The following is a 114,709-nucleotide window of genomic DNA, read 5'->3' as shown; positions in this document are numbered from 1 at the left end:
GGGCTTGGTCGACGATGTCCGTTGGGATGCTTTCAACCGCAAGCGCGACACTGTTTCACGTGAAACAGCCCGGCTTCGGGCCATTTGGGTCAATCCCAACAACCTGCCTGTGGCTGAAGCCGAGCGTGTTCTGGGCAAGTCGATTGAGCGCGAGTACAACCTGCTCGACCTGTTGCGCCGCCCGGACGTGAACTATGCCGGGCTGATGTCGCTGGAGGAGGGCAAGTACGCCAACCCCGAACTGGCAGCCGAAGCCGCAGCCAGCGACGACATGGCCAAAAGCGTGATCGAACAGATCGAAATCACCGCCAAGTATGCCGGTTACATCGACCTGCAAAAGACCGAAGTCGAGCGGGCCGCGCATTACGAAAACCTGAAACTCCCGGCCGACCTGGACTACCTACAGGTATCCGCCCTGAGCTTTGAGGCGCGCCAGACCTTGGCCAAGCACAGGCCCGAAACGTTGGGAATGGCTTCGCGCATCTCGGGCATCACACCGGCGACCGTGTCTTTGCTGCTGGTGCACCTGAAAAAGAATCTCTGGAAAAACACGGTTCCGCTTCAGGCAACCGGGGCTTCCACCGAAAAAGCCCAAGCCTGATGCGGGCCGGTGAACAGGATTTGCGCGCTGGCCTGAAGGCGCTGCAGCTGGACTTGGGCGACGCCCAAGTCGGCCAACTGCTGGATTACCAGGACCTGATTGGCAAATGGACCAAGGTTTACAACCTGACGGCGGTGCGCGACCCCGCGGAAATGATGACCCACCACCTGCTGGACAGCCTGGCTGCGGTACTGCCGCTGCGCCGCCATCTGCAAAAAGCCGGGCTGACGCAAGGCGCCCGGCTACTGGACGTAGGTTCCGGCGCCGGCCTTCCGGGTGTGGTCATCGCCATCTGCTGCCCGGAAGTGGCGGTCACCTGCGTGGACACGGTGGCCAAAAAAGCAGCCTTTATCAAACAGGCGGCGCTGGCGCTCAAGCTGCCCAACCTCTCGGGGTTGCACGCCCGGGTCGAAACCATCACCACGCCGTTTGAGGTGATCTGCTCGCGGGCTTTCGCTTCACTGACCGATTTCACCAATTGGTCCGTCGACGCGCTGGCGCCCCAAGGCGCCTGGATGGCCATGAAAGGCAAACACCCCGCCGACGAAATTGCCGTCCTGCCCGACAAGGCCGAGGTGTTTCACGTGGAACAACTGCACGTTCCGGGGCTGGATGCCGAGCGCTGCATTGTCTGGATTCGGGTGAAGCCTGACGCCTGACCGGGTCGGAAGCGGTGAGTCGGGGTTTGATTTCACCCTCGCGCGTTGTTCGGGCACAAAAAGAAAGCGCCACAGACACCGAATCGGGTCTGATTGGCCTTCTTTGGCATTTCGATGGCGTACCCCTGTCGTAAACTCAGTTTCTCTTCTTTTTCTCTACTTTCTGGAGAACCTCCATGTTGGGCTCATTCGTCGGCATTGCCGATTACGGTGCTTTTGTCGTTGCCATCATTGTCTTTTTGCTGATTCCCGGCCCCGGGAACCTGGCGCTGATCACCTCCACTAGCAAAGGCGGCATTGCCGGCGGCATGGGTGCGACCTTTGGCGTGATCGCCGGCGACCAGGTTTTGCTCTGGGCGGCAGTGGCTGGCGTATCGGCCATCATGGCGGCCTACCCGACGGCTTTCCATATCGTCCAGTGGGTCGGCGCGATTTACCTGGCCTGGCTGGGCATCAAGATGTTGATGGCCAAACCCGGCGACGCGCCGATTCTGCAGATCAAGCCGCGCCACTACTTCCGCCAGGCGCTGTTGATCACCCTGCTCAATCCCAAGGCGATTGTTTTTTACATGGCCTTCTTCCCGCTGTTTGTCGATCCGGCCCAGCACCAGGGCCTGAAAACCTTTGCGGTGATGGCCGCCACGATTGCCGGGCTGACCTTTCTGTACGGCCTGACCTCGGTGATGATTACCTACCACCTGGCCGAGCGCATACGCGCCAACCCGAAAATCACGGCGGTCCTGAACAAGCTGGCCGGTGTTTTCCTGATCGGCTTCGGCTTGAAGCTGGCTGTCTCGAAGTAACTCCACAACAACAACTAGAAGAAGCTGATGGCAAAAATATTCTGTGTAGCCAACCAAAAGGGTGGGGTAGGGAAGACGACAACGACGGTGAATCTGGCTGCGGGCCTGGCCAAAGTCGGCCAGCGTGTGCTGATGATTGACCTGGATCCGCAGGGCAATGCCACCATGGGGTCGGGCGTCGACAAACGCAAACTGGAAATGACGGTCTACGACGTGCTGCTCGAATCCGCCTCGGTGGCCGAGGCGCGCGTGCACAGCGAGAAGTGCGGCTACGACGTGCTGGGCGCAAACCGCGAGCTGGCCGGTGCCGAGGTCGAGCTGGTCGATGTCGAGCGTCGCGAAAAACGCCTCAAACTTGCCTTGGCCGAAGTCGACAGCAACTATGACTTCGTGCTGATCGACTGCCCGCCCTCGCTCAGCATGCTGACCCTGAACGGCCTGTGCTGCGCGCACGGCGTGATCGTGCCCATGCAGTGCGAGTACTTTGCGCTCGAAGGCCTGACCGACCTGGTGAACACCATCAAGCAGGTGCACGCCAACCTCAATAAGGACTTGCAGATCATCGGCCTCCTGCGCGTGATGTTCGACCCGCGCATCACGCTGCAGCAGCAGGTGAGCGACCAGCTCAAGGAGCACTTCGCCGACAAGGTGTTCAATACTGTGATTCCGCGCAATGTGCGTCTGGCTGAGGCGCCCAGCTACGGCCTGCCCGGCGTGGTGTTCGACCCGGCTTCCAGGGGCGCGCAGGCGTTCATCACGTTTGCCGAAGAAATGGTGGATCGCATCAAGGCGATGTGACTGCAGAAGCCTTTTTAACAAGTAAATGTGCCTGTAGCCCAATAGAAACGGGCGCAAGCAGCTATTAAAATCATAGCAAGCCGATTGTTCTTTCCATGAAACCCGACAACGTCCTCATTCTTCCCGGCTGGAAAAGCAGCGGCCCTGGCCACTGGCAAACGCTGTGGGAAGAGGCCGACGGCTACACCCGCGTGGAGCAGCACAGCTGGATGCATCCGCTGCGGGGCGACTGGACAGCGCGGCTGGAAGATGTACTGCTGTCCTGCGATGAACCCGCGGTGCTGGTGGCGCACAGCCTCGGCTGCATGCTGGTGGCGGCCTGGGCCGGGCACTCAAAAAATATTCACCGCGTCAAAGCCGCGCTGCTGGTGGCTCCGCCCGACGTCGACCGCGAAGATGTGCGCGAGATGCTACCCAGCTGGGCGCCGGTGCCGCTGGACAAACTGCCGTTTGAGAGCGTGGTCTTTGCCAGCAGCGACGACCCCTTCTGTGCAATGGGCCGTGCGCGGGAATTCGCCGCGGCCTGGGGCTCCACCTTCGTGGACGCCGGCCCACGCGGCCACCTCAATGCGGAAAGCGGACTTGGTGATTGGCCTGAAGCCTATTTGCGTTTGCTGCAGCTCAAGGAGCTGACCTCCCCGGCCATTGCCCCTTCACCGAAGATGACCCCCCAGCCATGAGATGTCTTTCCCACGATGGACGGCGCTCGCCATGGTTGCGAATCGCACCGGTATTTGTGGTGGTGCTGGCTTCAGTGACGAGCCCTGCGCTGCGGGCCGAGCCCGACGAAGCCGCACTCAACAAGGCCAACGCTTACCCCATCGGTAGCCTCAGCACCTGGTACATCGAACCTTACCGCGTGGGTTCCTGGTCGGCGCTTGACAAGGTGCCTGGCCTGCAGGCACGTACCGTTGCGCGCGCGGCTCAGGCCAGTCCGCTGCCGCGCGCGGCAACGCCTGCGCCGCTGGCGTATCGCTACAAGGGCGCCGGTTACGCGCTGACCGACTACCTCGACCGCCAGCGCACCACCGGTTTGATCGTGTTGAAAAACGGCGAGATCATCGCCGAGCACTATCGCTACGGCCGCAAGGACGACGCGCGCTTTTTATCGTTTTCCATGGCCAAGAGCGTGACGTCGCTGCTCATCGGCAAGGCGGCCTCGATGGGGCTGATCGCATCGCTTGACGATCCCGCCGAAAAATACGCCAAAGACCTTGCGGGCAGCCCCTACGGCGCGACCACGGTTCGCCAGCTGTTGCGCATGAGTTCAGGTCTCACCTTCACCGAGCGCTACGACGGCAAAGACGACATCTCACGTTTCTCGCGCGCTGCTGCGGGTGCGCCCGGAAGCGACAAGCCGGTCGACGTGCTGCGCTCCATCACCGGCCGTCATTCGCCCGCCGGTGAAAAATTTGTCTACGCCAGCGCCGAGACCGATGTGCTGGGTCGGGTCCTGGCCGGCGCCACGGGCAAGAACCTGGCCGTGCTCACGACCGAATGGCTGTGGCAACCGATGGGCGCCGAACACGATGCGTTCTGGCGCATCTCAGTCGACGGGCAGGAGCAAGCCTACGGCGCCTTCAACGCCAGTCTGCGCGACTGGGCCCGCCTGGGCCAGCTGCTGGCCAACGACGGCCGCGCCATCGACAAGGCCACCGGCAAGCCGGGTGCGGTGCAGGTCGTGCCGCTCGACTACCTCCTCGACGCGACAGACCCCGCGCGCCAGCCGCCGGCCTTCCGCCCGCGCACTGCCACCGCCTATTTTGGGTATGGCTACCAGTTCTGGCTGATGCCCTTCAGGGCACGAACGTTTGCCATGCAGGGCATCCACGGCCAGACCGTGTACGTGCAGCCTTCCACCGGCGTGGTGATGGTGCTCACCTCGGTCTGGGAGCACGCCAGCGGCAAACAGAACGTACAACCTTATGAAGAGCGCGACGCCCTCTGGCGCGGCGTGCTGCAGTCGCTGGGCGGCGATCTTTCGCCCCAGCTTGCAACAACGAATCTGACGAATTGAAAGAAAGACAAAACCATGGTCACCAAAAAACCCAAGGGCTTAGGCCGCGGACTCGAAGCACTGCTCGGCCCCAAGGTTAGCGAAACCGCCACCGATGCGGAAAACGCCAGCAGCACGGCCAACAGCCCGGGCCTGCCGGCATCGCTTCGCCTTGAAGACATGGTCGCCGGCCAGTACCAGCCGCGCACACGCATGGATGAAGGCGCGCTTTATGAGCTGGCCGAGTCCATCAAGGTGCAGGGCATCATGCAGCCCATCCTGGTACGTCGCCTGACCTCGGGCAGCAACGACGGCAAGTACGAAATCATCGCCGGCGAACGGCGCTTTCGCGCAGCGAAACTGGCCGGTCTGGACAGCGTGCCGGTGCTGGTGCGCGACGTGCCCGACGAGTCCGCCGCCGCGATGTCGCTGATTGAAAACATCCAGCGTGAAGACCTGAATCCGCTGGAAGAGGCCCACGGCCTGCAGCGCCTGGTCAAGGAATTCGGCCTCACGCATGAGCTGGCCGCGCAGGCCGTGGGCCGCTCGCGCAGCGCAGCTTCGAACCTGCTGCGGTTGCTGAACCTGGCCGACCCTGTGCAGACCATGCTGATGGCTGGCGACCTGGACATGGGCCATGCGCGCGCCTTGCTGGGCCTGGACCGCGCAACGCAAATCACCGCGGCCAACCAGATCGCAGCCAAAAAAATGTCGGTGCGCGAAACGGAAAACCTGGTCAAAAAACTCAGCGCCGAATTTTCGCTGAAGCCGCAAAAAGCCACCAAGGAAAAATCACGCGACACCCGCCGCGTTGAAGAAGAACTGGCCGACCTGCTGATGGCCGATGTCGAAGTGCGCGTCAAGAAGCAGGTCAAGCGCAACGGACGTCGCGAAGACATGGGCGAAGTGGCGATCCAGTTCTCGTCGATGGATGAACTCAACGGCCTGATCGAACGGCTGCGCGGCGGCAAGTAGCAGAGGGGGCGCTTCGCCCCACTGCCTTCACAGCGCCCGGAACTGTCCTACGGAAAATTGCGCTTGTGCCGCGGGCGGGCCCTTGCCTGCGGCGCCGACCATAGCGGCATGCAGCCGCAATGCTCACTATGGAAATCCTGAACCTGCTCCAGTGGCCCGCCATGGCGGTCACAGTGACGGCCGCCTGGCTGGTGGGGTCCAATAGCAAACGCAAACGCCATTGGGGGTTCTGGGTTTACCTGCTGAGCAATCTGCTATGGGTGGCCTGGGGCTGGCACGCCCAAGCCTATGCCTTGATCGCGCTGCAGTTCTGCCTGGCTGCCATGAACATTCGCGGAGCCCGCAAAACTGACACGGGCGACAAGGGAGCTTTGTAAGAAGTGTTCAGGACAGTGAAAAAATCTTGCCCGGATTCATGATGTTCTTTGGGTCGAGCGCGCGCTTGATGGTGCGCATCATGCCGACTGCGCCATCACCGGCTTCCGTGACCAGGAAGTCCATCTTGTGCAGACCCACACCGTGCTCGCCGGTGCAGGTGCCTTCGAGTGCCAGCGCGCGGCTCACCAGCTTGTGGTTCAGGGCCTCGGCGATCTCACGCTCCTTCGGGATCGTTGGGTCGATCAGATAGCCAAAGTGGAAGTTGCCGTCACCGACATGGCCGACGAGGAAGTAGGGGATGCCGCTGGCATCGACTTCTGCCACGGACTCCAGCAGGCAATCGGCCAGGCGCGAAATCGGCACGCAGGTGTCGGTAGAGATCGCGCGGCAGCCGGGGCGCGACTGGATGGCCGCAAAGTAGGCGTTGTGCCGTGCTGTCCAGAGGCGCGTGCGCTCTTCCGGCGTGCTGGCCCATTCAAAGGCATTGCCGCCGTGGCCGCTGGCAAGCTCCTGCACCAGCTCGGCCTGCTCTTTCACGCTGGCGGGGGAACCGTGGAACTCCATCAGCAGCATGGGTTCTTCGCGCAACGTGAGTTTTGAATGCGCGTTGACCATGCGCACGGTGTTGTGGTCGATGAGCTCCACCCGCGCAATGGGAACTCCCAGCTGGATGATCTCGATGGTGGTGCGCACGGCTGCTTCGATGCTCGGAAAAGAGCACACGGCGGCGGAGATGGCTTCGGGCAGCGGGTACAGCCTGACGGTGACTTCAGTGATCACGCCCAGCGTGCCTTCGCTCCCGACCATGAGGCGCGTCAGGTCGTAGCCTGCCGATGATTTCTTGGCGCGTGTGCCGGTGCGAATGACGCTGCCGTCGGCGGTGACGACTTCCAGCGCCAGCACGTTCTCGCGCATGGTGCCGTAGCGCACGGCATTCGTGCCGCTGGCGCGCGTGGCGCTCATGCCGCCCAGGGTCGCATCGGCGCCCGGGTCTATCGGGAAAAAGAGGCCGGTGCTTTTGACTTCTTCATTGAGTTGCTTGCGTGTGACGCCGGCCTGTACCGTCACCGTGAGGTCTTCGGCGTTGACAGCCAGCACTTTGTTCATGCGGCTCACGTCGATGCTGATGCCGCCCTGCACGGCCAGCAGGTGGCCTTCGAGCGAGGTGCCTACACCGAAGGGAATCACCGGCACGTTGAATTCGCTGGCCAGTTTGACCGCATCGGCCACGTCGGCCGTGCTTTCGGCGAACACCACGGCGGAAGGTGGAGGTGCCGCAAACGAGGACTCGTCGCGGCCATGTTGCTCGCGGACCACCAGGGCGGTGGAGCAGCGCTCGGAGAAGCGCGCTTTCAGCGCATCAATCAGTGCCGCAGGTGTTTCGCGCTGGCAGATTTCGGGAAGCAGGTGTTGCGGCAGGGGGGCGTTCATCGTGTCTCCGGGTCGGTGGCACAGTTTACGACTTGTCGGTCGTTCCTGCCAGCAAGACCCGGGGCAAGCCCCCCGGGATCACGGATCAGGAAGAACTTGCCGCCTTGACGAGCTCAGCCAGCGAGATATAGGTGTCACGGTTGGTGTCGATCTGCTCGAAGCGCTGCGCCACGGCCGGGAAGTGCTCGGCTTCCTGGCGGTCCAGCTTGCCGTCCCGGTTGGCGTCGGCCCGATTGAAGGCTGCCTCGATGTCCTTGCTCGTGACCCGGTTTTGCGGAACGGCATCCGGGGCGCCAGTGCCGGTGGAACCCGAAGGCGCCATCTGTGCGGGCGGGCTGTTGGGGCTGGCGGGCGAGGGCGGGTTGGCTTGCGCCCGCACGGCGCCGGCAGCGCCCACGGCCAGTGCGGCCACCAGGAGCACGCTGCGCAGCTCGAAGCTGGGAATAGAATGTTTTGGACGTTGTGCTGCTATCGTGTGCATGGTCATGCGAGGAGTCTTTCAAAGAGTGGACAAGCCGCCATTGCAACCCAGCCTGCCTCCTGCGGCCAGCGGTTTTGCAGGGTGTTTCCTCACTCACATGATGGCGTACGACGACACATTTCCTTGCCTGGCGTAACGCTCCGGGTTTCATGCACTTTTCACCGCGCTTCATCGCGCCTTCGCATCATGGCCAACAGACTCTCACAGATCGCCACCCGTACTGGCGATAACGGCACGACGGGCCTGGGCGACAACACGCGTGTGTCCAAAGACAGCTTGCGTGTGCATGCCATGGGCGATGTCGATGAACTGAATTCGCACATCGGCCTGTTGTTATGCGAAGAGCTACCGCCGGGCGTGCGTGAGTTACTCGTCGAGGTGCAGCACCAGTTGTTCAACCTTGGCGGCGAGCTGTCGATTCCCGGCTTCGAGCTGCTCAAGCCCGAGGCAGTGGCGTTGCTTGACGGCGCACTTGCCGAGCACAACGCGAACCTGCCGCGCCTGGCTGAATTCATCTTGCCGGCGGGGTCGCGTGCGGCGTCACTCGCACATGTATGCCGCACTGTCGCGCGACGTGCTGAGCGAGCCGTGGTGGCGCTGGGTGCCGCCGAGCCGGTCAATGAATCGCCGCGCCACTACCTTAACCGCCTGAGCGATCTGCTTTTTGTTCTGTCGCGCGTGCTCAACCGTATGAACGGCGGCGACGATGTCTACTGGAAGAGCGAGCGCATGGCGAAGGCTGCCGAGGCGAAATAAGCTGCAAGCGTCACGCCGCGCTCCCTGCGAGAGCGCTAAAACATCTATAAATCCCGGGCGCTCCGGCAAACAATGGCCTGGATGGATCCGCTTTCACTTCGATGCTTTCGCCGCCCGGATCCCTAAGCCTTTGTCAGCATGCGCTTGGGCAGCCAGCGGGAGAAGGCGGGCAACAGTGCATTGATGCGCCGCACGGCTTCTTCCTGGCAGAACTGGCGGGCGACCAGCTGGAATATTTCCCCGCGCAGCAGCCACAGCTGCTGCGCGGTGTGCGCATCGTCGATGCGCCAGCGCATGCGCTCGCACATCGGCCCTTCGCATCGCTGCAGCGCATCGTGGAGCTGAAGGCGCAGCGGATCCAGTTGTTGCCTGGTGGCTTCCGCTGTGCTCTCTTGCAGCCAGCTGTGCAGCGACTTTTTCCACGCCATGGCGGCTCCCTTCTGGATTCCAATTCCCGAGCGGCAGAGGTGGCCCGCCGTCAGCGCACGAAGCGGCCTTCGAGATCCACGATGGAGAGGTCCGCGAACTCCAGGCCCGTGTGGTCATCGCTGCTGAAGCTCACCTCCAGCCCGCCCAGGTCGAAGCGCTTCATGCCTTCCAGGGCCGCCTGCAGTGTCTCTCGCGTGGGGTTCTTGCCCGCGCGCTTCAAGCCTTCCACCAGCACTTTGGCGGCGGCATAGCCTTCCAGGATGGCGGGCGACAGCGCCATGCCTTTGGCTTTGGCAAGCTCCATGGCTTCCTGCACCATCGTGAAGGCATAGGAGCGCTCGGAGGGGTAGACCTGCGTGACGATGACGCCGCGCGAGTGTTCTCCCAGCGCTTTGACGAAGCCCGCCGAAGCGTTGTTGGACAAAGTGACTACGCGCACGGCTGACTTGGTGGCCCGCAATGCCCGCACGCCTTCGGCCACGGCGTTGCTTGACCCGATCCACAGCACGGCCTGGGCGTCGCTTGTCGCGATCGGTGGCACAAGCTGGCTGTAATCGGGCTTGCTGCGGTCTGCCTTCAGGACCGTTGTGGGTTTCAGCTTGACCTGTGCGAAGCCTTTGTTGGCGCCCTCCAGGCCGTCACGGCCAAAGGAGTCGTCCGCATGCACGAGGGCAATGCGCTGGATTCCCAGTGTGTGCAGGTGCTCGATGGCTTTCTGGGCCTCGCGTTGGTAGGTGGCGCGTACATTGAAGACGTAACGGTGCACCGGCTGATGCAGGACCATTGCACCGGTAGAAGGACCCACCAGCGGCATGCGGTGGGCCTGCAGCACGGGCAACACCGCTTCGGTGGGAGGCGTGCCACGCGTGAGGAACAAGGCGATGGCGCCGCGGTCGGCCAGCTTGAGTGCGTTCTCGCTCGCAAGCTTTGGGTCGAACTTGTCGTCCAGCGACACCAGTTCCAGTTTCTGACCTGCGATCCCTCCCCGGGCGTTCACCGCGTCCAGCCACAGGCGCGCACCATCCGTGTTCTCCTTGACCCCCGCAGCCACCGGACCGGTGAACCCGGCTGTCTGGCCGATCATGATCTGCGCGTGGCCTGCACCGCATAAAACAGCTGCCAGCAGCGCTGTGGCACATCGTCTTACATTACCTGTGTCCATTTGTTACCTTTCGACCTGGTTCTGGCGAACAATACGGACGAGGCACCATAAGATCAAATACGATTCAAGCCATGTCTTGAGATAAAAAAAGTATGGAGCTGGATTCCATCGATACGGCCAGATGTGGCTTGCAGCAAGGCTTTGCCGGGGAAGTCCTCTCGACAGGACCTGAAAGTCGTACTGGGAACAGGCCTTGAAAGCGCGCCAGATCAATCCGGCGCACGGGAAATATCTGGCGCGGGGAAATTGTTGCTATTAGTAACATTGCTGGCTGAGCGCAGCCATCAAGGGTCGACCCGGCCGTTACCTAGGCTGCAGCATCGCCATGGTAATGCGCGAAACACAGGTCAGCTCGCCCGCGTCATTGGTGAGGTCGATCTGCCACACCTGTGTGCTGCGGCCTATATGCACCGGCCGCGTGATCCCCGTGACCCAGCCGCCTGTCGTGCCCTTGAGGTGGTTGGCGTTGATGTCCAGCCCCACGGCGCGATGTCCCTCGGGCGCTGCATAGGCCGCGCCGCAGGACCCAAGGGTCTCCGCCAGCACCACCGATACGCCGCCGTGCAGCAAGCCATATGGCTGGCGCGTGCGTTCGTCGACCGGCACGCGTGCGCGGATGAAATCGTCGCCGACCTCCAGAAACTCGATGCCCAGGTGGGTGACCGCGCTGTCGGCGTTGTGGTGCGTAAGCAGTTCGACGGAGATGGGCTGTTTCCAGATGCGCATGACGGTTCCATGGAAGTGACACCCATCACTATAAGGTTGCGGACTACAGCAGGTGAGGACCTTGTCGCGTGTACTGCTGCGTTGGCCGAACGTAAGCTCGCAGCATGAGCATGAGAAACACAGACCCACCGGATCCACTGGACCGATGACACGTGCGCGCAAATGGCTGGTGGGGCTGGGCGTTGTTGCACTGATTCTCTGTGCGCTATGGGTCGCTGTGCTTCGGCTGGTGCCGCCTGATGATGAACTGGCGCAGCGCGCTTCCGCAGAGCTGGAGGCCCAGCTGGGCGTCAAGGTGCGTGTGGGTGCGTTGCACTGGCGTTTGTTTCCTTCGCCCGCCCTGGTGATCGAAGACGTCTCCACCCATCAGCCCCAGCCGATCCAGATCACAAAACTCACTGCTTACCCGGATATCTTCGCGCTATGGCAGCGCCGCATCAAGATAGACCGCGCCGACCTGGAAGGCGCGGTGGTTCCCCAGCTGTCGCTCCGCGGGCTGGGGAAAGATCGCGAAAAGGAAGAGACGGCCGGTGACGAGTTGCCGCTGGCCCGTTTTGTATTTCGCGATTTGACCTGGATCTCACGCCGCGGCATTCCCGTGGTCTATGAGGGCGAGGTCGATTTCGATCCCGCCTGGCGCCCACGCAAAGCCGAACTGCGGCGGCCCGGTGTTTCGCCTGCCGCCAGCCTGGTACTCACACGCCAGGGCCCAGAAGACCGCTGGGCCACACGCATCCAGGTGGGTGGTGGCACGGCGCACGGTGAGGTCCGGCTTGAGTTTCGCGCCAAGGGCCGCATGCATCTGGAAGGCAAGCTCCAGCCGCGCGGCATCGAAGTCGAAAGCGCGCTGGGTGCGTTCAACCGCCGCTCTGTCGTCGCCGGCCGGTTCTCCGGCGAAACCACGCTCTCGGCCAATGGCGATACGGTGGCCGAACTGGCACAGTCACTGCACACCAAAACACCCTTCACCGTGGGCAAGTCCACGCTCCTGCGTTTTGACCTGGACAAAGCCGTTCGCACGGCTGGCAAGGAACACGCGGGGCAGACCCCGCTGGACGCCATCACGGGCCAGCTCGACACGCAGAACACCCCCGAGGGCATGGTGGTGACCTACACCGATCTCAAGGCCACGTCCGGGGCGCTCACCGCAACAGGCCAGATCCAGGTCGCCAAACGGCAGATCGAGGGCGAGTTTGCTGTTGACCTGGTGGACGGCATTGTGGGTGTCCCCCTCACGGTCAGCGGCCCGCTCGACAACGTCAAATTTTCGGTACCGGGCGGCGCCATTGCGGGTGCCGTGGTGGGCACTGCCGTACTGCCGGGCGTTGGCACGGCCATAGGCGCCCGGATCGGCGCCACGCTGGGCAAAATTTTCAGTCCTGGCCCGGCCCAGCCGGCCAGCGCGGCACGGCCCCCGGCAAAGTCACAAAGCCCTGCGAAAGCACGTTGAGGCGGTCAGAGGGCGCTATGCGTAGAATCGTTCTTGAACCTGCAGATACATACGGACGGGCATGGTTTGCAAGCCCTTGCTTTTCCGTGAGATTCCTTGCGGCCGTGGTTCCACATCATTAACAAGGCCATTGACATGCCCCAGCAGCCTCCCGTCGTTTTAGTGCCAGCATCCACGCCGCTGAGACGGGCGCTTGACCAGAATGAGGCCGTCCAGGACACCGTGGAGCAGTCGGCTGCCGACCTGCTGGTGATCAACACCGTGCTGAAACAGGAAATCCCCGAGCACGTGCAAACCGGCGATGTGGCGCAAGCCCTCCAGAAAACCGACGAGCTGGAAACCCGTATCCAGGAATCCGCCGATGACCTCGCGCAGGTCAATGAAACCCTGGAGCAGGAAATCGACGAGCGTGCTGACCTCGAACGTGAGCTCGCCCGGACAAAAGCAGCCCTCGCCAAGGCCACCGGCCAACCCCCCGCCAAGTAAACCGCCTGCTACACCAGCGGTGTGCCGGGCCTGTCCTGGCAAATGTCACAGCCGAACGGCCTGTGTCATCGATTTGTCAGGGTTTCTACCTAGAATCATTTACACCTAAATGATTTCCCCCATTCCTGCGCGCCATCGCGCAGGTTGGCAGATCGTTTTACCCCTGCAAGGCCGCACGGCCTTGTTCTTTCCGGCCTTTACGGCCACCCCCCAATCTGGAGATTCGCGATGTTTCGCCGCCGCTTCCTTTCGTTCGCCCCTCAATTGGCCGCCTTCGCCGCCGCCCCCGCTTTCATCCGCAATGCCAACGCCCAGGAAGGCCTGACCGCCAAGGCCATCACCATCGGCAGCACGGGCGCGACCACAGGTCCGCTGGCGGGCGTGGGCGCCGAACTCAAGGTGGGTGTGGATGCCGCCATGCGCGAGATCAACGCCAAGGGCGGCGTCAACGGCCGCATGCTGCAGTTCCAGATGCTGGACGATGGCTACGTGCCGCAGCGCAGTGCCGACAACGTCAAGAAGATGATCGGTGACGGCAGCATTTTTGCGCTGATGTCCTGCGTCGGTACACCCAACAACACCGCCATCGTGCCGCTGATTGAAGAATCCAACCTGCCTTATGTCGGACCGCGTTCGGGCGCATCTTCGCTGCGCAAGCCGGGCATGCGCAACGTATTCCATGTGCGTGCCAGCTTTACCGACGAAACCCAGCGCCTGGTCCAGCGGATCGTGAACATGGGCATCAAGGATCTGTCCGTCGTCTACCTGGACAACAGCTACGGCAAGGAAGTGCTGGCCGACGTGAACCGCGCCCTGCAGGCTGAAGGCGCGAAACCAGCGGCGCAGGCGGCACTGGCCATCGACGGAAAGAACCTCAATGACGTCGTCAACCAGGTCGTCGCGGGCAAGCCCGGCGCCGTGCTGCTGGGCACGGCCGGCTCGGTTTCCGTCAGCCTGATCACTGCGCTGAAGAAGGCATCGCCGATGCTGCCGGTGGCGGGCCTGAGCGTCACGCTGGCAGGCGACGGCATCAAGGCGCTGGGCGCGGCCGGTTCCGGCCTGGCGCTGACCATGGTGTTCCCGGACCCGTACCGCGCCAAGCTGGAGGTGGTGCGTGAATACCAGGCCGCCATGCGCGCCACCGGCCAGCAGGAGTTCTCGCTCGGCAGCCTGGAGAGCTACATCAACACCCATGTGATGGCCGAGGGCCTGGAGCGCGCCGGCCGTGATGTGACGCGCGCCAAGCTGCGCACCGCGCTGGCCGGCCTGCAGAAGTTTGACCTTGGCGGTTTCACCGTCGACTACGCCGCACCGCCTTTCGCGGGGTCGAAATTTGTGGACCTAGGCGTGTTGGGCTCCAATGGGCGCTTTCTGGGCTGATGCGATGAGGCCTGGCCGGCACTGTGGATGCCGGCGCAGCCAAAAAGCCCCGGTTGTTTGGTCAACTGGGGCTTTTTTTGCATAAAAACGGCGTTCAGCCCAGGTGGAATCTGCGCGAGCAGCTATCAAATTAATAGCAACTATTGGGCGTTGCCGGGCAACTAAGGGTCAGGGCTTGCGGTTGAGCAATGCGTAGAGCAGGATGGCGCCGAAGGTTGCGGTGCCGATGCCACCCAGCGCAAACTGGCCGAACTTCAACGTGAAGTCACCCGTGCCCAGCACCAGCGTGATGGCTGCGACGATCAGGTTCCGGTTGTCCGAAAAGTCCACCTTGTTGTCGACCCAGATCTTCGCCCCGGCCACGGCGATCAGGCCGAACACCACGATGCTCACGCCGCCCATCACCGGCAGCGGGATGGCCTGGATCAGCGCGCCGAACTTGGGGCTGAAGCCCAGCACCACGGCGATCAGTGCCGCCACCACAAAGACTGCGGTGGAATAAATCTTGGTTGCCGCCATCACGCCGATGTTCTCGGCGTAAGTCGTCACGCCGGTACCGCCCGCGCTGCCAGAGACGATGGTCGCCACACCGTCGCCGATGAAGGCGCGGCCCATGTAGACGTCCAAGTTCTTGCCGGTCATGGCCGTCACTGCCTTGATGTGGCCGAGGTTTTCCGCCACCAGGATGATGGCGACGGGCGCGATCAGCAGCATGGCGTTGGCGCTGAACACCGGCGCCGTGAAGCCCGGCATGCCAACCCATGCCGCACTGGCAATGCCCGACAGGTCCATCGGCTTGCCAAGGCCAAGGCCATTGGTCAGCACCGCATAAATCACGCTCGCCACGATCAGGCCGACCAGGATCAGCAGCCGCTGCACCATGCCCCGCGTCATCACGGCCACCAGCGCGACGCTCACAAACGTCACCACCTGCATCCACGAGTCAAAGTTGCCGGCCGCCATGTTCTTGACGGGAATGCTGGCCAGGTTCAGGCCGATCACCGCCACCACGGCGCCTGTGACCACCGGCGGCATGAAACGCTCTATCCAGCCGGTGCCCACAGCCTGCACGATGAAGCCGATCAGCGTGTAGACCACACCGCAGGCAATGATGCCGCCCAGTGCCACGCCCAGATTGGCATTCGGCCCCTTGCCCGCATACGCCGTGGCAGCGATCACCACTCCGATGAAGGCAAAACTCGAACCCAGGTAGCTCGGCACCTTGCCGCCGGTGACGACAAAAAAGATCAGCGTGCCGATGCCGCTCATCAGGATGGCGATGTTGGGGTCAAACCCCATGAGGATGGGCGCCAGTACCGTGGCGCCGAACATCGCGATCACGTGTTGCACGCCCATCACCGCGGTTTGCGGCCACGGCAGGCGTTCGTCGGGCGCGATGACGCCGCCCTGCTGCAATACCGCGCTGCTTTTTTCTGTCCAGTCCAGCATTCCCATCGTCTCTCTCCTCGTTGTAAAAGTGAGGCAATGCTAGGGGGAATGGGCCTCTTGCACAAGCCGGGCGGGCGCTCCCGTGTATCCCGAGCCCGGTATCCAGCGTGATGCAGGTAGTGTTTCGCGGCTGTTTCTGGCCGCCCGCAGCGCTTGTTTCAGGCCACAAACGCGGCGACCTGGCGCAACACCTCGTCATCCTTGAGGATCTTGCGGTGGCCCAGGCCTTCGGTGGCGATCAGGCGCGCGCCAGCAATCGCTTCGCTGTAGGCCACGCCATCGGCAAAGCGGTTGATGCTGTCCTGCCGGTCATGCACCACCAGCGTGGGCAGGTGGATGCGCGGCCCGACTATCGCCGGTTCGAACTGCGGCATCAAGATGCCTTCGCGCGCTTCGATGCGCCGCTGCATGGCCGCGCGCGTGGATTCGCGCAGGCCAAATGCATGGGCGAACAGCCGCGTGTATTCCAGCGGTGAAGCAGGCGGCGCCAGCAGCACCAGCCGGCCGGTGGCCAGTCCGCGGCTGGCTGCGTAGGCACCGGCATTGGCAGACAGCGAATGCGCCACCATCGCGCGCAGCGTGTGGCCCTGCTGCTGCAACCGGGCCGTCACGTACTCCAGCACGCGCGCGAACTGCGGCAGGTTGCTGACCGAGCCGCTGCTGCGGCCGTGCGCCGGCATTTCAACGATCACGGGCCTGAGGCCTTGTGCACTTAATTGATCAGCCAGCGCCAGCATCTGGCCCGCATGCCCGCCCCAGCCATGCACCAGCAGCACCACCGGCCCGGGCGGCGCGACGGGGCGCGAATACAGGGTGACACTGGCGTCTTCAAACGGCCACTGCTCGATGTGCCACTCGGGGCTCCACGTGCGGCGGCGGCTGATCCACTTGGGCGGTAGCGGCGTGCCAAACAGCCGGTAAGCCGCGCGCACGGCGAGTGCGGGCCAGAGTTGCTGCGAAGCGCCCAGGCCCCAGCGGAAAATCCGCGTCATCGGGCTGGCGTTGTAGAAAGCCGAAGTGGCCTGCAGGGAGGTGCGTGTCATGGCGTCGTCCTCTTTTTATCAATCTCAGTACCAGATCCAGTCTTCGTTGCTGCGCGGCAAACCGCGCAGCGAAGCCAGGACCGCCATGCCGGCGCGAACGCCGACAAACACGCCTAAAGCAATGATCAGAATCAACATGATTTCCTCATTTCTCCGCACAGTCGTGCGAAATTAAAACTTGCCGACACATCGGAAATGGCGCGGCTGCCCTTTCCGCCCTGTTTGTCTCTTTATTTTGGGGTGGCTGCCTCAGCCTGGTAGCTTTTAAGCAGGCGCTTCCAGGATGCCTGCGCACGTTCCGCTGCGCGGCTGTCGCGCAGAAAACGTGCATCGTGCAACAAGCCCACCGACAGGGCATAAATCTCTGATACCAGCTGCTCTGGGTCGGTGTCCGCCTGCAAATGGCCCGCTTCGACAGCCTGCAGCACTGTGCGCCGCAAAGCCGCACGCCAGCGGGTAATTTCGCCGAACAAGGTGTCGCGCAATTCGCCTTCGCGGTCATCCAGCTCAAAGGCGCCCGCAGTGTAAATACAGCCCGACTGGATTTCCACGTCGCGCATGCGCACAATCCAGCGCTGCACGATGGCGTCCAGCCGCGGCAGACCCTTGGGCTGCTGCATGGCGGGCACAAACACGTCGGCAATGAAGCGCCGGCCGAATTCTTCAATCACGGCCTTCTGCAAGGCCTCGCGCGAGCCTATGCGCGAGAACACACCGCTCTTGGAAATCCCGATGCGATCCGCCACGGCCTGCAGCGTGATGGCCTCCAGGCCCTCCGCGGCGGCCAGGTCTATGCCCGCGCCAATGATGGCGGCGCGGGTCATTTCGCTTTTCTGGGTTTTGGCGTCCATGGCGCGAATATAGCACGATTGTGCGAAAGAGCAATCCCCTCCTGAAAACCCGGTCTTGACGTTTTATCAGACAGCCTGTGCTTCGCGCCAGGACGAAGCATGGATGCGTTGCCGGCAGGCCGCTAGGGTCGGTGCTTGCCGGCGGGCACCGGGTTTTTCGGCATCAGCCCCACCGCTGCCCGGGCCAGAGCATCGGCCTCTCGGTTGCGGTGGCGCGGGATCCACACCAGCCGTGCCGACGCAAAGGACCGCAACTCGGAGCGCACCTCCTCAAACAGTGCGGCCAGGCGTACAAAGGGCTCAAGGGCGGTGCCCGCCAGCTGCCCAACGACCACGCTGTTGTCGCAGTGGATCACCAGCGTGCTCGCCCCATGACGCCTGGCTTCCTGGAGCGCCGCCATCAGTGCGCGTAGCTCCGCCTCGTTGTTGCAGCCACGGCCCTCGGCCTGGGTAGATAGCGAATGCCGCGTGCCGTCAGGCGCTGTGAGCACCGCGCCCAGGCCCATGCGGCCGGGATTGGGCACGGCGCTGCCGTCGCAGTGGATCATCCAGGGCTCGTCGTTCAATGGGTGCTTTTCAGGCGGCGGCCCGATCCCAATCCGGGACGCCCCTATTTCCAGCCCGGTAGTGCGGATTCGCAAGCGGCCGCGGCCGGCTCGCCCACGGCTGGTGAGGGAACCGACATCAGCCAGCCGCGCAGTGTCCTGATCACTTGGCGATCACAGGCCTGGCTGAGGACCTGTGCCCGCTCCATCTTCTCGACTTCGCCCTCGGGGTAGCGCACTGTACGAAAGGCGGGCGCATCGCCAGCGGCGGGGCTGGCCGCCTCCTGCAGTGCCAGCGCCAGGGAATGTGCCAGCAGGCTTGCGCTTTCAGCCTTGAGCGCCGCACCCGCGTCGTCTTTCCAGTACCGCTCCATGTCCGGTGCCATCCGGGCCCGGGATACCACGCGCACCGTAGACCGGTAAAGTGGTTTGTCTGTTTCACCGGGCGGGTATACCGACAGGACGTTGTCCAGCACCAGAGCCCGCTGGTCCTGCGTCATCGAGAAGACGGGCAGGCTTTCCACCATCCAGCCCGTGCCGCGTGCCTGAGCCGGGCCGGCCAGCGCCTTGGCACCGGTCCACGGCGTCTTGTCCAGAGCGGCCTGCATCAACTCGGTGTGCTTGTAGTCGTTCAGCACCGGCCGATAAGCCCTCAGCACCCTGTCGGCCTTCTCCTGCAGCGCCCGCTTCTGCCGGTCATTCTGGGAATCCGCCAGCAGTCCGTGAGTAACGATCGCCGCCATGGCCCCTCCCGCGGTGGCTCCGGGATACGGCATGAAGCCACCCGGGTTTCCGCTTCCCACCGTATCCATGCTGGCCCGGCCCCGGAAGACCACGGCCTCCTCCGTGGGCGGAAGCAGCGACCATGGGGCGTCGGCCGGTATGGCGTGGACGGGCGACAAGCCCAGGCACGCTAAGGCCAAGGTGGCTGCGCCGAGGAAAACTGCTTGCCGGTGTTTCATGGCGCCGCTTTAGTTGGTCAGCGGCCGCAGGAAATCGTCTTTGCCGGTTTCCAGCGCCTGGTAATACGCATTCGTCAGGACGGGAAACGCCGTCGGCTCGTCCCATTTGCCCTCGGCGCTTTTGGCTACATAGACCGGCAGGTACCACTCATAAGTGTTGGTGCTGAGATTGACCATATAGCCTGTGCCGCGCACAAGCGCCTTGGGGTCGTTGGTGGCGAAGTAGCCCGAATAATTCCTGACGAAGCCCACGGAGTGGACCTCAAGCACCAGCAGGCTGTCGACGCCGTACTTCTGTTTGAGAGGCGCGAAGTTTTTGGGCGCGGCATTGCGAGTGCCTGGGCTGGTGTCCAGCAGGGCCTTGATGTCCAGCGGCTCCTCGATGACGATGGCGTTCACTCCTTTCTGGCGCAGCGCGGCGACGGCTTTGTCCTTCAGGCTGGGAAAGTCTTCCAGGGTCAGGGTGGCCGCATGCTTGCTCAGGGTGGAATTGGCCGCGTTGGCTGTGACGATGCACAGCAGGCAGATGTTCCCGTTTACGTGCACTTCCGCCTTGGGCAAGGCTGTCATGGCCACGCCGACCCGCTGGTTGTTTGACTTCAGCGCGGCCGGCGTGAAACTCACCTGCGGCTGGACCTTGGTAGTGGCGCAGCCCGAGATGAACAGGGCTGCCGCAGCCCACAAAAGGGCTGAAGATCGGAAAGACATGAAACGTATCCAGTAGTTACAGACACTCGGAATATAAGCCACAGCCTGCCCTCCCACTCCCGTCCACCCGACTTGGTTTATGGTTGCTCATGTTCCAGATACGCCACTACCAAAACTGGCTGCAGGCCACGCGCGGCCTGTCCTTCGACAACTATGACGCGCTGTGGCGCTGGTCGGTCACCGACCTTGATGCTTTCTGGCAAAGCATCTGGGACTACTTCGAAGTCCAGTCGCCGACGCCGCACACGGCTGTGCTGGACCGGCGCACCATGCCCGGGGCCGAATGGTTTCCCGGCGCGCAGGGCAATTACGCGCAGCAGGTGTTCCGCCATGCGGCCGCCGCCGAAGCGGCCGGTGTGCCCGCCATCCTGAGCCATGGCGAAACCAGCCTGGCGAAGGGCGAGTCGGCACGCGAACTCGGCTGGGCCGAGATGCGCCGCCAGGCGGCCTCGCTGGCCCTGCACCTGAAGGCGCAAGGTGTACAGCCCGGCGACCGTGTGGCCGCCTACCTGCCCAACACGCCCGAGACCATGGTTGCCTTTCTTGCCACCGTGAGCATTGGCGGCGTCTGGAGCGTCTGCGCGCCCGACATGGGCACACCCGCTGTGCTGGACCGCTTTCGCCAGATTTCGCCCAAGGTGTTGATCGCCTGCAACGGCGTTCACTACGGAGGCAAGGACATTGACCGCCGCAGCGTAGTGGCCGAGCTGGCCGCTGCATTGCCCAGCGTCACGCATGTGATCCTTCACGAGATGCTGCCTGGGAAATTGGATGCTATGGATTTGATAGCTGATTGCGCCGGTTTACACGGCGCCACAGCCCGAAATGATGCTGAAACAGCGGCCTTTGAACCGCTCTGGCTGCCCTTCGAGCATCCGCTGTGGATTGTTTATTCCAGCGGCACCACCGGCCTGCCCAAACCCATCGTCCACGGCCATGGCGGTGTGGCCTTGGTGGGGCTGGCGCTGCTGCGCCTGCACAACGACCTGGCGCCCAGTTATGCCGGCCCCAGGAATCCCGAACGCTTTCACTGGTACAGCTCCACCGGCTGGATCATGTGGAACGTGCAGGCCGCCAGCCTGCTCAACGGCACCACTTGCTGCATCTACGACGGCAACCCGGCGGGCAGTAGCAAGGAGGCGGCCGACTGGACCACGCTCTGGCGCTTTGTCGCCAACACCGGTGCCACTTTCTTCGGTGCGGGCGCGGCGTTCTTTGCCAACTGCATGAAGGCGGGTGTTGATCTCGCGCAGTGTGGCGACTTGAGCCGGCTTCGCACGTTGGGTACTACCGGATCGCCGCTCAGTGAGGACACGCAGCGATGGGGCACAGCACAGTTCGCCAAAATCGGAAACCCCAGTATCTGGTGGTGCAATATTTCGGGCGGGACGGACTTTGCCGGCGCGTTCATTGGTGGAAACAGGGAGCTCCCCGTCGTCCCCGGCGAAATGCAATGCCGCATGCTGGGCTGCGCCGTCGAGGCCTGGAATGACAAGGGAGAGTCCGTCGTGGATGAAGTCGGCGAGCTGGTCTGCGCGCAGCCGCTGCCTTCCATGCCGCTCTACTTCGTTGGCGACAAGGACAACCAGCGCTACCTCGCAAGCTACTTCGACACCTACCCCGGTGTCTGGCGGCATGGCGACTGGCTCAAGGTCACGCCCTCGGGCAGTTGCATCATTTACGGCCGCAGCGACGCGACCATCAACCGCCATGGCCTGCGCATGGGCACCAGCGAGCTCTACAGTGCCATCGAGGCCTTGCCCGAAGTATTGGACTCCATGGTGGTCGACCTTGAATACCTGGGCCGTGAAAGTTATATGCCGCTTTTTGTCGTGCTACGGCCCGGCCAGGCACTGGACGAGCCGATGAAAGCCAAACTCAAGCAGGCCGTCAAGACCGCGCTGTCGCCGCGTTTTGTGCCCAACGAGATCTTCGCCGTGCCCGAGATCCCGCGCACGCTCTCGGGCAAGAAGCAGGAGCTGCCGATCAAGAAGCTGCTACTGGGCCAGCCACTCGAGAAGGTGCTGAATCGCGACGCGATGGCCAACCCCGGTTGCCTGGACTGGTATGTGAACTTTGCACGCCGGCGTGCCGCAGGTGAGCTGCGGGACTAAGCCCGCAAGCCTTCACACCCGCGCGCGCAACCACTGCGCCAGCTCCGTCATGACCCGCAAACCGACAGGCGACACGGCCGTGAAATGGATGCAGGCATGAATCGCCTCCGGGTAGTGCCGGTGCGTCACCTCCACCCCTGCCGAGGCCACGCGTAGTGCGAGGGCGTGGCCTTCGTCGCGCAACGGGTCGTGGCCCATGGTGGCCACCCAGGTAGCCGGAAGGCTGGCCAGGCTGCCTGAGTCCAGCAAGGCAAAGTCAGGGTGCTTGTCCGCATCGGCCTGCTGGCCGAGGTAGCTGGCCATAAACCACTGCATCACGCCCATGGTGAGAAATTTGCCTTCGTTCTCTGGATAGGATGCGCTGGGCTGGCTGGGGTGCTGCGCCACCGGGTAGACCAGGCCCAGGGCACGCACGGCCTTTGCGTTCACGCGGCGCGATGCCACCAGCGCCAGTTGCGCGCCGGCGCTGTCGCCGGCCACCGCGATGCGGCCGGCGTCGCCGCCCAGCGCGGCGGCGTTCGCCAGCACCCAGCGCAAGGCGGCCTCGACGTCGTCCGGCGCGGCGGGGAAGGGATGTTCGGGCGCCATCCGGTAGTCCACCGCCACAACCAGCATGCCGCTGTGGTGGCACAGCGTGCGGCAGACCTTGTCATGGGTCTCAAGGTCGCCTATGACAAAACCGCCGCCATGCGCGTAGAGCAGCACGGGCCAGGGGCCGGCGGCGTCGGGGCTGTATGCGCGCAGGCGCAGCGGGCCGTCCGGCCCGGGGAAGCTAATGTCTTTCACCTTCCCGATGGCCGGGGCCGGCAAGCCCAGTGTGTCGGCCAGTTCGCGGTACACCTGCCGCGCGATGGCGGGGGGCAGGCTTTCCAGCGGCGGGTTGCCCTGCGCGGCGGCCTGGGCCAGAAAGCCGGCCAGGGCGGGGTCCATAGGAGCCGTCTCGAGCACGGTGGGGATGGCAGGGGTGGTCATTGCAGTCCTTATCAGTTCAAAGTCGCAGTACAAGCGCCAGCGCGGAACCGGCTTTGCCGGGCCGCAGGTGGCGCCCCCCGGGGGGAGGCGCCGCAGGCGCTTCGGGGGGGTTATCTGATTAATTTGCCGTCGCGCGCTCGCATGCCAATCTCGACGTGGTCCGATGCGTGATGCCGCTCTTTTCCAAATGAAAGCCTGAAGCCGCCCAGGTCCAGTGCTCCGAGGCTTTCAATCGCCTCGCCCAGGCGCTGGCCGTCGGCGCGCGGGCCGGCACGGCGCAGGGCTTCGGTGCAGACACGCAGGTTTAGGTAGGACTCCAGGCCCTCGAAGGTCATCGCCTCGGGGCCGATGAAATCGTCGGCATCGCGCTCGAGTTCACGCACGATGGGCAGGCGGGCCACCTCGGGATTCGGCACCACGCTGGTGTAGCCCACCAGCCGGTTGCGAAACAGCCGTGTCAGCTGCGTCAGTCCCGCCGTCGACAAAGTGGCGACGGTGGACGGCACGCTGTCATAGGCCGAGGCCGGAAGCCGGCCCAGCGCATCCAGCACCTCGTTGCCCAGGTTGAGGACCAAAGCCTGCGGCGCGGCTTTGGCCACGTCGCGGAAGGCGGCTTCGATGGACGGCAGGCGTGCGTCGGCGGTGATGCGCGTGACCTGACGGCCATCGCGTTGCAAGGCTGCCACCAGCGCCCCAGTGCGCGCCGGCTCGGAGTCGTCGGCCAGCACCGCCACCCGGGTGACGCCAATGGATGCCAGCTGGCGCGCCAGCGCATCGGCCTCTCGCGCATCGTCCGGCCGCAGGCTGAAAACATGGCGGACATCGGTAGACCGCAAAGCCGATGCTCCCGACATCGGGCCGACCAGCGGCACGCGAAGTTCGCGCGTGGCCTGGGTGGCCTCGAGGCAAGCCCGTTCACCAAGGCAATTGGCGATGAGCACCGCCTTGTGCTGGCCCACCAGGGTGCGCAGGTTGGCCGCCACGCGCCGTGGGTCACCGCCGTCATCCAGTGTCACCAACTCGATGCGACGCCCGGCAATTCCGCCTGATGCGTTGACGCGCTCCACATGCGCGCGGGCACCGGCCAGCACACGGTTGGCGACCGGAAAGCCTGCGCCGGTGAGTGGCAACGACTGGCCGATGACCAGGGCGTCGGGCGCGGCATGGCCAGCCGCGGCCGCTCCCAGCAGCATCATCGCGGCAAGCATGTCCCTACGCCGGCTCATACCGGCACTCGTGCATTGACCGGCATGGGAAGGGCTACTGCCGGTCGCAGCAGGAAATACCCGAGCGCGGGCAGCAGCACCAGCGCCCCCACCATGTTCCACACAAACATAAAGGCCAGCAAAATACCCATGTCGGCCTGGAACTTGATCGGCGAAAAAGCCCAAGTGCCGACGGCCAGCGCCAGCGTGATGCCGGTGAGCAGCACGACGCGGCCGGTGAACTGCAGCGCATGGTGGTAGGCCTCGGACAGGCTGGCGCCCTCGCGCATGCGGGCCAGCGTAATGCTGAGTACGTACAGCGCGTAGTCCACGCCTATGCCCACACCCAGCGCGATCACCGGCAGCGTGGCGACCTTCACCCCCATGCCAAGCCCCACCATCAGCGCCTCGCACAGGATCGAGGTCAGCACCAGCGGCAACACCGCCACCACCACCGCGCGCCAGGAGCGGAAAGTGATCCAGCACAAAATCACCACCGCCGCATATACCCACAGCAGCATCTCGCGCATGGCCTTGCCGACCACGATATTGGTGGCCGCATCGATGCCGGCGCTGCCCGCCGCCAGCTTGAAGCTGACGTCGGTCGTGTTGTTGAAGGCCGCGAAGTGTTCCACGTCGGCCACCACGCGCGCCAGTGTTTCGGCCTTGTGGTCCTTCAGGTAAACGTAGAGCGCGAGGAATGAGCAGCTCTGGTTGAAGAGCTCGCGTGGCGCGCGCGTCTGCACGCCGCCCAGGGCGCCATCGTTGGGCAGCAGTTCAAACCACTTGAAGTTGCCTTCGTTGTAGCCCACCATGGCCAGCTTGGACAGCGCGGCCATGGAGTTGGTGGATTCCACCCCTGGCAGCTGTTCCAACTGCCAGGCCAAGGCGTCCACCTTGGCAAGCGTGCCGTAGGCCGTGCATTTATCCGCGGGCGTGGTCACCATCACGGTCAGGATGTCGGCGCTGGCCGCGTAGTGGGCGATCTGGTAGGCGTTGTCCTGGTTGTAGCGCGAGCCTGGCCGCAGCTCGGAGGCACCTGGGTCCAGGTCGCCGATTTTTAAATGCAGGCTGGCGGCATAGCCACCCACGGCCATCAGGGCCGCAACCACCACCGCCGCCGTGGCCCAGCGCTTCTGCGTGAAATGGTCCAGCAAGGCCCACAGCCATGAACGTTGCGTCCCTTGCGATGTTTCCTGGCGCAGGCTGCGCGCGGCGGCGGCGGGTGCCACACCTACATAAGACAGCAGGATAGGTAGCAGCACCAGGTTGCTGAAGATCAGCACCGCAACGCCTATGCTGGCGATCAGGGCCAGGTCCTGGATGACCTTGATCTGGATGATGACCAGCACCGCGAAGCCCACGGCATCGCAGAGCAGCGCGGTCAGGCCCGCCACGAACAGGCGCCGGAAGGTGTAGCGCGCGGCCACGACCCGGTGCGTGCCGCGCCCTATGTCCTGCATGATGCCGTTCATCTTCTGCGCGCCGTGGCTCATGCCGATGGCAAACACCAGAAAGGGCACCAGCACCGAATAAGGGTCGAGCTCGTAGCCCAGCAGCGCCAGCAGGCCGAACTGCCAGACCACCGCCACCAGCGAACAAGCCACCACCAGCGCGGTGCTGCGCTTGCAGCGCGTGTAGCCGAACAGCACCACCGTGGTGATGGCCAGGGCCAGCAGGAAAAACAGCAACACCTGGTGCAGTCCCTCGATGAGGTCGCCCGCGACCTTGGCGAAACCCGTCACGCGGACCTGCAGCGTGTCGCTGCCGTATTTGGCGCGCAGGACTTCGATCTGCCGGGACAGCTCGCCGTAGTCCAGCGCCTGCCCGGTCTCGGGGTTGCGGTCCAGCAGCGGCACGAACACGATGCTGGACTTGAAGTCGCCCGCGACCAGCTGGCCGATCTCGCCCGAACGCTCGACGTTGGCGCGTAGCCCGGCCAGGCTGGCGGGTGAGCCGTCGTAGGCATCGGGGATCACCGGCCCGCCGTCCAGGCCTTCCTCGGTCACGGCCACCCAGCGGGTGTTGGAGGTCCACAGCGACTTCATGAAGGGGCGGTCCACGCCGGGCAGCAGGAAGATCTCGTCATTGATCTTCTGCAGCGCGTCGAGGTAGGCCTTGTCGAAGATCGTGCCCTGCCTGGCCTGCACCACCAGCCGCAGCGCATTGGCTTGGCCGCCCAGGTCGCTCTTGTGCGCCAGGTAGTTGACGATGTAGGGGTGGCCCGTGGGAATGGTTTTTTCAAAACTGGCGTTCAGCCGCAGCTTGGTGGCTTGCCAGCCCAGCAGCAGGGTGAGCAGTACGCAGACCGCCATGACCCAGGGCCGGTGGTTGAAAAAAGCGCGTTCGAGCAGCGTGCCCGAGCGCGTGTCGAAATCTTCAAGCCGCGCGACAACGGGCTGGATGGAGGAGGAATCGGCGTGCATAAAGTCTTGCCGCGTGCGCGGCGCTGGTCTCCGGGGTGGTTCTTTTCTTCTTTTTTTCTTTTAGCTGGCGGGCAGTTCCACACGCCGCATGCCGCGCAGGCTCGCCAGCACCAGGCTGCCGTCGGCCGCCAGGACGGCGCCTGAAACCGGAACGGCTTCACGCGCCGGGATGCGCCGCAGGGCGGGTCCGTCCGCGCCGCCCACCAGGGCATCGCCGGCCTGGCTTACCAGTACAAAGCCGCCGTTTGGCAAAGCCATGCCGGCCCCGATCGCCATGGGCAAGCCGGTGTCCAGCTTGTCCCAGTGCAGGCCTTCGTCGGTGGAGCGATAAGCCGTGCCGCGCAGGCCGTAGGCCACCAGCGCGCCGCCGCGTGTTTGCAGCAGGCCGAAAAAACTGCCCTTGTAGGGCGACGCCGGCGCGCTGAAATTGGCGCCGCCGTCGGTGGAGCGCAGCAGCAGGCCCTGCTCGCCGGCAATCACCAGTGTGCGGCCGCGTGCGCGCACGCCGTACAGGTGGAGGCTCTTGGGGTTCGGTAGCCGCGGGCCCAGGGCCGTCCAGCTTTTGCCGCCGTCGGTGGTGGCGAACATCAGGTTGTAGGCGCCGACGGCAAAGCCGCGCTGGGCGTCGATGAATTCGAGGTCAAAAAAAGGTTTGTCCGCGCCTTCTTCCACCAGGCGCTGCGCCTGCGCCATGGCACTGGCATCGCTTGAACGTTCCGCGGCCTGTTTCACGAGTTCGGCCGCCTGCACGCCGTCGAGCTGTTTGTGCCAGCTGGCGCCGCCATCCATGCTGCGCAGGATGGCGCCCAGATGGCCCGCGGCCCAGCCGTTACGCGCATCGGTAAAACATACGGCCGTCAAGGTGGCTTGCACCGGCACCTGCGCCTGCCGCCAGCTCACGCCGTGGTCGTCCGACAGCAGCACCGTGCCGCGCTCGCCGACCGCCACCAGCCGGTCGCCGGCCCGTGCCACGGCCAGCGTGGCCGCACCCAGGGCCTTGGGTGTGAGCAGCGCGGCCTGCGACAGCACCGCCGGCATATTGGCCGCCCAGCCGGGCAGCGCGGTAATCCCGCCCAGCCCCGCCAGGACGGCCTGCCGCCGGTTGACTCCAGCCATCAGCGCGCGCCTTCGCTGGCGAGGGATTCGGCGCTGAAGAAGGAGCGCGGAATCGGTGGCTGCACTTCGTACTGCTTGGGCAGTTCGTTCGACGCCATGTTCAGGTAATAGGCGCCGGTCTGCATGTCATAGCCGCCCCACAGCACGACGTTGGTCACGGCCGGGATATCGGGCGTCGTCAGCATCAGCGCATAGTTGGTGCGCCAGAGCTGGCCTTTGGCATCCCAGCCGTCGAACAGCGCGATCTGCCAGGAGTCTTCGTCGATGTAGTACTTGCGCTTGGGCACCACGTGGCGCTTGCCGGCTGCCAGTGTGGCCTCGACCTCCCACACGCGGTGCAGTTCCCAGCGCACCTGCGCGGGGTTCAGTGTGTTGGGCGTCACCAGGTCTTCGATCTTCGCGGAGGCGGCGCGGTTGTTGTTATAGGGGATGTAGATTTCTTTCTTGCCGACCAGCTTGAGCTCGTGCTTGTCGATGGGGCCGAACAGCGTGAAGGCTTCATCGAACAAACCTATGCCGGAGGTCACCGAGTCGGGCGTGTCGTAGGCCACGGAAGGCGCTTTGCGCACGCGGCGCTGGCCCACCAGGTACTGCCACAGCCCGCGCGGTGCGGCTTCCGAAACGCCGTCGAGCGCAAGGATGGCCTCGCCAGCCTTGGAGCCCGGCGCGTTGACCACCAGCTTGCCGTACTGGTAGTAGCCGTCGAACTTCTCGGCGCTGCCATCCTTGTCGTAGAAGGCCTGGCGTATGGTCTGCGTGCCGCCGGAGACCATGGTGCGCTTGCCGTCGGACGTCACCACCCACACGCGCATCGGCATGGCAAAGTTGCCGCCGCGCCAGGCCGTGCGCTGGTTCCACATGGCTTCATAGCCGTCCTTGGGAATCGGAAACGGCGTGCCGCCAAAAGCGCCTTCCATGCCGTAGCCGCCTTCAATGGTCTTGGCTCGTGTGGCGTTCTTGAAAGTGTTGTCGTACACCGACTGCGGCGCCGCCGCGGTGCGATGCGTGGGGTAGACGTCGATGCGGAAGTCGGGGTACTTCTTCATCAGCGCTTGCACGCCGTCGGTCAACTTGTCGGCATGCTGTGCCATGTTTTTGGCGTTGATCGACAGGATGGGTTTTTCGTTGGGATACAGGTCGGGCCGCGCATCTCCGTTCTTGTAGCCCGGCGTGGCTTTGGCGAGGCCTCCTTCCCAAGGCGGGATGGTGCCTTCCTTGTTGCCGGCTTTTTCGGCGCCCATGGGCGTCAGCGAGGATTTGAGTTTGGCGGCCTCTTCGGCGGTGACGGCGGCCTGGGCGGACATGGCGCCGGCCAGCAGGGCGGCCACGATCAATGAAAGTTTTGTGGTCTGCATCATGATGGTTGTCTCTGTAATGTTTTTCAGAAAGTGCGGGAAGCGGTGAAGGAAACGTAGTTGCGGTCTTTCAGGGTCTGCCCATAGGACAGCATGCGGGTAGGGGTGCGCGCATCCGTGACGGTCAAGGTGTTTTCCTTGCCGAAGAAAGCGGTGTAGTTCAGGGCGAAGTTCCAGACGTTCTGGTATTTGCCCTTGATGCCTATGCTCACGTCGCCCGCGTTGCTGGCACCGCCGGCGAAGTTGATGACGGCGGAAGAGCGGCCGCCGAAGTTGTAGCCCAGGCCCAGCGGGATGGACAGGTCCAGGCCTGGCAGCACCTGGAAGTACTGCGGCTCAAAGATCATGCGGAAGGCCGCCGCGTCGCGCGTGGCGTTGGGATCCAGACCTCCGAAGCCGACGGCGCTGGGATTTTTGGTGACGCTCAGCAGCCGGTTCCACGCCAGTTCAGCCACCAGGGCGCCGCCGTCCCACAGGCTGGATTTGTTGAGCACGTAGATGCCTGATAAGTTCAGGTGCGCCGTCTTGCCTGTGGCATAGCAGGGATTCGCGGGCGAGCCACTGCAGTTGGCCGCCGGCATGAAGGGTGCTCCGCCCAGCACGGCCGGGTCGCTGGCCAATGGCGCATCGGTGCGCACCGAGCCTTCGAGCGCCCAGTTGAGCTGGCCTATCGACGACGTGACGCTGGCGCCGAAAGTCTTGATGCCCTTGGCGTAAACGTTATGCACATTGCCGTTGATCAGGTCAAACACCGGAACGGCCGGCGTCTTGTCGTTGTAGCGCGCTGCATACACACCGTATTCGAAGTTGCTGCCGGCCGGTGCCCAGCGCAACTGGGCGCCGAACTGGCCGCTGTCGCCTGGTTTCTGGTCGCGGCTGGTGTCGGTGGGCAGCACCGGCCCGCCAAGGTAGACGCGGCCGCCGCCTATGTAGTCTTGGTTGGAAAAATAGCTGCCGACGCCGGGGATCTTGCTCGGCCGCCATTTGAGTTGGTAGTACCCACCCAGGGTTACGCCTTCGGCCACCTGCAACGTGCCTGAAATCTGCTCCACCGGCAGCAGTACTTCCTTGAACTGCCAGTTTGGCACCGAGACGATTTTTGCGATGTCCACCGGGCCTTGCGCGTTGGCAATGCCGTTCTGGCCGAAAAACACGCTCTCGCCATACTGCAGCGCGTGCTTGCCGACACGTATCGAGGCCGGCATGCTGCCGATCGATCCCTTGCCCCAGGCGAATGCATCGAGCAGTTCGTTGCCACGGCCATGCTGGTCTCTGGTGGCGGGCACGAATTGGTTGGCTGCCTGGCCGGCGAAGTTGCTCACGCCCGCCGTGCCGTTGTTGTCATTGGCGCGTAAATACTGCGAGTCGTACCAGGCGGAGTGGCTGATGCGCAGGCCCCAGTTGTTGCGGCTGAAATCAAACTCGGTCAGCAGGTCGGCGCGGTTGGAAACGAGGCCCTTCTTGAAGTTGAGGTCGCCGTCGTTCTCGTTGGTCACGCCGCCGTCGCCGCGGGCAGCCGGTGAGGTAAGCAGCGCTGACGGGTCTTTCAGCCGGTACGCCAGGCTGTATTTGGGGGTGAAGTCCAGCCGGATTTTGGTGTCGGGATCGCTGGACTCCAGCTCGAAAGCATGCGCCGGCAGCATGCAGGCCATGCAACTCAGCGCCAGCGTGCTGAGCCTGAAAGGGGTGAACAGTTTTGTCATGATTTTGTCTCCTCGTGGTGTAGTAGTGCTTGTCGTGAATCGGAATGGATGCCCTCGCACCCACAGCGTGCTGGTGTCGGATGTCGTCAGATATAGGTGGAGGCCAGGCCGCCGTCGACCGGGATGTTGACGCCGCTGACCCAGCGTGCGGCGTCACCGCACAGCCAGGCGATGGCGGGTGCGATTTCGTCGGCGAAGCCGGGGCGCAACATGCGATGGGCGTCGGCCTGGACCCGCTCCTGGCCCAGCATCGCGACGAAGTCGCCCAGGATGGGTGTGAACACCGGGCCGGGCGCCACGCAGTTCATGCGCACGCCTTTGCCCAGAAACCACTCCTGCGATTGCACGGCATTCCAGACGATCAGGGCTTCCTTGAAATACTGGTAGCAGATGGCTTGCGGCACCGGGTGCCCACTCAGCCATGCGGCGCCGGCCTCGAAGCCCTTCGCTGCCGCCAGCTCCTTGTGCAGGGCCAGCCGCTGCGGCCATTCGGCACCCAATATGGACGCCACGTTGACGATGCTGCCGCCGCGCGGCATGCGTGACAGCACCTTTTCCGTCAGATGCCGCAGGCCCAGGTAGTTCACGCGGGCAACTAGCTCGCCGTCGGCCGTGCCGGGTACGCCGGCGATATTGCACAGCGCGTCAACCTTCGCCGGCAACTGGGCCACCGCGGCGTCGATGGCCGCGGCCGTGCCGAGATCGGCCTTGACGAAGCCGTCCAGCGTCAGGCTGGGATCGTTGCGGTCCATGCCGATGACCGTGGCGCCCTGGAAGCGCGCCAGCCTGGCCACCTCGGCGCCTATGCCGGACGAAGTGCCGGTGATGACAATGGTTTTGCCTTGCAGGCTCATAAAGCCTCCCGGGTGTGCGGATTCATGAAGGTCTCCTTGATGTGGTGAGCCAAAAATCGAAAAGTCAAAAAGTCGAAGGGTGCCGCTCAGAACGGGAACATGGGCGCGGTGTCCTTGACGGTCATCCACTGCCATTGCGTGTATTCCTCCCAGTCGGACGGGCCGCCCACACTGGTGCCGTTGCCCGCGATGCCGGGGCCACCGAAGGGATTGACGCAGTCGTCGTTGACGGTCTGGTCGTTGATGTGGACCATGCCGGCCTTGAGCTGCTGCCCTACGGCCATGGCGCGGCCCACCGAGCGCGAGATCACGGCGCAGGCCAGGCTGCCGGTGTTGTTGTTGGCCAGCGCGACCGCTTCCTCGTCACTGCCGAAGGTGACGATGTTGGCCACCGGGCCGAAGGTCTCTTCGTCGAACACGCGCATGCCCGGCTTGACGCCCGACAGCACCGTGGGTTTGTAGAACAGACCGTCGTAGCTTCCGCCGGCTTCCAGCTTGGCGCCGGCCTTGATGCTGTCCTGCACGATGGCATGCACGCGGTCGCGCTGGCGCGCATCGATCAGCGGCCCGAGCGCGACCTGGCCGGTTGCGCCGTCGCCGACCGGCAGGTGCGTGGCCTTGGCGACCAGGCGCTGCAGCAGCGGAGCCGCGATGCTCTGGTGCACCAGGATGCGGTTGGCGGCCATGCAGATCTGGCCCTGGTGCAGGTAGGCGGCCCAGGCGGCGTTGCTCGCGGCGATGTCCAGGTCGGCGTCGTCCAGGATGATCAGCGAGTTCGCGCCGCCGAGTTCCAGCGACACCTTCTTCAGGTGCTTGCCCGCGAGCTCACCGATGCGCCTGCCTACCGCGGGTGAACCGGTGAAGGCGATCATGGGCACCAGCGGGTCGGTGACCAAAGCTTCGCCGGCCTCGGCGTCGCCGGGCAACACATGCAGCAAGTCCTTGGGCAGGCCGGCCTCCGAAAAAATGCGCGCGATCATCAGGCCGCCGGTCACCGGTGTGCGGGTGTCGGGTTTGATGACCACCGCATTGCCTGCGGCCAGCGCCGGCGCCACCGCACGGAGCGTCAGGATCAGCGGAAAGTTGAAGGGCGAGATGACGCCCACCACGCCGTGCGGCACGCGGCGGGCGATGCTGGTGCGCCCCGGCACGCTGGGCAGCACATGGCCCTGGGGCTGCAACGGCATGGCGGCGGCCAGGTGACAGATGGTGATGGCTTCACGTACTTCATGCTGCCCCTTGGGCAAAATGCCGCCGGTCTCCCGCGTGGCATACAGCGCAAGTTCGTCGAAGTGCTGCTGGAACAGCGCGCCGGCGCGGCGAAAGACGTCGGCCCTTTCGCGCGGAGGCAGGGCGGCCCAGGGCTTTTGCGCGTTGGCCGCCGCCCGCGTGGCCGCGGCCACATCCGCCGCGTTGGCGATGCCCACCGTGCACATTACTTTTCCGGTTGCCGGCTCGACCACGTCGCGCTTTCCACCGCCCAGCGGCGCTTGCGCCAGCGCGGAAAAATCCAGAAATGCCATCGCGTCGGATACACCCATTTGCTTTTGTCCTTACGGTTGTTTGATCAGCTCGCCACATCGGCGCGTCGTGCTGCTGTATCGCAATGCATGTACCAGCTCCGCGCCCAAGGGCCCGCTTGCTGCGCTGCACCCAAGGCTTTTTCGCTGGGAAACCCGGGACATACCCTAGGTGTGTTTGTTGCGGTGCAGCACATGGAAACCACCCATGTTTTCTTCGTCAATTGGTTATAAAGTTGAATCAAATTTCACCAATTGATCAAATCAAATCAATCAAAATCGAGGAGCAAGGCCATGCGCGTATCCGATCGCATTTCCCTGGCGGAGGTGGCGCGGGCCACCGGGGTCGCGCTGGGCAGCTTCGACAGCGCGTCGGTGGCAAAAGCCATGGGCGGGTTTGCCAGAACGCACATCGGCGGCGACACGCACCCGACAATCGCCGACATCAGCGAATGCCTGTTCTTCTCGCCGGGCGACGGGCGCATCTGGCTGCAAGACCAACGCATGGTGTTGCTGCACACTGAGGCGCTGGGTTCCATGCGCCGCGAGATGATCGACAGCTTGGGCATCGAAAAAGCCCGCGGCCTGTTCACGCGCGCTGGTTACGTCAGCGGCGCCCGCGATGCCCAGCTGGTGCGCAAGCACTGGCCCGACGCCGACCCCCCGGCTGCCGCCATGGCCGGCACGCGCCTGCACGCGCTCGAGGGCGTGGTGAAGGTCGAGCTGGTCAGCGTGACCTACGACCCGGACACCAGCGGGTATGAAGGCGAATTCATCTGGCACAACTCCAGCGAAGACGATGAACACATTGCCGCCTACGGCATAGGCGGCTCCCCGGCCTGCTGGATGCAGGTGGGTTACGCCACGGGCTACGTCAGCACGCTGTTCGGCCGCCTCATCGTTTTCCGGGAAACCATGTGCCGGTCCATGGGCCAGGCGCAATGCCGGGTGGTCGGCAAGTCCGCTGACAAGTGGGACAACATTGAAGAGGACATGCGCTACCTGAACGCCCGGGAGTTTGTCGACACCGCGGCCTATGCGCGCAGCGAAGCTGGGCCGGCCGACCTGGCGACCGGCGAAGTCCCGGCCGGCGACGCGATGGTGGGGGCCTCATCGGCCTTCAACGCGGCCTGCCACCAATTGAGCCGCGTGGCGCGCACCACCGCCACCGTGCTGTTCACGGGCGAGTCCGGTGTGGGCAAAGAAAAGTTCGCCAGCATGCTGCATAGGATCAGCCCGCGCAAAGACGAGCCGTTTATCGCGGTGAACTGCGCAGCCATCCCGGAAACCCTGATCGAGTCCGAGCTGTTCGGCGTGGAGCGCGGCGCTTACACCGGGGCCAGCCATTCGCGGCCGGGCCGCTTTGAGCGGGCCAGCAACGGCACCCTGTTCCTGGACGAAATCGGCATGCTGAGTTTTGTGGCGCAAGGCAAGCTGCTGCGCGCCCTGCAGGAAGGCGAGGTCGAGCGCGTGGGCGGCACGCGCGGCATCGCGGTCGACGTGCGTGTGGTGGCCGCCACCAATGAAGACTTGCGCCAGGCCGTGCGCGAAGGGCGGTTTCGCGAAGACCTGTTCTTTCGGCTCAATGTGTTCCCCATTCACCTGCCGCCGCTGCGCGAGCGGCGCGACGACATTCCCCTGCTGATGAACCACTTCCTGAACCACTACCGGCGCAAGCACGGCTGCAACACCGGCGGCTTCACGCAGGCCTCGGTGCGCACGCTGCTGAACTACGACTTCCCCGGCAACATCCGCGAACTGCAAAACCTGATCGAGCGCGCCGTGATCATGGCCGACGCCGACGGCTTGATCGACGTGCACCACCTGTTCACCGGTGGCGAGACTTTGAGTGCTGAGGTCATGACTTTGCGGATGCAGGGCAGTTCAGGCACCTTGAACTTCGATGGGGCGCAGGCCGCCGCGCATCCCGTGCCGGCGGGAACCGCCGCTTCGCCGCAGTCCCTGGAGCAAACCGAGCGCGACATGCTGGAACGCGCCATCTCCGCCTGCCAGGGCAATCTTTCGGCGGCGGCACGGCGGCTCAACACCACGCGGGCGAAGTTGGCTTATCGTGCCAGGAAACACAGCCTGATTTAAGTCATCGCAGGTGCCAGTGCCCCGAGGTAGGCCCGCACCCTCTCGTCGCGCGCCAGCGTGTCGAAATCCGGCGCTTCACTGACCGTGCCCTTCTGCACAAAGATAAAACGCTCGCAGCACTGCCGCAGGATGTCGACGTGGTAGGGCTCGTTGGGATGCAGGCATAAAAACACCAGCCGGCCGTTGGCCTTGAGCTTGGCGAAGAAGTCCAGCATGAAGCCGATGTAGCCGTCCTGCGTGTTGAACTGAGGTTCGTCGAACAGGTGCACCAGCGGCGAATCGCTTTGCGCATGCGCCAGCATGAAGTCGGGTTTGGTCTTTTGAAACGACCGCACCTGGTAGGACTGGTGGTAGTGGATCGCCAGCCGGTCGCGCTCGCGCGTGCGCACCTGGTGGATGTCCTGGCCGTTCACCAGCACGCGGCCCGCGCTCGGCAGGTTGCTGCCAGTGATCAGCTCAAAGAGCGTGGTCTTGCCCGAGCCGTTGGGACCCATGACGCCGACCACGCAGGGTTTATGCACCTCGAAATCGGCGTTCAATGAGAAGGTCGTGGTCTTGCGGAAGACGCCGCGCTGGTATTGCTTGGCGACATTTTCAACGCGTAAAAGTGGATGGCTCATGCTGGCTCAGACTCCTAAAAGCTGCCGGCACAAGACGGCGTCGTTGCGCAGGTCGGCCGCAGGGCCCTCGTGGACGATCACGCCCTGGTTCATCACATAGGCGCGGTCGGCCACCTGCAGCGCGCTTTGCACGTTCTGCTCGACCACCAGCACTGCGATGCCTTCGGCCTTGAGCCGGCTGATGGTTTTCATCACGTCCTGCACCACCTTGGGTGCCAGGCCCTGGCTGGGCTCGTCAAACAGCACCAGGCCGGGCGAGCCCAGCAAGGCGCGCGAGATCGCCACCATCTGCATCTCGCCGCCCGAAAGGTTTTCGCACTCGCGGTGCATCAGGTATTCGAGCGCGCTGAAGATTTCAAAACATTCTTTCTCGTGCCAGGACCGGAAACGTGTGGCCTTGCGCGCGATGGCCAGGTTGCGCGCCACCGTCAGCGTCGGAAAGATGCGTCGGTCGTCGGGCACCCAGCCCATCCCGGCCTTGGCGATCTCGTGCGTGGGCATGCGCGTGATGTCGCGCGCGTCGAAGACGATGGCGCCCTTGCGCGGCGGCGTCAGGCCCAGCACGGAGCGCAGCAGCGTGGTCTTGCCCGCGCCGTTGGGGCCCAGCAGCGTCACCACCTCACCGGCACCGACCTTGAGCGACACGTCGAACAGCACCTGCGTCTCGCCGTAAAAGGTGTCGATACGGTCCACGGCCAGCATGTCCGCCGGCGGCGATACGGATTGCGTCGCTGATTTCAGCGCCGCGCTCATGCCAGCGCTCCCAGGTTGGAACGGCGCACCCACTCGTTTTGCCGCAGCTGGTCGGGCGTGCCTTGGCTGATGACCTGGCCCCAGTGGATGACGGAGATCTGGTCGGCGAGCTTGAAGAGAAAATTCATGTCGTGTTCAATGATCACAATCGTGAGCTGGCGCTTGAGTTCTTTCACCAGCTCCATCAGACGCACCGTGCCCTCGGCGCCCAGGCCGGCGGTGGGTTCGTCGAGGAAGAGCATGCGCGGCTCGGCCGCCAGCGCGACGCCGATCTCCAGCGCGCGACGCTCGCCGTAAGACAGGCTGCTGGCCAGCGTGCGTTCCTTGCCTTTGAGGCCCACGCGCTCGAGGATGCCCGCGGCCAGCTGCTGCGCCGTGCTGTCGGCGCCCAGGTCGCGCCAGGGGTTGAAGCCCTGCCTGCGCACGTGTGGTGTGGCCACCAGTACGTTGTCGAGCGCGGTGTAGCTGTCGAACAAATTCATGATCTGGAAGGAGCGCGACACGCCTTTGCGCGCGATCTCGCGTGGCGAGAGGCCTGTGATGTCTTCACCGGCAAAGGTCACGCGGCCGCGATCGGGCTTGTAGCGGCCCGTCAGCACGTTGAAGCAGGTGGTCTTGCCCGCGCCGTTGGGGCCCATGATGCCGTTGAGCTGGCCCTCTTCGAAGCTGAGCGTGATGTCCTGCAGCACCACCTGGGCGCCGAATCGTTTGGAAAGGCCGCTGGCCTCGAAGAGCTTCACAGCGCACCTCCCGCGTGCACCGGCTTGGCCGGCGCCTTGCGCCGCGGCCTGGCCTTCCAGGCCTGCCATGCGCCGGCGACGCCTTCGGGCTTGAACAGGACCATGGCCATGAAGATCAGCCCATACCAGAGCAGCCAGGTCTCGGTGTAGGCGCCCAGCAGGTCGCGCGCCAGGATAAAAAAGGTCGCGCCTATGACGGGGCCCCAGAAGCTCACGAGCCCGCCGCCTATCAGCACCATCATCACCACAAAACCGGAGTTGTGCAGGCTCATGACGTTGGGGTAGGCCGATTGCTGCGCCATGGCGAACAGCGCGCCGGCCAGGCCCGCGACCGCGGTGGAGATCGTGAAGGCCAGCCACTTGTAGAGCCAGACGTTGTAGCCCACAAACGCCGCGCGCATTTCGTTCTGCTTGATGGCGCTAAAGATGCGGCCCAGCGGCGAATGGATCAGCCGCCACAGGCCCAGCAGCACCAGCGCGAACAGCGCCAGGCAAAAGAAAAAGAGGGCGTTGTTGCCCGAAAGGTTGAAGGACACAAAACCGAAATCGGCCGGCAGGCGCTTGATGTTAAGCAGCCCGTCTTCACCGCCTGTGACGGTGTGCCATTTGTTGGCGATGAACCAGAACACCTGGCCGAAGGCGATGGTGAGCAGCGCGTAATAAATGCCACGCCTGTGCGAGATGAACAGCGCCACCAGCGCGCCCAGCGCCGCCGTGACCAGCACCGCGCCGGCGAGGTCGAACCACAGGTTGGGCCAGACCTTGAGTTGCAGCAGGCCGAAGGCATAGGCGCCCGTGCCGAAAAAAGCGCCGTGCCCGAAGGAGGGCAGGCCGGTGAAGCCCAGCAGCAGGTTGTAGCCCAACGCGAACAGCACCCAGATCATGATTTCCAGGGCCAGGTATTGGTACAGCCCGACGCGGCCCACCCAGAGCGGTGTGGACAGCAGCACCAGCAATGTGGCGAGCATCGGCAAGGGGATCAGCGGCGCGCGGCCGGAGGCGAGTTGCATGGGGACCTTGTCTCTTCGTTTGTTCTGGGTGAATGGGTGCAGGAATAAAGCGTTGGAAAAGAAAAGCTGAAGAAGGGCTGGACAGAACAGAATATACGTTCTATTATTTAAACAAGCAAGAACATTTATTCTAATTTGATGCGACGCAGGCTCGGCCCGTCCATCGCAATCCCCGAGGCGGCAACGGCATATGGACTCTGCAACGACTTACGAAGAACTCAAGGCGCTGATAGGCCGGACTTACCCGGACATGTCCAAGCAGCTGCAGCGCATCGCGCGCTTTGCGCTCGAGCAGCCCAACGACCTGGCGCTGGGCACGGTGGCGACGGTGGCCGAGGCCACCGAGGTCCAGCCTTCGGCCATGATCCGCTTCGCCAACGCACTGGGCTACGGCGGTTTTTCCGAAATGCAGCAGGTGTTCCGCGGCCACCTGCTGGAGCGTTCCGACAGCTACCGCGAACGCATTGACCAGATGCGCCGCAAGCAGCTCAACGGCGAGCGCGCACCGGCCGGCGTGCTGCACCAGCTGGTGGGCGAATCGGTGGCCGAGCTCGGCCACCTGGAGGAAAGCATCGCCCAGGCCGACCTGAAAGCGGCCGTCAAGCTTATGGCCTCCGCGCCGCGCATCCATGTACTGGCCCAACGCCGCGCTTTTCCGGTGGCGGGCTATCTCGCGTATGCACTGAGCCAGCTTGAACTGCGCACGCACCTGCTCGACGGCACGGGCGGCATGCTGCGCGAAAGCCTGCGTTCCATCGCGCCCGGCGACGTGCTGATCGCCGCGAGCTTTCGCAACTACTCGCCCGAGGTGATCGAGGCCGCGGCCATCGCCGCCAGGCTGGGCGCCTCGGTGATCGCCATCACCGACGGGCCGATCTCACCGCTCAAGGCACACGCCAAGGTCTGCCTGGAACTGGCCGACGATTCGTCCAAGCCCTTCCGCTCGCTGGTTGCGCCGCTGTGCCTGGCGCAGGCGCTGGTGGTCAGCACCGGCCACCAGCTGGCCGAGCAGGGCGCCGCGAAGACCAAGGCCAAGCCAATCGCAGCGAAAGCCGCGCGCAAGGGGGCTGCATGAGCCGACCGCTGGACCTGATCTGCATCGGCCGCGCCGCCGTCGACCTGTACGGCGAGCAGATCGGCGGTCGCCTTGAAGACATGCAGAGCTTCAGCAAATACCTGGGCGGCTCGCCCGCCAACACCGCCGTGGGCGTGGCGCGCCTGGGCCTCAAGCCCGCCATGCTGACGCGCGTGGGCGACGAGCACAACGGCCGCTTCGTGCGCGAAACCCTGGCGGCCGAGGGCGTGGACGTGAGCCACGTGGCCACCGACCCCAAGCGCCTGACCGCGCTGGTCTTTCTGGGCATCCAGGATAGCGATACTTTCCCGCTGGTTTTTTACCGCGACAACTGCGCCGACATGGCAATTAGCCCGGACGATTTCGACGCGGCCTTCATCGCCTCATCCAAGGCGCTGCTGATTTCGGGCACGCACCTGTCGCAGCCGCTCACCTATGAAAGCTGTACCCGCGCCATGACGCTGGCCAAGGCCGCGGGCACACGCGTGGTGCTGGACATCGACTACCGCCCCGTGTTGTGGGGCCTGACCAGCCCCGGCATGGGGGAGCAGCGCTTCGTGCCTTCGGGCGAGGTCAGCGCGCACCTGCAGACCATCATCGGCCAGTGCGACCTGGTGGTGGGCACGGAGGAAGAAATCCACATCGCCGGCGGCAGCACCGACACGCTGGCCGCCTTGCGCCGCCTGCGTGAACTGACCACGGGCACGCTGGTCGTCAAGCGCGGGCCCATGGGCTGCGTGGTGTTCGACGGCGCGATTCCCGACTCACTTGAAAAGGGTTTGCAGGGCCCGGGCTTTCCGGTCGACGTCTACAACGTGCTGGGCGCGGGCGATGCCTTTATGTCGGGCTTTCTGCGCGGCTGGATACGCGATGAACCGCTCATGCGCTGCTGCGCTTATGCCAATGCCTGCGGTGCCCTGGTCGTCTCGCGCCACGGCTGCGCGCCGGCCATGGCGAGCTGGGAAGAACTGCAGTTTTTCCTGGCGCACGGCTCGGCCACGCGCCGCTTGCGCGAAGATGCGAAGCTTGAGCATTTGCACCGCACCAGCACGCGCACGCGCCGCTGGGAAGAGCTGGTCATCCTGGCTTTTGATCACCGCATGCAACTTGAAGAGATAGCCGCACGCCACGGCGCGGGCAAGGAACGCATCCCGGTCTTTAAATCGCTGATCGCCGAGGGGGCCCGGCGCGGCGCCGGCCAGCGCGCCGGCGTGGGCGTGATCGTCGACGGGCGCTTCGGCGAAGACGTATTCCCCTCGGTCACCGGCAAGGGCTGGTGGGTGGCGCGACCGGTCGAACTGCCGGGCTCGCGCCCGCTGCAGTTTGAGGCCGGCGCCGGCCTGGGCTCGACGATGCGCACCTGGCCCGGCGAGCACGTCGCCAAATGCCTGGTGTATTACCACCCGCACGACACGCCGGCCCTGCGCGAAAGCCAGCTTGCCAGGCTGGCCGACCTGCAGCGCGCCAGCCTGGACAGCTTTCATGAATTCCTCATCGAGGTGATTCCGCCCAAGGACATGCAGTCCGATGGCGACACCGTGCCGCTGGCACTCGAGCAGATCTACCAGGCCGGCATCTTCCCCGACTGGTGGAAGTTGCCGCCCGCCGCCAGCGCGGCCGCCTGGGAAAAGATCGCCACGGTCATCCACCAGCACGACACCCATTGCCGCGGCGTGCTGGTGCTGGGCCTGGAAGCCAGCGAGGAAAAGCTAGCCCAGAGCTTTCGCATCGCGGCGCCGCACGCCATCTGCCGCGGCTTCGCGGTGGGGCGTTCAATCTTTGCCGATGCCGCGAACGGCTGGTTCTCGGGTGCCATGGACGATGCGGCGGTCGTGAAGGACATTGCCGAGCGTTATGCGCGGCTGATCGTGCTGTGGGACCAGGCGAGGGCGGGCAAACGAAGCGGCGCTTCAGCCGCTGCGGCCGAAGCCCTGGGCTGAACAGCAAAAAACAAGCAACAAAAAACAAAACGGAGACACACAAGACATGAACCCCAGAATCGGATTTATCGGCATCGGCATGATGGGCCACGGCATGGCCAAAAACCTGCTGGCCAAAGGTTTCGGCCTGACCTTCAAGGTCAACCGCAACCGCGACAACCTGGCCGACCTCATCGCCGCCGGTGCGAAGGAAGCCAAAACGAATGCCGAATGCGCGCAGGCATCGGACATCGTGTTCATCTGCGTCACGGGTTCGCCCCAGGTCGAGGACATCGTCTATGGCAAGGACGGCCTGCTGGACGGCGGCCGCAAAGGCCTGATCGTGGTCGACACCTCCACGGCCGAGCCGGCCTCCAGCACTCGTATCCGCAATGACCTCGCAGCCAAAGGCATCAAGCTGGTCGACGCGCCGCTGGCCCGCACACCCAAGGAGGCCGAGGAGGGCAGGCTCAACACCATGGTTGGTGCCGAGCCCGAGGATTTCAAGACGCTGGAGCCGGTGCTCAAGGCCTTCTGCGAAAACATCTTCCACGTCGGCCCGCCCGGCCACGGCCACGTGCTCAAGCTGGTCAACAACATGATGGCCATGAGTTTTGCCGCCTCGATCGCCGAAGCCTTCGCGGTCGCGGCCAAAAGCGGGCTGGACCTGAATCGCCTTTACGACGTGATCTCGGCCGGCGGCGTGAACTGCGGCATCTTCCAGATGATGGCAACCAAGACGCTGAAAGAAGGCGACGTCACCGGCTTCAAGTTCGGCATCGCCAACGCGCAGAAAGACCTGCGCTACTACACCCACATGGCCGAGATGCTGCCCGTCTCCAGCTTCATGGGCGAGGCCACGCACCAGAGCCTGATCCAGGCCAGCAACGCCGGTTTCGGCGACAAGCTGATCGCCTCCCTTTTCGAAGCACAGGAAAAACTCAACGACGTCAAGATCGTTCCCCGTTAGGCCCATCCCTCAACACGCAGGAGACAAAACCATGAGCGACATCAAGAACAACGGCACAACACCTGAATCCACGCCCGACAGCAAGGCCACCTCGCGCCGCACGCTGCTCAAGCACTCCAGCCTCGCGCTGGTCGGCGCGGGCCTGTACGGCGCGGCGCCTTTTATGGGCCCGTGGAAGCACAACCACGCCTGGGCGCAGAGCGGCCAGAAGAAGCCGCTGACGATTGGCCTCACCATGGACGCCTCGGGCCTGTACGCGGCCTCGGGCGCCGAAGAGCGCCTGGGCGCCATGATGGCCATCAAGGAGTTCAACGACAAGGGCGGCGTGCTGGGCCGGCGCATCGAGGCCATCCACATCGACACCGAAACCACGCCGGCCACCGGCTCGCGCGTGGCCGAACGCATGATCACGCGCAACGAGGCGGCCTTCCTGATAGGCGCGGTGCATTCGGGCGTGTCCAACGCCATCTCGCAGGTGGCGCAGAAATACGGCACGGTGTTTTTCAACACCAACTCAAGCAGCCCGACCGAAGCCGGCAAGGACTGCCACCGCACCAAGTTCGTCTGGGACGGCAACGGCACCAACTTCTCCAACGCCATCGTCAAGAACGCCATCAAGGCCAGCGGCAAGAACTGGGTGCTGCTGACCAACGACTATGTGTGGGGCCACACCACCTCCAAGGCGACGCGCGCCATTATTGAAGCCAACGGCGGCAAAGTCGTGGAAGAGTTGCTGGTGCCGCAGAACACGCGCGACTTTTCGTCTTACCTGCTCAAGCTGCAGCAGCTCAAGCCCAATGTGGTGGCCACGGCCGTGGGCGGCGACGACATCAAGGCGCTGCGCCAGCAGGTGGTGCAGCTCAAGATGAACCAGACCATGGCCTGGATCAACAACCAGCAGGACTGGCCGGATGTCTATGGCCTGGGCCCCGAGGCAATCTTCGGCGTCTTCGGCACCACCTGGTACTGGCGCCTGAACCTGCCCGGCGTGAAGGAATTCGTCGCGGCCTACCAGAAGCAGTTCCCCGGCATGGCCATTCGCGTGCCGGGCAATGTTTATCACAACGGCTACATGGCCACGCGCGAACTGCTGCGCTGCGTGGAAGAAGCCGGCACCACCAACAATATCGCGGTCATCAAGAAACTCGAGGGCCGGAAGATGAGCGCCGCCGACCGCCTGCAGCACTACGACGCCTGGATGGACCCGGTCACCCACCAGTGCCAGCAGACGATTTATATGGCGAGCTACAACGACCAGCCGGCGGAGAAGGACGACATCTTCAAGATACTCACGCAGGCTGATCCCAAGGACGTGGCGGACAAGGACTCGGCGGGCGCCTGCAAGCTCGAGAGCTACGACGCGACGCCCAGCTACGAGGCCTGACCGGCCCTTGATCCTCAAAGACCGACAAAGACCGACATGGATTTCCTGCTCCAGCTTATTCCGCATCTCGTCAACGGCATCTCGCTGGGGTTGTTGTTCGCGCTCATCGCGCTGGGCTTCATGCTGATCGTGGGGGTGATGGAGACCATCAACCTCGCGCACGGCTCCCTGTTCGCGCTGGGCATGTACTTCGCGCTCTTCCTGATCGCGCCGCAGCTGGGCATGTTTCCCAACCTGCAGGCCTGGTACATGAGCTTGCCGCTCGGAACACGTTACGGCGTGGCGCTCATTTTTGCGCCCATTTTTGTCGGCATTTTCGGCATGCTGCTGGAGCTGTGCATGCGGCGCACCTATGGCCGCGATCCGCTGTACGGCTTGCTGCTGACCTTCGGCGCGGCCCTGGTGATCGAGGAGGGCATTCGCCTGGTCTGGGGCTCGTCGGAAAAGCAGCTGATGCTGCCCGAGGCGGTCTCCGGCGCTTTCCTGATGGGCGACCTGGTCTATTCGAAGTACCGCTTCTTCGCCAGCGGGTTTGCTGTCCTGATGATTATGCTGCTCTGGGTGTTTTTGCAGAAGACACCTTACGGCGCCATCATCAAGGCCGGCGCGCACGACAGCGAAATGGTGCGCGCCCTGGGCATCAACCTTTCGCGCCTGCGCCTGTTTGTCTTCGGTCTGGGCGTGGCGCTGGCGGCCATCGCGGGCGTGGTCATGGCGCCGATCTGGGGCATACGCCCGCATGTGGGTGTGGATGCGGTGGTGCCGGCCTTCCTGATCATTGTGCTGGGTGGTGTCGGTTCGCTGTGGGGTGCGGTGATTGCGGGGCTCATGGTCGGGATGGTGGTGGGGCTCACTGGCTCTTATGCGTCCGAGTGGTCGCTGATGTCCATGTATCTGCTGTTCATCGCCGTTGTGACTTTCCGTTCGAGGGGGTTGTTCGGCAAGAAGAGCGTCCTCGACGCTTGAGATTTGGTACACCCCCGTCTCGGCTCACTTCGTGTAGCCGGATCCCCCCTTGCAGGGGGCAACAGCTGCGGCCCGGCAAAGCCGGTTCCGCGCTGTTACTGGTTTAGTCATACTTTGGTTCGCTATGGAAAGTTAAGTAATGAAACCGCTTCAAAACAAAGTTGCGCTGGTTACGGGCGCAGCGGGCACCATGGGTCTGGCCGTCGTCAAGGCTCTGCTCGAAGACGGCTGCAAAGTCGCGATGGTGGATGTGAGCCAGGAGCGCAACCGCGCGCTCGCCGATGAACTGGGTTCGCGCGCCCTGTCGTTCTCGTTTGACATCAGCGATGCGGCCGCCGTGAGCGACGGCCATGCGCTCATCGTCAAGGCTTTCGGGCCGGTCGACATCCTGGTCAACAACGCCGGCATCCTGTCCAACAACAAGGTTGAAGCCACCGAAGCCGGCGAGTGGCGACGCGTGCTGGGCGCCAACCTCGACGGCGCGTTTTACCTCGCGCAGCAGGTGGTGCCGGCGATGAAGGCGCGGCGTTTCGGCCGCATCATCAACACCAGCTCGCTGGCGGCCAAGACCGGCGGCCTGACGGCGGGCACGGCCTATTCGGTGTCCAAGGGTGCGATGAGTTCGCTGACCTTTTCACTGGCACGCGAACTCGCGCCTTTTGGCGTCACGGCCAACGCCGTCGCGCCGGCCTACGTCAGGACACCCATGATCACCGAACAGCTCAATGAGGAGCAGCGCCAGAAGCTGCTCAAGGACATCCCGGTCGGCCGCTTCTGCGAGCCCGAGGAGTTCGCCCACGTGGTGCGTTTCCTGGCTTCGCCGCTGTCGGGTTTTATCACCGGCGAGATCATCGATTTGAACGGCGGCCTGTTGATGGACTGAGGGAAAGCCCTTTCGCAGCAGCCGCGCTTTGCGCCCACAATTTCGCCATCCATGAACAGCATCACACCCTCCGTCGATTTCAGCACCGCGCTGGCAGGCCTGTTCGACCTGCGCGGCAAAACTGCTTATGTACCCGGCGGCTATGGCGGCATAGGTGAGGCGGTTGCATGGGGCCTGGCGATGGCTGGGGCGCGCGTCGCGGTCTCGGGCCGCGACGAGGCCAAGGCGCAAGCCGTGGCCTCGGCCTTGCAGGGCGCAGGGCATGAGGCCATGGGCCTGGCCATGGACGCGCACTCGGTGCCGCAGATGCAGGCTTCCGTCGACGCGGTGGCCGCGCGATGGGGCGGTTTCGACATCCTGGTGAACTGCGTGGGCATGCAGCGCGAGCAGGCCTTGCTAGAGGTGACTGAAGACGCTTTTGACGAGGTGCTGCAGGTCAACCTCAAGGCCGCGATGTTTTTGGCGCAAGCCGCAGCTAAACACCAGATTGCGGGCGGCAAGGGCGGCGCGCAAGTGCATTTGCTTTCGGTGCGCGCGCAGCTGGGCTTGCGCGGCCGCGGTTATTCGGCCTACAGCAGCAGCAAGGGTGGCCTGGTCATGCTGATACGCCAGCATGCGAGCGAACTCGCCCCGCACGGCATCACCGTCAACGGCATCGCGCCCACAGTGGTACAGACCGAGATGGCGCGCCACTGGCTGGAAAATCCGGAGACGCGAGAACAGGTGCTGGCGCGCATTCCGCTGGGCCGCGTGGCCGACCCGCAGGATGTGGCCGGTGCGGCGGTGTTTTTCGCGGCGTCTGCTTCGCGCTTTGTCACGGGGCAGGTTCTTTATCTTGACGGCGGTATTACCGCGTCTCAGTAACTCCGCCCGCCAGCGCCGCGACGGCATGTTGCACGCCGCCGCTGCCGATGGAAATGCCCTGCACCCGCATGGCGGCTTCCACGCCGGCCAGGCAACCGAGGATCATCGCCGGGTTCATGTCGCCCAGGTGGCCTATGCGAAACGTGCGCCCCGCGAGCGGGCCCAGGCCGCCCGCGATGGCCACCTGGAACTGCTCGCGCGCGACCGAGCGCAAGGCTTCGGGGTCAATGCCGGCGGCCACGGCCACGGTGGTGACGGAGACCGAGCGCGCGGCCGGCTCGCGCACAAACAGGCTGAGTGCACCGCCTTCGCTCCAGGCTTCGACGGCGGCGTGCACGGCGCGGGCGATCATCCGGTGGCGGGCGATGACCTGCTCAGCGCCCTCATGAAAGATCAAGCCCAGCGCGGCTTCCAGGCCGAAGAGCAGGCTTTGCGGTGGCGTACCGCAGAACTTGCGGTAGCTGAGCGGGCTTTGCCGCCGCGCCCAGTCCCAGTAAAAGCGCGGTAAGGGATTGGCCGCGGCCACTTTCATCGCCGCGCTGTCCACGGCCACAAACGCCAAGCCGGGCGGCACCATCAGGCCTTTTTGCGAGGCGCCCAGCACGACGTTGGCGCGCAGCGCGTCCATCGCAAAGGGCGCGGCACCTAGCGAAGCGACCACGTCCACCACCAGCAGCGCGGGGTGGGCCGCGGCGTCCAGTGCCTGCCGGATCCGGACGGGGTCACTGGTCATGCCGCTGGCGGTGTCGGTGTGCACCACAAACACGGCCACGATGGCATGCGTGGTGTCGGCGCGCAGCGCGGCCTCAATGGCCGGTACGTCGATCGGGTAGCCCTCGCGCCAGGGCGTGCGCAGCACTTTCGCGCCCATGGCTTCGGCCTGCACGGCCCAGGATTCGGAGAAATGCCCGGTACCGGTGATCAGCACCTGCTGCCCCGGCGCGAGCAGGTTGGCGATCACGGCCTCCCAGGCGCCGTGGCCGTTGCAGGCATACATGAAGACGTCGGCCGAGGTTTGCAGCAGCGCCTTGAGCCCGGCCTCGCAGGCCTGGATCACACGATCCAGCCGCGGGTCGGCCAGGTCCATGGGCTGGCGCCGCATCGCATCCATGACCTCGTCGGGCACCCGCGTGGGCCCTGGGGAGTGGAGGAATCGATGGCCGGGGATGCGTGCGTGGGGCGTCATGCCGAAAAATTATGCGCCTGACGGCTTGCGGTTGACCAGCACGATGCCGGCCGCCACGGTGGCCAGCGCCACCAGCAGGCCGGTGGTCACGCTTTCTTCCAGCCACAGCGCACCGAACAGCAACGCAAACAGCGGCGTGAAAAACACAAATACTGAAATCTTCGTCGCAGGGTAACGTCCTAGCATCCACATCCAGAGCAGATAGCTCGCGAAGGCGCCTATCACCGTCTGCAGTAGCAGGGAGGTGATGGCAAAGGGGCTGAAGTGCCAGGTCCATTGCTCGCCCAGATAGAGCGACAGGAAAGGAAACACGGCGGCACTCACGGCCAGCTGGTAGAACAGCAGCTTTTCAGCGGAGATGCTGACGAGTTTGGTGGCACGTATCACCACCGTGGTCAGGCCCCACAGCATGCCGGCGGCCAGCGCCAGCAGGTCGCCGCGCGCCGTCGAGGCGGGGCCTCCGGTAAAGCCTTCGCGCAGTGCGAACACCACGGCGGCAAACGCGCACAGCAGGCCCAGCCATTGCAGCCCGCGCAGCCGCTCGGACTTGACCCACAGCGGCACCAGCGCCGCGACCCAGAAGGGCGAGGTGTACAAAAACACCGTGAGGCGCGAGGCAGTGGTGTATTGCAGGCCCACATAGATGCAGGCGAACTCCGCGCCGAACAGGCTGCCGGCCAGCAGGCCGGCTTTCAACGAGCCGTCGCGGCTGAACAATGGGATCTTGCGCCACAGGCACCAGAGCCACAGCAGCACGGTGGCGCCCACCAGGCGCAGCGAGGCCTGGAACATGGGCGGGATCTCGCTGATCGTGGCCTTGATCAGGACCTGCTGCAGGCCCCAGAACAGGCAGCATCCCAGCAGCAGGGACATGGCGAGGAGGTCGAGATTGGCTTTGCGGACTGTCGTCATGTCTTGATGGTAGCCGGGCCCTGGCCGCTCGCCTGGGCGAGTAACAAGGAATACCATTGCATTAAATCCCGGGACAAGGTGCTGCTGTGGACCATAAATGGCTGGAAGATTTCATTGCGCTGGCGCGAGAACGCAGTTTTTCTAGAGCGGCAGAGCTTCGCCATGTGACCCAGCCGCAGTTTTCGCGCCGCATACGCGCGCTGGAGCTGTGGGTAGGTGCCGACCTGATCAATCGCGCGGTGATGCCGCTGGCCCTGACGGCCGCCGGTGAAGAGCTACTTCCGGTGGCGCGCCGCGCAGCAGCGAGCCTCAATGATGCGCGCTCTCGTATCCGCCATGCGCGCGGCGGGTTGGACTGGGTCACATTGGCAACAGGCCGCACGCTCTCACGTAGCGCCGTGCCCGACTGGCTCGCGCGCGCCAAGCGCGGGGCTGGAGAGTTTCGCTTGCGCATCCTCACGGGCTCCATCCATGAGGGAGCCACGGCCCTGGAGCAGGGGGCTGCGGATTTCCTGCTGTCCTTTACACATCCACGCCTGCCGCTGTTGCTGGACGGGCAGACGTTCGAAGGGCTCGCGGTGGGTACTGACGAACTCGTAGCCGTCAGCGCGCCGCGCGCCGATGGCCAGCCGCAGCACGTCTTGCCTGGTACGCCGCGCAAGCCGGTGCTGGTGCTTGGCTATGCGCCCACGCTCGCGCTCGGCCAGATCCTTCAGGACGGGCTCAGCCGAAACTCGCGCGAGTTGCATCTGCATACCGTCACAGAGTCTGACTTCGCCGAGTCGCTGCATGAGCAGGCCTTGCGGGGCGTAGGCCTGGCCTGGCTGCCACGCGGGCTGGTCGAAGGCGACCTGCGCAGCGGCAGGCTGGTAAGCGCCGACAGTACGGGTGTGACGGTCCAGTTTGAAATTCGGCTGTACCGCCCACGCAGCCCGCGCAACGAATTGGTGCAGCGTATCTGGTCCGCCAGCACGCCGGCTGCTTCCTGAATCTAGGGCCTGTTCACACTATTTGCAGGAGTGCGAACGCGGTGAAAACGGCGCCAATCAAGGCGTGCGACGACGGGCGGACTCCAGTCCGCCCTAGGAGTGCAACGCGGAGTGGCGCTGTTTTCACCCCGTTCCCTACGGGTTGTGATCAAAAAGGCCGTGCGCGGCGTTGCAAAGCCTTGCCGGGGGTTTACCCCGACGGCGTTTTGCGCCTTGCTCACAGCCTTTTTGATTCACAACGCATCTCCTGCAAATAGTGTGAACCGGCCCCAGCTCGCATGCGCCCATGCGTGATACGCATGGGCCGCGCAGGGGCGACTCCTAGACTGGCGCCATCAACAAGGAGTCCGCCATGCCACGAATGTTCACCCTCAACCGCCGCGGTGTGAGCCGCACACTTTGCCTCGCTGCCGCAGGGTTGCTGGGTTTACCGGCAGCCTGGGGCCAAGCCTGGCCCGTCGGCAAGCCCATTTCCCTGGTGGTGGGCTACCCCGCCGGCGGTAGCGTGGACCTGGTGGCGCGTACCATCGCCGAGCCGCTGGCCAAGCGCCTGGGCACGCCGGTCATCATTGAAAACGTGGGGGGCGCCGGCGGCACCATTGGCGCGCAGAAGGTCGTCAATGCGAGTCCCGATGGCTACACCCTGTTGCTGGGCTCGGGTAGTGAAGTTTCGATTGCCAAACTCTACAACGGCGCCATCAAATACAACGGTGAAACGGATCTGAGCCCGGTGGCGCTGATCGGCGTCACGCCCATGGTCTTTGTGACCAACACCAAGACCGGCGTCAAGACCATGGAGGAAGCAATCGCCAAGTCCAAACGCGAACGCAACCAGCTGAGCTTCGCGTCGTCGGGCGTAGGTACGCCGCTGCATGTGTCGGGCGAGCTGATCAACCTGATGGCCGGCACCACCTTCCGCCATGTGCCGTATCGCGGCGCAGGGCAGCAGCTGCAGGACCTGCTGGGCGGCAACATCGAGTTCAGCGTCTCGGTGCTGTCTTCTGCGTTGCCCCACATAGAGTCCGGCAAGATGATCCCCTTGGGTGTCACCACGCCGACGCGTTCGCGCGCAGCGCCGCAAATCCCTGCACTTGGTGAAAATCCCAAGCTCAAGGGCTATGACATGAATGTCTGGTTTGGCCTGTTCGGACCCGCGAAACTGCCGGCACCCATGGTGGTGCGATTGAACAAGGAACTGAATGAAATCCTGCGCGAGGAAGCCGTCTGGCAAAAACTCCAGAAGGCCGGCATTTCCAACGACGGCGGCACACCGCAGGCGCTCACGGCCTTTATCAAGGCTGAAACCCAGCGCGTGCGCAACGTGGTCAACAAGGCGGTGGCGACTGGCGCTGCTTCGTGAACGGAAAATTCACCAAAAACCAGGCAGTGTTGTTGAAGCTGCAGCCGCCGGGGCCGGGCCGTGGCAACGATGGCTGGCCCAAAGAAGGCTGCAACTTGCCCTGAACTGTATTCATTAGTCGCGAAGCGTACTGGCCAACTCCTCCGGAGCATTGGCGGGGCTCTGCACGCCGAGCAATATTTTTAGCCCGATACGGAGGGAATTGTCATGCACTTATCTGTCATATCAATATTGCGCGGGCTCGCCTGCGGTCTGCTATTGCCGCTTGCTGTTTCGGCTTCGGCGCAGGCCCAGGAAGCGAAGAAACCTAACGTGGTTCTCATCGCTACCGGCGGCACGATTGCTGGCGTCGGCGCATCGAGCACCAACATCGGCGCTTATCAGGCCGCTGTGGTCGCTGTCGACAAGATCATGGCTGCCGTGCCGGAAATCCAGACGATTGCCAACGTCAGGGGCGAGCAGATCTTTCAGGTCGGCTCACACAACCTCACCAACGACCGCCTGCTTCAGCTGGCCCGCCGGGTGTCTGAGCTCCTCAGGTCGGACGGGGTTGATGGCATCGTGATCACCCACGGCACCGATACCCTGGAAGAGACCTCGTACTTTCTCAATCTCACCGTCAAAAGCAACAAGCCGGTCGTGATGCTCGGGTCCATGCGGCCCGGCACGGCGCTCAGCGCAGATGGGCCGCTTAACCTCTACAGCGCGGTGGCGGTCGCCGGGAGTAAAGAAGCAGTGGGGAAAGGGATTTTGGTGGTCATGAATGACGAGATTCACAGCGCCCGCGATGTGACTAAAACCAATGCCACCCGGGTTGACACCTTTAAGTCCCCTTATGGACCGCTCGGTCTCGTGATCGAAGGTCAGGCCCGGTTCTACCGTGCGCTGATTCGCCCGCACACAGTGCAGAGTGAATTCGACATTGACAAGATTCAGACGCTGCCGCAGGTAGACATTGCTTATGGCTATCAGAACATGAACCGTGCGGCATACGACGCGCTGGTCGTGTCCGGGGCCAAGGGCATCATTCATGCGGGTGTCGGCGCGGGAAGCGTTCCTGAGTACATGGCTGGCCCGCTTAACGAGATTCGCGGCAAGGGGGTGTTTGTCGTTCGGGCAACCCGTACCGGCAGTGGCGTGGTGATTCGCAACAATTCGGTGAAGGATGACGTCAATGACTGGCTTGTGGTCGACGACCAGAATCCCCAGAAGGCCCGAATTCTCTTGGCCCTGGCCTTGACGAAGACACGGGACACCAAAGAGCTGCAGAAAATCTTCTGGCGGTACTGACGCATGAAACGATCAGGAAGCGATCAAACGAAGTCTGGAGAGGTCATCAAGAAAGCCCATCCGGTGCAGCTTCAACCGCCCGGGTTGTCATTCTGGGCGGCATCTTCCACAGGGGTGGCGCATGTGCAGGAGCGCACCTCAACCGAAGCCGGTCCGGACGTGCTGGTAACGGCGCTGGTGCACGGCAATGAGTATTCCGGTGCCTGGGCGCTAGACGCGTTTCTTCTCAGCGGGTTGCAGCCGCGGCGCGGGCGAATCACCGCCGTTTTTTGCAACACCGAGGCCTTCATGCGGTTTGACGCTGGCAAGCCCGACGCTTCCCGCTTTGTTGACGAAGATTTCAACCGTGTGTGGTCCGCTGACCTTCTGGATGGCCCCAAGCGCAGTACCGAGCTGGTACGCGCCCGTGAAATCCGGCCGTTTGTTGACCGCGCTACCCATCTGCTCGATCTGCATTCCATGCATGAGCCTGGCGGGGCTTTGCTGGTGACGGGCATGCTGCCGCGCAATATTGCTTTTGCACAAAGCCTGGGTACGATGGGCCAGGTGGTCGTCGATGCCGGCCACGCCGACGGCGTTCGCATGCGGGACTACGGAGCATTTGGTGATGAAAACGGCGACCGCATTGCCCTGCTGCTGGAAGCCGGCCAGCATTGGGAGCTGGCGTCATTACAGGCCGCGCGCAACGTTCTCATGCGGTTTCTGGTGTGCGCGGATGTGATTGATCGCGGCGACATCCCGCCTGGCTGGTTGCTGCCCGATGCGCCGCCGCCGCCGCCCGTGACGGTGACCCATCGTGTGGTTGCGCGGTCGATGGACTTTGCGTTTGTGCAGAATTTTTGTGGGGGTGAAACCATACGCCATGCCGGCACGCCGATTGCGCATGATGCAGGCGAGCCGGTAGTGACGCCCTATGACGACTGTGTGCTGGTCATGCCGTCGGTACGGCAGTTACGGCCTGGGGTGACGACCGTGCGGCTGGGCCGGTTGGCCTGAAAACGGCCCGCTTTGCGGCGACGTTACAGCGGATGCTCGGTGTAAAACCTGCCGCCGTGAAACAGCAGCGGCGCAGCACCCGCGCGGTGGGTGCAGCGCTCCACTTCGCCTACGAAGATCACGTGGTCGCCTTCTTCATACCGGCTGCGGTTGAAACATTCGAAGGTTGCCGCCGCGCCTGTCAGCAGCGGCGCACCGCCGACACCTTCCGTAAACAGCACACCTTTCCAGCGGTCTTCGCGCCGGCTGGAAAAGCGCTCGGCCAGCTCTTTCTGGTCAGCCGCAAGGATATTGATGGCGTAGTGTGATCCGGTGCTGAGCGCCGCCATCGAACCGGCTGCCTGCGCCAGGCTCCAGAGCACGAGCGGGGGCTGAAGCGATACCGAGTTAAAAGAATTGGCCGTCAGGCCGATCAATGCCCCTTCGGCCGTGCGTGCGGTGACGATGGTGACGCCGGTGGCGAACATGGCCAGCGATGCCCGGAACTCCCGCTGGGAGAAGCTGGGGCTGCTCGCTTTGCGGGGGATGGCGGGGGTCAGCATAGAAGGGTAATTTAACTGAAGCGGTACAGGCGTACCCGCGGCAGGGCTTAGGCGGCATCTTGTGGGGCGTTGGCGGCCTGCCAGTTAAACTGGATGCCATGCCATCTTTTCGTTCCATCGCCTGCTTTTTTGCTATCTATTTAATAGCTGTTGGCGCCCGCGCAGATTCGCCTTGTGCCGATTATTCATCCAAACTCCCGAATGTGAAGCGTGAGCTGTGTGAGGCGGCGCAACTGCAGCCTTCGGGGACGCATTCGGTCAATGGCCGGGCGCTTTGGGTGCGCGATGTCAAGCCCGAATCCCCCAGCTTGCGTGTACTGGTCGTGGGTGCGATTCATGGCGATGAACTGTCTTCCGGAGCGGTGGCGCTGCACTGGATCAGGCTGGCTTCCCAGCCGCCCCTGGACTCGCCGCAGGCGATCCACTGGCGATTCGTTCCAGTGCTCAATCCGGACGGCGTGCTTTCCAGGCCACCGCGCCGCGCCAATGCCCGCGGTGTGGATTTGAACCGCAACTTCCCCACGCCCCATTGGGAACGGGATGCCAGGGTTTACTGGGAAAAGCGCACCGGCAAAGACCCGCGCCGCTGGCCCGGGCCCAAACCGCTATCAGAACCCGAATCGCGGTTTTTGCATGAGCAGATGCAGAGCTTCAAACCCAACCTGATTGTCAGCATTCATGCGCCTTATGGCGTGCTCGACTTTGACGGCCCGTCCGTGCCACCCTCCAGGCTGGGGCGCCTGTACCTTGACCAGGTGGGCATCTTCCCCGGCTCACTGGGTAATTATGGTGGTGTGCACAAGGGCGTACCGGTAGTCACCATCGAATTGCCCAATTCAACCCGCACGCCGCTGGATGCCGAGATGCGCCAGATGTGGCTGGATTTATTGCGCTGGATGAGCGAGAAAGTGGCTGCTCCGCCAGGCCTGCCAGCCAGGGGCGGGATGACATCTTCATCCCCGGTGCCGTGAGCGCGGGACGCACACGAACTCACAGTTTTTTATAAGCCCGATCCAGTTCCACACCTTTGGTGGTGTCGGTCAGTCCCCGTTTGACGTCCCTGCCGGCTTGTTTGACTACCGGATTGGGCTTGGCATTGGTCATGTCTACCGCCTGGTCGCGCTCGTGCGGCAGTTCCAGGCTGGACTCGACAGCGCCGTCTTTCAGTGTGTCCTGCTTGCCGGGACGGGAACGTTGTGCACGCGGATCCCTGGCCGGCATGCCCTTGCCGGACGAAGGGGTGGCGGGTGTACCCGGATCGGGTTTGCCGCGTTGGGAAGAGTTCATGGTCCAACTGTGCACCAGCCGCCCTTGCCAGCCTGTCAGTCCGCCAAACCAGGCCCTGTAGGAAAAGGCCACCTGCCGAGCGCCAAGGCGCTGCAAGGCTTCAGGCCGCGAGGAAAACGGCGGCTTGCGCCACCGCCAAAGCGTCGGCCTTGACGACATCGGGCGGCCCGCCCTTGCCCCAAAGTTCACCTCCATGGCGCATCGCCATGAATTGCGCGCACAGACGGATTGAATCCATCATGGGTTGTGCTTTGGCGCGGTCGCCGCTGGTGGTGATCAACCACAAGGTTTTTTTCGCCATCTCATCCTTGAAGGGTAGGCCGGGTACACGCATCCACGCGCTCCAGTGGTCCAGGTAAATCTTCAGTGGCGAGGGGATGCTGTACCAGTAGATCGGGGCGACAAACACGATGTCGGTAGCGTCCAGCGTGGCGTCGAGCAATGTCTTCATGTCGCCTTCCGGCATGGCGTACTGGCCAGTGGTGTGGCGCTGGTCGATAAATAACGGCATCTGCATGCGGGACAGGTGGTGCCAGGCTTGGGGTGTGCCGGGCGGCAGGGTGGCGGCGGCTTGCCGGGCCAGCCATTCGGTATTGCCTAATGCGCCGGGTTCGCGTGTAGAGGTGGCGAGAAAAAGAAATCTGGGGTTCGGATTCATGGCGGCCATGGTACCGGCAGCTGCGTGCCTTTGCCCGAGCGGGGTCTGGGCGTGCGTGCCAGAATCAGACGCATATCCAACGGAACAGTTCCTGCCATGATCCAAATTCGCGACATTGACCACATCGTCCTTCGGGTCGTGAACCTGGAAGGCATGGTGCGCTTCTACACCGAGGTGTTGGGCTGCGGCCTGGAGCGCACACAGGATGAGATCGGCTTGGTGCAGCTGCGCGCCGGGCGGTCATTGGTGGACCTGGTTCCGGTAGACGGCAAACTGGGGCGAGCCGGTGGCGTGGCACCCGGAAAAGAAGGGCGAAATGTCGATCATTTCTGTTTTCGCATTGAGCCATTCGATGCGGACGCCATCAGCCGGCATCTTGAAGCGCATGGTGTTGCTGCAGGTGACGTGGAGTCCCGGTACGGCGCAGAAGGTGAAGGACCTTCGATCTATCTCAGCGACCCGGAAGGCAATACCGTCGAATTGAAGGGGCCGCCATGGCCGGCCGCTTGATGGCGTGCGCCAGGCGGCTCAAAACCGCCGCCAGCCCTGCCACGCCGTGAAGACTGCCCCTGCAATGAGCATCGTGCCCACCATGCGTGCCATGGCAACACTCGCCCCCGGCCGGTCTGCCAGCCACTGGCGGGTGCCTGCGGCGGCCAGCGCGAGTGAACCGTATACACCGGCCTGGGTAACGGCAATGATCAGCCCAAGCGCCACAGCCTGAGCCCAGAGTGACCCATATTCCAGCCGCAAAAACTGCGGAAAGATCGCCAGCATGAAGAGGTAGGCTTTGGGATTGAGCAGGCAGGTGAGCGCAGCCTGCCTGAAAGTGCGCCACGGGGACGGCGGCTCGATGTCTGGCAGTGCGCCGAAAACAGACGTGCTGCGCATCAGCGACCATCCGATCCAGGCGATATACAGGCTGCCCGCCACCAGCATGACATTGACCATGCCGGGAACCAGCTGCAGCAGGATACCCAGCCCCAGCGCGCCAGCCACCACATGGCAAACACCGCCCGCTACGATGCCCGCGACAGCAAAGAGGCCGGCTTTGCGGCCGCCGGTCAATGAGCTGGCCATGACAAACGCCATGTCCATGCCCGGCAGGATGATGATGCCGAGCACCATGAGAAAAAACAGCCAGAGGTGTGCGAAGTGGTCCATGAACAGGCCCTGCTTCTTTTAGCGGTGCACGGCGTGGTAAGCGGGGCGCGACAGGCTCATCACCCAATTGGTCTCCCAATGGCGTCCACCGTCCTCTGAAAAGGCCTGCTCCCACCGGGCGTGATTGGGTGTAATACCGGACCACGTGAAACGGACCCGTACCGGCCGCCCTTCATGACTGTCGCTTCCCTCAAACCGGCCTACGCCGTCGTTAAAAGAGCCGACCACCGGCGGCTGCAGCAAGCCGTCGTTGTGGCTGACCCAGTAAATGCTCCACAAGCGCGTTTGCGGGTTGAAAAAGCGCAAGGCCATGCCGATGGTCTGCCTGTCCTCGGTGACCAGGTCATTCATGTTGCCGAGTCCGCCCAGCAGTAATGCGCCATCCTGCACGGCTTCGAAACTTTCCCACTCGGTGCACCCTTCAAGGCGCCGTCGCAGGCGCTTGTTGCTGACCAGCCAGCGCCCGGTGATGAAATTGAAGTCGTGGCGTCCGTCGGTGAGGTCGGCAAAGTCCGGCGTTTGGATGAGGGTCGTTGTGGTCATGGCTGTGAAGCGCTTTGGCGCGCAGTGAAAGGCACGAAATCCAGTCTAAAAAGGTAATAGGGCTGTTTCGGCCCTAATTAAACGTTAGACTTTTCACCATGTATTCACCCACCACGCGCGTGCTGACGGTCCTGGAACTGCTGCAGTCACACGGTAGGCTGAGCGGTGCCGAGCTCGCAAGGCGGCTGCAAGTGGATGGCCGTACCTTGCGCCGCTACATCGCCAAGCTGGAAGACCTGGGCATTCCGGTAGTGGCCGAGCGTGGCCGCTATGGCTGCTATAGCCTGATCGCTGGTTTCAAGCTGCCGCCGATGATGTTCACCGACGACGAAGCCCTCGCCCTGTCGCTGGGCCTGCTCGCGGCGCGCGGCTTGGGACTGGCAGAGGCTGCACCCGCCTCTGAAAGTGCGCAGGCCAAGCTGGAGCGCGTGATGCCCTACCAGCTGAAAAATCGCGTTCGTGCGCTCGGCGAAACCGTGACGCTGGATATCCGCCATGCAGTAGCCCCTGGCGACAACACGGCGTTGCTGGCCCTGAGCAGTGCGGCGCACGGTTGGCAGCGCGTGCATATGGCTTACCGTTCAGCCGACGGCGAAGTCACCGAGCGCGATTTCGATGCCTACGGCCTGGCGTTTCGCCGCGGCCGCTGGTATGTGGTGGGTTGGTGCCATTTGCGCGGAGCCCTGCGCTCATTTCGGCTTGACAGGGTGCAGGAAGTGCGGCCGCTCAATGTAGTGTTCACGCCGCCGGCTGATTTCAATGCAGCCCAGTATCTCGTCCTGGGACTGGCCACCATGCCGCGTACAAATACTGTGCGCCTGCTGCTTCATACCGACCTGCAGACCGCGCAAATGGAACTGCCCGACAGCATCGGCGTGTTTCAACCCAGTGACGAAGGCGTGCTGCTTCACAGCCAGACCGACCACATCCCGTGGTTCGCCCGGCAACTTTCAAGGCTGCCTTTTGCTTTTGAAATACAGGAACCCCCTGCGCTGCGTGTCGCGTTGCGTGAGCACGCACAGCGCACGCTGGATCAGCACGCGGCCTGAACAATCGGCCGTGGTCAGGCCGCGGTGGGCTCCAGCCGGCTGCGTGCGCGGTCCATCCCGTAAAAGTTGAACGTCATGCCAGGGACTTCGCCGCAGATCAGCTCGGCCATCGCCTTGCCCGAGCCCGCGCCATGCGTCCAGCCAAGCGTGCCATGCCCGGCATTCACCCACAGGCGGCCAACCTTTGTCTTGCCGATGTAGGGAATGTTGGTGGGCGTGGCGGGACGCAGGCCGGTCCAGAAATTCGGTGTGCCGCCCTGCTCCTCAAGGCGGGTATCGCACACGCCCGGCAACACTTCTTCGATGCGGTCCGCCAGCATCTTGCAGCGCGCTTTGGCCAGTGGCGTATCCAGCGAGAGGTCGTAGCCGCCGACCTCGATGGTGCCGGCGACGCGCAAATGGGTGCCGAGCCGGCTCATGGCGCATTTGACTTCGTCGTCGATGGTACTGACGAAGGGAGCCAGTTCGGGCTTGAGCAGCTTGAAGGTGGCGCTGTAGCCCTTGCCCGGGTAAATCGGAAGGTCCACGCCCACCGTGCGCAGCAGCGGAGCCGTGTAGGAGCCGCAGGCCGCGACCACCTCATCGGCCTTCAGGTGGATCAGCTCTTCGTTCGTGCTGTGCAAGGTCCTCGGGCGTATCGCGACGGACTCGATGGCGCCGCCGGCTTTCTCCAGCCGCTCAATGTCGTGGCCATACAGGAAGCGGGCGCCCCGGTCGGCGCAGCGCTGGGCCAGCGCCTGGGTGAAGACACGGGCATCGCCGCTTTCGTCGCTGGCGGTGTAGGTTCCGCCCACGATGCGATGTGCAAATGACTGGAAAGCCGGTTCGATGTCCAGCAGTTCGGCCGTGCTCACCACACGGCGCGCCACGCCATATCTTTGCATCAGCGCGGCGGCTTCACCTGCGGTGTCAAATGATTTCTGGTCGGTGTAGTAATGCGCGATGCCGCGTTCCAGGCGGTTGTATTCAATCCCGGTGGCCCGGACGACCTCCTTGAGGGCAGTGTGGCTATAAGCCCCGAGCGCCACCAGCTGCTGCACATTGCGTTCAAACGCGGCATCGTTGCACTGCGACAGAAACTGCAGGCCCCAGCGCCACTGCTGCCAGCCATCCCCGAAAGGCAGTTGCGGGCGGAACAGCAGCGGTGCGTCGTCCCGAAACATCCACTTCAGGGCCTTCAGGGGCGCATCCTTGTTGGCCCAGGGCTCACAGTAGCTGACCGAAATCTGCGCGGCGTTGCCGAAGCTGGTTTCCAGGGCGGCCGCGGGCTGCCGGTCCACCACGGTCACTTCATGGCCGCGTTCCAGCAGATGCCAGGCGGTGCTGACACCAATGATTCCCGCTCCCAAAACCACTACCTTCATACCAACCCCCTTTTACAGCGTTCAAGTGTGAAGGATGTTGCTTTCAATTAATAGAAAAATTAAACTATCAGTGAAAACATCAGAACAACTAATACAAAGAGAGCCTCGTATGAGTACTTTTGACCCGGACGCGCTCGAATGCCTGGCGGCTATCGTGGAAGAGGGTGGTTTTGAACGTGCCGCGCAGCGCCTGTCGATCACACAATCAGCGGTATCCCAGCGGTTACGTGCGCTGGAAGCCCAGGTTGGCACTGTACTCATTGTGCGCAGCCGGCCGCTCAAACCGACTTCAGCCGGCCAGCTGCTGCTTAAACATACCAAGATGTTGCGCCTTCTGCGCGCAGATCTTGAGCGGGACATGAAAGAGCTGGCGCCCAGCTCGCTTGGCGGTGCTCGCGAAGAAGAACGTATTTCGATTGCCATCAACGCCGACAGCATTGCTACCTGGGCCTTGCCGGCGCTGACGGAGTTGGCGCAGCAAGGCCTGCCCATGGAAATCATCCACGATGACCAGAACTTCACCCACGAATGGTTGCGTGAAGGCCAGGTGCTCGGTTGCGTCACCACACTCAAGCAGGCGCTGCGCGGCTGCAAGGTAGAGCCGCTGGGCGCCATGCAGTACATTGCGGTGGCCGCACCGGGCTTTGCCCAAAAGCGGTTGGGTCACCGCGACGGCCCCGGCGACAACCAGACCACCCCCTCACTGACGCAATACAACTTTCGCGAAGTGCCTTTCATCGCGTTCAACCGCAAAGACGAACTGCCGGTTGATTTTGTGAGCAAGGCCTTTGGACTCAAGCGCGTCACGCTCAACCAGCTGTTTGTGCCCTCATCGGAGGGCATGGTCAGGGCTGTACTGGCGGGCTGGGGTGTCAGCGTGGTGCCGCGCCTGTTGGCGCAGGGCCTGATTGACCAGGGTCAGCTCGTCAATATGGCGCCCGCGTACACGCTGCCTGTCCAACTCTACTGGCACTGCTGGAATCTGGAATCCGAGGTGCTGGACGCACTCACGGCCGCACTCAAGCAGTCCGCTGCGCAATCTCTCGTGGCTTGATCGCAGGCGACTGAGGCAGGTATTCGCGAGTTGCGATGAACGGATTAGGGCACGTTGCCCTGCTGGTGCCCGGTGTTTCATTCGCTGACAAAGACAGGTAAGGGAGTAATCCCATTTACAAAAGGCATCGGCTTGCGCACACTGTGAAGTGATGCGCGCTTGGCGCTGCGTTGCAGTGAAAGGCACAAGGTAACGAATGCTGGGATGGCTGGGGCTGCGTACCCGTCTGGTTCTGCTGGTGCTGCTTGCGCTGCTCCCGGTATTTGGCCTGCTCGCCTACTACACCGAAGAAGGCCGTCAAGCCGCACTTGAACATGCGCAGGCCGACCTCCAGTCCCAGGTCTTGCTGGTCGCTACCCACCAGCAGCGCACAGTGGATGGTGTCCACGAGCTTCTCAATGGCGTGGCCGCCGCGCCACACATCAAGGCGCAGGAGCCCCTGCAGTGTGGGCAATACCTGAAAAAGATCCACCGGGAGCACCCCCAATTCACTCATCTGGGCGTCGCGGCACCCGATGGCCGGCTGGTCTGCAGCACCCTTGATAGCGCTGGCACCACACAGGTCGAAGACAGGCCGTTCTTTCGGCAAGTCATGGCCGGCCAACGCTTTGCTGTAGGGGGCTATGGCAGTGGCATCGATGGCCTGCCGGGCCTGACATTTGCCGTACCAGTTCATACTGACTTGCATGCCGCTGGCGGCGTGGCCTTTGCTTCTCTGGATCTGAAGGTCTTCGCCGAGACCTTGGCCAAGGCATCCAGCATGCCAGGCGCCAGGTTGACGGTACTTGACCGGGATGGCGTGGTTCTGGCCGTTTCCCCGCCTGCTCCCGCCTGGGTAGGCCAGCAGCATCCGGACTCTGCGGTACGGCAGGGCGTGCAAACCCGTCACCTCGGTGTGCTTCATGCACCCGATGCGCAGGGAAACCAGCGGCTTTACGCTTTTGCACCGGTCGCCGGCGGAGGTCGGGACGGGCTGTTTGTGGCCGTCAGCGTCCCACAGGAAATGGCAGCCGCCAAGAGCCGGGAGAACCTGCTCATGGAGCTGGCGACGCTGCTTGCCATGGCCGTGGTGGGGGCGGTCTGTGCCTGGTGGATGGGCAACCGCCTGATCGTCAATCCGGCCAAGGCGATCCTGAAGGAGGCCGATGAAGTTGCGCGCGGCAATCTTGAAGCGCGCGTCAGGCTGGGGCCGCTTTACCAGGGTGAACTCGGCGAAATCGGACTGACCTTTAATCGTATGGCGGAGTCACTTCAGGCGCGGCAGCAAGAGCTCGATGCCATGCTGAGCCGCGTGGACAAAGAGCGCTCGCTGCTGGACCTCATCCTCAACAGCATGAGTGAAGGCGTGATCGCGGCAGATACCGAAGGGCGCTTCCTGGTGTTTAACGCGACGGCCCGCAAGCTTTTTGGTGCGGCGCCAGGTTCCGACGCGCGGGTTGAGGACTGGCGCCGCGGCCACGAGCTGTTGATGCTTGACAAGAAAACCATCTTGCCGGCGCCGGAGCGGCCGCTGGCCCGCGCCACGCGTGGCATCAGTGTGGATAACTGGGACCTGGTGTTTCGCAGGCCTGGGGCCGACGACCGGGTGCTCAGGATGAGCACCCGGCCGTTGCGCGACGAGACCGGCACACTGGTAGGAGGCGTCGCAGTGTTCGTTGACATCACGAGGGCCAAGGCTGCGGAAGACTTCGCCCTGGCCCAGGAGCAGGTGCTGGCGCTGATTGCCGGCAATGCGTCGCTGCAGCGATCACTGGAGGCCATCGTGCAGCTGATAGAGGCCGATTCGCCCGACAACCTTTGCTCTATCCTTTTGGTGGAGGGGCAGCAACTTCACCTGGGCGCCGCACCCAATCTCCCTGACAGCTACAACCGGGCCATCGAGGGACTGCAGGTTGGTGAAGGTGTCGGCGCCTGCGGTACAGCGGCATTTCGCAATCAAATCGTCGTGGTTGAAGACACCCAGCAGGATCCGCTGATGCAGGATTACCGTGAACTCCTGCAAACGCATGGTCTGCGCGCCTGCTGGTCCTCCCCTGTGGTGTCCACTGACGGCGAGGTGCTTGCGACATTTGCCATCTACCGCCGTTATCCCAGCAGGCCCCAGGCGCATGACCTCGAACTGATCGCCACAGCGGCGCGGCTGGCTGGCATTGCGCTGGTTCGCGCCCGCGCGGAGGCGGCGCTGATCAGCAGCGAGGCCCGTTTTCGCGAACTGGCTGAAAACATCAACGACGTCTTCTACAACTCGGACCCCCGCTCGGGCCGCCTTCTCTACGTCAGCCCCGGCTATGAGAAGGTTTGGGGCCGCAGCCGTGAGAGCTTGTATGCCGATCCGTTGTCGTATGCCGACGCCGCATTGCCGGAGGATCGACCTTTGCTGAAACTCGCCAGGAAGCGCAATCGCGCTGGAGAGTCCTCCGATATCGAATACCGCATCCAGTCCGCTGACGGCAAGCTCCGGTGGATACGCGACCATGCCTATCCGGTCCTCGATGCTTCGGGTGTGCTCGAACGTGTGGTGGGAACCGCGCGCGACATCACGGACCGCAAACTCGCCGACCTGGCGCTTGCCAGTACCAACCGGGCGCTGCAGATGCTCAGCCAGTCCAGCATTGCCATTAACCGGATCGAAGACGAAGAAGCCCTGCTGGCCGAAGTTTGCCGCGTTGCCATCGATGTAGGCAATTACCGTATGGCGTGGGTTGGTTATGCGCAAAACGACGAGGCGCGCACCATACTGCCCATGGTTCACGCAGGCAACGAAGGTGGCTACCTGACGGTGATCCGCCTGAGCTGGCGCGATGACCAGGTCACGGGCCAGGGCCCCGCGGGTCAGGCCATTCGCACCGGGTTGCCCCAGCAAAGCGGTGACATCGGCCGCGCCGAAAATCATTTTTACTGGCAAGCCGATGCCATCAAGCGAGGCTACCAGAGCGCGGTCTGCCTGCCCTTGCGCGAAGGACCGACCAGTTTCGGCGTGCTGTGCCTCTATTCGGCCGAAGCGCAGCACTTCAGCGCTGAAGAAGTCAAGCTCATGCAGGAGCTTGCCGATAACCTGGCATTCGGTATCTTGAGCTTGCGGGAGCGGTTGGAACGCCAGCGCAGCCAGGAGCGCGCGCGCCAGGCCGCGGTCCAGCTGCGCGAACAGGCTTCGTTGCTTGACAGGGCGCAGGACGCCATCATGGTCCGCAACCTGGACCGCACCATACGCTTCTGGAACAAAGGCGCTGAACGCCTTTATGGGTGGACGGCCGAGGAAGTGCTGGGCAAAACGATGGAAGAGTTCATGTACCAGGACCCTCGGGTACTCGTGGATGCCATGGCCCGGACGGTGGCCAATGAGGGAGACTGGACCGGGGAGCTTGAGCAACGCGCCAGGGACGGCTCAACAGTGGCGATCGAAGCGCGCTGGACGGTCGTGCGCGACGAGGAAGGCCACGTCAACGGAGTGCTCGGCATCAATACCGACATCCGCGAACGCAGGCGAGCGCGCGAAGAGATTCTGCAGCTCAACGCCAGCCTGGAAGAACGCGTGCAGCAACGCACCGCGCAGCTCGAGTTTGCCAACAAACAACTGGAAGCCTTCTCCTATTCTGTGTCGCATGACTTGCGCAGCCCGTTGAGCGCGATCGACGGATTCAGCGACCTGCTGCAGCGGGCGATGAACAAGGCTGACACCACACCACCGTCTGAGCGCAGCCGGCATTACCTGGCGCGCATACGGGCCGGCGTGGTCCAGATGGGAGAACTGATCGAAGCGATGCTGACGTTGGCGCAGGTGTCGCGCTCAAGCCTGCGCTGGGAGCCCGTCGATCTCAGCGCGCTGGTTCAGGCAACTCTTGACGGGTACCGAGAGCGAGAGCCCGACAGGCCGGTGGCGTTCCATGTTGAAGCGGACCTGAAAGGACAGGGAGATCCGCGCCTGCTCAAGCAATTGCTGGACAACCTGCTCGGCAATGCCTGGAAATTCAGCGCCCACGAGGAGCGCACCGACATCACCTTCGGCCATGAGATCGGGGAAGACGGGGAGACGGTTTATTTCGTACGGGACAAAGGTGCGGGCTTTGACATGGCTTATGCGGAGAAGCTGTTTGGGGCGTTCCAGCGGCTGCACTCGCTGTCGGAATTCGCCGGCACAGGCATTGGCCTGGCAACGGTGCACCGGATCGCGGCTCGGCATGGCGGCAAGGTCTGGGCCCAGTCGTCACCCGGGCAGGGCGCCACCTTCTATTTCACGCTGGGTGAGACTTTGTAGGAAGTAGGGCCCCCACGCTTGCTCACTGCGTGTAGCCGCTGCCCCCCGAGGGGGCCGCCCGCCTGTGGCCCGGCAAAGCCGGTCCACGGCTCATGCTGGCCTTCAAACCGGGGGAGTGCAGGGCCTCAGGCGCGATGCGAAGCGAGCCGTTTAATACCAGCCAGGGCCGCGGGACTGGCTTTGCCAGACCGCAGGTGCAGCGCCCCCTCGGGGGGGCAGCGGCTACACGCAGTGAGCAAGCGTGGGGGCTAAAAGTTCTTCAAAGTTTCGCGAAGGGTCTGGGCTTTGTTCGCATCGAACTGGCCTTCAACCCGCGCCAGTACATCACCCTGGCGATTGACCACTACGGCGTACACCTGGTCAATGCTGTTGAGACCGGCAGACCGTACAAAACTGGCGCGGTCGGTGAACACCGGAACCAGCTTGGCCCGTTCGGTGTCGGCCGGGTAGTGCTTCAGAAGCTTGTTTTCGACGGCGCTGCGGCCCGTCAAGGTACCGGGGTCGTTGACGACTGGCATGCGCACCCAGGTGATGGACGGGTCATTTCGCAGGTTCAGCCCCTCGATCCAGCTCTCGACCTGCGCATGCTGGCCGCGCTGGAAAGTGATGAGGGCGAGGGTGCGGTCGGAGGGCAGGCCATCGGGCACGTTAACCGGCTGTCGCAGCAGGGTTTGCGCCATGAAGGCCGGCAAACGGCCCATCACGCTGGAGTCATTGGGTGCCGCAAACGCGAACGCAACCGCCAGCCCGACGGCGGCGAGCCAGGCGCCAAGATAGGACGCATTGCTTTTCATGGTGCTCTCCCGATGCGGCTGCAGTGCAAGAGATGTTGCTGTACCGCTTCAGTCAAGATACAGGCAAGCCCAATGCCACGCAAACCATCAATTGGAACAAAGTGTTATGGCGTGTTGGGTTGTGCAATCGCAGGAAAGTTCGGAAAAGTCAAAGAGGGAGCCCCAAAAAATCTGGCACACCGCGCCGCAGCTGCATTGACGGGGTGATAACTGCGACGCACGCATGCATGGCCCGTCGGCGGCCAGCACAGCGGCGAGGGATCAATGGGAAATCAATGGGAAATAATTACCTGCGATGCGTCTCCGGTTATGACGCGCTCAAGGCACACTTTTCTGTTGCCGGGGCAGAAACTCATGTCATGTTTCGCCCGTCAAACGCTATTGTTTTGATAGCGACTGGCGCCTGGACTTAAAGGGCTAGTCCCCGATTTTGATCAATAAATTGGGCAAAAATGCCTCCTGCTCGTGTTTGCGCGCATACCCCAGCGGGTTGGCCACCACGCGGCAGCCCCGGCTGACGTAGTCAATCGCGCAGTGCAGATGACCATGCAGCCACAGATCGGCCAGCGGCAGCAGGTCGTCCAGTGCGTTGCAGAACCCCGCAGTGCCCGGCACCAAGCCATAACGCGGGTCGGCGCTCAGCAGGCTGGGCGCGAAATGTGTCACGGCCACGGTAGGCCCTTCAAACGGCACAGCCAGCGCCTGCCGCAGCCAGGCCTGGCTTTTGAGGCCTTCTTCACGCACGTCGGCCGCCAGCAGCGGCTGGCCGGCGCGGAAGGAATGGTTTTTATGAAGGTAGAAGTTGGCCGCGCGAAAGGCTTTTTCACGCGCCTTCAATTGTTCGCCCAGGGTGATGTCTGCTGCCTGGGCCTGGCCTTCGCTCAGGGCGTCAAAGTCGGTCCACAGCGTGCTGCCCACAAAACGCACGCCTTCGATCACGACGGTTTCGCGTTCCAGCCAGATGATGCCCAGTCGCTCGCAGGTTTGACGCAGCCGCGCATGGGCCTCATCAAAGTCCAGGCCGTCGTATTCGTGGTTGCCGGGCACAAAGAGCACCGGTGTGGGCCAGCCTGCGCCGCCGCGCGCTACCGACAGTGGCGAAAACCGCGCCAGGCCAAAGTCGCTGATGTTCAATTCATCCAGCAGCGAGCCCTTCTGGTAGGAGCCGATGTCGCCGGCCAGCACCAGCAGGCCAGCACCGGGCACAGGTTGCGCCGTGAAGTTGGGATTGGATTCAAGATGCAGGTCGGAAAGGAGCTGGATATTCACCCGCTCATTGTGCGGGAAGATGTTTCGCTTGCGCCGTCTTGCACCGGTGCGCTAGATTCCAATGGCACCAGAAAATGAACAGGAACCCTTGTGACGCAAATCGAGAATGCCGCCGTTGCGCAGACCTTCGCGGCCTACCCGCCGCTGTTGCGGCGCAAGCTGCTGGCCCTGCGCCAGCTGATCCTGGACACGGCGTCGGCCACCCCCGGTGTCGGCAAGATCGAGGAAACGCTCAAATGGGGTGAACCGGCTTACCTCACCTCAGCCAGCAAAAGCGGCAGCACCATCCGCCTCGGGCCGGTCAAATCCAGTCCGTCGCAGTACGCGCTGTACTTCAACTGCAACACCACGCTGGTGGATACCTTCCGCACGCTGTTTCCGCGGGAGCTTCGCTACGAAGGCAACCGGGCCATCGTGCTGGACAGCACGGATGCTCCGCCGCATGACGCACTGGCGTTTTGCATCCAGGCGGCGTTGACCTATCACCGCAAACATCACCCCTGACCGGTGAGCGAACCGGTGACCCGGCGGCGCAAAGGCGCAAAGGCGTCAGGCCAGGGGCGCCCGCAGCCGTACGGTGAAGGTCGTGCCTTGCCCGGCCCGGCTGCTGACCTCAATCTGCCCCTGGTGCAGGTCCACACATTCCTTCACGATATGCAGGCCAATGCCGGTACCGGAGATGTTGCCGACATTGGTGCCGCGGTGAAAGCTGCCGAACAGCCGCGGCAGGTCCGCTTCCGGGATGCCGATGCCCTGGTCGCTGATGCGCAGGTGAATTTGCTCACCCTCCCCGCGGACCGCAAACTGCACCGGGGTGTCCGGGTGTGAATATTTCAGCGCATTGCCCACCAGGTTGACCACGATGTAGCGCAGCAGCTGCTGGTCCGCTGTGCGCGGCGCGTCCAGGCCGTCGCAGGTCAGCGACACACGCGAGGCCTGCGGGTTGCCGCGCTCGAATTCGCCCATCACCTGCACCAGCCAGTCGGGCACCGCCAGCGGTGCGGCTTCGAACTGGAATTTGCCCAGCTCCAGCCGGCTGGTCATCAGTACCTGCTCGACCATGCTGTTCATGCGGGCCACCGCCGTCTTGATCTGCCCGAGCAGCTCGCGGCGCTCGCTGGCCGGAAAGCTGGGGCCGTAGGCATCGAGCAGCTCCACGGACGACAGGATGGCGGCCAGCGGGGTGCGGAATTCGTGCGACGCCACGGCGACAAAACGGGACTTGAGCTCCGACAGCTCCCGCTCATGCGCGAGGGCCTTGAGCATGTCTTCCTCGGCCTGGCGCTTGCGCGTAACGTCGGTGAGGAAGTTGAGCGTCGCCGGCTCGCCCTGCCATTCAAACATCACCGCACTGATCTCCAGCCAGCGTGTAGCGCTGTGGCTGTGCTGCACGCGAAACTGGTAATAGTTGTCCACGGCCTCGCCGCGCAGGCGCTTCATGTGGTTGCCCATGACCTTCTCGCGGTCGTCGGGATGGATGAATTCAATAAAGGGCCGGGACTTGGCGGTTTCCTCGTCCAGCGAGGTCAACTCCAGTGCCTTGGGGTTGGCATACAGGATGCGCCCGGCCGCCGTGACCAGAATGCCCTCGCTGACGTTTTCCACCACCGCGCGGTACTTGGCCTCGGAGTCGGTACGCCGGCCGATTTCCACGCGCAGCTGTTTGGACGTGTCGAGCTGCCAGGTGATGTTGTTGGCCAGGTGGATGACGCGCAGCAATTGCCCCGAGGAGCTGTACATCGGCAGTGCGCGCTGGTTCAGCCGCGCATTGCCCCCCTGCGGCCGGATGACTTTGTACTCTTCACTGCGCTTTTGGGCGCTGGTCTGCAGGTTCAGCACCCGCTCACGGTCCGCCAGGTCCACATGTGCCAGCCACTGCCAGGGCTTGTCAGCCAGCGTGTCAGCCGACAAGCCCCAGAAAGCCTCGAAAGCCGGATTGGTATAGGTAATGCGGCCGGTATGCGGGTCCCAGGACCAGAGCATGGCGTCAATATTCGAGGCAATCTGCCGCAGCAGCGCCAGCGCCTCACCGGGCGCTGAGGCCTGCGTTTCAGCCGGGGGCGAAGAAGGAGGACTGGAAGGATGGGCCACAGGCCAAGCATAGCCTCCCGCCTCCGTGAAGTTTTCCCCGGAAATCACCTAGATGGGGTGTGCATGTGCTGTGGCACGGCACGTTATGCATCCTTTGCATGGATAAGGGGTTGGGCTAGGGTTGAAACCCTAGGGAAAACCCTTATTCTTCAGTCATCGCAACTTTTTCACCCCACGAAGGTGACCCTGACATGTACAGCCTGATTTCCCAGATCGCCCGTTTCCTGCCTGCCGCTACCCGCGTGGCCCCTGTGAACGGTGTGGCCCACAACCTGATGGAACGCGCCGAAGCACGCGCCGGCCGCAATCCGTTGCAAGCCCAGGAACTGCGCAGCGCCGCCTACGCCTACCTCAGCGTGGTTCGCTGAGCCCCCACGCCCCCCACTTGCGTGGGTCGCTGCCCCCTCAGGGGCCAGCCGCCTTGCTGCTGGTAAAGCTATACCACGGCTTCAGCTGGTAAAGACCGGTCTCGCTCGGGGCGGATGCGGTCAGAGCTTCACGCCCGCCCCTTTGACGGCGGGCCCCAGGACAGCCACCTGCTCCTTGACGAAACCGGTGAACGCAGCCGGGCTCATGGGCTGGGTGGTGATGCCCAGATCCAGCATTTTCTTCTTGATCTCCGCTGTTGCCAGGATCTCGTTGCACGCGCTGTTGAGCCGCGCCACGATGTCGGCGGGCATGCGCGCCGGGCCGCTCAGGCCAAAGAAGTTGTCCAGCACCAGCTTGCGGTAGCCAAACTCCAGCACGCTGGGCACATCGGGCACCAGCGGCGAGCGGGTGGCCGAGGTCACGGCCAGCGGTACCAGCTGCCCGCTCTTGAAGTAAGGCACAAAAGCCGTCAGCACGTCGATGCCCACAGGAATCACGCCCGAGATCAGGTCGGTCGTCATGGGCGCACCGCCGCGGTACGGAATGTGCACCAGGTTCACGCCCATGGCTTTTTTCATCAGTTCGCCGTAGATGTGGCCGATTGAGGCCGGCCCCCCCGAGCCGAAATCCAGCCGGCCGGCCTTGCGCGCCTGTGCTTCGACGTCGGTGATCGTCTTGATGGGCGCGAGCGGGTTGGCCATCACCACGCAGGGCGCATTGCCGATCAGCGCGATATGGGTGAAGCCTTCCACCGGGTCGTAGGGTTGCTTTTCCAGCGCAAACGGGCCGATGGACACCGGCGTCGAGTTGCTCAGCATCAGCGTGTAGCCGTCCGCCGGCGCCTGTGCCACGGCAAGGCCGCCCACGCTGCCGCCGGCGCCCGGCCGGTTATCGACCACCACCGACTGCCCCAGCTTTTTGCCCAGTTGTTCGGCCAACACGCGCGCGACGATGTCGCTGGCGCCGCCGGCTGGAAAGGTCACCACGATCCTGACCGGTTTGTCCGGCCAGGCAGCAAAGGCTGGCAGCGCCATCGACGCGGCACTGCCGGCGAGGATCTTCAGCGCAGTGCGGCGCGGGATGTGGGTCTGTGGGCGGGGGGTCATGCGCGGCTCCTGCATACGGTTTGTGGGCAAAACTGTGTGCAAAAAGCATGCCCTTTGGATGGAACCCGTTCCAGTAGCTCCGCCGGAGCCTGGTTGGGCCGGGGTTTTGCTCCTGAATTGATAGCTGCTTGTGGCCCGTGTTATTGGGCAAAGGGCCAATTTGATGCCCGAAATGGGTTGTTCTAAGGTATGCGGCCGTTGAGCGGCTCCTGGGTGCTGCAAGGCCTTCACAGCCCTGAAACGCCTCAAAACTCCCGATTCAGGTGCCTAAACGGCCTTCTCCCCAATAAAAACGGGCGCAAGCTGCTATCAATTAAATAGCATTGGCAGCGGGTAGCGCCTGCTTGCCGGGTGGAGCTTCAGTGACCGTGGCTCCGGACAGGCGCGCATCCGGTCAACGCCATAGCTCTCCATTGAAGGAGACGCTTTTGACCATGCGTTCCTCAAGGTAGGCTTCCTTGTAGGCGGAACGCACGGTTTTCCAGGTTTCGCTGGTCGCCGGGAGTTCCGTGCGTGCTGAGATGACGGCGCGAAACGGAATGTGGCCGACGCCGGTGAAGGTGGCTTCTGAACGCAGCACCACATTGCAGTTAATCGTCTCTCCGGGCCCGATCAAGCCGCCAGGGCAGATGTCAGCCTGCACATCGCTGGATTTCGCGGTCAGCCTCGTATTGGGCAGGGGGTTGAGGGTCAGGGCGATGCGCGGCGGGGTCACGCGGACGGCGCGGCGGCTTGCGTTGGTCAGGCTAAAACCGAAGGAGACGCTGCGGTCCAGCCAGGTGACCTTTTGCTGGAACTTCACCTGCAGGTTCGGCGTCAGCGAGTCCACCAGTTCATCGACCACCTTGACGCGCTCCAGCCGCTTGCGCTCCGCGGCCTGGGCGTCGGGCACCGGTTTCTGCACCGTCTCCGGAACCGGTTCTGCTGCGGCCTTGGGCTGCTGGATCTCGGCCTTCATTTGCTCCATGTTGGCGCGCAATGCCTCGGTCTGGGCCTTGGCTTCGGCGAGTTTTTGTTCAAGTTGCTGCTGGTTCTTCTGGTTCGCGGCCATCAGCTGTTGCATCAGCAGCTGGGCTTCCTTTTGTGCCTTGGCCGCAGGCCGGTCTACCAGGGTGTAACGCGCCGCGCTGCCTGCCACCACAATCGCCAGGCCGATGATCAGCAAAAAAACGATGGTGTCGTATCGGTGGGCGCCGGCGTCCTTGCCGGGTTTCGGTTTGGGTTTGTGCGGCGGGAGAAGCGGCAGGGATGGTGAGGGAATAGGGGGCATGCTTTTGTAAGCCATGAGGTATGACGCGGCTGGTGTGACGAGGGGTTAAGTGGTTTATCAAGTCGGTTTAAGTTGGCTAAGCCGGTAACGGGCCAACAGGTGGGCCGAAACGGGGCCATTTGCTTCGGGTTGCCGTGTTCACCATTTGCCGCGCACCCCCATCAGCAGGGCGAGGTTGCGCTGGCGTGCGTTCTGTTCGGTCTGGAGGTCGGCGAAGAGCTTGAAGTTGTCGTGGATGTGGCCCGAAACGCCCACGCCCAGGACCACCGTGTTGGCATTGAGGGCTACGCCCGCAATCTGGAATTGGTATGGCGTGCCGGCGCCCTGCAGCTGCGCCGTCATCGGGGTGTTGTATTGGCCAAATTCATGCGCCCACACCAGCCGCGGTTCAATCCGCAACCGTCCGATGTCGAAACCGGCCTTCAGCCCGACCAGTGATTTTGTCGAGTACACGGTTTGCGCGGCAACCTGCAGGTTGAGCGCACCGGCGCCCTGCTCGGCGAAACCGTTGGTCTGGTTGCGGCTGAAGGCCAGCGCGGCCATCGGTTGCAGCGTCCAGCCGGTCATGTCCAGGTCGTAGGTCAACTCGCCGTAGGCCGTGGCGGTGCTGCTGCTGAAATTAGACGAAGCCACGCGGCTGATCGGCCCCACCACGATGCCGCGGTCCATATGGTTGCTGTGAAATGCCACACTGGTGAGGCCATTCAGGCGCCACGCACCGTCGGCATAGGCAGCGTACATCGCCAGCGCTGTACTCCGGGCCCTGCCCTGATCGCTCGAATCAAAGCTGACCCTTGATGTGCCGACTGTGACGGCGCCACCCAGCAGCCAACCCTGGCCCATTTCTGCGTCGTAACCCGCGCTCAGGCCGGTGCTGTTCAGGCGGCTGGCCATGGCATTGCCGTCGCTGTCGGTGGTTTGGTAGCCGCCATAACCGCGCAGCCAGAAACCGCAACCGTCTTCGGTGGCCGGAAAAAGTGCCCTCAGGGCTTCGCGGCCCGCGATATCGTCGCTCCCGCACACGGAGCCCTGGTTGCTTCGGCCCACGCGTGTCTGCAACTGTTCGCCAAATGCGGCGGCAAAGCTGGGGCCGGCGCGGCGCAAGGCCACCAGGTTGGCACCGCCTATGGCATCAAAAGCAGCCAGGGCCTGCGGCGCCGACAGGCTATTGATGGCGCTGAGCACCGTGCTCATGTCACCGCTTGCACCGCCGGAGGCGTCTTGAAGGGCGTTGGAGGCCGACTGCTGGTTGGGCGTCATGCCGGGCAGGTTGTTGTAACCGGTGCTGTTGCGCGCCAGGGTCAGGTACACATTGTTGGGGTCATAGGTGAGCGAGGGCGTCAGAAACGCCAGGTTGGTGTTCACCCCGTTGAAGACGCCAGTTCGCCCGCCCGTGGCATTGAGGATGGTGTACTGCGTGCTCGGCGAGTAGGTGCCGGCGCTTGCCAGCACGTTGACCGTGCCGCCGTTGATGGTCAGCGTGCCGGTCGCATTCGTGCGGTCGTTGCTGCCGGCTGAATCGACCTCCACGCTGTAATTGGAGCCCGCATTGAAGGTGAGGTTGCCGACGACGGTCAAGGTGCCGATGGAATTGCCGGGCGCCAGCGCGCCGCCCGACTGGATGGTGGTGTTGCGCACGGAACCTGTGCCGCCCAGAGTGCCGCCGTTCATTACCTGCACAGTGGAGTTGGTCAGGCTGCCGTTAACCGACAGCGTGCCACCGGTGACGATGGTGGGTCCGTTGTAGGTGTTGGTGCCGGAAAAACTGACATTGCCCGTGCCGCTTTTGACCACATTGCCGGTACCGCTGATGACGCCGGCAAACGTTCCGTTGCCCGCCTGGAGGAATTCCAGATTGGCGCGGTTGGTGATGAAGCCCTGCAGGCTGGCGGTGGTGCCGCGCAAGGTGCCGCCATTGATGATGGTGGCGCCGGTGTAGGTGTTGGTGCCCGACAGGATCACCGTGCCAGCGCCTTCCTTGATAAGCGTTCCGCTTCCGCCGATGGACCCCGCAAACGTGCCATTGGCAGTCTGGTCGAAAGTCAGCAAACCCTCATTGCTGATAGCCCCTTGCAGGCTGGTGGTGGTGCCGGTCAGGCGGCCGTTGGTCCTGATAAAGGTGCCGCCGGTGTAGCTGTTGACGCCTGTCAGTACGGTAGAGGAAACCCCGCCGTGGCTGAACACTTCGACCCATCCGGTGCCGCTGATCGCCGCGGAAAAGGTGTAGGGGGTGGCGTCGTTCTGGTTGAACTTGATGCTGGAGCCGGCATTGCCGAGAACCACGGCGCTGGCATCCAGCGTGCCGCTGGGTCCGATGTCGCCGATGATCAGCGCTCCGGTGCCCACGCGGCCCAGATGCAGGGTGCGGGTGCCGCCTACCGTGACGGTGGAGCCCGAGCGTATGCCCAGCACCCCATCGCCAGTGTTGCCAACAATGAATTGGTCGCCGGCGGCCAGACTGGGCGGCGCCACATTCAGGCTGGCGCCGGCGCCGGTCACGATGATCTGGCCTCCGGTCGCTGCGTCGCCCACGCTCACCCAGCTGGCCGAGACGCTTCCGTCAACCAACAGTGATGCCACGGCACCCGGTGCTGGCACGGTACCCAGCAGGATCGTGCCGGCGGCCAGCGTACCCCCGGGATTGACGACCACCTGGCCGCTTCCTTCGACCTGCAGCGTGCCCACCTGGGCCGCCCCGCCAATGTCGACCTGCTGGTTCGTCGGGACCCTTGCCACGCTGGCGGCGGTGGGGGTGCCGCCGCTCCAGTTGGCGGGGTTGTTCCAGTCCTGGTTGGCTGCGGGGTTGAAATCGTTGGGGACTTGGGTGTGGCCTGCTTGCGGCGCCATGGCCAAGCCTACAAGGGTCAGTGCCAGGCAAAGCGGTCTGAGAGGAAGGTGCGGACAGGAATTCATGCTGGCGCTGTTTGTTGTTGTGTCATTCAAGCCGCGAGGTCATAGGGATTCCGAGCCGCCGCCGCGCTATAACGGGCACCGGTGGCGGGTTGCGCGGAGCCGTCGGCAGCCCGTTAACATTTTTTAACGTGAATCCAGATAATGATTTCCGGTGCAATAAAGGCCGCGTCAGGCGGAGCGATGCCTTGTATGACTTTGCTTTACGTTACATTTTTTTGCAAGTAGACCGTTTGACCACCTTCGGCTTCCTGGACGTCAAATAGCAAAACCAAAGAATTAATTTGGATGAATGAGGCTGGCCGAGGGCTGCCAGAAGGCGGTCTGAAAGCACAAAACACTGCCGCGTGGACGCGCTGGATTGCCCGCCGTGTAGTGGCAGGGTCTTGAATTGCCCCGCTTGGAGCGTCGGAATTGCCGTGCTGGCCGGTCGGCTGCGGGATTGGGATGGCTTGGTGGCGTGACGAAACGCCCGGCCAGGAGAGAGCGCTATGAAAAACGGAGCTGCACACGCCCGTCTTTATTGGTTTGTGGCGCTATGAGGCTGTAGGCGGCTGTGAGCCGACTTTCCGTATTACCAGCGGCTGCGCAGCCCAACCAGCACAGCCACTTTGCGCTGGGCTGAATTGTGCTCAGCCTGAACATCGGCGAACAGGTCCACACCTTTGCTGATACTGCCGCTGGCACCCAGCCCGAGGATCAGCGTGTCACGCTTGAGCGCCGCACCCGAAACCTGGAAAGGTGAAGCCGTCGCCGCGCCTTGAAACTGCGCCGTCATCGGCGTGTTGAGGTCACCGAACTCATGCGCCCAGATCACGCGCGGTTCAATGCGGATGCGGCCTGCGTCAAAGGATGCCTTGGCACCCAGCATGACCTTGGATGAATTGACGGTCTGACCTGCGACCTGTAGGTTTAGCGCGCCTGCGCCGGTTTCCGTAAAACCATCCGCCTTGTTTCTGTTGAGCGACAGGCCTGCAAGAGGTTGCAAGGTCCAGCCATTCATGGGCATTGAGTAGGTCGCCTCACCATAAGCGGATAGCGCGCTGCTGTCGAAGTCTGAAGAAGCCACGCGGTTCAGCGCACCGATGGTGATGCTTCGATCCAGGTGGTTTTTGCCCCAGCCCAGGCTGGCGGAGCCGCTGAAGTTCCAGGGGCCGGTCGCGTAGCTGCCGTAAACCGCGACTGCGGTGCTTCGTGTTTTGCCGCTTTCGTTGTTGTCGGTGGAGACGCGCGACGTGCCGCCCGTAGCCGCAACGCCGACGCGAACGCCGTCTTTCACTTCAGCATCAAATCCAACACTCAGCCCCGAGTTGCGAAGCCGGCTTGCTGCGGCATTGCCGTCGTTGTCGGTATTGCCATAGCCGCCGTTGCCGCGAACCCAGAAACTTTTGCTTGCTGCGTCCGATGAAGAAGAAAGCGAAGAGGCACCGCCATTTAATGAAAACTTCTGCGGCGCCGAGTCAGAAACAGGCGCCATCAAATCCGAAAGGTGGTCGTTCGCCGCCAGCAGCACCGGGCGGCTGGTGAAGGAGTTGGCAACCCCGTTGGCCGTATTCGCCTGCGCACCCAGCCGGGCCTGCAACTGATTGCCAAAGCTGGCAGCGAAACCCGCACCCGCGCGGCGCAGGGCCACGATGCCGGCGCCGCTGGCTGAGTCATACGCGGCACGCGCCTGCGCTGCTGAAAGCCCCGTCAGCGCGGTTTGCACCGTGCTCATGTCTCCCGTTGCTCCAGCGTTCGCATTCTGCAAAGCGGTGGAGGTGGCGATCTGGTTGGGTGTGGCGGCCACGGCGCTGAAGCTGATGTCATTGCGCGCCAATGTCAGGAAAACATTGTTGGCGTCATAGCCCAGTGTCGGTGTGAGGAAGGTCAGGTTGGAAGTGACGCCGGCAAAATTGCCTGTGCGCCCACCTGCCGCGTTGAGAATGGTGTACTGCGTGCTGGCGGCATAGGTGCCGGCGCCGGCCTGCACATCGACCGTGCCGCCGTTGATCGTCGCGGTGCCGGTGGCGTTGATGCGGTCATTCGCGCCGGCGGCATCGACTTCCACACGGTAGGTGGAACCGGCCGCAAAGGTCACGTTGCCGTTGACCGTCAGTGTGCCGATGGAGTTGCCCGGTGCCACCACGCCGCCTGCAGCGATGGTGGTGCTGCCTACCGTGCCGTTACCGCCCAGCGTGCCGCCGTTGTTGACGGTGACGGCCGCGTTGGAGAGGGTGCCGTTGACAGACAGCGTGCCTGCGGACACCGTGGTGCCGCCTGTGTAGAGGTTGGCGCCTGTCAGCGTCAGCGTGCCGCTGCCGGTTTTGTTCAGGCCGCCGGCCCCGCTGATCACGCCGCCCAGCGTCAGTGCGTTAGCGCCGCCCGCTGCTAGGTTGGCATTCAAAGTAACGTCGTTGGACAGTGTCACCGCCGTCGAACTGTTGAGGGTTGAACTGCCGCCCACGGTCAGGCTGCCAGAACCCAGCGCAGATGCATTGCCGACAGTCAAGCTGCCGACATTGAGCGTCACTCCCCCGAGGAAATTGTTGGCATTGGTGAGGGTCAGGTTGGCCGTGCCGTTCTTGGTCAGGCTGCCTGCGCCGGCGACCACACCCGCCAGTGTCATGTCGGAGCTGCCGCCTATGTTGAGGTCGCCACCCAAGTTCAGGTTGTTGTTGGCCGTGACGGCCGTCGCAGCGTCCAGCGTGGTGCCGCCTGCTGCGTTCAACGCTCCCGTGCCCAACGCGGTGTTGGATGCCAGTATCAGCGTGCCGGCGTTCAGCGCCACCGTGCCCGAGAAGTTGTTGACGCCCCCCAGTGTCAGGCTGGAAGCCCCGGTTTTGATCAGACCGCCGCCGCCGGTGATGTTGCCATTCAGGCGCAGCGCGTTGGTGACGCCGACGGTCAGGTTGGCGTTCAGCGTGACGTTGTTGCTCGCTGTCACCATGGTGCTGTTGGTGAGGGTGGAAGCGATGCCGACTGTCAGGTCGCCGGTGCCGAGGGCTGCGTTGTGGCCCAACGTCAATGCGCCTGCGTTGAGCGTGGTACCGCCGGTGAAGGTGTTGGCGCTCGCCAGAATCAAATTGCCGAGGCTTGTCTTGCTCAGGGTTCCCGCGCCCGAAATGATGCCAGAGGCCGTCAGCGTGTTCCCGCTCGTGTTCACGGTGGCGTTACCGCCCAGGAGAAGGTTGCCAAATGTCAGGCCCCCGTTGTCCGCCACGATGAGGGCCGTGGCGCCGCTGCCAACTTCGACAGCGCCCGTCAGTACCGAGCCGGTTTGCAGCGTCAGCGTGTTACTGCCGCCGGTGAAGGTGATGGCATTGGCTCGGCCGGCTCCCGTCGTGCCGCCAGCAATGGTGCCACTGTTGGTGATGCTCACACCCGCGCCAATGATGCCCGCCCCCCCGTTGCCCGTCTGGGGTGTATTGGGCGTAAAACCCGCGGCCCCTCCGCTGCCCGCTCCGGCGCTAGTCCCCGCGTTCACACCCCCGCTGCCCGTACCCGCTCCGTATCCCCCCCGAATGGTGCCGGCGTTGACCAAGGTTCCACCCGACAGCAGGGCAACACCGGCGCCGCCTCGGCCAATACCGATGCCGTCTCCGCCGCGAATGGTACCTGTGGTTGTGGTGGTGACGCTTCCCGCACCGACCAGGAGTACACCGGCGCCTGCGTTGCCTGCGCCAAAAGCGGTTGAACCCGTGCCACCATTGCCGCCGGTGATGCCTGCAGAAGTTGTCAGTTGCCCGGCACCTTGCAGAATCACGCCGGCGCCTCCGCCGCCGCCGCCGACAAGACCATGGCCGCCCGCCCCGCCTGTTATTTGCGCTGACGTGTTTAAACCGCCGTTACTCAGCCATACCACTCCAGCACCGCCACCGCCACCGCCGCCGTCGCCCCCGCCGCCGGTGCCCCCTTGAACTGTCGCAGATACCGCCACCGGGCCCGGAGCGGTAATGCGCACACCGTCCCCGCCGCCGCCAGAACCGTCAGTGGCGTAATATCCCTGCCCCCCACTTCCGCCAGTAAGTGCCGAAGTGACGTCTCCGGTAGCCAGGTGGCTATAGCCACCGCCGCCGCCGCCTCCTCCGCCTATGCTGGTGGAGATGCTGCCGCCGTTGGGTGACCCCAATGTCCCCGCAATCCCACCCACTGGCCCACCGCCGTCCGCACCGGCGGCGGCACCGAATAAGCCGGATCCAGTGGCCCCGTAGTTTTGTGCCCGGCCTGCGCAGGGTATCAATAGCATCCCCAGTGCCAACATGCCACAGGCCACTGCCGTCAGGCTGGCCCCGCCGCTGCGCTTGCCGCAGGCCCGGGTGATTTCAGAAACGGCGACCCAGGCGCCAAGTGAGGGGTTCCAGAGACTGCGGTGGGATATGTTCATGGTTCAGAGAAAGCGTGACTGCAAAACGTGCCACGCGATTAAAGACGGGTGCAGCACCGCCGTAAATACCGCAAAGGGGTTAGATGGAGTTTTGGAACGGCAGCGGCCGGGCCGATTTTGCTATACTATTGATAGCTAGTGGCGCGTGTAGTGCTTAGGTTACGGCACTATTCGATTCGTAGAGCCAGCGCGAGGCAGCTGCAGCCTCGGGACTATTTACGCGGCCCGCGTCACAGCCAGCACTTCGCGCAGCGCCGTCTGCAGCGCCCGCGGCTGGCAGGGCTTGCGCACCACGGGCACGCCGCTGTGGGCAATGCGTTGCAGCTGGGCCGGCGCGGTTTCACCGGTGATGACCAGCGCGCGCAGGCCGGGTAGCTGGGCACGAAAGGCGGCGAGCACCGTCAGGCCGTCGCGGCCTTCGGGGTCGCCCAGGTGCAGGTCGGTGACCAGCAGGTGGGGCCGCTGGCTTGCGCCGCTTCCTGTTTGCCCGAGCCAGGCGAGGGCGGCGTCAGCGCTGCCAAACGACTGCACCGGCAGGCCCAACTCGCCCACGACCTGCGTGGTGGCGGCCAGCGCCAGCGGGTCGTCGTCGAGTACCAGGGCCTGCCAGCCGGTGAAGCCGCCGGCCGATGCATCGTTTGCTGTCTGCGGCAACCCGATTCGGGGCGCGCGGCCTGCATGCAAAGGAAGGGCGATGCTGAAGAGGCTGCCGCGACCGGCCGCGGACTTCAGCGCCACGTCGGCGTTCATCTGCACCGCCAGGCGTTTGACGATGGCCAGGCCCAGGCCAAGCCCGGCCTGTTCCCTGTCCTGTGGCAGCCGCACAAACGCGTCGAAGAGGCGTTGCTGGTCGGCTTCCGAAATGCCGGGGCCGGTGTCGACGACGCCGATGTGCACTTGGCCGGCCCGCAGCCGCGCAAACAGCAGCACCGCGCTGCCGCTGGTGAACTTGATGGCGTTGCTGGTGAGGTTCAGCACGATGCGCTGCAGCGCATCGGGCGGGGCATTGACCCACAGCTCGGGGCGGGCGTGCACACGCAGCCGGACGTTGCGCTGCGCGGCGGTGGCGGCCAGCGTGCCGGCCACGGATTCCAGCAACGCACCGACGGGCAGCGCCGAGGCGGCCAGCGGGGTGGCGCCGGCATCGAGCTGTGCCAGGTCGAGCAAGCCTTCGAGCAGGCCGTTGAAGGCCATGACGCTGGTTTCCAGCTGGCCGGCCATGCGCTGGGCCTGCATGGCCACGGGCTGGCTGCTGCCTGCGAAGGCCTTGGCCAGCGTTACCTTGAGGCCTGAGGCAAAGAGGCCGGCGGCATACGCGGGCTGGCGCAGGTCATGCGTGGCGGCGGCCAGCAGGGCGGTCTTGTCGGCGCTGGCCAGCTCGGCCCGATCACGCGCGGCGGCGAGGTCGCGCACCAGCTGGGCGTTCTCAAAACGCAGCTCGATGGAGTTGCGCAGGCTGCGGTTCAGGCCGCGGCCATAACCCAGGCAGACCAGCATGAAGACCAGCGTCAGAAGGCCGAAGCCGGCAAACTCGCGCTGGCCCTCGGTCATGCAGCGCAGGGCAAACGGCAGCACCGAGGGGATCGAATAGGCCATGAAGGCCGGGTAATACACCGAGAGCGAACCGAGCGCGCCGCTGACCATGCCGCCCAACAGAAAACCCAGAAACAGCGTGGGCACATAGGCCTGCGGGTCAAACGCCATCAGGCCCAGGATGCCCCAGAGGCAACCGGACATGAAAGAACCGGTGGCAAAGGCGCGTGCCGCGCGGCGCGTGCTGTGGATGTCCAACTGCTGGCTGGGCGCCGCCTGCACGCGCCTGAAGAAGCGCCGCACCATGACAAAGCGGCTGGCTGTGAGCAGCACCACTGCGCCCAGCCAGCCCCAGAGCAGCTGGCCGGCCAGCGGGTTGGCGTGGCCGGACGGCTGCAACACCACCGCGGCAACGGTGCCCGCCAGCAGTGTGCCGAGGAAGGTGCTGGTGGACTGCTTGTACAGCGTCTGGACCTGCTCGAACAGCACAGGATGGGCAGAGGTCATGGTGCGTAGAATCCGTCAGGGTTGGCGTGGCGATGCCGGTGGCGCACAGCCCGCGCTGCCCGCTATCCAATCCCCGGCCCCCGCCGATCGTAGTGGATTCCCTTGCCTGGACGATATGACGCAAACACCCATACGCTTGCTGCTGGCCGATGACCATGACCTGGTCCGCGACGGCCTTGCCGCGTTGATGGCGTCGTGTGACGACATTGAAGTGGTGGCGTCGGTGGCCGGTAGTGACACGGCCATTGCCGAAGCACTGGCGCAGGCGCCCGATGTGGCGGTGATCGACTTCCAGCTGCCGCCCGAAGACGGCGTGGCCGTGGCGCTGGCCCTTCAGGCCGCGCAGAGCCCGACGCGGGTGCTGCTGATCACCGGCAGCCAGGAGCGCGCCGATATTGAGCGCATTTTTGCCAGCCCGGCGCACGGCGCCTTGCACAAAAGTGGCGGGGCAGACGAATTGATCGCCGCCATCCGTGCGCTGGCCGAAGGCGATTTGCATTTTTCAGAATCCATTGCCGCACTGCGCCAGCCGCCGGGCATTGACGCGCTGGCCGAACTGCGAAAGCTGACCGACCGCGAGAGGCAGGTGCTGTGTTCGGTGGCGGAAGGCGCGTCCAGCAAACGCATTGCCGCCAACCTGCTGCTGCAGCGTGAAACCGTGCGTACGCACAGGCGCAACCTGATGCTGAAACTGGGCATGCACAACAGCGCCCAACTCACGGCATTTGCGATCCGGGCCGGGTTGGTCTAGCCATTCAGGCTGCAGGATGCTATCAAATAGATAGCTGTTGGCGCCGGTTTATATGAGGCTAGAGGCCGATTTGGTGCTTAAAAATGCGATGCTGAACTGCGGTTTTCGGCGCCCCACCAACGGTCTTTTGGGCATCAAAATCGGCTGCAGCCTGATACTAGTGGGCGTCAATTGCTATTATTTTTGCAGCGTCCCGGTGGTTGTGGAGCGCGCGGGTTGCCCGCCGTCCGGGAACCTCAAGCCGAGAACGCCTTGTCAGCCGCACGCACCAGTACCTGGCGCAGCCACACATGCGCGCTGCGTTGTTGCGAACGCCGGTGCCACAGGGTGTCCACGTGCACCGGTGACACGTCGAACGGCAGGGGGCGCAGCACCAGCTGGTCGGCAATGCCTGTCACCCCGACGAAATGCCGCGGCAGTACCGTGAGCAGGTTTGAGTTCGCCACGACCCGGCCGGCGGTGAAGAACTGGTTGACGGTCAGCACCACATGCCGCTCCCGGCCCAGCGAGGCGAGGGATTCGTCGACGAATCCATAGGGCCGGCCCGAAAAGCTCACCAGCATGTGCCGCGCCGCGCAGAACCTGCTCAGCGTGAAGGGCCCGGTGGCCAGCGGGTGGTCTTTGCGCATGACGCAGACATACTCGCCGTCGTACAGGCGCTGGTGAAGGAAGGGCAGGGGCTCCCCGCTCTGCGCACCGGCCGTCAGGTCGGCCAGCACCGAGGGGAAGTAGCCAACCGCCAGGTCGCACTGTTCCTCGTCCAGCAAGCGCCGCGGGTCACGCGTGGTGAGCGGAATCACGCGGATCGAGACGCCGGGGGCTTCCTGGTCCAGGGTTTCCACAAGGCCGGGGATCAATTCGGCCGCCGTGGCATCGGCCATGGCCAGCACAAAGATGGTGGTGGCTTCGCCGGGCACAAACTCGTTGGGTACCAGCGACTCCTGCAGCTGCTGCAGGGCCTCGCGGACCGCCGGCCAGATGGCCACGGCGCGCGGGGTGGGCGCCATGCCCTGGCCGCTGCGCTGCACCAGCTCGTCGCCCAGGGTTTCGCGCAGGCGGCGCAGCGCGTTGCTGACGGCCGGCTGGGTCAGGGACAGGTTCCGCGCCGCGCGGGTCAGGCTGCGCTCGGCCATCACCTCGTCGAAAACGCGGAGCAGGTTCAGGTCAAGCGTGCGGAAATTGAGGGAATTCATGATTTTTAGGTGCCCCAAGGGGCTGTGAGCTCCACATTATCACCATTGTGAATAACTTGAATCATAAAGATAAAGTTGAGTAACATCAGTGATAACCCTAATATCCTCTTACCCGCTGCAATTTGAACCCAGCGGAGTTAACCAAAGGGAAACATCATGACCAGCTTCGTCAATATCAAATACTCCACACAGCATCCCGGCGTTGTCCGTGCTGAGTCGGCCTTTGGTGCCGCACGTCAGCTGGCGCGTGCCCTCTCCGGTACCCGCGGCTTGGCCACGCTGCTGCTCTCCGCCGTTGCGGCTGCCGTCATGGTGGTGGCTTACCAGGTCATGGACAGCGTCGCCGAAGGCCACCTGCTGGTCATGTGGATCGGCTTGTGGGCTGTCGCGTTTGTTGTCCTGGCAATTTTTGCCGGCGCTGCACGCAATGCCGCCATCAGCCTCAAGGCTGGTCTGGACAGCTGGTCACGCAGCCTGGCTGAAGCCCGCGCCGACCAGCGCCTGTGGCAAGCCGCCAAGAACGATCCCCGCGTGATGGCCGACCTGCAAATGGCCCTGCTGCGTGCACAGGCTGATGTGGAAGTTGCTGCTGACGCTGCACCGTCTGCCGTTGCCACCGCTCCCGCCGGCCTGACACAACGTGCCCTCCGCCTGGGTGGCGCTGAACTGAAGGCTTACCTGACGAATGCCAAGGCCGACGCTGAAGTCGCCGCGGTAGCTGCTCCGGCCGTCGAGGCATCGGCTCCCGCTGGCCTGACACAGCGTGCCATCCGCCTCGGTGGTCCTGAACTGCGCGCTTACCATCGCTACTATATTTAAGCGCCAAACGTCCAGGCGCTGAGGCGCCGCGCCGCTCTTCACAGCGGCCGTCAACAAAAAAGCCACCGGATACGGTGGCTTTTTTTTGCCCTGGCGAAGTCACACCAGGAATGAGGTGCGCCGCAGGTCATGCGGCGCACCTCGCGCGTAGCGGTGCCGGTCAGGCGGCCAGGCGGCGCTCGATGGCGGCTTTGGTCTCCTCCAGCTCTTTCGGCAGGTGATGTTCGAGTTGCTTGAACAGTTCGGCGTGCAATTCCAGCTCTTTGTGCCAGGCGGCCTTGTCGATGCTGGTCACAGTCTTGAACTGCTCGGCGTTGAAGTCCAGGCCGGTCCAGTTCATGTCTTCGTAGCGGGGGCTGATGCCGGTGATGTGCTCCACGCCCTGGCCTTTGCCTTCGATGCGGTCGATCATCCATTTCAGGACGCGCATGTTTTCGCCATAACCGGGCCAGACGAACTTGCCGTCCTCGCCCTTGCGGAACCAGTTGGCGGTGAAGATCCTGGGCAGCTTGGCGCCCGAAGCCTCCAGTTTCTGGCCTACGTTGAGCCAGTGCTGGAAGTAGTCGGCCATGTTGTAGCCGGCAAAGGCGATCATCGCGAACGGGTCGCGGCGCACCACACCGACCTGGCCGGTGATGGCGGCGGTGGTTTCCGAGCCCATGGTGGCGGCCATGTACACGCCTTCCACCCAGTTGCGGCCTTCGGTGATCAGCGGCACGGTGTTGGAACGGCGGCCGCCGAAGATAAAGGCGTCAATCGGCACGCCGGCGGGGTCGTTCCAGGCTGGGTCCAGCGCCGGGTTGTTGGTGGCGGCCACGGTAAAGCGCGAATTGGGGTGGGCGGCCTTGGCGCCGGTTTCCCTGGCGATCTGCGGTGTCCAGTCCTTGCCCTGCCAGTCGATCAAGTGCGCAGGCAATGCCTTGCCGGGGGCGTCCTGCTCCATGCCTTCCCACCAGACGTCGCCGTCGTCGGTCAGGCCGACGTTGGTGAAGATGACGTTTTTGTCCAGGCTGCGCAGGCAGTTCGGGTTGGTCAGCATGTTGGTGCCCGGTGCCACGCCAAAGTAGCCGGCCTCCGGGTTGATCGCGTAGAGGCGGCCGTCCGCACCAGGCTTGATCCAGGCGATGTCGTCGCCGATGGTGGTGACTTTCCAGCCTTCAAACCCTGCCGGCGGCACCAGCATCGAGAAATTGGTCTTGCCGCAGGCCGACGGAAACGCCGCCGCGACGTGGTACTTCTTGCCTTCAGGCGAGGTCACGCCGAGGATCAGCATGTGTTCGGCCAGCCAGCCCGGGTTGCCGGAGCCGTCCTGCGACGCCGCACGGCCCATGTTGGAGGCGATGCGCAGCGCGAAGCATTTCTTGCCCAGCAGCGCATTGCCGCCGTAGCCGGAGCCATAGGACCAGATCTCGCGCGTCTCAGGGTAGTGCACGATGTACTTGGTCTTGTTGCAAGGCCATTTCACGTCTTTCTGGCCTTCGGCCAGCGGTGCGCCCACGGTATGCACGCAGGGCACGAATTCTCCGCTGACGCCCAGCACGTCAAACACGGCCTTGCCCATGCGGGTCATGATCTTCATGTTGACGGCTACGTAAGGGCTGTCAGACAGTTCGATACCGATGTGCGCGATCGGTGAGCCGAGCGGGCCCATGCTGAAAGGCACCACATACATGGTGCGGCCCTTCATGCAGCCGTCAAACAGGGGCTGCAGTGTGCTGCGCATCTCTGCGGGCGCCATCCAGTTGTTGGTCGGGCCGGCGTCTTCCTTTTTGGCCGAGCAGATGAAGGTGCGGTCTTCCACACGTGCCACATCGGTCGGGTCGGAGCAGGCCAGGAAGCTGTTCGGGCGCTTGGCTTCGTTGAGCTTTTTGAAGGTGCCGGCGTCGACCAGCTGCTGGCACAGGCGCTGGTATTCGTCATCGCTGCCGTCACACCAGTAAATGTTGTCGGGCTTGCACAAGGCCACCATGTCGGCAACCCAGGCAATCAGTTTGGCATTCTTGACGTAGGGGGGCGTGTTGAGGTTAAGCCCTTGCATCGCGGGGTGGTTCATCGAAAAACTCCAAAGTTAAAAACCGTTATTTCGGGAAACGTCGCGCGGCAACCCGGGCGGTTGTGCTACTCAGACGTTTGCCGGAATAAGGCTTGGAAGCATCTTGCGCAACAAAAAAGTCCCGGTCGGTGGGCGGGGCCGCAGGCTACAAAAGGGCTGCGGCGCATTGAAAAAAACAGCAGCGCAGGCCTGCTTTTCCATCTTCCGCGGGTCGTCCGGTCAATTCATTTTAAGAAGATCGGTGCGAGTTACCTGTAAGTTACAGGCAAAAGTTATGCATAACCGGCATGAGGTTATGCATAAACTGCGCCTGGGTTCCGGCAGTCATGACATCGGGGTGAGGAATGCCCGTGCGGCCGTTTTGGCCTGGAGCTTCAGGCCGGTTCTTCCTGTGAACAGGCTGAAATGGGTCGGAGGAGGGTTGAGAACAGGGATTGAAAAGAGGAGGCGCGCAGCCGGAAACAAAAAAGTCCGCAAGAGCGGACTTTTGGGGGTGAAAGCGGGAGCGTTCAGGCCATATAGATGGCGATAAAAGCCAGCAGGAACATCAACACGCCGCCAACCACGGGCAAAACGATAGGGATCAATGGAACGATCGCTTCAACAGCATCCTGTTCCTGGGCAGGCGTGGCGGTGTCGTGGGCTGCGTTGGTGGTGTGGCTGGCTGGACTGGACATGGAGTGGTTCCTGAAATGCTGGGGAGTCTTGGCGAGATTTTACCTTCATGAAGATGGTTACATGAAGACCCTGGGGGACAAAGATGGCCGGCGCCTGCTTGAGGTACTCTTTGTCATGCTAATTTGTGGAAGGAATGCATGAAATCCCCAGTCCATTTCCTGTCTCAGCGGCAGTCCCGTTTTCTTTCAGCCGGCGTTGTTGTGTTGTCCGCCCTGACCCTGCTGTCGGCCTGCGCGTCCGGCGGCCCCAGCAGCGCCTCGGCCCGACCGGTGCTGTATCCCAACGCCACGCTTAACCGGGTGGGCGATGCGCAAGGCCAGGCCGAAGCCAACGCCTGCATGTCCCGGGCCTCGGCTGCCGGGCTCACTCCGTCGCAAAGCACCAATGAAGTGGGCCGGCGTGCCGGTGAGGGGGCCGCTACTGCGGGTGTGGCCTCGGCTGTGGGCGCGTTGATCACCGGGCGCGGGAGCGAAGGCGTGCTGCGTGCCGGCGCGGCAGGGGCTGCCGTGGGCGGCTCGGCAGGCGCGGTGTCGGGTGCATTCCACAACGACCGGCCCAACAGCACGTACCGCAGTTTTGTTCAGCGCTGCCTGGGCGAAAAGGGCTTTGAGGTGATTGGCTGGAACTGAAGCCGGGCTGGGCCCCGCCGGGGCTCAATCAGTGCTGCTCGGAAGCTTCAAACCCTGCCGCGTTCAGTGCAGCCAGCACCTGCTGGATGTGGTCACGGCCACGCGTCTGGATGACCAGCTCGATTTCCACGTTCTGGGCTGACAGCATGGTGAATGCGCGCTGGTGATGTACCTCGTCGATATTGGCTCCGGCGTCGGCCACGGTGGCGGTGATCTTGGCCAATGAGCCGGGGATGTCCCGCACACTGACCTTGATGCGTGCCAGGCGCCCGGCGCGCACCATGCCGCGTTCGATGATGGCCGCGAGCAGAAGCGGGTCGATATTGCCGCCGCACAGCACCAGGCCTATTTTCTTGCCCGCAAAACGTTCCGGATATTTCAGAAGCGCCGCCAGGCCGGCAGCCCCCGCGCCTTCTACCAGGGTCTTCTCAATTTCCAGCAGCATCACCATGGCCTGCTCGATATCACCCTCTTCCACCAGCACGAGGTCGTCCACCAGCTTGGCGATGATGGCCTGAGGGATGAGGCCGGGTGTTCCCACCGCAATACCTTCGGCAATGGTGCTGGTGCCTTGGGGGTGCTGGGTGCCCTTGATGGCATTGACCATGCCGGGAAAGCGAGAGGTCTGCACGCCGACGATTTCAATGCCGGGCTTGATGGCCTTGGCAGCCGTGGCCATGCCGGCAATCAGGCCGCCGCCCCCTACGGCGATAACCAGTGCATCCAGGTCGGGCTGCGTCTTCAGCATTTCGAGTCCCACCGTGCCCTGGCCCGCGACGATGGCTTCATCATCGTAAGGGTGCACAAAAACCAGGCTTTCCCGCTCGGCGAGCGTCAGTGCGTGGGTGCGGGACTCGTCCAGCGTATCGCCGTGCAGCACCACTTCCGCACCGAAACCCCTGGTGCGCTCGATCTTCACGCCGGGCGTAAAGCGCGGCATCACAATCACCGCCCGCAAGCCCAGTCGCTGCGCATGGTAGGCCACACCCTGTGCGTGATTACCCGCACTCATCGCGATCACCCCGCGCCGCCGCTCGTCGGCGGAGAGTTGAGCCAACTTGTTACAGGCGCCACGCTCCTTGAAGGATGCCGTGTATTGCAGGTTCTCGAACTTCAGGTAAATCTGCGCCCCCGTGAGCTGCGAGAGCGTCTTGGACTCCACGCAGGGCGTATCGAGCAGGTGGCCCTGCAGGCGCTGGGCGGCTTGTTCTATATCTTGGAGACTGAGCATGGGATTCCTCTGCGGGCTATGGTGAGATTGTGCGGGATCATCTTTCCCACATCTTCGCAGGAGTTTCTGTGGCGCATTTCACACGTGGGGGTACAAGTAGCGTCTTCCATGATGCTTCAAGCTGCGTTATGGTGGAGTCTCATTGAACCAGGCCGCATCTGCGGTGCTCACAATCAGTGAGGCGACGGTCTTGAAACAGGTATCTCACAGGCAGGTCTACCAACCGTGTAGTTGCAAAGCGAGGTTTGTCCATGAGCAAGCGTTCCGTTAGCGAGCAGCAGTGGCTGCTGTCCCCCGGGCTGAAAGAGGCGCCGGTGCTGGACCTGATGTGCTCGCATTTCGTGCTGACGCTGGCGGCAAGGCAGGGCGCCAAGTTCAATGTGCGTCGCGACCTCAACAGCCTGCTCTCGCTTTCCGGCCGCCATCTTGTCTGGCCCCTGCCGGCAGTGCAGCGGCTGCGCGAGTTCCTTGGCCGGCGCTGCAAGGACAACGAATTCTGGCGCGGCCACGAAAGCCTGACCGATGCCGAGTTCATGGCCCGCCACGGCGCCTGGCGCGGCCCTTATGAAGAGGGCACCCTGTTCTTCTACCTGGACGAACACGCGAAGGACCAGCCCAAGGATCTCCTTTCAGTCCTGGCCGCCACCGGCGAATGGCTGACGCATGCGCTCAAGAAACAATCCACGCTGGTAGAGAAAAACATCGATGCGCTGGCCAACCTGCTGCAACTGAACCGGGCCGAACGTGCGCTGCTGCTTTACGGAACCCTGGCGCGTTACCAGCGCGACCTGCGTTCGCTGCTGGTCGAGTTCAAGGTCAGCAATGCCCCCGAGGCCTATGCCGCTATCGCTGACGTAGCCGGTGTCAAGGCACCCGAAGTCGCCGAGGCGCTGCGCGCCGGCTCGCGGCTGGAGCGCATCGGCATGGTTGAAAACCTGATCTCCGAGCACAACATCACTGACCTTGCCGACCTGATGAAAGTCAGCGAGAAACTGCCGCCTGTGCTGATGCGCGAATACCGTGACCAGAATGAACTGATGGCGGTGTTTACACGTCCGGCCGCGCACAGCAGCCTGGGTCTGGCCGACTTCGCCTTCGTGCAGGAGGACGCCCAGGTGCTTGTGTCGCTGCTGCGCAATGCGGTGGCCGGCAAGGAGCAGGGTGTCAATGTGTTGCTGTACGGGCCACCGGGCACCGGCAAGACCGAGCTGGCCAAGGTGGTGGCGCAGGCCGCCGGCCTGGACCTGTTCGAAGTCGAATACGCCGACCGCGACGGCAATTCGCTGAGTGGCCGCGACCGCTACCGTTCGCTTCAGATCGCTCAGGTCTTTCTGAAAGGCAGCACGCATTCGGCTTTGTTGTTTGACGAAGTCGAAGACGTGTTTCCCCCGATTTCCAGTGAAGCCGCGCAACTCATGGCGCGCTCCGAGCAGTTGCCGGTACCTGCCAGCGGGTCGGTGAGCGGCAAGGCCTGGGTCAACCAGATTCTTGAATCCAATACCGTGCCCACGCTCTGGGTCACCAACCGCATCGAGCAGATTGACCCCGCCTTCCGCCGGCGCTTTGCCTACCACCTGGAACTCAGGTCACCGCCACCGGGTGCCCGCGAAGGCCTGGTGCGCAAGACCCTGGAAGGTGTTCAGGTCAGCGATGCCTTTGTGGCCAAGCTGACAGCCCGCAAGGGCTTAACGCCTGCGCAGATACGCACGGCTGTCCGGTTTGCCCGGCTGGCCAGCGCGCCAGACGATGCAGTGGACGTGCAGGTGGACGCAGACGGCATGCAGGCCATCCTGTCCGGCGGGAGGCCATTGCTGATGGAGTCATTGATTGAGCGCCAGCTCAAGAATGCGGACGTGGCGCTTGGCAACAGGGCGGAAGCTTCCGGCCGGCGCAACGCGACCACCTATGACCTTTCCATGCTCAACGTCGAATCCCGATTCGAGGTGCCGCGCATCGTCGAGGCGCTGAAAAGCCGAAGCCACGGCAGCCTGTGCTTCTACGGCCCGCCGGGCACCGGCAAAACCGCGCTGGCCGAACACATCGCGAAGGCGCTGGATCTGCCGCTCATCATCAAACAGGCCAGCGACCTGATGAGCAAGTATGTCGGCGAGACCGAACAGAACATGGCGGCGATGTTCCGCGAAGCCGAGGCGGAAAAGGCCGTGCTCCTGCTGGACGAGGCGGACAGTTTCCTGCAGGACAGGCGTGGCGCCCAACGGACCTACGAGGTGACCGAAGTCAACGAAATGCTGCAGGGCATGGAGCGCCATGCGGGCATCTTCATTTGCACCACCAACCTGCTCGAAAGCCTGGACCAGGCGGCGCTGCGGCGTTTCACTTTCAAGATCAGGTTCATGCCGCTGACGGCGTTGCAGAGAGAGAAAATGTTTGTCACCGAGGCACTCGGAGGTGACGCCGGCCGGCTCACGGCGCCGTTGCGTGAAAGGCTGATGAAACTCACGCAGCTATGCCCGGGCGATTTTGCGGCCGTGAAGCGGCAAGTCGATATTCTTGCGGCGGAATTTTCCAGCGAGGAGTTCCTGGCCCAACTGGAGGCCGAACACCGGATCAAGCCCGAGGTGCGGGAAGCGCGCTCTATGGGGTTTATGCAATAGGCACTACCGTATTTGATGCGCAGGATGATTGCTATCAAAAAGATAGCTGCTTGCGCCCGTATTTATCGGCCTACGGTCTGATTTCTATACGCACGCCAGGTTGGCTTCGTTTTTGCGCCGCACGTCTTCGCTGACCTTCAGCTGCGCCTGCCGCACGATACGGCCGCCTTCAATCCACAGCAACTGCCCGGGCTGCAGCTGCTGCCAGTTTTCGTTGAGCGTCAAAGGCTGGGTGGCGACAACACACAGCCGGTCTTCCTGGGCATTGGTCTGCGCAAAGTCGATGCTCAGGTCGGCATCCACGAGCTTGGCGTTGGAGAACGGCCATTCCCGGACCAGGTAGTACAGCCGCGTGGAGCAGTGTGCAAACAGGGCCTGGCCGTTGGACAGCAAGTAGTTGAACACGCCGAACTCACCCGTGCCCTCGCTCATGCTGCAAAGGGTTTCAAACACCGTGTTGACTGAACACGGCTCACGCGGACTGATGGTCTTGAGTCTTTCCATCAGCGCGCAAAAAGCGCGCTCGCTGTCGGTAGTGCCAACCGGCTGGTAGTTGCCGCCGAGGTCAGGGAAATAATTGATCAGGTCCCCGTTATGGGCAAACAGCCAGTGGCGTCCCCAGAGCTCGCGGGTGAACGGGTGGCAGTTTTCCAGGCGGTGTGCATCGCCCTGGGTTGCCTTGCGGATATGGGACACCACATTGCAGGACTTGATGGCGTAGCTTTTGAGCAGCTCGGCCACGGGCGAGGTGGCGGCGGGCTGGCTGTCCATAAAAATCCGGCAGGCCTTGTCTTCAAAAAACCCGATGCCAAAGCCGTCACCGTGGTGGTCCGTCAGGCCACCGCGGGCGGCGAAGCCGGTGAAAGAGAAACGAAGGTCAGCTGGCTTGGCCGCATTCATCCCGAGGAGCTGGCACATCCTGCTAGTGCCCCAGAATCTTGGACAGGAAATCTTTCGCCCGGTCGGTCTGCGGGTGGTTGAAGAAATCTGTCGGCGTGTTCTGCTCAACGATCTGGCCCTGGTCCATGAAGATCACGCGGTCGGCGGCCGCTTTGGCAAAGCCCATTTCGTGCGTCACGCACAGCATGGTCATGCCCTGCTCGGCGAGGGAGATCATCACGTCAAGCACCTCCTTGATCATTTCAGGATCGAGCGCGGAGGTCGGCTCGTCAAACAGCATGATTTTCGGCGTGAGGCACAGCGCACGCGCAATGGCTACGCGCTGCTGCTGGCCGCCTGACAACTGCAGGGGGTATTTTTGTGCCTGTTCCGCAATGCGCACACGCTCAAGCTGATGCATGGCGCGTTCCGTGGCCTCTTTTTTGGAAAGGCCCGCCACCCAGGTCGGCGACAGGGTCAGGTTTTCGAGCACGGTCAGGTGAGGGAAGAGGTTGAACTGCTGGAACACCATGCCGACCTGCCGGCGCACAGCGTCGATGGCCTTGATGTCGTCACCCAGCACTGAGCCGGCCACGGTGAGCGTGCCTTCCTGGTAGTCTTCCAGCGCGTTGATGCAGCGGATCATCGTGGATTTGCCGGAGCCGGATGGCCCACAAATCACGAGGCGCTCGCCCTGACGCACATCCAGCTGCAGGTCGCGCAGCACATGGAAATTGTTGCCATACCATTTGTTGACTTTGTCAAAGCGGATGATGGGCTCACTCATAGGGGTCCTTGTTTTTTTCAACGGGCCTTGCCCACAGCCAGCCGCCGCTCTATCCAGAGGCTGTAGCGGGACATGGCGAAGCAGCAGGTAAAGTAAATTGCAGCGATAAAGAGGTAGGCTTCAATCTTGAACGGCCGCCAGTTCGGGTCAGATCCGACAGCCAGCGACAACGCACCCGTCAACTCATAAAGAGAAACGATGGTCACCAGGGAGGTGTCCTTGAACAGCGAGATGAAGTTGTTCATGATGCTGGGCACCACCGTACCCAATGCCTGCGGCAGCACGATCTTGATCTGCGTCTGCCAATAGCCCAGGCCAAGGCTGGCGGCTGCCTCGGTCTGGCCTTTCGAGAGGGACTGCAAACCGCCCCGGACAATCTCTGCCATGTACGCCGCTGCAAACAGGGTGATGCCGACGATCACGCGGATCAGCACGTCGGGTGACTTGCCGATAGGCATGAACAGCGGAAACATGAAGCTCGCCATGAACAGGACCGAGATCAGCGGTACGCCGCGAATCAGTTCGACGTAAATGACGCAGAGGGTCTTGATGGCGGGCATGTTGGAGCGACGCCCCAGCGCCACCGCCACCGCAATCGGAAAGGCGATCGTCATCGAAATCACCGTGAGCATGACGGTCAGCGGCAGGCCGCCCCACTGGTCGGTCGATACCTTGGAAAGGCCGAGTACGCCACCGCCCATGAGGGTGAAAAACGCCGTCAGGACGACCAGCCAGATCAATCCCAGCCAGGGTTTCCAGAACCAGCGGCTGCAGCTTGCGACCACCAGGCCCAGCAGCAGGAAGGTCGCCAGTTCCGGCCGCCAGTGCTCTGCCAAGGGGTAGCGGCCCAGCAGGATGATGCGGGCCTTTTCGTTGATCACGCCCCAGCAGGCGCCTATGCCACGCGCTGCCTGGCAGGCATCCGCGTCGGCGGCGGTGACGGCATTGAATACTGCCCATCGCAGGGCCGAGGAAGCCGCCCACAGCAACAGGGCGATGACCCCGACCGACACCAGCGTATTGCCGATGCTGGAAAACAGGTTGTTGCGCAGCCAGGGGCCCAGGCCCTCCATCTTGATGGGAGCCGGCCGGGGCGGGACGGGAACAAAAGTCTGGTTCATGTCAGCGCTCCTTGATCGCGGCCCGGCTGTTGAACCAGTTCATCAGCGCCGAGGTGGCCAGCGACGTGGTGAGGTAGATCAACATGATGATGGCAATGCATTCGACCGCGCGGCCGGTCTGGTTGAGCGATGTGTTGGCAATCGACACAAGGTCGGGGTAACCCACGGCAACGGCCAGGGATGAGTTTTTGGTGAGGTTGAGGTACTGGTTGGTCAGCGGCGGGATGATGACCCGCAGCGCCTGTGGCAGCACCACGAGGCGCATGGAATGGCCGCGTGAGAGCCCCAGCGACGCGCTGGCCTCATGCTGGCCCAAAGACACCGAGGCAATGCCGGCGCGAACGACTTCCGCCACAAAGGCCGAGGTGTAAAGCACCAGCCCAAGCAGCACTGCCAGGTATTCCGGCGACAGCGCGCCGCCGCCTTCCACCTGGGTTTCCGTCAGCTTCGGCAGGTTCCATTCGGAAGGCGCGCCACCGGCCAGCCAGCCCAGCAATGCGCCGGCAGCGATCAACGCCAGCACTACCCAGAGCACAGGGCGTGCATGGCCGGTCTGGTCAAAGTGGCGGCGTGCCCGGCGGGCATACACAAAACCCGCCACGCCGCCGACCGCCACGCCGAAAAGAGCCAGCGTCTGCCCGAGGTGCCAGACCGGAAAGGGGTAAGACAGGCCGTTTTTGCTGATGTACACCAGATTGCCGATATGCAGGGCCTCGTCAATGGCCGGAAGATATTCGGTGAAGAGCAAGTACCACATCAACAGCTGGAGCAGCACGGGGATGTTCCGGAACAGCTCCACATAGCCATAGCAGAGGCCGCGAATCAGTGCATTGCGGGAAAAGCGCCCCACACCGAGCAATGTACCCAGCACGGAGGTGAGCACAATGCCCACCACGGCCACGCGCAGGGTGTTCACCAGCCCCACGAGGAAAGCCTTCCAGTAGGGATCGATGGAGTCGTAGTTCAGCCAGCCTTCGCCAATGTCAAAGCCGGCGGGCTGAAGCAGGAAATCAAAACCGCTCTGAATGCCGCGCGTCCTCATGTTGCTCATGGTGTTGCTCACGAGCAGCCAGATAAGGAAGACGATCAGGCTGACGGCCAGGATCTGGTAAACAACGGCGCGTGCCTGCTTGCTGCGCCAGGAAAAAACTCTGCGCCGCAGAGCCGGCGCCGGCCGCGCGGGGATCAGGGAATGCTCGGACATAAGGCGGTTACCCAAGTAAAACGGGCCGCTCGTCAACGAAGGGTTGCGAGCGGCCCGTTGCGTTCAGCGCATCGGAATCAGGCGATCAGCGCACTGGCATGGCGTACATCTGGCCGCCTTTGTTCCACTGGTTGTTCTGGCCGCGGGGCAGCGCCAATGGCGTTTTGGGGCCGACATTGCGCTCGAAGATCTCGCCGTAGTTGCCAACCGCCTTGACGGCGCGAACCAGCCACTCCTTGTCCAGGCCGAGCAGCTTCCCGGTGTCCTCGCCGCTACCGGTGAGGCGCATGACCACGGGGTCCTTGCTTTCCTTGGTCATGGCGTCGACGTTGGCTTGGGTCACGCCGTATTCTTCGGCTTCGACGAGGCCGTAGACCACCCACTTGACTATGGCGAACCATTCGTCGTCACCGCGGCGCACCATGGGGCCCAACGGCTCCTTGGAGATCAGCTCGGGCAGGATCAGGTGGTCGGCGGGAACTTTGGCTTCCTTGTTGCGCACGGAGGCCAAGCCCGATGCGTCGGTCGTGTAAGCCTGGCAGCGGCCCGAGAAATAGGCGGCGTTGACGGCCTCCTGCTTCTCAAACACCACGGGTTTCATGTTCAGGTTGTTGGCCTTGGAGAAGTCGGTCAGGTTTTTCTCGGTCGTGGTGCCGGACTGCACGCAGACCGTGGCGTTCTTCAGCGACTTGGCGCTTTTGACCTTGCTTTTCACGGGGACCATGAAGCCCTGGCCGTCATAGTAGGTCACCGCGGTCATGTGCAGGCCGAGTGAGGCATCGCGCGTCAGCGAGAACGTGGTGTTGCGTGACAGGACGTCAACTTCGCCGGACTGCAGGGCGGTAAAACGCTGCTGGGCATTCAGGGGAACCCACTTGATCTTGCTGGCGTCACCCAGCACGCTGGCAGCGACGGCTTTGCAGACGTCCACGTCGAGCCCGGTCCAGGCGCCGTTGCTGTCGGCAGATGAAAAACCCGCCAGCCCGACGTTCACGCCGCAGATAACCTGACCCCGCGCCTTGATGGCATCCAGTGTTTTGCCGGCGTGGGCAGGGGCCATGGCCGCAACAGTGAGGCCGGCCGCTGCAAGGGCGATAAATCCATGTTTTTTGACGAGTTTGATCACGGGGAATCTCCAGTAATAAGAAGGCAAACATCAGCACAAACCATGCCAATGGGCGGATGCTAGCCGAACTATTGCGGACCCCTCTCAGGGCAAGCCCTTACGGGATGAGGCAAAACCGCAGCGAAAGACGCATAACCTTATGCAGGCAACACCCCGGCCGGGGCACCTCATCATCACGGGGCACAATGCTTCTTTGAGGCTTGTTTGCGCTGTAGTGATACGGCAGCCGGGCAAGTTTCGGGTAAGTCCACTGGTACGAATCTTGCGCCGCATTTCCGCACGGGCTGAAATTTTCGGTCCAGGCTTTTGTCGGGTTCTGATGGACTTGCCGCGGACTTCTTCCCCCAATCCCAAGCGGCCTCCATTAGAGGCTGCGACCGTGCGAGGGGGTTTTCATGTCTTGATGCATGTTATGAAAGCTCAATAACAATGGCTTTTCTTGAAGACTTGCGTGTGGCGCAAGAAGGTGTCCTGTCTCTCGGCTTCTGGGCGCTGCAGGTATACAGGCTGGGACATCTGCGTTACCGGTTTCAGTCCAGGCTGGTGCGCTATCCGCTTGGCGCCCTGCACCTGGTGCTGGCCAAGCTGGCTGAAATGTTCTGCGGCGTGACGATCGGTGTCTCGGCCCGGATCGGGAGACGCCTCGTCATAGAACATTCCGGCGCGATTGTGGTGCACGGCAAGGCTGTGATCGGGGATGACTGCATCATCCGCCAGGGCGTCACCATCGGCAACCAGCGAATGGACAAGCCGCTGGAGGCGCCGCACATTGGCAACCGCGTGAACATCGGTGCCGGAGCGAAGATCCTCGGGGCCGTGCGGATCGGTGACGATGTCGACATTGGCGCCAATGCCGTGGTCATCACCGACGTACCCGCAGGCGCCCTTGCCGTGGGTGTACCGGCGCGCATTATCTTGCGAGGCACACATGATGGAACTCCCTGAAACCACCGCAGCCCCATGCCGGGTGAGTATCGTCATCAAGGCCCTGAACGAGGAAAAACGCATCGTCGCCGCGGTGGAGAGCGCGCTCACGGCCGTCCGGAGGGTCGGTGGCGAGGTCGTTCTGGCCGATTCCTGTTCCAGCGATCGCACCGTGGCACTGGCGTCTGCCTACCCCATCCGTATCGTGCAGCTGGCGCGAGCCGACGAACGCTGCTGCGGCGTCGGCCCGCAGCTGGGATACCAGCATTCAGAGGGCGAATTTGTGTACATCCTGGACGGCGACATGGAAATGCTGCCCGGGTTTTTGCCGGAGGCGCTGGCCTTCATGCAAGCGCACCCTGACGTGGCTGGTGTGGGAGGGCAGGTCGTCGAAATGAATACCAGCAGCCTGGAATATGTCGCCCGGGTGGAACGGGGCTTGGGCCACATGCAGGCGGGTATGGTGGACCGGCTGGACATGGGCGGCCTGTACCGCAGGGCCGCCGTGGAGCAGACCGGGTATTTTTCAGACCGCAATCTGCACAGCTATGAAGAGTTCGATCTGGCCATGCGCCTTCACGCCAAGGGCTGGAAGCTGTGGCGTCTGGGCGTCGATTCCGTGCGGCATCACGGCCATGACGCGCCTCCCTACCAGCTGCTGGTGCGCCGCTGGCGCAGCCGCTATATCTGCGGCCTGGGTGAAGTGCTGCGCGCGGCTTGGGGTGAGTCGCACCTGGGGCTGGTGCTGACGCGGGTGCGTGAGCTGCGGCTGTATGTTGCCGTGCTGGCGTGGTGGGCAGTGCTGCTCGCCGTTCTGGTGGTTCCCATGCCGTGGACAGTGCGCATCGGGGCCTTCTCCTGCATTGCAGCGGCACCGTTGTTGCTGATGACATGGCGAAAGCGCAGCGCCACCAAGGCAGTGTTCTCGGTCGTATCGTGGTGCTTTAACGCCGCTGGCCTGGTGCGCGGATTGTTGACACCGCAGCGTTCTGCGCGCGCGGCCATAGACAGCGTCGAAATCCGGAATACGCCTGGCGCAACTTAAGCGGCCGGGCTGACGGTAACTGCGGGATCCGGTCACCGGCTTGCGATGGCCTAATCAGCCCCGGCGCAGACGCGCAGCACTTCAGCTCCGTAGGCCTCAAGCTTTTTGACACCAATACCACTGATGCCTTCCAGGTCGGTAATGCTTTGCGGTGCGCATTCGGCAATGGCACGCAAGGTTGCATCATGAAAGATCACGAAGGCCGGCAGGTTGTGTTCGCGGGCGACTTCGGCGCGCCAGGCTTTCAAGCGGGCCAGGCGTTCCAGTGCACCGGCGTTGAGCGAGGCTTCGGCCATGCCTTTGGCCGAGGTCTTCGTGCCTTTCTTCGCGCTGCCTTTGCGCCGTTCGCCGGTGCCGGCTGACTGCTCGCGCAGCATCACGCTGACCTCGCCCTTGAGGACCTGGCGCGCATCGGGCAGCAGCTGCAGCGTGTTGAACGCGTCGGGGTCGACCCGCACCATGCCCTTCGCAATCAGCTGGCGCAACACGCCACGCCACTGAACTTCGGACAGGTCGGCGCCAATGCCGAAGGTGCTGAGCTTGTCATGGCCATACTGCAATACTTTTTCTGTCGCCTTGCCGCGCAGGATGTCCATCAGATGGCCGGCGCCGAAGCTGATGCCGCTGGCTTGCTGCACACGGTAGATGCAACTGAGCATCTTGCGTGCGGCTTCGGTCGCGTCCCACACCGCAGGGGGATTCAGGCAGTTGTCGCAATTCCCGCAGGGCTGACTGTCTTCGCCGAAATAACCCAGCAGGCTGACGCGCCGGCAGCGCGTGTCTTCGGCCAGGGTTAGGAGGGCGTCCAGCTTGCCGCGCATCACCTGCTTGAACTCTTCGCTCGCCGCTTCGCTGGTGTCTATCATGCGGCGCTGGTTCACCACATCCTGCAGGCCGTACGTCATCCAGGCGTTGGCAGGCAGGCCGTCGCGGCCGGCACGGCCTGTTTCCTGGTAGTAGCCTTCGATGTTTTTCGGCATGTCCAGGTGCGCGACAAAACGCACATCGGGCTTGTCGATGCCCATGCCGAAGGCAATCGTCGCGACCATCACCGTGCCTTCCTCGCGCAGGAAGCGGTCTTGCCGCTGTTGGCGCAAGGCACTGTCCAGGCCGGCATGGTAGGCCATGGCCTTGAGGCCAGCGTCCTGCAGGGCCTCGGCAATTTCTTCCACGCGTTTGCGCGACTGGCAATACACAATGCCGGCTTCCCCGGTGTGTTCGCTTTCAATGAAACGCAGCAGCTGGCGCGTGGCATCGGTTTTTTCGACGATGGTGTAGCGGATGTTCGGCCGGTCAAAGCTGCTGACAAACGCGCGGGCATCTTCCAGCTTGAGCCGCTCGATCATGTCCTGCCTTGTCAGGGCATCCGCGGTGGCTGTCAGTGCGATGCGCGGCACGTCCGGGAAGGTTTCATGCAGCAGGCTCAGGGACCGGTATTCGGGCCGGAAGTCGTGGCCCCACTGGCTCACGCAATGTGCCTCGTCAATCGCAAACAGGCTGAGCAGGCCGCGTTCATGCAGCGAGCCGAGCAGGCCTTTCATGCGCGGCGTGTTGATGCGCTCGGGCGCCGCGTACAGCAGCGTCAGCTCGTTGCGCAGCAGCTGCTTTTCAAGCTGGCTGCTTTCTTCAAAGCTTTGAGTCGAATTCAGGAATGCGGCGGATACACCGGCCTCATGCAGGGCGCCTACCTGGTCATGCATCAGCGCGATCAGCGGCGAGATCACGACAGTGACTCCGTGGCCGGCGTTCTGCCGGACGATGGCCGGAATCTGGTAGCACAGCGATTTGCCGCCGCCGGTGGGCATCAGCACCAGGGCATCGCCGCCGCGCACCACGTGTTCCACGATGGCTTCCTGCGGGCCGCGGAAGCTGTCGTAGCCAAAAACCCGGCCGAGCACGTCCAAAGGGGTCGGCAGAGGCGTAGAAATGGGCAGTGATGACAAGGTTTAAGCCGGAAAGCCGGGACGGTAAGAGATGGATGCTATAAAAATAGGAGCTGCTTGCGCCCGAAACATAAGGGATAGGGGCCCGTTTGATGCATAAATGTCGGTAAAACCCGGCTACATCTGCTCCCAGGGTAAACCGTCAAAACGCCAGCCGGAAAGCGTGGATCGCTGGAACTGTTCGTCCAGTTCACCTTCAAAGCCGTGCACCACATGCTGCACATCAGAAAAGCCGGCCGCTTCCAGTGCCTTGCCGGCGTCCAGCGTGCGTTTGCCGGAGCGGCAGATCAGCAGCACTGGCTGCGTCTTGCTGATGGCTTCACGCGCCACGGCATCGGCAAACTTCTGCGCGTCTGGTTGCAGGTCGGGGTACTCGTACCACGGCACGTTGATGACCCCTGGCGGACGGCCGACATACAGCGACTCGATCTCCATGCGCACGTCCACAAACAGTGCGTCAGGATGTGTCTGCAGCCAGGTCCAGGCTTCTTTGGGTTGAAAGTTTTTCATGTTCAGGGCAATACCCCTATTGTCGAGGAAAGTCCGCCGTAAAACGGAGCCCATCTTAAAATCGGGGCCATGAAGCCAATCACCTACACCCGCGGCCAGCAACTTCCGGCGATCCTGGAACAACGTATCGCCATCCTTGACGGCGCCATGGGCACCATGATCCAGCGCTTCAAGCTCAACGAAGCCCAGTACCGCGGAGAGCGTTTCAAGGACTTTCACAAGGACGTGAAGGGCAACAACGAGTTGTTGAGCCTGACGCGTCCCGACGTGATCCAGGACATCCATGAAGGCTATCTGGCTGCGGGTGCCGACATGATTGAAACCAACACCTTCGGCGCCACCACGGTGGCGCAGGCGGACTACGACATGGCTGAGCTGGCCGTCGAGATGAATTACGAGTCGGCCCGTATCGCCCGCGCTGCCTGCGACAAGTTTTCGACGCCCGACAAGCCGCGTTTTGTGGTCGGCGCCCTCGGCCCCACGCCCAAGACGGCCAGCATCAGCCCTGACGTGAACGACCCGGGCGCGCGCAACACCAGCTTTGAAGAACTGCGCAAGGCGTATTACGAACAGACCGAAGCACTGGTCAAGGGCGGCAGCGATGTGCTGCTGGTCGAGACCATCTTCGACACGCTCAATGCCAAGGCGGCCTTGTTTGCCATCGACGAATACTTCGACAATTCCGGCGAACGCCTGCCCCTGATCATCAGCGGCACTGTGACGGATGCCTCGGGCCGCATCCTGAGCGGCCAGACCGTGACGGCCTTCTGGCACAGCGTGCGCCACGCCGCACCGCTGGCGATCGGCCTGAACTGTGCACTGGGCGCCACCCTGATGCGCCCTTACATCCAGGAGCTGGCCCGCGTGGCGGGCGACACCTTCATCAGCTGCTACCCCAATGCCGGCCTGCCCAATCCCATGAGCGATACCGGCTTTGACGAGACGCCGGATGTGACGTCACGCCTGCTGCGCGAGTTTGCAGAAGAAGGCCTTGTCAACATTGTGGGCGGTTGCTGCGGCACCACGCCGGACCATATCGGCGCCATCGCCCACGCTGTAGCGCCCGTCGCTGGCCGTTCATTGCAGCGCGGCGCCTTCTACAAAGAAGCCGCCTGACAAGGCGGGCTGCCCGGCATCGCGCCGGGTAGTACCTGTCATGCCCGGGCCGTACCTGTTACGACGTGGACGAAGCCGGCGCTGCGGTCCCTGCGCAATTAATAAGCATGAATATGAGATGACATGCCTGCCACGGCCCGGAATGTCATATTTAGCGGCTATAGTCACGCTCCTTTGCCAAGCCCTGTTTCTTATTCGGTGCCGCGCCCTGCAGCGCTGATGGCCTGGCAAAACAAAGCAACACTACACAAGCAAGGAAATCATGAAGGTGGGTTTATTCATCAAGGCCGCTGCGGCATTCACGTTGGCGATGACGGCGATCTCAGGTTACGCGCAATTGGCGCCCCAAAAACCGGTGACGATCATCGTCCCCTATCCAGCCGGCGGCCCGCTGGACAATGCCGCACGCATCCTGGCAGAGAAGCTGCGCCCGTTGCTTAAAACAGAAGTCACGGTCGACAACCGGCCGGGCTCTGGCGGAAATGTGGGCGCGGCCCTCGTTGCCAAGGCGCCCGCAGACGGGCATACGCTGGTGATGGGCGCGGTGGCCACGCATGCCATCAACCCGTGGCTCTATCCGAACATGCCCTACGACGCATTGAAGGATTTCACGCCCATTACGTTGGTGGCCCGTGTGCCTAACGTGCTGGTCATGAATGCCGAAACGGCCAAACGCCTGAAAATCAAGGACACCAAAGACCTCATCGCCTATGCGCGCAAGAACCCCGGCCGGCTGAACTATGCCTCCGGCGGCAATGGCAGCGCCGGCCATCTCGCGGGCGAGCTGTTCAAAAGCCTGGCGAAAATCAGCGTGGTACACCTGCCTTCCAGCGGCTCGGCCCAGGCGCAGGCTGGCCTGCTGTCCGGCCAGACTGACCTGATGTTCGACAACCTGGCCTCCGCCAGCGCCAACATCAAGTCGGGCAAGCTGGTCGCTTTTGGCGTGACCACCATCAACCGCTCCAGCAGTTTCACGGAGATTCCGACCATCAACGACGTGTTGCCCGGCTTTCACATCAGCACCTGGTTTGGTATTTTTGGCCCGGCCAACCTTCCGAAAGCTACTGCAGACCAGCTTCAGCGGGCATTCGCCGACGCGCTCAACACGCCCGATACCGCGGAAAAGTTTGCACGCATGAGCGCTACGCCCAGCCCCATGAGCTCTGCCGACTTTGCCTACATGGTGATGAAAGAGCACGCTGACTATGGACGCCTGATCAAGGTCGCCAAAATCAAGCTCGACTAAATCGAAACGGCGGAAAGGGCGGCTAGCCTGGCGCCTTCGCCGCTTTTCTGTCGGATGGAAATCAGCCGGGCATCAGCCGGTCGATTTCCTGCTGCATGGCTTGCACCAGCTGGCTGTACATCTTGAGTTTTTCGCTGGTGTCGCGCAGCCGTTCGGCGATGCGCAGCGATACGGCAAACATCAGTTTGGCCGCAGTCACCGGTTGCTCTTCCCCCATTTTTTCAAGCGCCGCCCGCGACAGCACGGCGCAGCTCACGTCGCTGCTGGCGGTGCATGAGGCCAGCCGTGCCTGGCCGTCGACCAGGCCCATCTCGCCGATCAGGCTGCCAGGGCCCAGCACCGTGATGGTGACCGGCGTGCGACGGCTGACCACAATGCTCTCGACCGTGACTTCGCCCTCGAGCAGCAGCACCATATAGCCGGTATCGCTCTTGTCGCCTTCACGGATGAAGGTCGTTCCCTCGGAAATCCTGCGCGGCGTCATGTAGCTGACGACAGTGAAGGCCTCTTCGGGCGTGAGCTGCATCAGGGCGGTTGGTGCAATCAGCAGCCTGGCGGCGAGCTCGGCCGTGCTGGAGCCTTCAATGACCCGCATGCGGTCTTTGGGACGCATGGACTCGGGCGCATCGGGCGTTCCCTTCTGTTTTCTGCCGAACAGGTTTTCAAACATGGTGGCTCCGGCTATCCCCTGGACTTTTGTTGGTATCTCTGGCCATTGGCGCCAGGATATGGCGCGGGCGGCGTTCAGCCCTTAAAATGATGGTAACCCAAGGAGCGTTGCAGCGAACACTAGCGTTCGTCAGGCTTGGGTTACAGGCGGCGGCTTCCGGCAGCTCCTGCAGCAACGACGCTCACCTTTGCCTCAAGGTGAGTCCGTGTCTGAAACTGAATCTTTACCCTTTGTCCCTCCCATGAAGCTGTCCGGCCTGGAGCCGGTCGCCATCGGCGCGGGCACGCTGTTCGTCAACATCGGCGAGCGCACCAACGTCACGGGCTCCAAGGCCTTCGCTCGCATGATTCTGAACGGGGAGTACGAGCAGGCACTGGCCGTGGCCCGCCAGCAGGTGGAAAACGGCGCGCAAATCATCGACGTCAACATGGACGAGGCCATGCTGGACAGCCAGGCCGCCATGGTGCGCTTCCTGAACCTGATCGCCAGCGAGCCGGACATCGCCCGCGTGCCCATCATGATCGACAGCTCCAAATGGAGTGTCATCGAAGCCGGCCTGCGCTGCATCCAGGGCAAGGGCATCGTCAACTCCATCTCGATGAAGGAGGGCCTGGAGCCCTTCAAGCAGCAGGCCAAGCTGCTCAAGCGTTATGGTGCGGCGGCGGTGGTGATGGCCTTCGACGAAAAAGGCCAGGCCGATACGTATGAGCGCAAGGTTGAAATCTGCGAGCGTGCTTACCGCGTGCTGGTGGACGAGCTGAACTTTCCGCCAGAAGACATCATCTTCGACCCCAACATCTTTGCGATTGCCACCGGCATCGAAGAGCACAACAACTACGCGGTCGACTTCATCAACGCCACGCGCTGGATCAAACAAAACTTGCCCGGTGCCAAGGTCTCAGGCGGCGTGTCCAACGTGTCCTTCAGTTTTCGCGGCAACGACCCGGTGCGCGAAGCCATCCACACCGTGTTCCTGTATCACGCGATCCAGGCCGGCATGGACATGGGCATCGTCAACGCCGGCATGGTCGGCGTGTACGACGACTTGGACCCGGTGCTGCGCGAACGCGTCGAAGACGTGGTGCTCAACCGCACGCCTGTCTACAAGCCGGGTGAGCCCGAGCTCACCCCCAGCGAACGCCTGATTGAAGTGGCCGAAACCGCGAAAAGCGGCGCCAAGGACGACAGCAAGAAGAATGAGTGGCGCGCCCTGCCGGTGCGCCAGCGCCTCTCGCACGCGCTGGTGCACGGCATGAACGAGCACATCGTCACCGACACCGAGGAGGTGTACCAGGAGATCCTGGCCGAGGGTGGCCGGCCGCTGCACGTCATTGAAGGCCCGCTGATGGACGGCATGAACATTGTCGGCGACCTGTTCGGCCAGGGCAAGATGTTCTTGCCCCAAGTCGTCAAAAGCGCCCGCGTGATGAAGCAGGCCGTGGCACATTTGCTGCCCTATATCGAAGCCGAAAAGCTGCTGCTCGAAGCCGCAGGCGGCGACGTCAAGACCAAGGGCAAGATCATCATCGCCACCGTCAAGGGCGATGTGCACGACATCGGCAAGAACATCGTCACCGTGGTCTTGCAGTGCAACAACTTCGAAGTCGTCAACATGGGCGTGATGGTGCCCTGCCATGAGATCCTCGCGCGTGCCAAGGTCGAGGGCGCGGACATCGTCGGCCTCTCAGGCCTCATCACCCCCAGCCTGGAAGAAATGCAGTACGTGGCGGCCGAGATGCAGAAGGACGACCACTTCCGCATCAAGAAGATTCCGCTGCTCATTGGAGGCGCCACTACCAGTCGCGTGCACACGGCCGTCAAGATTTCGCCGCACTACGAAGGCCCGGTGGTCTATGTGCCCGATGCGTCCCGCAGCGTGAGCGTGGCGCAAAGCCTGCTGTCCGACCAGGCCGCCAAATACATTGACGAGCTCTACACCGACTACGACAAGGTGCGCACCCAGCATGCCAACAAAAAGCAGGTGCCGATGTGGCCGCTGGCCAAGGCGCGCGCCAACGCCACGCCTATCGATTGGGCTCACTACAAACCGCCCGTACCGAAGTTCATTGGCCGGCGCGTCTTCAAGAATTTCGACCTCGCAGAACTCGCGCAGTACATCGACTGGGGCCCCTTCTTCCAGACCTGGGACCTGGCCGGCCCCTTCCCTGCCATTCTGAAAGATGAAGTCGTGGGCACCGAAGCCGTGCGCGTTTATGCCGACGCGCAACGCATGCTCAAGCGCCTGATTGAAGGCCGCTGGCTCACCGCCAACGGCGTGATGGCGCTCTACCCCGCCAACAGCGTGGGCGATGACATCGAGATCTACACCGACGAGTCGCGCAGCGAACTGGCCATGACCTGGTACGGCCTGCGCCAGCAGACCGAAAAAACCGCGATTGATGGTGTGATGCGCCCCAGCCGCTGCCTTGCTGATTTCGTGGCACCCAAAGTGATTGCTCCTGAATTGATAGCTAATAAACAAGAAACTACCTCGGCTACAGGCCAAAAAGGCTTAAATCTGCCGGATTACATCGGGGTTTTCGCCGTCACGGCTGGTATTGGTGCCGAGAAGAAAGAAAAGTATTTCCTCGACGACCACGATGACTACTCGTCCATCATGCTCAAGGCGTTGGCCGACCGCCTGGCCGAGGCGTTTGCCGAATGCCTGCACCAGCGGGTGCGCAAGGATTTGTGGGGCTACGCGCCCGCCGAATCCCTGGACAGCGAGGCATTGATCGCCGAAAAATACCAGGGCATACGCCCCGCGCCGGGCTACCCGGCCTGTCCGGACCATAGCGTCAAGAAAGAGATGTTCGAGTTGCTCAAAGCCGAAGAAATCGGCATGGGCCTGACCGAAAGCCTGGCCATGACGCCGGCCGCCAGCGTCAGCGGCTTTTACCTGAGCCACCCGCAAAGCGCTTACTTCAACGTCGGCAAGATAGGCGATGACCAGCTGCAGGATCTCGCACAGCGGCGCGGCTTGAAGGCAGCCGAACTCCAGCGCTTGCTGGCACCCAATCTCTGAGGGCCTCGCACAACACCTCCTGCGCCGGCGCGCCCGCCAGTGATCCCCTTCGCTGCGCCGGGCGAGGGCGTCCCCTTTTGGGGGTTGCTCCTGGGGATAGCGCTGCACGGCGCATTTACTGCGACTTTGCCGCAGAATAACTTGCGTTTACATAAATACACCGCCGCCTGCCAATGCATGTTTACCTTCGGCATGGGACAGCGTTGAACAACCATCGATGACCCCGTATTGCAGGGGCGATCGATTTCATCAGAGGGAACTGCCATGAACACATCCACCGAAATGCTCCAGCCGGGCCAGCAGGCCTCATCGGCAAACAAACCCTTGTGGGCCGCTGTCGGCATACTGGGCATAGCCGTCCTGGCCATGGGCGGCACCATGATCTACCAGCTGCGCAACCCGGTCACGGCGACGCCGGTGGCACTTGCTGCACCGCAAGCCACTCCGCAAACGGCGCCTCCCACGGCCGCAGCCACCACGGCGGCGGACGACCTGGTGGAAAAGCCGGTTGCCGCGCCCGCCAAGCCGGCACCGGTGCCGACCAGGAAGGTGGTTAAACCCACACCCAAACCCGCACCTGCCCCGGGTTATGCCGGCATCTCGCCCGCGCCAACCCCATACCCTGCCCCGGTCGCTGTGGCGCCGGCGCCTGTGTGCCAGATGTGCGGTGCGGTGGAATCCGTGACACCGGTTGAGCGCTCCAGCAAGCCGGCCGGCCCGGGTGTCGGCGCTGTGGCGGGTGGCGTACTGGGCGCCGTGCTCGGTAATCAGGTGGGCCACGGTGGAGGGCGCACGGCCGCCACCATCCTGGGTGCGGTGGGCGGCGGTTTCGCCGGCAATGCCATTGAAGGGCATGTGCGCAAGGAAACGGTTTACCAGGTCGGCGTGCGCATGGAGGACGGCTCGCACCGCGTGGTGGAAGTTGCTCACGCGCCCAGCGTTGGCAGCCGGGTGACGGTCGAGGGGTCGACCTTACGCACCCAGGACGGCGCCAGTTATGGCCCCAAACCGCCGCCAGCCCCTGTCGCTGCGCAGCGGCAGTCGTCCCCAGGGTCCGGCGACCGCTGACCAGGCCAGGGCCTCGAAAGAGCGCTGGTCCCAGCATGTGCACTGAGGCCGGCGTGCCCTGCTGAGCCCCTCTTCCCGGAAAGATGACGGGCTGCGGAAGCCGGTTTCATGGCCCTTTCCAGAGCCGGGACAGCGCCAATTTAAAAAAACAGCTTTAAAGGGCGATGTCCCCTTGAAGGCGCGGCCTTTCTGCGCCAAGCCGTTCGCAATCCCGCATCCGGGTGGATGAGGCGCATGGCGATAGCCGTCACGCGGGCTTTTCGGCCATTCGAGGCTTGCAGCCCCGCATGGGCCGTGGCGGTCATCACTGTAGGTGGTGAAGCTTTGGCCGTGGCAACTTCCTTTGCAAAAAACACATCCGTGACCGGCGCCCTTCGCGGTTTTTGCTGTTGCCAAAAATGTCCATTTCGTTCGCGCAATTACAACGAAAAATTACATAAAAACACAAGTAGAGTTAATGGAGTTGTTAAAAAGTTCCATCTTTGTCACGTGAAACTAACAAAACGGGAAATTTAGTACTACAAAAATCGCAAGATTGTTAATCTGCGCACAGTTTCTTACCGGTAAGTTGTCTGACATAAGACATGCCGAGTGAAGGCTGTGCGTTCCCAGCCAGCGTTGACTCGGTGCTCCCCGTGGACTGCTTACCGGCACGGTCCCAAGCATTCACAGAGTCGAACTGCCATGTTGTTGTCCTCGAAATTCCCGGCAAAAGCCGTTGCCGGTCCCCTGCTTCGCGCTGGCGCTCTCGGATTGGTCATTGGATTGATGCCTGTTGCGGCCCAGGCCTTGACGGCCTCGGTGACCGCGATCATTCCGGCGCAGGGGATGTATCCCGGCGAGACGGCAACCCTGCGAATTACCCTGTCCAACAGCGACCCCATCCCGGCAACGAACGTCGCCTTCGGAAACAGCCTTCCGGGCGTTCTGCCGAACGGCCTCAGCGTGGCCGCTGCAGCGACAAATGGTTGCGGCGGGGCATTTACCGCCGCCCAGGGAACGCAGGCGCTGGCGCTGACTGCTGCCACCATACCCGCCGCGGTCGGTGGGATTGATGGCCAGTGCGTTATCGACGTCCCAGTCACGGTCGGCACCTCGACCGGCAACGCGACCTCTTACGCGTATGAAATCCTGAACGGCGCGGTAACCAGCGACGTCGGCAGCAATGTCGGAAATGTTTCCCAGACCTTCGTGGTCAGGGCATTGCAGCAGCCGCAAATTTCAAAGGCATTCACCAGCCCGACGCTGGTGCTCGGTAGCGCTTCGACGCCCCTGACCATCACGCTGACTAATCCGAACCCGGTGGCTATCGCCGGTTTCAGCTTCACCGACAACTTTCCGCAGCTCGGGGGCAGCGCCATCATGAAGGTCGCGGCAGCGCCCGGCGCGAATGCGAGCTGCACCAGCGGCCCCGTACCGGCGTTCAACCCCGCCGTGGTTGCGGGTGCTACCAGCGTGACAGGTACCGGAGATCTGCCGGCGAACGGGAGTTGTACCTTCGTGGTGAACGTGGAGGCAAACCAGACCAACGGTCAGTTCACGACAGGCTCCCAGAACAACATCATCAACCGGAGCACCGACTTCACCAACGCGCTTGGGATACCCGCCCAAGCCAATGCGCAGGCCAATGTGACGGTCCGCTCACCGCTCGGTGTGGCCAAGGCGTTCACTGGCACTTCGCTGTCCAGCGGCTCTTCGAACACCTTCACCATCACTTTGAGCAACAGCGGCAATACCCCGCTCAACGTGACGACCTTCGACGACAACCCGATTGACGGCCTGGGCGGCGCCAATCCGGCGACCGGGCTGAACGTCACCTCTGCGGTGACCAGCTGCGCCGGGGGTGCGGCCACAGCCATCAACAGCAACAAGGGCGTGCGACTGACCGGCGGCACCATCCCCGCGAACGGCAGCTGCACGGTCACCGTCACTTACACAGGCTTTGTCCAGGCCAACGGCGTTCCGGTGACCTACACCAACAGCATTGCCGAAGGCGCCGTTGACGTGGGAGACGCCGCCATCAAGAGCCAGGCGGTATCCGCCACCATCCTGGTCGCCGACGACCTGCGCGTCCTCAAGTCGGTGCAGCCAACGGCTCCGGTGTCGCCCGGCAACCCGATCCGCTACCAGATCACCGTGCAGAACTATGGTGCTGGGGCCATCAGCAATGTATCGGTGACGGACAACTTCACCCAGGGCCAGACATTTCTCACCGGCACGATCAACGGCATCAACTACACCCCGACCGTCAGCGCAGGGTGCGGCAACGTCAACTCAGCGAGCCCGGTGGGCAGTACCGCGCCGGTTCTTGTCGTCGATACACTCCCGGCCCGCACCAGCGTCAGCGTACCCGGTGCCTGTGTCATCACCATGTGGGCGATGGCGTCTACCGTCACCGTCGCATCGGCCTCCAATTCGATTGCCGCCGGCGGCGTTTGCTACAACGCGGGTGCGACCTGCAACGGCGGCGGCTCGAATGTCACGAATGTAGGTACCAACGCGAATGTGCTGGCTGCCAGCAAGGCTTTCGCTGAGTCGTCTCCAGGCACCAGCACCTATGCCGAAGGAACCATCGTCCGCATGACCATCACGCTGACGAACAAGTCGGCCAACCCGCTCACCAATGTTTCCATCTCGGACACGCTGCAGCTGGCAAACAGCGGCGGTGGCCAGTTGCGCATTGCCAATCCGGCCAACGCTGCAAGCACCTGCGGCAGCCCTACCATCACGGCGGTTGCCGGCGCCACCTCGGTAAGCCTCAACAACGGCACTGTTCCCGCCCGTCTTCTCAATGGCCTGGGCGCAGACGGGGCTTGTGTGCTGCAGGTGGATGTCGTCGGGCCCGCCGGCGTGTATCCCAATACTGCGACGGTCGGCGGCACACAAACCTACGGAAACGGTACTACCCAAACCCTGGCTCCGGTACTGACCAACACCGCGACCTTGACGTACACATCCGCGCTGACAGCAAACAAGACATTCAATCCGGCTGCTGTGTCTTCGGGTGGTAAATCAACGGTCACGGTACAGCTCGTGAACTCCAGCGCGCTTGCCTTGACCAACGTCAGCGTGACCGACCCGCTCCCGGCAGGTATGGTGCTGGCAACGCCGCCCAATGCACAGACAACCTGTGCAGGAACCACTTCGTTCACGGCGGTTGCCGGGGCGGGAAGCGCGACGCTGACCGGCGCTACCGTCGCGGGTGGCGGCAATTGCGCTTTCCTGTTTGATGTCGTGGCGACAGGCGGTGCGAACTGGGTCAACAGCATTCCACCGGACGGCATCCTGGCGGACGGCGGTGTGCGCAATGTCAGCGCCGTGACCGGCACGCTGCTGTTTAATCCGCCCACTGGCCTGGCAGTCAGCAAAACGACCTCCATCAGTTCCCTGGCCTTCCCCGGCCAGCCGAGCCGGCTGACGATCAACATAGCCAATGGTTCGCAGGCCGTCACGAATCTGGACCTCACCGACCACTTCACCGTTGGCGGTGTTTCAGGGGGGACCAATAATGGATGGGTGCTGACGCCGGACCCGGCGCCCGCGACGACGTGCCCCGCCGGTGTTGTGACCGCGGTGGCAGGCGCGCGATCGGTCCGCCTGGCAGGCGCAAATCTGGCTGCAAACGCGACCTGTCAGGTGTCGGTCAACGTGACCTCGGCCGTGACCGGCGGCAACACGAATACCATCCCGGCCGGTGCCGTCAGGACCGACCAGAACCTGACGAATACCAACCCGGCTACCACCAGCCTGGCGATCAGCACGAATATCGGCATCGTCAAGCAGTTCATGCCCAACCTGGTGAACCCGGGTACCCGGTCCCGCTTGCGGATCACTTTTTACAACCCGCTGTCACAACCCGTCAGCAACCTCACGGTGACCGATACCCTGCCGGCTGGCGTGACCATTCCAAGTGGTGCCAACCCGACGACGACATGCCAGGGTGCGACGGTTTCCTCGACGGCGAATTCGGTGCAGCTCTCCGGCGGCATCATTGTCGCTGCGACGGGAAATGTACCGGCAACCTGCCAGGCAGAAATTGATGTCTTTGTGGCGGCACAAGGCGACTATGTCAACACCATTCCGGCCAATGCCCTGACCGCTACCGCCGGGGGCAACGCACTGGCGAACACCCAGCCTACGAGCGATACGCTGCGCGCACGGTCGCCGATTGTGGTGCACAAGGCCTTCAGCGCCCGCACACTGGATGCGGGTAATCCTGTCGGGTTCACAACCGGCTCCGACACCAAGGCGCCCGGTGCGGTGTCGGTGATGACGATCCGTTTCGACAATCCCAACAACACTCAGCTCAACGGCATGGCCTTGACGGACGCCTTGCCCGCGGGACTCGTCGTCGCGCCCACGCCGGCCGTGGCCACGACCTGTGCGGGAGGCACTGTCGTTGCGGCGGCGTCCGCCACCAGCGTCCGCCTGACCGGAGCCACGCTCGCGGCCAATGGTTTCTGTACCGTCACGGTCAATGTGCTGAGCAATATTTCGGGTGTGTATACCAACACAATCCCCACCGGCAGCATTACCACCACCGAGGGCGTGACCAACCAGGAGCCCACCAGCGCACAGCTGATCACCTCAACTCCGCCGACTGTCGGCAAGCAGTTCACCCCTGCGGTGATTCCGCCCAACGGCGTATCGCGTTTGAGCATTGTCATTGGCAACACGAACGCCGCAGCCATGACCTTGAGTGCGAACTTTGACGACGTCCTCCCGACGGCGCCCGGCCAGATCCGTTTGACGGCGACTCCCGGCATGACAACGACGTGCGGAGGAACGGTAGTGGCCGCAGCCAATGCCACCAGCGTGCGGCTTAACAGTGGTGGCACGATCCCCGCAGGGGGCTGCACGATTGATGTCAATGTGACAGGGCTGACGGCGGGTGTGCACACCAACAACATTCCTGCGGGTGCCCTGCAGACCAATCTGGGCAACAACCAGGCGCCTGCCAATGCGACGCTGACGATCAGCACCCTTGGCTACATCTCCGGCAAGGTTTTCAGGGACAACAGCGTCACGCCAGACGGCATCTTCCAGAGCGGTACCGACACGGGGATCGCGGGGGTCGGTATTGATTTGCGCAGCGGTGCAAACTGCAGCGGCCCGCTGCTGTCGACCGGGACCACCGATGCGCTCGGCAATTACCTGTTCTCGGCATTGCCGGCCGGCAGCTACTCCGTGTGCCAGTCTGCGCAGCCTGCGGCCACCACCAACGGCATCACAACCGCCGGCACTATCAGCGGCGTCAATGGCAGCACAGGTACAGCCGGCACGGCGTCCAATCCAACGGCTACAACCAGCCAGATCACCAACGTTATCCTCAACGGTGACGGTGGCGGCGCTGAAGTATCCGGCTCTGTCAACAACAACTTTGCCGAAGTCGTGCCTTCGTCCATCTCCGGGAAGGTTTTCAAGGACCTGAACAACAACGGCACGCAGGACGGCGCGGACGATCCGCTGGCCGGCGTCACCATCGAACTTCGGGACGCGGGGGGCAATGCTCTGGTCGCGACCACAGTCACCGACGCGGCGGGTAACTACTCGTTCGCAAACCTGCTGCCAGGCTCCTACAGCGTGGTGGAGCCTGCGCAGCCAGCGGGTACTTCCAACGGCATTACCACCGCAGGCGCAGTTCCCAATGGCGGCACGCCCGGAACGGCGACCACACCGGCCGTTACCCCGAGCCGGATCAGCAGCATCGTGTTGCCACCCAACACGGCATCTGCCGGCAACAACTTCGCCGAGGTAGTCAATGGGGGCACGATCTCCGGCAAGGTTTTCCTGGACTATGACAACAGCGGTGCAGCGAACGGAAGTGACCACGGCATCGGCGGACAGACCCTTAACCTGACGGGTACCGACGTCAATGGGCTGGCTGTTTCCAGGTCAACAGTCACACTGGCCGACGGGACCTATAGCTTCACCGGCCTGGCTCAGGGTAGCTACACCGTGACGCAGCCCCTGCCGCAGGCGACGGGCACGACCAATGGCCAAACCATCGCCGGCAGCACGGGTGGAACGCCGACGTTGCCGGCCAACCCGGTGTCTTCGATCTCGACGATTCCGCTCGCCACCGCCAACGCGGTGTCGGCTGACAACAACTTCGCCGAAATTCCGGGCAATGCGCCTGATCTGGCGATCACCAAAACACACTCGCCGGTCAGTTTTGCCCAAGGATCCAGCACAGGCTTCTACACCATCAGTGTTTCCAATATCGGCGCGGCGGCGACGACCGGAACCGTCACCATGGTCGATACCTTGCCCGTGGGCATGACGGTAGCTGCCGTCAATGGTGGCGCAACCTGGTCTTGTTCCAACACCGCCACAACCGTCACCTGCAACACCAGCAGTGTGATCGCCTCCGGCGCGGCGGCGCCCGTCATCACAGTGCGTGTCGCGGTAGCCGCAGGTTTGTCCGGGCAGGTTCTGGTGAACACGGCTGTGGTTTCCGGCGGCAACGAACCGAGCGGCTTTGATGGCAACAACACGGCAACCGACCCCACGGCGATCTCCGACGTGGCAGCGGTGCAGGGCACTGTCTGGCGCGATCTCAACCATGACCGCATCAAGGACCCTGGTGAGCCCCTG

94 protein-coding genes and 1 riboswitch (2 of these 95 only partly in view) are annotated in these 114,709 nt (G+C 63.2%); of the genes, 43 read left to right on the top strand and 51 right to left on the bottom strand.

All coding sequences use genetic code 11. From position 1 onward, the window contains the following. From mnmG to ACQ4MS_RS09025, 8 genes are all read left to right on the top strand, one after another. A protein-coding gene (gene mnmG / locus ACQ4MS_RS09060) for a tRNA uridine-5-carboxymethylaminomethyl(34) synthesis enzyme MnmG (protein ID WP_431099122.1) crosses the window boundary here: on the top strand, nt 1–601 show its 3' end. The gene continues 1,385 nt to the left of window position 1, outside the view; only the last 601 of its 1,986 coding nucleotides appear in the window; its start codon lies off the left edge, out of view; it ends in the stop codon at nt 599–601. Continuing rightward, nucleotides 601–1,260 carry a 16S rRNA (guanine(527)-N(7))-methyltransferase RsmG gene (gene rsmG / locus ACQ4MS_RS09055; RefSeq protein ID WP_431099121.1) on the top strand — a complete coding sequence of 220 codons (660 nt, stop codon included), beginning with the start codon at nt 601–603 and terminating at the stop codon, nt 1,258–1,260. The genes mnmG and rsmG overlap by 1 nt, the downstream gene beginning before the upstream one ends. Before the next feature lie 176 nt (nt 1,261–1,436). Beyond that, nucleotides 1,437–2,063, top strand: coding sequence for a LysE family transporter (locus ACQ4MS_RS09050; RefSeq protein ID WP_431099120.1), 627 nt, complete (start codon nt 1,437–1,439; stop codon nt 2,061–2,063). Nucleotides 2,064–2,090: 27 nt separating this feature from the next. After that, nucleotides 2,091–2,861, top strand: a complete 771-nt coding sequence (locus ACQ4MS_RS09045; RefSeq protein ID WP_431099119.1) for a ParA family protein — start codon at nt 2,091–2,093, stop codon at nt 2,859–2,861. Nucleotides 2,862–2,956: 95 nt separating this feature from the next. Beyond that, entirely contained in the window at nt 2,957–3,541 is a 585-nt protein-coding gene (locus ACQ4MS_RS09040; RefSeq protein WP_431099118.1) for an RBBP9/YdeN family alpha/beta hydrolase, read from the top strand. Then, complete coding sequence (locus tag ACQ4MS_RS09035) at nt 3,538–4,878, top strand: serine hydrolase domain-containing protein (RefSeq protein WP_431099117.1); 1,341 nt, start codon at nt 3,538–3,540, stop codon at nt 4,876–4,878. The genes ACQ4MS_RS09040 and ACQ4MS_RS09035 overlap by 4 nt, the downstream gene beginning before the upstream one ends. A gap of 15 nt (nt 4,879–4,893) precedes the next feature. Continuing rightward, the gene (locus ACQ4MS_RS09030) at nt 4,894–5,832 is read left to right on the top strand and encodes a ParB/RepB/Spo0J family partition protein (RefSeq protein WP_431099116.1); all 939 of its coding nucleotides are present in this window, start codon (nt 4,894–4,896) and stop codon (nt 5,830–5,832) included. Nucleotides 5,833–5,951: 119 nt separating this feature from the next. After that, nucleotides 5,952–6,209 carry a hypothetical protein gene (locus ACQ4MS_RS09025; RefSeq protein ID WP_431099115.1) on the top strand — a complete coding sequence of 86 codons (258 nt, stop codon included), beginning with the start codon at nt 5,952–5,954 and terminating at the stop codon, nt 6,207–6,209. A gap of 7 nt (nt 6,210–6,216) precedes the next feature. Here ACQ4MS_RS09025 and ACQ4MS_RS09020 read toward each other — a convergent pair whose 3' ends face one another. Both ACQ4MS_RS09020 and ACQ4MS_RS09015 read right to left on the bottom strand, forming a co-directional pair. Continuing rightward, complete coding sequence (locus ACQ4MS_RS09020; RefSeq protein WP_431099114.1) at nt 6,217–7,641, bottom strand: FAD-binding oxidoreductase; 1,425 nt, start codon at nt 7,639–7,641, stop codon at nt 6,217–6,219. Between the two features lie 85 nt (nt 7,642–7,726). Further along, a complete protein-coding gene (locus ACQ4MS_RS09015; RefSeq protein WP_431099113.1) occupies nt 7,727–8,128 on the bottom strand; it encodes an EF-hand domain-containing protein in 402 nt (133 codons plus the stop codon). Between the two features lie 180 nt (nt 8,129–8,308). On the opposite strand from ACQ4MS_RS09015, the gene ACQ4MS_RS09010 reads away from it, so the two are divergent. Further along, on the top strand, nt 8,309–8,878 hold the full coding sequence (locus ACQ4MS_RS09010; RefSeq protein WP_431099112.1) for a cob(I)yrinic acid a,c-diamide adenosyltransferase: 570 nt from the start codon (nt 8,309–8,311) through the stop codon (nt 8,876–8,878). A gap of 122 nt (nt 8,879–9,000) precedes the next feature. On the opposite strand, the gene ACQ4MS_RS09005 is transcribed toward ACQ4MS_RS09010, so the two are convergent. The 3 genes from ACQ4MS_RS09005 to ACQ4MS_RS08995 form a co-directional block, all read right to left on the bottom strand. After that, nucleotides 9,001–9,306 carry a hypothetical protein gene (locus tag ACQ4MS_RS09005; RefSeq protein WP_431099111.1) on the bottom strand — a complete coding sequence of 102 codons (306 nt, stop codon included), beginning with the start codon at nt 9,304–9,306 and terminating at the stop codon, nt 9,001–9,003. A gap of 50 nt (nt 9,307–9,356) precedes the next feature. Beyond that, complete coding sequence (locus ACQ4MS_RS09000) at nt 9,357–10,391, bottom strand: ABC transporter substrate-binding protein (protein ID WP_431099110.1); 1,035 nt, start codon at nt 10,389–10,391, stop codon at nt 9,357–9,359. Between the two features lie 381 nt (nt 10,392–10,772). After that, nucleotides 10,773–11,195, bottom strand: a complete 423-nt coding sequence (locus tag ACQ4MS_RS08995; protein WP_431099109.1) for a hotdog fold thioesterase — start codon at nt 11,193–11,195, stop codon at nt 10,773–10,775. Between the two features lie 145 nt (nt 11,196–11,340). Between ACQ4MS_RS08995 and ACQ4MS_RS08990 the strand changes: the two genes are divergently transcribed. From ACQ4MS_RS08990 to ACQ4MS_RS08980, 3 genes are all read left to right on the top strand, one after another. After that, on the top strand, nt 11,341–12,645 hold the full coding sequence (locus ACQ4MS_RS08990) for a hypothetical protein (RefSeq protein WP_431099108.1): 1,305 nt from the start codon (nt 11,341–11,343) through the stop codon (nt 12,643–12,645). Nucleotides 12,646–12,780: 135 nt separating this feature from the next. Beyond that, complete coding sequence (locus tag ACQ4MS_RS08985) at nt 12,781–13,131, top strand: hypothetical protein (protein ID WP_431099107.1); 351 nt, start codon at nt 12,781–12,783, stop codon at nt 13,129–13,131. Between the two features lie 228 nt (nt 13,132–13,359). Then, nucleotides 13,360–14,511 carry an ABC transporter substrate-binding protein gene (locus ACQ4MS_RS08980; protein ID WP_431099106.1) on the top strand — a complete coding sequence of 384 codons (1,152 nt, stop codon included), beginning with the start codon at nt 13,360–13,362 and terminating at the stop codon, nt 14,509–14,511. Between the two features lie 168 nt (nt 14,512–14,679). On the opposite strand, the gene ACQ4MS_RS08975 is transcribed toward ACQ4MS_RS08980, so the two are convergent. From ACQ4MS_RS08975 to ACQ4MS_RS08950, 6 genes are all read right to left on the bottom strand, one after another. Further along, a complete protein-coding gene (locus tag ACQ4MS_RS08975) occupies nt 14,680–15,966 on the bottom strand; it encodes a solute carrier family 23 protein (protein WP_431099105.1) in 1,287 nt (428 codons plus the stop codon). Between the two features lie 152 nt (nt 15,967–16,118). Continuing rightward, complete coding sequence (locus ACQ4MS_RS08970; RefSeq protein ID WP_431099104.1) at nt 16,119–17,003, bottom strand: alpha/beta fold hydrolase; 885 nt, start codon at nt 17,001–17,003, stop codon at nt 16,119–16,121. A gap of 230 nt (nt 17,004–17,233) precedes the next feature. Next, nucleotides 17,234–17,854: a TetR/AcrR family transcriptional regulator gene (locus tag ACQ4MS_RS08965; RefSeq protein ID WP_431099103.1), complete on the bottom strand. Its 621-nt coding sequence runs from the start codon at nt 17,852–17,854 to the stop codon at nt 17,234–17,236. A gap of 122 nt (nt 17,855–17,976) precedes the next feature. After that, on the bottom strand, nt 17,977–18,402 hold the full coding sequence (locus tag ACQ4MS_RS08960) for a ribonuclease HI family protein (protein ID WP_431099560.1): 426 nt from the start codon (nt 18,400–18,402) through the stop codon (nt 17,977–17,979). Between the two features lie 62 nt (nt 18,403–18,464). Beyond that, a complete protein-coding gene (locus tag ACQ4MS_RS08955) occupies nt 18,465–19,361 on the bottom strand; it encodes a hypothetical protein (RefSeq protein WP_431099102.1) in 897 nt (298 codons plus the stop codon). Between the two features lie 9 nt (nt 19,362–19,370). After that, a complete protein-coding gene (locus ACQ4MS_RS08950) occupies nt 19,371–20,069 on the bottom strand; it encodes a hypothetical protein (RefSeq protein ID WP_431099101.1) in 699 nt (232 codons plus the stop codon). A gap of 89 nt (nt 20,070–20,158) precedes the next feature. On the opposite strand from ACQ4MS_RS08950, the gene ACQ4MS_RS08945 reads away from it, so the two are divergent. Continuing rightward, entirely contained in the window at nt 20,159–22,183 is a 2,025-nt protein-coding gene (locus ACQ4MS_RS08945) for an acetoacetate--CoA ligase (RefSeq protein WP_431099100.1), read from the top strand. A 12-nt stretch (nt 22,184–22,195) separates the two neighbouring features. Here the strand turns inward: ACQ4MS_RS08945 and ACQ4MS_RS08940 are convergent, their stop codons facing one another. The 8 genes from ACQ4MS_RS08940 to ACQ4MS_RS08905 all read right to left on the bottom strand — a co-directional run bounded on the left by ACQ4MS_RS08940 (nt 22,196) and on the right by ACQ4MS_RS08905 (nt 33,355). Beyond that, nucleotides 22,196–23,155 (bottom strand): alpha/beta hydrolase, encoded by a 960-nt coding sequence (locus ACQ4MS_RS08940; protein WP_431099099.1) that lies wholly within the window; start codon nt 23,153–23,155, stop codon nt 22,196–22,198. A gap of 110 nt (nt 23,156–23,265) precedes the next feature. Further along, nucleotides 23,266–24,381: an ABC transporter substrate-binding protein gene (locus ACQ4MS_RS08935; protein WP_431099098.1), complete on the bottom strand. Its 1,116-nt coding sequence runs from the start codon at nt 24,379–24,381 to the stop codon at nt 23,266–23,268. Beyond that, on the bottom strand, nt 24,378–26,786 hold the full coding sequence (locus tag ACQ4MS_RS08930; RefSeq protein ID WP_431099097.1) for an efflux RND transporter permease subunit: 2,409 nt from the start codon (nt 26,784–26,786) through the stop codon (nt 24,378–24,380). The genes ACQ4MS_RS08935 and ACQ4MS_RS08930 overlap by 4 nt, the downstream gene beginning before the upstream one ends. 60 nt (nt 26,787–26,846) lie before the next feature. After that, nucleotides 26,847–27,902, bottom strand: a complete 1,056-nt coding sequence (locus ACQ4MS_RS08925) for a WD40/YVTN/BNR-like repeat-containing protein (protein WP_431099096.1) — start codon at nt 27,900–27,902, stop codon at nt 26,847–26,849. Then, nucleotides 27,902–29,260, bottom strand: a complete 1,359-nt coding sequence (locus ACQ4MS_RS08920) for a DUF1329 domain-containing protein (RefSeq protein ID WP_431099095.1) — start codon at nt 29,258–29,260, stop codon at nt 27,902–27,904. Before ACQ4MS_RS08920 ends, ACQ4MS_RS08925 begins: the two co-directional genes overlap by 1 nt. Nucleotides 29,261–29,283: 23 nt before the next feature. After that, on the bottom strand, nt 29,284–30,960 hold the full coding sequence (locus ACQ4MS_RS08915; protein ID WP_431099094.1) for a DUF1302 domain-containing protein: 1,677 nt from the start codon (nt 30,958–30,960) through the stop codon (nt 29,284–29,286). Between the two features lie 86 nt (nt 30,961–31,046). Then, a complete protein-coding gene (locus ACQ4MS_RS08910) occupies nt 31,047–31,814 on the bottom strand; it encodes a coniferyl-alcohol dehydrogenase (RefSeq protein ID WP_431099093.1) in 768 nt (255 codons plus the stop codon). 86 nt (nt 31,815–31,900) lie between these two features. Next, nucleotides 31,901–33,355 carry a benzaldehyde dehydrogenase gene (locus tag ACQ4MS_RS08905; RefSeq protein WP_431099092.1) on the bottom strand — a complete coding sequence of 485 codons (1,455 nt, stop codon included), beginning with the start codon at nt 33,353–33,355 and terminating at the stop codon, nt 31,901–31,903. Between the two features lie 273 nt (nt 33,356–33,628). Here ACQ4MS_RS08905 and ACQ4MS_RS08900 point away from each other — a divergent pair, with 273 nt between their 5' ends. Beyond that, on the top strand, nt 33,629–35,431 hold the full coding sequence (locus ACQ4MS_RS08900; RefSeq protein WP_431099091.1) for a sigma 54-interacting transcriptional regulator: 1,803 nt from the start codon (nt 33,629–33,631) through the stop codon (nt 35,429–35,431). Here ACQ4MS_RS08900 and ACQ4MS_RS08895 read toward each other — a convergent pair. The 4 genes from ACQ4MS_RS08895 to ACQ4MS_RS08880 are packed head-to-tail and all read right to left on the bottom strand — an operon-like array spanning nt 35,428 to nt 38,554. After that, the gene (locus ACQ4MS_RS08895; protein WP_431099090.1) at nt 35,428–36,051 is read right to left on the bottom strand and encodes an ATP-binding cassette domain-containing protein; all 624 of its coding nucleotides are present in this window, start codon (nt 36,049–36,051) and stop codon (nt 35,428–35,430) included. The two genes, ACQ4MS_RS08900 and ACQ4MS_RS08895, sit on opposite strands and share 4 nt — an antisense overlap. 6 nt (nt 36,052–36,057) lie before the next feature. Continuing rightward, entirely contained in the window at nt 36,058–36,804 is a 747-nt protein-coding gene (locus tag ACQ4MS_RS08890) for an ABC transporter ATP-binding protein (RefSeq protein WP_431099089.1), read from the bottom strand. Beyond that, nucleotides 36,801–37,544, bottom strand: coding sequence for an ABC transporter ATP-binding protein (locus ACQ4MS_RS08885; protein ID WP_431099088.1), 744 nt, complete (start codon nt 37,542–37,544; stop codon nt 36,801–36,803). The genes ACQ4MS_RS08890 and ACQ4MS_RS08885 overlap by 4 nt, the downstream gene beginning before the upstream one ends. Beyond that, complete coding sequence (locus ACQ4MS_RS08880; protein WP_431099087.1) at nt 37,541–38,554, bottom strand: branched-chain amino acid ABC transporter permease; 1,014 nt, start codon at nt 38,552–38,554, stop codon at nt 37,541–37,543. Before ACQ4MS_RS08880 ends, ACQ4MS_RS08885 begins: the two co-directional genes overlap by 4 nt. Nucleotides 38,555–38,744: 190 nt before the next feature. On the opposite strand from ACQ4MS_RS08880, the gene ACQ4MS_RS08875 reads away from it, so the two are divergent. From ACQ4MS_RS08875 to ACQ4MS_RS08845, 7 genes are all read left to right on the top strand, one after another. Then, nucleotides 38,745–39,629: a MurR/RpiR family transcriptional regulator gene (locus ACQ4MS_RS08875; RefSeq protein ID WP_431099086.1), complete on the top strand. Its 885-nt coding sequence runs from the start codon at nt 38,745–38,747 to the stop codon at nt 39,627–39,629. Beyond that, the gene (locus ACQ4MS_RS08870; RefSeq protein ID WP_431099085.1) at nt 39,626–41,569 is read left to right on the top strand and encodes a bifunctional 5-dehydro-2-deoxygluconokinase/5-dehydro-2-deoxyphosphogluconate aldolase; all 1,944 of its coding nucleotides are present in this window, start codon (nt 39,626–39,628) and stop codon (nt 41,567–41,569) included. The genes ACQ4MS_RS08875 and ACQ4MS_RS08870 overlap by 4 nt, the downstream gene beginning before the upstream one ends. Before the next feature lie 46 nt (nt 41,570–41,615). Next, nucleotides 41,616–42,518: an NAD(P)-dependent oxidoreductase gene (locus tag ACQ4MS_RS08865; RefSeq protein ID WP_431099084.1), complete on the top strand. Its 903-nt coding sequence runs from the start codon at nt 41,616–41,618 to the stop codon at nt 42,516–42,518. Nucleotides 42,519–42,549: 31 nt separating this feature from the next. Continuing rightward, the gene (locus ACQ4MS_RS08860) at nt 42,550–43,902 is read left to right on the top strand and encodes an ABC transporter substrate-binding protein (protein ID WP_431099083.1); all 1,353 of its coding nucleotides are present in this window, start codon (nt 42,550–42,552) and stop codon (nt 43,900–43,902) included. 36 nt (nt 43,903–43,938) lie between these two features. Then, entirely contained in the window at nt 43,939–44,868 is a 930-nt protein-coding gene (locus ACQ4MS_RS08855; protein WP_431099082.1) for a branched-chain amino acid ABC transporter permease, read from the top strand. Between the two features lie 139 nt (nt 44,869–45,007). Beyond that, nucleotides 45,008–45,751 (top strand): SDR family NAD(P)-dependent oxidoreductase, encoded by a 744-nt coding sequence (locus ACQ4MS_RS08850; protein WP_431099081.1) that lies wholly within the window; start codon nt 45,008–45,010, stop codon nt 45,749–45,751. A gap of 51 nt (nt 45,752–45,802) precedes the next feature. Further along, entirely contained in the window at nt 45,803–46,615 is an 813-nt protein-coding gene (locus ACQ4MS_RS08845; RefSeq protein ID WP_431099080.1) for an SDR family NAD(P)-dependent oxidoreductase, read from the top strand. Here the strand turns inward: ACQ4MS_RS08845 and ACQ4MS_RS08840 are convergent. Next, complete coding sequence (locus ACQ4MS_RS08840) at nt 46,599–47,801, bottom strand: pyridoxal-phosphate-dependent aminotransferase family protein (RefSeq protein ID WP_431099079.1); 1,203 nt, start codon at nt 47,799–47,801, stop codon at nt 46,599–46,601. The genes ACQ4MS_RS08845 and ACQ4MS_RS08840 overlap by 17 nt on opposite strands. 9 nt (nt 47,802–47,810) lie before the next feature. Continuing rightward, complete coding sequence (locus ACQ4MS_RS08835; protein ID WP_431099078.1) at nt 47,811–48,713, bottom strand: DMT family transporter; 903 nt, start codon at nt 48,711–48,713, stop codon at nt 47,811–47,813. 86 nt (nt 48,714–48,799) lie between these two features. Between ACQ4MS_RS08835 and ACQ4MS_RS08830 the strand changes: the two genes are divergently transcribed. From ACQ4MS_RS08830 to ACQ4MS_RS08815, 4 genes are all read left to right on the top strand, one after another. Continuing rightward, nucleotides 48,800–49,702, top strand: coding sequence for a LysR family transcriptional regulator (locus ACQ4MS_RS08830; RefSeq protein WP_431099077.1), 903 nt, complete (start codon nt 48,800–48,802; stop codon nt 49,700–49,702). A gap of 352 nt (nt 49,703–50,054) precedes the next feature. Beyond that, entirely contained in the window at nt 50,055–51,062 is a 1,008-nt protein-coding gene (locus tag ACQ4MS_RS08825; protein WP_431099076.1) for a Bug family tripartite tricarboxylate transporter substrate binding protein, read from the top strand. 207 nt (nt 51,063–51,269) lie between these two features. Then, nucleotides 51,270–52,352, top strand: coding sequence for an asparaginase (locus ACQ4MS_RS08820; protein WP_431099075.1), 1,083 nt, complete (start codon nt 51,270–51,272; stop codon nt 52,350–52,352). 3 nt (nt 52,353–52,355) lie between these two features. Further along, nucleotides 52,356–53,348: a succinylglutamate desuccinylase gene (locus tag ACQ4MS_RS08815; RefSeq protein ID WP_431099074.1), complete on the top strand. Its 993-nt coding sequence runs from the start codon at nt 52,356–52,358 to the stop codon at nt 53,346–53,348. A gap of 23 nt (nt 53,349–53,371) precedes the next feature. Here ACQ4MS_RS08815 and ACQ4MS_RS08810 read toward each other — a convergent pair whose 3' ends face one another. After that, the gene (locus tag ACQ4MS_RS08810) at nt 53,372–53,890 is read right to left on the bottom strand and encodes a flavin reductase family protein (protein ID WP_431099073.1); all 519 of its coding nucleotides are present in this window, start codon (nt 53,888–53,890) and stop codon (nt 53,372–53,374) included. Nucleotides 53,891–53,988: 98 nt separating this feature from the next. Here ACQ4MS_RS08810 and ACQ4MS_RS08805 point away from each other — a divergent pair, with 98 nt between their 5' ends. Continuing rightward, the gene (locus ACQ4MS_RS08805; RefSeq protein WP_431099072.1) at nt 53,989–54,861 is read left to right on the top strand and encodes a M14 family zinc carboxypeptidase; all 873 of its coding nucleotides are present in this window, start codon (nt 53,989–53,991) and stop codon (nt 54,859–54,861) included. Nucleotides 54,862–54,880: 19 nt separating this feature from the next. Here the strand turns inward: ACQ4MS_RS08805 and ACQ4MS_RS08800 are convergent, their stop codons facing one another. Continuing rightward, nucleotides 54,881–55,177, bottom strand: a complete 297-nt coding sequence (locus ACQ4MS_RS08800; protein WP_431099071.1) for a hypothetical protein — start codon at nt 55,175–55,177, stop codon at nt 54,881–54,883. A 100-nt stretch (nt 55,178–55,277) separates the two neighbouring features. Next, nucleotides 55,278–55,844, bottom strand: a complete 567-nt coding sequence (locus tag ACQ4MS_RS08795; RefSeq protein ID WP_431099070.1) for a flavodoxin family protein — start codon at nt 55,842–55,844, stop codon at nt 55,278–55,280. Between the two features lie 87 nt (nt 55,845–55,931). Between ACQ4MS_RS08795 and ACQ4MS_RS08790 the strand changes: the two genes are divergently transcribed. After that, nucleotides 55,932–56,345: a VOC family protein gene (locus ACQ4MS_RS08790; RefSeq protein ID WP_431099069.1), complete on the top strand. Its 414-nt coding sequence runs from the start codon at nt 55,932–55,934 to the stop codon at nt 56,343–56,345. An 18-nt stretch (nt 56,346–56,363) separates the two neighbouring features. Here the strand turns inward: ACQ4MS_RS08790 and ACQ4MS_RS08785 are convergent, their stop codons facing one another. Both ACQ4MS_RS08785 and ACQ4MS_RS08780 read right to left on the bottom strand, forming a co-directional pair. After that, entirely contained in the window at nt 56,364–56,999 is a 636-nt protein-coding gene (locus tag ACQ4MS_RS08785; RefSeq protein ID WP_431099068.1) for a LysE family translocator, read from the bottom strand. An 18-nt stretch (nt 57,000–57,017) separates the two neighbouring features. Continuing rightward, the gene (locus ACQ4MS_RS08780; protein ID WP_431099067.1) at nt 57,018–57,542 is read right to left on the bottom strand and encodes a hypothetical protein; all 525 of its coding nucleotides are present in this window, start codon (nt 57,540–57,542) and stop codon (nt 57,018–57,020) included. 98 nt (nt 57,543–57,640) lie between these two features. Here ACQ4MS_RS08780 and ACQ4MS_RS08775 point away from each other — a divergent pair, with 98 nt between their 5' ends. Then, complete coding sequence (locus ACQ4MS_RS08775) at nt 57,641–58,591, top strand: helix-turn-helix transcriptional regulator (protein WP_431099066.1); 951 nt, start codon at nt 57,641–57,643, stop codon at nt 58,589–58,591. 14 nt (nt 58,592–58,605) lie between these two features. Here the strand turns inward: ACQ4MS_RS08775 and ACQ4MS_RS08770 are convergent, their stop codons facing one another. Continuing rightward, on the bottom strand, nt 58,606–59,955 hold the full coding sequence (locus ACQ4MS_RS08770) for a D-amino acid dehydrogenase (RefSeq protein WP_431099065.1): 1,350 nt from the start codon (nt 59,953–59,955) through the stop codon (nt 58,606–58,608). A 109-nt stretch (nt 59,956–60,064) separates the two neighbouring features. Between ACQ4MS_RS08770 and ACQ4MS_RS08765 the strand changes: the two genes are divergently transcribed. Both ACQ4MS_RS08765 and ACQ4MS_RS08760 read left to right on the top strand, forming a co-directional pair. Then, nucleotides 60,065–61,009 (top strand): LysR family transcriptional regulator ArgP, encoded by a 945-nt coding sequence (locus ACQ4MS_RS08765; protein ID WP_431099064.1) that lies wholly within the window; start codon nt 60,065–60,067, stop codon nt 61,007–61,009. A gap of 196 nt (nt 61,010–61,205) precedes the next feature. After that, a complete protein-coding gene (locus tag ACQ4MS_RS08760) occupies nt 61,206–65,264 on the top strand; it encodes a PAS domain S-box protein (protein WP_431099063.1) in 4,059 nt (1,352 codons plus the stop codon). Between the two features lie 248 nt (nt 65,265–65,512). Here ACQ4MS_RS08760 and ACQ4MS_RS08755 read toward each other — a convergent pair whose 3' ends face one another. Next, a complete protein-coding gene (locus ACQ4MS_RS08755; protein WP_431099062.1) occupies nt 65,513–66,058 on the bottom strand; it encodes a hypothetical protein in 546 nt (181 codons plus the stop codon). A gap of 417 nt (nt 66,059–66,475) precedes the next feature. Beyond that, nucleotides 66,476–67,327, bottom strand: coding sequence for a metallophosphoesterase (locus ACQ4MS_RS08750; RefSeq protein WP_431099061.1), 852 nt, complete (start codon nt 67,325–67,327; stop codon nt 66,476–66,478). A 90-nt stretch (nt 67,328–67,417) separates the two neighbouring features. Here ACQ4MS_RS08750 and ACQ4MS_RS08745 point away from each other — a divergent pair, with 90 nt between their 5' ends. Beyond that, complete coding sequence (locus ACQ4MS_RS08745) at nt 67,418–67,831, top strand: DUF1801 domain-containing protein (RefSeq protein ID WP_431099060.1); 414 nt, start codon at nt 67,418–67,420, stop codon at nt 67,829–67,831. Between the two features lie 45 nt (nt 67,832–67,876). Here the strand turns inward: ACQ4MS_RS08745 and ACQ4MS_RS08740 are convergent, their stop codons facing one another. Then, the gene (locus ACQ4MS_RS08740; RefSeq protein WP_431099059.1) at nt 67,877–69,418 is read right to left on the bottom strand and encodes a PAS domain-containing sensor histidine kinase; all 1,542 of its coding nucleotides are present in this window, start codon (nt 69,416–69,418) and stop codon (nt 67,877–67,879) included. Between the two features lie 191 nt (nt 69,419–69,609). Between ACQ4MS_RS08740 and ACQ4MS_RS08735 the strand changes: the two genes are divergently transcribed. Next, nucleotides 69,610–69,786, top strand: a complete 177-nt coding sequence (locus tag ACQ4MS_RS08735) for a hypothetical protein (protein ID WP_431099058.1) — start codon at nt 69,610–69,612, stop codon at nt 69,784–69,786. A 120-nt stretch (nt 69,787–69,906) separates the two neighbouring features. Here the strand turns inward: ACQ4MS_RS08735 and ACQ4MS_RS08730 are convergent, their stop codons facing one another. From ACQ4MS_RS08730 to ACQ4MS_RS08710, 5 genes are all read right to left on the bottom strand, one after another. Then, nucleotides 69,907–70,893 (bottom strand): Bug family tripartite tricarboxylate transporter substrate binding protein, encoded by a 987-nt coding sequence (locus ACQ4MS_RS08730; protein WP_431099057.1) that lies wholly within the window; start codon nt 70,891–70,893, stop codon nt 69,907–69,909. Between the two features lie 394 nt (nt 70,894–71,287). Continuing rightward, a complete protein-coding gene (locus ACQ4MS_RS08725; RefSeq protein ID WP_431099056.1) occupies nt 71,288–72,163 on the bottom strand; it encodes a hypothetical protein in 876 nt (291 codons plus the stop codon). Nucleotides 72,164–72,301: 138 nt separating this feature from the next. After that, entirely contained in the window at nt 72,302–75,010 is a 2,709-nt protein-coding gene (locus tag ACQ4MS_RS08720; RefSeq protein WP_431099055.1) for an autotransporter outer membrane beta-barrel domain-containing protein, read from the bottom strand. 637 nt (nt 75,011–75,647) lie between these two features. Further along, nucleotides 75,648–79,439: an autotransporter domain-containing protein gene (locus ACQ4MS_RS08715; RefSeq protein ID WP_431099054.1), complete on the bottom strand. Its 3,792-nt coding sequence runs from the start codon at nt 79,437–79,439 to the stop codon at nt 75,648–75,650. A 216-nt stretch (nt 79,440–79,655) separates the two neighbouring features. Continuing rightward, on the bottom strand, nt 79,656–81,479 hold the full coding sequence (locus tag ACQ4MS_RS08710; protein WP_431099053.1) for a hybrid sensor histidine kinase/response regulator: 1,824 nt from the start codon (nt 81,477–81,479) through the stop codon (nt 79,656–79,658). A 115-nt stretch (nt 81,480–81,594) separates the two neighbouring features. Between ACQ4MS_RS08710 and ACQ4MS_RS08705 the strand changes: the two genes are divergently transcribed. After that, nucleotides 81,595–82,230 (top strand): response regulator transcription factor, encoded by a 636-nt coding sequence (locus ACQ4MS_RS08705; protein ID WP_431099052.1) that lies wholly within the window; start codon nt 81,595–81,597, stop codon nt 82,228–82,230. Nucleotides 82,231–82,466: 236 nt separating this feature from the next. Here the strand turns inward: ACQ4MS_RS08705 and ACQ4MS_RS08700 are convergent, their stop codons facing one another. Beyond that, on the bottom strand, nt 82,467–83,423 hold the full coding sequence (locus ACQ4MS_RS08700; RefSeq protein ID WP_431099051.1) for a LysR family transcriptional regulator: 957 nt from the start codon (nt 83,421–83,423) through the stop codon (nt 82,467–82,469). 156 nt (nt 83,424–83,579) lie between these two features. On the opposite strand from ACQ4MS_RS08700, the gene ACQ4MS_RS08695 reads away from it, so the two are divergent. Then, nucleotides 83,580–84,242, top strand: a complete 663-nt coding sequence (locus tag ACQ4MS_RS08695; RefSeq protein WP_431099050.1) for a hypothetical protein — start codon at nt 83,580–83,582, stop codon at nt 84,240–84,242. Between the two features lie 160 nt (nt 84,243–84,402). Here ACQ4MS_RS08695 and ACQ4MS_RS08690 read toward each other — a convergent pair whose 3' ends face one another. Then, nucleotides 84,403–86,295, bottom strand: coding sequence for a phosphoenolpyruvate carboxykinase (GTP) (locus tag ACQ4MS_RS08690; RefSeq protein ID WP_431099049.1), 1,893 nt, complete (start codon nt 86,293–86,295; stop codon nt 84,403–84,405). Between the two features lie 509 nt (nt 86,296–86,804). Then, nucleotides 86,805–86,972, bottom strand: coding sequence for a hypothetical protein (locus tag ACQ4MS_RS08685; protein WP_431099048.1), 168 nt, complete (start codon nt 86,970–86,972; stop codon nt 86,805–86,807). Between the two features lie 138 nt (nt 86,973–87,110). Here ACQ4MS_RS08685 and ACQ4MS_RS08680 point away from each other — a divergent pair, with 138 nt between their 5' ends. Continuing rightward, nucleotides 87,111–87,602 carry a glycine zipper family protein gene (locus ACQ4MS_RS08680; protein WP_431099047.1) on the top strand — a complete coding sequence of 164 codons (492 nt, stop codon included), beginning with the start codon at nt 87,111–87,113 and terminating at the stop codon, nt 87,600–87,602. A gap of 28 nt (nt 87,603–87,630) precedes the next feature. Here ACQ4MS_RS08680 and ACQ4MS_RS08675 read toward each other — a convergent pair whose 3' ends face one another. Beyond that, nucleotides 87,631–88,833, bottom strand: a complete 1,203-nt coding sequence (locus ACQ4MS_RS08675; RefSeq protein ID WP_431099046.1) for a threonine ammonia-lyase — start codon at nt 88,831–88,833, stop codon at nt 87,631–87,633. A gap of 251 nt (nt 88,834–89,084) precedes the next feature. Between ACQ4MS_RS08675 and ACQ4MS_RS08670 the strand changes: the two genes are divergently transcribed. Then, complete coding sequence (locus tag ACQ4MS_RS08670; protein ID WP_431099045.1) at nt 89,085–91,448, top strand: ATP-binding protein; 2,364 nt, start codon at nt 89,085–89,087, stop codon at nt 91,446–91,448. 84 nt (nt 91,449–91,532) lie between these two features. Here the strand turns inward: ACQ4MS_RS08670 and ACQ4MS_RS08665 are convergent, their stop codons facing one another. From ACQ4MS_RS08665 to ACQ4MS_RS08645, 5 genes are all read right to left on the bottom strand, one after another. Further along, nucleotides 91,533–92,366: a class II glutamine amidotransferase gene (locus tag ACQ4MS_RS08665; RefSeq protein ID WP_431099044.1), complete on the bottom strand. Its 834-nt coding sequence runs from the start codon at nt 92,364–92,366 to the stop codon at nt 91,533–91,535. Nucleotides 92,367–92,370: 4 nt separating this feature from the next. Beyond that, on the bottom strand, nt 92,371–93,114 hold the full coding sequence (locus ACQ4MS_RS08660) for an amino acid ABC transporter ATP-binding protein (protein ID WP_431099043.1): 744 nt from the start codon (nt 93,112–93,114) through the stop codon (nt 92,371–92,373). Between the two features lie 17 nt (nt 93,115–93,131). After that, the gene (locus tag ACQ4MS_RS08655; RefSeq protein ID WP_431099042.1) at nt 93,132–94,235 is read right to left on the bottom strand and encodes an amino acid ABC transporter permease; all 1,104 of its coding nucleotides are present in this window, start codon (nt 94,233–94,235) and stop codon (nt 93,132–93,134) included. Between the two features lies 1 nt (nt 94,236). After that, the gene (locus tag ACQ4MS_RS08650; protein WP_431099041.1) at nt 94,237–95,439 is read right to left on the bottom strand and encodes an amino acid ABC transporter permease; all 1,203 of its coding nucleotides are present in this window, start codon (nt 95,437–95,439) and stop codon (nt 94,237–94,239) included. Between the two features lie 85 nt (nt 95,440–95,524). Continuing rightward, on the bottom strand, nt 95,525–96,499 hold the full coding sequence (locus ACQ4MS_RS08645; RefSeq protein WP_431099559.1) for an amino acid ABC transporter substrate-binding protein: 975 nt from the start codon (nt 96,497–96,499) through the stop codon (nt 95,525–95,527). 495 nt (nt 96,500–96,994) lie between these two features. Between ACQ4MS_RS08645 and ACQ4MS_RS08640 the strand changes: the two genes are divergently transcribed. Together ACQ4MS_RS08640 and ACQ4MS_RS08635 are read left to right on the top strand one after the other, a co-directional pair. Further along, nucleotides 96,995–97,510 carry a serine O-acetyltransferase gene (locus ACQ4MS_RS08640; protein ID WP_431099040.1) on the top strand — a complete coding sequence of 172 codons (516 nt, stop codon included), beginning with the start codon at nt 96,995–96,997 and terminating at the stop codon, nt 97,508–97,510. Beyond that, nucleotides 97,497–98,534 (top strand): glycosyltransferase family 2 protein, encoded by a 1,038-nt coding sequence (locus ACQ4MS_RS08635; protein ID WP_431099039.1) that lies wholly within the window; start codon nt 97,497–97,499, stop codon nt 98,532–98,534. Before ACQ4MS_RS08640 ends, ACQ4MS_RS08635 begins: the two co-directional genes overlap by 14 nt. A gap of 50 nt (nt 98,535–98,584) precedes the next feature. Here the strand turns inward: ACQ4MS_RS08635 and recQ are convergent, their stop codons facing one another. After that, on the bottom strand, nt 98,585–100,477 hold the full coding sequence (gene recQ, locus ACQ4MS_RS08630; protein WP_431099038.1) for a DNA helicase RecQ: 1,893 nt from the start codon (nt 100,475–100,477) through the stop codon (nt 98,585–98,587). A 117-nt stretch (nt 100,478–100,594) separates the two neighbouring features. Further along, entirely contained in the window at nt 100,595–100,987 is a 393-nt protein-coding gene (locus ACQ4MS_RS08625) for a rhodanese-like domain-containing protein (protein ID WP_431099037.1), read from the bottom strand. Nucleotides 100,988–101,056: 69 nt separating this feature from the next. On the opposite strand from ACQ4MS_RS08625, the gene ACQ4MS_RS08620 reads away from it, so the two are divergent. Together ACQ4MS_RS08620 and ACQ4MS_RS08615 are read left to right on the top strand one after the other, a co-directional pair. Further along, nucleotides 101,057–102,103 carry a homocysteine S-methyltransferase family protein gene (locus ACQ4MS_RS08620; RefSeq protein WP_431099036.1) on the top strand — a complete coding sequence of 349 codons (1,047 nt, stop codon included), beginning with the start codon at nt 101,057–101,059 and terminating at the stop codon, nt 102,101–102,103. Nucleotides 102,104–102,365: 262 nt separating this feature from the next. Further along, entirely contained in the window at nt 102,366–103,349 is a 984-nt protein-coding gene (locus ACQ4MS_RS08615; protein WP_431099035.1) for a Bug family tripartite tricarboxylate transporter substrate binding protein, read from the top strand. A gap of 61 nt (nt 103,350–103,410) precedes the next feature. Here ACQ4MS_RS08615 and ACQ4MS_RS08610 read toward each other — a convergent pair whose 3' ends face one another. Continuing rightward, complete coding sequence (locus tag ACQ4MS_RS08610; protein WP_431099034.1) at nt 103,411–104,019, bottom strand: Crp/Fnr family transcriptional regulator; 609 nt, start codon at nt 104,017–104,019, stop codon at nt 103,411–103,413. Between the two features lie 93 nt (nt 104,020–104,112). Then, a riboswitch (S-adenosyl-L-homocysteine riboswitch) is annotated at nt 104,113–104,209 on the top strand. A 15-nt stretch (nt 104,210–104,224) separates the two neighbouring features. Between ACQ4MS_RS08610 and metH the strand changes: the two genes are divergently transcribed. From metH to ACQ4MS_RS08595, 3 genes are all read left to right on the top strand, one after another. Continuing rightward, nucleotides 104,225–107,044 (top strand): methionine synthase, encoded by a 2,820-nt coding sequence (gene metH, locus ACQ4MS_RS08605; RefSeq protein ID WP_431099033.1) that lies wholly within the window; start codon nt 104,225–104,227, stop codon nt 107,042–107,044. Between the two features lie 264 nt (nt 107,045–107,308). After that, nucleotides 107,309–108,112, top strand: coding sequence for a glycine zipper 2TM domain-containing protein (locus ACQ4MS_RS08600; protein ID WP_431099032.1), 804 nt, complete (start codon nt 107,309–107,311; stop codon nt 108,110–108,112). A gap of 684 nt (nt 108,113–108,796) precedes the next feature. Beyond that, nucleotides 108,797–114,709: the 5' portion of an SdrD B-like domain-containing protein gene (locus tag ACQ4MS_RS08595; protein ID WP_431099031.1), read on the top strand. The gene runs 1,794 nt beyond the window's last position; only the first 5,913 of its 7,707 coding nucleotides appear in the window; the start codon lies at nt 108,797–108,799; the stop codon falls past the right edge of the window.

The organism is Polaromonas aquatica (assembly GCF_050626995.1).
In the GTDB taxonomy this organism is placed as follows: domain Bacteria; phylum Pseudomonadota; class Gammaproteobacteria; order Burkholderiales; family Burkholderiaceae_C; genus Polaromonas; species Polaromonas aquatica_A.
This window is presented reverse-complemented; position numbering and strand designations above follow the sequence as displayed.

Excerpts from the sequence above, each read along its gene's own strand:
- ACQ4MS_RS08995 (WP_431099109.1), bottom strand. The coding sequence starts at position 11,195 with ATGCGCATCTGGAAACAGCCCATCTCCGTCGAACTGCTTACGCACCAC.
- ACQ4MS_RS08785 (WP_431099068.1), bottom strand. The coding sequence starts at position 56,999 with ATGGACCACTTCGCACACCTCTGGCTGTTTTTTCTCATGGTGCTCGGC.
- ACQ4MS_RS08625 (WP_431099037.1), bottom strand. The coding sequence starts at position 100,987 with ATGAAAAACTTTCAACCCAAAGAAGCCTGGACCTGGCTGCAGACACAT.
- ACQ4MS_RS08770 (WP_431099065.1), bottom strand. The coding sequence starts at position 59,955 with ATGAAGGTAGTGGTTTTGGGAGCGGGAATCATTGGTGTCAGCACCGCC.
- ACQ4MS_RS08720 (WP_431099055.1), bottom strand. The coding sequence starts at position 75,010 with ATGGCGCCGCAAGCAGGCCACACCCAAGTCCCCAACGATTTCAACCCC.
- ACQ4MS_RS09015 (WP_431099113.1), bottom strand. The coding sequence starts at position 8,128 with ATGACCATGCACACGATAGCAGCACAACGTCCAAAACATTCTATTCCC.
- ACQ4MS_RS08780 (WP_431099067.1), bottom strand. The coding sequence starts at position 57,542 with ATGACCACAACGACCCTCATCCAAACGCCGGACTTTGCCGACCTCACC.
- ACQ4MS_RS08670 (WP_431099045.1), top strand. The coding sequence starts at position 89,085 with ATGAGCAAGCGTTCCGTTAGCGAGCAGCAGTGGCTGCTGTCCCCCGGG.
- ACQ4MS_RS08955 (WP_431099102.1), bottom strand. The coding sequence starts at position 19,361 with ATGAAACACCGGCAAGCAGTTTTCCTCGGCGCAGCCACCTTGGCCTTA.
- ACQ4MS_RS08620 (WP_431099036.1), top strand. The coding sequence starts at position 101,057 with ATGAAGCCAATCACCTACACCCGCGGCCAGCAACTTCCGGCGATCCTG.
- ACQ4MS_RS08600 (WP_431099032.1), top strand. The coding sequence starts at position 107,309 with ATGAACACATCCACCGAAATGCTCCAGCCGGGCCAGCAGGCCTCATCG.
- ACQ4MS_RS08935 (WP_431099098.1), bottom strand. The coding sequence starts at position 24,381 with ATGAGCCGGCGTAGGGACATGCTTGCCGCGATGATGCTGCTGGGAGCG.
- ACQ4MS_RS08695 (WP_431099050.1), top strand. The coding sequence starts at position 83,580 with ATGACCAGCTTCGTCAATATCAAATACTCCACACAGCATCCCGGCGTT.
- ACQ4MS_RS08880 (WP_431099087.1), bottom strand. The coding sequence starts at position 38,554 with ATGCAACTCGCCTCCGGCCGCGCGCCGCTGATCCCCTTGCCGATGCTC.
- ACQ4MS_RS08850 (WP_431099081.1), top strand. The coding sequence starts at position 45,008 with ATGAAACCGCTTCAAAACAAAGTTGCGCTGGTTACGGGCGCAGCGGGC.
- ACQ4MS_RS08960 (WP_431099560.1), bottom strand. The coding sequence starts at position 18,402 with ATGATCCACTGCGACGGCAGCGCCGTGCCCAATCCCGGCCGCATGGGC.
- ACQ4MS_RS08820 (WP_431099075.1), top strand. The coding sequence starts at position 51,270 with ATGCACTTATCTGTCATATCAATATTGCGCGGGCTCGCCTGCGGTCTG.
- ACQ4MS_RS08875 (WP_431099086.1), top strand. The coding sequence starts at position 38,745 with ATGGACTCTGCAACGACTTACGAAGAACTCAAGGCGCTGATAGGCCGG.
- ACQ4MS_RS08615 (WP_431099035.1), top strand. The coding sequence starts at position 102,366 with ATGAAGGTGGGTTTATTCATCAAGGCCGCTGCGGCATTCACGTTGGCG.
- ACQ4MS_RS08895 (WP_431099090.1), bottom strand. The coding sequence starts at position 36,051 with ATGAGCCATCCACTTTTACGCGTTGAAAATGTCGCCAAGCAATACCAG.
- ACQ4MS_RS08965 (WP_431099103.1), bottom strand. The coding sequence starts at position 17,854 with ATGGACGCCAAAACCCAGAAAAGCGAAATGACCCGCGCCGCCATCATT.
- ACQ4MS_RS09020 (WP_431099114.1), bottom strand. The coding sequence starts at position 7,641 with ATGAACGCCCCCCTGCCGCAACACCTGCTTCCCGAAATCTGCCAGCGC.
- ACQ4MS_RS08900 (WP_431099091.1), top strand. The coding sequence starts at position 33,629 with ATGCGCGTATCCGATCGCATTTCCCTGGCGGAGGTGGCGCGGGCCACC.
- ACQ4MS_RS08915 (WP_431099094.1), bottom strand. The coding sequence starts at position 30,960 with ATGACAAAACTGTTCACCCCTTTCAGGCTCAGCACGCTGGCGCTGAGT.
- ACQ4MS_RS08860 (WP_431099083.1), top strand. The coding sequence starts at position 42,550 with ATGAGCGACATCAAGAACAACGGCACAACACCTGAATCCACGCCCGAC.
- ACQ4MS_RS08700 (WP_431099051.1), bottom strand. The coding sequence starts at position 83,423 with ATGAATTCCCTCAATTTCCGCACGCTTGACCTGAACCTGCTCCGCGTT.
- ACQ4MS_RS08925 (WP_431099096.1), bottom strand. The coding sequence starts at position 27,902 with ATGGCTGGAGTCAACCGGCGGCAGGCCGTCCTGGCGGGGCTGGGCGGG.
- ACQ4MS_RS08610 (WP_431099034.1), bottom strand. The coding sequence starts at position 104,019 with ATGTTTGAAAACCTGTTCGGCAGAAAACAGAAGGGAACGCCCGATGCG.
- ACQ4MS_RS08855 (WP_431099082.1), top strand. The coding sequence starts at position 43,939 with ATGGATTTCCTGCTCCAGCTTATTCCGCATCTCGTCAACGGCATCTCG.
- ACQ4MS_RS08660 (WP_431099043.1), bottom strand. The coding sequence starts at position 93,114 with ATGAGTGAGCCCATCATCCGCTTTGACAAAGTCAACAAATGGTATGGC.
- ACQ4MS_RS08910 (WP_431099093.1), bottom strand. The coding sequence starts at position 31,814 with ATGAGCCTGCAAGGCAAAACCATTGTCATCACCGGCACTTCGTCCGGC.
- ACQ4MS_RS08985 (WP_431099107.1), top strand. The coding sequence starts at position 12,781 with ATGCCCCAGCAGCCTCCCGTCGTTTTAGTGCCAGCATCCACGCCGCTG.
- ACQ4MS_RS08755 (WP_431099062.1), bottom strand. The coding sequence starts at position 66,058 with ATGAAAAGCAATGCGTCCTATCTTGGCGCCTGGCTCGCCGCCGTCGGG.
- ACQ4MS_RS08725 (WP_431099056.1), bottom strand. The coding sequence starts at position 72,163 with ATGCCCCCTATTCCCTCACCATCCCTGCCGCTTCTCCCGCCGCACAAA.
- ACQ4MS_RS09005 (WP_431099111.1), bottom strand. The coding sequence starts at position 9,306 with ATGGCGTGGAAAAAGTCGCTGCACAGCTGGCTGCAAGAGAGCACAGCG.
- ACQ4MS_RS08825 (WP_431099076.1), top strand. The coding sequence starts at position 50,055 with ATGCCACGAATGTTCACCCTCAACCGCCGCGGTGTGAGCCGCACACTT.
- ACQ4MS_RS09010 (WP_431099112.1), top strand. The coding sequence starts at position 8,309 with ATGGCCAACAGACTCTCACAGATCGCCACCCGTACTGGCGATAACGGC.
- ACQ4MS_RS08680 (WP_431099047.1), top strand. The coding sequence starts at position 87,111 with ATGAAATCCCCAGTCCATTTCCTGTCTCAGCGGCAGTCCCGTTTTCTT.
- ACQ4MS_RS08970 (WP_431099104.1), bottom strand. The coding sequence starts at position 17,003 with ATGACACGCACCTCCCTGCAGGCCACTTCGGCTTTCTACAACGCCAGC.
- ACQ4MS_RS08795 (WP_431099070.1), bottom strand. The coding sequence starts at position 55,844 with ATGGCCGCCATGAATCCGAACCCCAGATTTCTTTTTCTCGCCACCTCT.
- ACQ4MS_RS08815 (WP_431099074.1), top strand. The coding sequence starts at position 52,356 with ATGAAACGATCAGGAAGCGATCAAACGAAGTCTGGAGAGGTCATCAAG.
- ACQ4MS_RS08635 (WP_431099039.1), top strand. The coding sequence starts at position 97,497 with ATGGAACTCCCTGAAACCACCGCAGCCCCATGCCGGGTGAGTATCGTC.
- ACQ4MS_RS08845 (WP_431099080.1), top strand. The coding sequence starts at position 45,803 with ATGAACAGCATCACACCCTCCGTCGATTTCAGCACCGCGCTGGCAGGC.
- ACQ4MS_RS08730 (WP_431099057.1), bottom strand. The coding sequence starts at position 70,893 with ATGACCCCCCGCCCACAGACCCACATCCCGCGCCGCACTGCGCTGAAG.
- ACQ4MS_RS08765 (WP_431099064.1), top strand. The coding sequence starts at position 60,065 with ATGAGTACTTTTGACCCGGACGCGCTCGAATGCCTGGCGGCTATCGTG.
- rsmG (WP_431099121.1), top strand. The coding sequence starts at position 601 with ATGCGGGCCGGTGAACAGGATTTGCGCGCTGGCCTGAAGGCGCTGCAG.
- ACQ4MS_RS08920 (WP_431099095.1), bottom strand. The coding sequence starts at position 29,260 with ATGATGCAGACCACAAAACTTTCATTGATCGTGGCCGCCCTGCTGGCC.
- ACQ4MS_RS08980 (WP_431099106.1), top strand. The coding sequence starts at position 13,360 with ATGTTTCGCCGCCGCTTCCTTTCGTTCGCCCCTCAATTGGCCGCCTTC.
- ACQ4MS_RS08945 (WP_431099100.1), top strand. The coding sequence starts at position 20,159 with ATGTTCCAGATACGCCACTACCAAAACTGGCTGCAGGCCACGCGCGGC.
- ACQ4MS_RS09025 (WP_431099115.1), top strand. The coding sequence starts at position 5,952 with ATGCTCACTATGGAAATCCTGAACCTGCTCCAGTGGCCCGCCATGGCG.
- ACQ4MS_RS09035 (WP_431099117.1), top strand. The coding sequence starts at position 3,538 with ATGAGATGTCTTTCCCACGATGGACGGCGCTCGCCATGGTTGCGAATC.
- ACQ4MS_RS08710 (WP_431099053.1), bottom strand. The coding sequence starts at position 81,479 with ATGACCTCTGCCCATCCTGTGCTGTTCGAGCAGGTCCAGACGCTGTAC.
- ACQ4MS_RS08775 (WP_431099066.1), top strand. The coding sequence starts at position 57,641 with ATGTATTCACCCACCACGCGCGTGCTGACGGTCCTGGAACTGCTGCAG.
- ACQ4MS_RS08940 (WP_431099099.1), bottom strand. The coding sequence starts at position 23,155 with ATGACCACCCCTGCCATCCCCACCGTGCTCGAGACGGCTCCTATGGAC.
- ACQ4MS_RS08805 (WP_431099072.1), top strand. The coding sequence starts at position 53,989 with ATGCCATCTTTTCGTTCCATCGCCTGCTTTTTTGCTATCTATTTAATA.
- ACQ4MS_RS08685 (WP_431099048.1), bottom strand. The coding sequence starts at position 86,972 with ATGTCCAGTCCAGCCAGCCACACCACCAACGCAGCCCACGACACCGCC.
- ACQ4MS_RS08810 (WP_431099073.1), bottom strand. The coding sequence starts at position 53,890 with ATGCTGACCCCCGCCATCCCCCGCAAAGCGAGCAGCCCCAGCTTCTCC.
- ACQ4MS_RS08655 (WP_431099042.1), bottom strand. The coding sequence starts at position 94,235 with ATGAACCAGACTTTTGTTCCCGTCCCGCCCCGGCCGGCTCCCATCAAG.
- ACQ4MS_RS08905 (WP_431099092.1), bottom strand. The coding sequence starts at position 33,355 with ATGGGTGTATCCGACGCGATGGCATTTCTGGATTTTTCCGCGCTGGCG.
- ACQ4MS_RS08665 (WP_431099044.1), bottom strand. The coding sequence starts at position 92,366 with ATGTGCCAGCTCCTCGGGATGAATGCGGCCAAGCCAGCTGACCTTCGT.
- ACQ4MS_RS08930 (WP_431099097.1), bottom strand. The coding sequence starts at position 26,786 with ATGCACGCCGATTCCTCCTCCATCCAGCCCGTTGTCGCGCGGCTTGAA.
- ACQ4MS_RS09050 (WP_431099120.1), top strand. The coding sequence starts at position 1,437 with ATGTTGGGCTCATTCGTCGGCATTGCCGATTACGGTGCTTTTGTCGTT.
- ACQ4MS_RS08645 (WP_431099559.1), bottom strand. The coding sequence starts at position 96,499 with ATGGCCCCTGCCCACGCCGGCAAAACACTGGATGCCATCAAGGCGCGG.
- ACQ4MS_RS08835 (WP_431099078.1), bottom strand. The coding sequence starts at position 48,713 with ATGACGACAGTCCGCAAAGCCAATCTCGACCTCCTCGCCATGTCCCTG.
- ACQ4MS_RS08950 (WP_431099101.1), bottom strand. The coding sequence starts at position 20,069 with ATGTCTTTCCGATCTTCAGCCCTTTTGTGGGCTGCGGCAGCCCTGTTC.
- ACQ4MS_RS08870 (WP_431099085.1), top strand. The coding sequence starts at position 39,626 with ATGAGCCGACCGCTGGACCTGATCTGCATCGGCCGCGCCGCCGTCGAC.
- ACQ4MS_RS08640 (WP_431099040.1), top strand. The coding sequence starts at position 96,995 with ATGGCTTTTCTTGAAGACTTGCGTGTGGCGCAAGAAGGTGTCCTGTCT.
- ACQ4MS_RS08705 (WP_431099052.1), top strand. The coding sequence starts at position 81,595 with ATGACGCAAACACCCATACGCTTGCTGCTGGCCGATGACCATGACCTG.
- ACQ4MS_RS08865 (WP_431099084.1), top strand. The coding sequence starts at position 41,616 with ATGAACCCCAGAATCGGATTTATCGGCATCGGCATGATGGGCCACGGC.
- ACQ4MS_RS08675 (WP_431099046.1), bottom strand. The coding sequence starts at position 88,833 with ATGCTCAGTCTCCAAGATATAGAACAAGCCGCCCAGCGCCTGCAGGGC.
- ACQ4MS_RS09045 (WP_431099119.1), top strand. The coding sequence starts at position 2,091 with ATGGCAAAAATATTCTGTGTAGCCAACCAAAAGGGTGGGGTAGGGAAG.
- ACQ4MS_RS08790 (WP_431099069.1), top strand. The coding sequence starts at position 55,932 with ATGATCCAAATTCGCGACATTGACCACATCGTCCTTCGGGTCGTGAAC.
- ACQ4MS_RS09040 (WP_431099118.1), top strand. The coding sequence starts at position 2,957 with ATGAAACCCGACAACGTCCTCATTCTTCCCGGCTGGAAAAGCAGCGGC.
- ACQ4MS_RS08990 (WP_431099108.1), top strand. The coding sequence starts at position 11,341 with ATGACACGTGCGCGCAAATGGCTGGTGGGGCTGGGCGTTGTTGCACTG.
- ACQ4MS_RS08840 (WP_431099079.1), bottom strand. The coding sequence starts at position 47,801 with ATGACGCCCCACGCACGCATCCCCGGCCATCGATTCCTCCACTCCCCA.
- ACQ4MS_RS08690 (WP_431099049.1), bottom strand. The coding sequence starts at position 86,295 with ATGAACCACCCCGCGATGCAAGGGCTTAACCTCAACACGCCCCCCTAC.
- ACQ4MS_RS09000 (WP_431099110.1), bottom strand. The coding sequence starts at position 10,391 with ATGATCGGCCAGACAGCCGGGTTCACCGGTCCGGTGGCTGCGGGGGTC.
- ACQ4MS_RS08800 (WP_431099071.1), bottom strand. The coding sequence starts at position 55,177 with ATGAACTCTTCCCAACGCGGCAAACCCGATCCGGGTACACCCGCCACC.
- ACQ4MS_RS08890 (WP_431099089.1), bottom strand. The coding sequence starts at position 36,804 with ATGAGCGCGGCGCTGAAATCAGCGACGCAATCCGTATCGCCGCCGGCG.
- ACQ4MS_RS08735 (WP_431099058.1), top strand. The coding sequence starts at position 69,610 with ATGTACAGCCTGATTTCCCAGATCGCCCGTTTCCTGCCTGCCGCTACC.
- ACQ4MS_RS08650 (WP_431099041.1), bottom strand. The coding sequence starts at position 95,439 with ATGTCCGAGCATTCCCTGATCCCCGCGCGGCCGGCGCCGGCTCTGCGG.
- ACQ4MS_RS08715 (WP_431099054.1), bottom strand. The coding sequence starts at position 79,439 with ATGAACATATCCCACCGCAGTCTCTGGAACCCCTCACTTGGCGCCTGG.
- ACQ4MS_RS08975 (WP_431099105.1), bottom strand. The coding sequence starts at position 15,966 with ATGGGAATGCTGGACTGGACAGAAAAAAGCAGCGCGGTATTGCAGCAG.
- ACQ4MS_RS08760 (WP_431099063.1), top strand. The coding sequence starts at position 61,206 with ATGCTGGGATGGCTGGGGCTGCGTACCCGTCTGGTTCTGCTGGTGCTG.
- ACQ4MS_RS09030 (WP_431099116.1), top strand. The coding sequence starts at position 4,894 with ATGGTCACCAAAAAACCCAAGGGCTTAGGCCGCGGACTCGAAGCACTG.